At 45.8% G+C, this 115,343-nt stretch carries 91 protein-coding genes, 4 tRNA genes, 3 rRNA genes and 2 other annotated features (2 of these 100 cut by a window edge); of the genes, 37 read left to right on the forward strand and 61 right to left on the reverse strand.

Annotated features, from left to right (window positions below; all coding sequences use genetic code 11):
• Both ppk1 and ppx read left to right on the forward strand, forming a co-directional pair.
• Positions 1-1,794 carry the 3' portion of a polyphosphate kinase 1 gene (gene ppk1, locus BSZ04_RS20870; RefSeq protein WP_088881294.1) on the forward strand. Its footprint begins 297 nt before the window's first position, so only the last 1,794 of its 2,091 coding nucleotides appear in the window; the start codon falls outside the window, past its left edge; it ends in the stop codon at positions 1,792-1,794.
• Positions 1,778-3,283 (forward strand): exopolyphosphatase, encoded by a 1,506-nt coding sequence (gene ppx, locus BSZ04_RS20875; RefSeq protein WP_088881295.1) that lies wholly within the window; start codon positions 1,778-1,780, stop codon positions 3,281-3,283. The genes ppk1 and ppx overlap by 17 nt, the downstream gene beginning before the upstream one ends.
• 31 nt (positions 3,284-3,314) lie before the next feature.
• On the opposite strand, the gene BSZ04_RS20880 is transcribed toward ppx, so the two are convergent.
• The 3 genes from BSZ04_RS20880 to phoB are packed head-to-tail and all read right to left on the reverse strand — an operon-like array spanning position 3,315 to position 6,308.
• Positions 3,315-4,280 carry a PstS family phosphate ABC transporter substrate-binding protein gene (locus tag BSZ04_RS20880; RefSeq protein ID WP_088881296.1) on the reverse strand — a complete coding sequence of 322 codons (966 nt, stop codon included), beginning with the start codon at positions 4,278-4,280 and terminating at the stop codon, positions 3,315-3,317.
• Positions 4,280-5,578, reverse strand: coding sequence for a phosphate regulon sensor histidine kinase PhoR (phoR, locus tag BSZ04_RS20885; protein ID WP_088881297.1), 1,299 nt, complete (start codon positions 5,576-5,578; stop codon positions 4,280-4,282). Before phoR ends, BSZ04_RS20880 begins: the two co-directional genes overlap by 1 nt.
• A gap of 40 nt (positions 5,579-5,618) precedes the next feature.
• Positions 5,619-6,308, reverse strand: a complete 690-nt coding sequence (gene phoB / locus BSZ04_RS20890; protein ID WP_010446098.1) for a phosphate regulon transcriptional regulator PhoB — start codon at positions 6,306-6,308, stop codon at positions 5,619-5,621.
• A gap of 224 nt (positions 6,309-6,532) precedes the next feature.
• Here phoB and rdgC point away from each other — a divergent pair, with 224 nt between their 5' ends.
• The 3 genes from rdgC (at position 6,533) to BSZ04_RS20910 (ending at position 9,271) form a co-directional block, all read left to right on the forward strand.
• Positions 6,533-7,447 (forward strand): recombination-associated protein RdgC, encoded by a 915-nt coding sequence (gene rdgC / locus BSZ04_RS20900; protein ID WP_005445276.1) that lies wholly within the window; start codon positions 6,533-6,535, stop codon positions 7,445-7,447.
• A gap of 166 nt (positions 7,448-7,613) precedes the next feature.
• A complete protein-coding gene (trhP, locus tag BSZ04_RS20905; protein ID WP_088881298.1) occupies positions 7,614-9,014 on the forward strand; it encodes a prephenate-dependent tRNA uridine(34) hydroxylase TrhP in 1,401 nt (466 codons plus the stop codon).
• A 2-nt stretch (positions 9,015-9,016) separates the two neighbouring features.
• Complete coding sequence (locus BSZ04_RS20910) at positions 9,017-9,271, forward strand: YfhL family 4Fe-4S dicluster ferredoxin (protein ID WP_005445273.1); 255 nt, start codon at positions 9,017-9,019, stop codon at positions 9,269-9,271.
• A 41-nt stretch (positions 9,272-9,312) separates the two neighbouring features.
• Here BSZ04_RS20910 and BSZ04_RS20915 read toward each other — a convergent pair whose 3' ends face one another.
• The 13 genes from BSZ04_RS20915 to rluD form a co-directional block, all read right to left on the reverse strand.
• Positions 9,313-9,621 carry a hypothetical protein gene (locus BSZ04_RS20915; protein WP_010446088.1) on the reverse strand — a complete coding sequence of 103 codons (309 nt, stop codon included), beginning with the start codon at positions 9,619-9,621 and terminating at the stop codon, positions 9,313-9,315.
• Between the two features lie 308 nt (positions 9,622-9,929).
• A complete protein-coding gene (mepA, locus tag BSZ04_RS20920) occupies positions 9,930-10,769 on the reverse strand; it encodes a penicillin-insensitive murein endopeptidase (RefSeq protein WP_088881299.1) in 840 nt (279 codons plus the stop codon).
• A 12-nt stretch (positions 10,770-10,781) separates the two neighbouring features.
• Positions 10,782-11,114 (reverse strand): DUF1904 domain-containing protein, encoded by a 333-nt coding sequence (locus BSZ04_RS20925; protein ID WP_010446084.1) that lies wholly within the window; start codon positions 11,112-11,114, stop codon positions 10,782-10,784.
• A 168-nt stretch (positions 11,115-11,282) separates the two neighbouring features.
• A tRNA-Trp gene (locus BSZ04_RS20930) sits at positions 11,283-11,359 on the reverse strand.
• 35 nt (positions 11,360-11,394) lie between these two features.
• Positions 11,395-11,471 (reverse strand) — tRNA-Asp (locus tag BSZ04_RS20935).
• A 32-nt stretch (positions 11,472-11,503) separates the two neighbouring features.
• Positions 11,504-11,620 (reverse strand): 5S ribosomal RNA (gene rrf / locus BSZ04_RS20940).
• An 86-nt stretch (positions 11,621-11,706) separates the two neighbouring features.
• Positions 11,707-14,596, reverse strand: a 23S ribosomal RNA gene (locus tag BSZ04_RS20945).
• A gap of 265 nt (positions 14,597-14,861) precedes the next feature.
• Positions 14,862-14,937, reverse strand: a tRNA-Glu gene (locus BSZ04_RS20950).
• A gap of 41 nt (positions 14,938-14,978) precedes the next feature.
• Positions 14,979-15,054: transfer RNA gene (locus tag BSZ04_RS20955), tRNA-Ala, on the reverse strand.
• A gap of 99 nt (positions 15,055-15,153) precedes the next feature.
• Positions 15,154-16,706, reverse strand: a 16S ribosomal RNA gene (locus tag BSZ04_RS20960).
• The 16S, 23S and 5S rRNA genes sit together here with 4 tRNA genes alongside, the layout of an rRNA operon.
• A 539-nt stretch (positions 16,707-17,245) precedes the next feature.
• Positions 17,246-19,819 carry an ATP-dependent chaperone ClpB gene (gene clpB, locus BSZ04_RS20970; protein ID WP_010446067.1) on the reverse strand — a complete coding sequence of 858 codons (2,574 nt, stop codon included), beginning with the start codon at positions 19,817-19,819 and terminating at the stop codon, positions 17,246-17,248.
• 146 nt (positions 19,820-19,965) lie between these two features.
• Entirely contained in the window at positions 19,966-20,694 is a 729-nt protein-coding gene (pgeF, locus tag BSZ04_RS20975; RefSeq protein ID WP_088881300.1) for a peptidoglycan editing factor PgeF, read from the reverse strand.
• Position 20,695: 1 nt separating this feature from the next.
• Positions 20,696-21,673: a 23S rRNA pseudouridine(1911/1915/1917) synthase RluD gene (rluD, locus tag BSZ04_RS20980; RefSeq protein WP_010446063.1), complete on the reverse strand. Its 978-nt coding sequence runs from the start codon at positions 21,671-21,673 to the stop codon at positions 20,696-20,698.
• A 136-nt stretch (positions 21,674-21,809) separates the two neighbouring features.
• Here rluD and BSZ04_RS20985 point away from each other — a divergent pair, with 136 nt between their 5' ends.
• The 5 genes from BSZ04_RS20985 to yjjX all read left to right on the forward strand — a co-directional run bounded on the left by BSZ04_RS20985 (position 21,810) and on the right by yjjX (position 26,800).
• Positions 21,810-22,538, forward strand: a complete 729-nt coding sequence (locus BSZ04_RS20985) for an outer membrane protein assembly factor BamD (RefSeq protein WP_010446061.1) — start codon at positions 21,810-21,812, stop codon at positions 22,536-22,538.
• A gap of 121 nt (positions 22,539-22,659) precedes the next feature.
• The gene (locus BSZ04_RS20990; protein ID WP_162531077.1) at positions 22,660-24,129 is read left to right on the forward strand and encodes an MltF family protein; all 1,470 of its coding nucleotides are present in this window, start codon (positions 22,660-22,662) and stop codon (positions 24,127-24,129) included.
• Between the two features lie 367 nt (positions 24,130-24,496).
• Positions 24,497-24,823, forward strand: coding sequence for a ribosome hibernation-promoting factor, HPF/YfiA family (gene hpf, locus BSZ04_RS20995; RefSeq protein ID WP_005447957.1), 327 nt, complete (start codon positions 24,497-24,499; stop codon positions 24,821-24,823).
• A 107-nt stretch (positions 24,824-24,930) separates the two neighbouring features.
• Positions 24,931-25,051 (forward strand) — a sequence feature (Phe leader region).
• A gap of 12 nt (positions 25,052-25,063) precedes the next feature.
• Entirely contained in the window at positions 25,064-26,242 is a 1,179-nt protein-coding gene (gene pheA, locus BSZ04_RS21000) for a prephenate dehydratase (RefSeq protein ID WP_010446050.1), read from the forward strand.
• 24 nt (positions 26,243-26,266) lie between these two features.
• Positions 26,267-26,800: an inosine/xanthosine triphosphatase gene (gene yjjX / locus BSZ04_RS21005; protein WP_162531078.1), complete on the forward strand. Its 534-nt coding sequence runs from the start codon at positions 26,267-26,269 to the stop codon at positions 26,798-26,800.
• A gap of 81 nt (positions 26,801-26,881) precedes the next feature.
• On the opposite strand, the gene trpR is transcribed toward yjjX, so the two are convergent.
• Entirely contained in the window at positions 26,882-27,184 is a 303-nt protein-coding gene (gene trpR, locus BSZ04_RS21010; protein ID WP_010446046.1) for a trp operon repressor, read from the reverse strand.
• A gap of 13 nt (positions 27,185-27,197) precedes the next feature.
• Positions 27,198-29,144: a murein transglycosylase gene (sltY, locus tag BSZ04_RS21015; protein WP_088881302.1), complete on the reverse strand. Its 1,947-nt coding sequence runs from the start codon at positions 29,142-29,144 to the stop codon at positions 27,198-27,200.
• Positions 29,145-29,519: 375 nt separating this feature from the next.
• Between sltY and ettA the strand changes: the two genes are divergently transcribed.
• The 3 genes from ettA to BSZ04_RS21030 all read left to right on the forward strand — a co-directional run bounded on the left by ettA (position 29,520) and on the right by BSZ04_RS21030 (position 32,786).
• Positions 29,520-31,187 (forward strand): energy-dependent translational throttle protein EttA, encoded by a 1,668-nt coding sequence (gene ettA, locus BSZ04_RS21020; RefSeq protein ID WP_010446043.1) that lies wholly within the window; start codon positions 29,520-29,522, stop codon positions 31,185-31,187.
• Between the two features lie 202 nt (positions 31,188-31,389).
• Entirely contained in the window at positions 31,390-31,758 is a 369-nt protein-coding gene (locus BSZ04_RS21025) for a PilZ domain-containing protein (RefSeq protein WP_088881303.1), read from the forward strand.
• A 26-nt stretch (positions 31,759-31,784) separates the two neighbouring features.
• Complete coding sequence (locus BSZ04_RS21030) at positions 31,785-32,786, forward strand: M23 family metallopeptidase (RefSeq protein WP_088881304.1); 1,002 nt, start codon at positions 31,785-31,787, stop codon at positions 32,784-32,786.
• A 68-nt stretch (positions 32,787-32,854) separates the two neighbouring features.
• Here BSZ04_RS21030 and tyrA read toward each other — a convergent pair whose 3' ends face one another.
• The 3 genes from tyrA to nagZ all read right to left on the reverse strand — a co-directional run bounded on the left by tyrA (position 32,855) and on the right by nagZ (position 36,302).
• A complete protein-coding gene (tyrA, locus tag BSZ04_RS21035; RefSeq protein WP_088881305.1) occupies positions 32,855-33,982 on the reverse strand; it encodes a bifunctional chorismate mutase/prephenate dehydrogenase in 1,128 nt (375 codons plus the stop codon).
• A gap of 24 nt (positions 33,983-34,006) precedes the next feature.
• Positions 34,007-35,080, reverse strand: a complete 1,074-nt coding sequence (locus BSZ04_RS21040; protein ID WP_071234993.1) for a 3-deoxy-7-phosphoheptulonate synthase — start codon at positions 35,078-35,080, stop codon at positions 34,007-34,009.
• Positions 35,081-35,318: 238 nt separating this feature from the next.
• The gene (gene nagZ, locus BSZ04_RS21045) at positions 35,319-36,302 is read right to left on the reverse strand and encodes a beta-N-acetylhexosaminidase (RefSeq protein WP_088881306.1); all 984 of its coding nucleotides are present in this window, start codon (positions 36,300-36,302) and stop codon (positions 35,319-35,321) included.
• 100 nt (positions 36,303-36,402) lie between these two features.
• Between nagZ and BSZ04_RS21050 the strand changes: the two genes are divergently transcribed.
• The gene (locus tag BSZ04_RS21050) at positions 36,403-37,515 is read left to right on the forward strand and encodes an anhydro-N-acetylmuramic acid kinase (RefSeq protein WP_088881307.1); all 1,113 of its coding nucleotides are present in this window, start codon (positions 36,403-36,405) and stop codon (positions 37,513-37,515) included.
• A 64-nt stretch (positions 37,516-37,579) separates the two neighbouring features.
• On the forward strand, positions 37,580-38,506 hold the full coding sequence (gene murQ / locus BSZ04_RS21055; RefSeq protein ID WP_088881308.1) for an N-acetylmuramic acid 6-phosphate etherase: 927 nt from the start codon (positions 37,580-37,582) through the stop codon (positions 38,504-38,506).
• Between the two features lie 72 nt (positions 38,507-38,578).
• On the opposite strand, the gene BSZ04_RS21060 is transcribed toward murQ, so the two are convergent.
• Positions 38,579-38,908, reverse strand: a complete 330-nt coding sequence (locus tag BSZ04_RS21060) for a hypothetical protein (RefSeq protein ID WP_010446029.1) — start codon at positions 38,906-38,908, stop codon at positions 38,579-38,581.
• A 110-nt stretch (positions 38,909-39,018) separates the two neighbouring features.
• On the reverse strand, positions 39,019-39,360 hold the full coding sequence (locus BSZ04_RS21065; protein WP_010446028.1) for a DUF2799 domain-containing protein: 342 nt from the start codon (positions 39,358-39,360) through the stop codon (positions 39,019-39,021).
• Positions 39,361-39,676: 316 nt separating this feature from the next.
• Here BSZ04_RS21065 and BSZ04_RS21070 point away from each other — a divergent pair, with 316 nt between their 5' ends.
• The 3 genes from BSZ04_RS21070 (at position 39,677) to btsR (ending at position 43,730) form a co-directional block, all read left to right on the forward strand.
• On the forward strand, positions 39,677-41,161 hold the full coding sequence (locus tag BSZ04_RS21070; protein WP_010446027.1) for a carbon starvation CstA family protein: 1,485 nt from the start codon (positions 39,677-39,679) through the stop codon (positions 41,159-41,161).
• Between the two features lie 138 nt (positions 41,162-41,299).
• Positions 41,300-42,970 carry a sensor histidine kinase gene (locus BSZ04_RS21075; RefSeq protein WP_088881309.1) on the forward strand — a complete coding sequence of 557 codons (1,671 nt, stop codon included), beginning with the start codon at positions 41,300-41,302 and terminating at the stop codon, positions 42,968-42,970.
• A gap of 31 nt (positions 42,971-43,001) precedes the next feature.
• Entirely contained in the window at positions 43,002-43,730 is a 729-nt protein-coding gene (gene btsR / locus BSZ04_RS21080; protein WP_038884907.1) for a two-component system response regulator BtsR, read from the forward strand.
• A gap of 82 nt (positions 43,731-43,812) precedes the next feature.
• Here btsR and ispH read toward each other — a convergent pair whose 3' ends face one another.
• From ispH to murJ, 6 genes are all read right to left on the reverse strand, one after another.
• Positions 43,813-44,778 (reverse strand): 4-hydroxy-3-methylbut-2-enyl diphosphate reductase, encoded by a 966-nt coding sequence (gene ispH, locus BSZ04_RS21085; protein WP_038884908.1) that lies wholly within the window; start codon positions 44,776-44,778, stop codon positions 43,813-43,815.
• Positions 44,779-44,802: 24 nt separating this feature from the next.
• Positions 44,803-45,234, reverse strand: a complete 432-nt coding sequence (gene fkpB, locus BSZ04_RS21090) for an FKBP-type peptidyl-prolyl cis-trans isomerase (protein WP_005447933.1) — start codon at positions 45,232-45,234, stop codon at positions 44,803-44,805.
• 227 nt (positions 45,235-45,461) lie between these two features.
• Positions 45,462-45,968, reverse strand: a complete 507-nt coding sequence (gene lspA / locus BSZ04_RS21095; protein WP_005440576.1) for a signal peptidase II — start codon at positions 45,966-45,968, stop codon at positions 45,462-45,464.
• A 73-nt stretch (positions 45,969-46,041) separates the two neighbouring features.
• A complete protein-coding gene (ileS, locus tag BSZ04_RS21100) occupies positions 46,042-48,870 on the reverse strand; it encodes an isoleucine--tRNA ligase (RefSeq protein ID WP_010446009.1) in 2,829 nt (942 codons plus the stop codon).
• Positions 48,871-48,934: 64 nt separating this feature from the next.
• Positions 48,935-49,870: a bifunctional riboflavin kinase/FAD synthetase gene (gene ribF, locus BSZ04_RS21105; protein ID WP_010446007.1), complete on the reverse strand. Its 936-nt coding sequence runs from the start codon at positions 49,868-49,870 to the stop codon at positions 48,935-48,937.
• A gap of 69 nt (positions 49,871-49,939) precedes the next feature.
• Complete coding sequence (murJ, locus tag BSZ04_RS21110) at positions 49,940-51,502, reverse strand: murein biosynthesis integral membrane protein MurJ (protein ID WP_010446005.1); 1,563 nt, start codon at positions 51,500-51,502, stop codon at positions 49,940-49,942.
• Between the two features lie 294 nt (positions 51,503-51,796).
• On the opposite strand from murJ, the gene rpsT reads away from it, so the two are divergent.
• Entirely contained in the window at positions 51,797-52,057 is a 261-nt protein-coding gene (rpsT, locus tag BSZ04_RS21115; protein ID WP_005440571.1) for a 30S ribosomal protein S20, read from the forward strand.
• A 131-nt stretch (positions 52,058-52,188) separates the two neighbouring features.
• On the opposite strand, the gene BSZ04_RS21120 is transcribed toward rpsT, so the two are convergent.
• The gene (locus BSZ04_RS21120; protein WP_005447923.1) at positions 52,189-52,494 is read right to left on the reverse strand and encodes an ArsR/SmtB family transcription factor; all 306 of its coding nucleotides are present in this window, start codon (positions 52,492-52,494) and stop codon (positions 52,189-52,191) included.
• Positions 52,495-52,627: 133 nt separating this feature from the next.
• Positions 52,628-53,518, reverse strand: a complete 891-nt coding sequence (nhaR, locus tag BSZ04_RS21125; RefSeq protein WP_009707695.1) for a transcriptional activator NhaR — start codon at positions 53,516-53,518, stop codon at positions 52,628-52,630.
• A gap of 381 nt (positions 53,519-53,899) precedes the next feature.
• Between nhaR and BSZ04_RS21130 the strand changes: the two genes are divergently transcribed.
• Positions 53,900-55,048, forward strand: a complete 1,149-nt coding sequence (locus tag BSZ04_RS21130; protein ID WP_010445999.1) for a Na/Pi symporter — start codon at positions 53,900-53,902, stop codon at positions 55,046-55,048.
• Positions 55,049-55,409: 361 nt separating this feature from the next.
• On the opposite strand, the gene BSZ04_RS21135 is transcribed toward BSZ04_RS21130, so the two are convergent.
• The 5 genes from BSZ04_RS21135 to rppH all read right to left on the reverse strand — a co-directional run bounded on the left by BSZ04_RS21135 (position 55,410) and on the right by rppH (position 60,753).
• Entirely contained in the window at positions 55,410-56,261 is an 852-nt protein-coding gene (locus tag BSZ04_RS21135; RefSeq protein ID WP_071234975.1) for a thymidylate synthase, read from the reverse strand.
• Positions 56,262-56,270: 9 nt separating this feature from the next.
• On the reverse strand, positions 56,271-57,092 hold the full coding sequence (gene lgt, locus BSZ04_RS21140) for a prolipoprotein diacylglyceryl transferase (RefSeq protein WP_010445993.1): 822 nt from the start codon (positions 57,090-57,092) through the stop codon (positions 56,271-56,273).
• An 88-nt stretch (positions 57,093-57,180) separates the two neighbouring features.
• On the reverse strand, positions 57,181-57,972 hold the full coding sequence (locus BSZ04_RS21145) for a sulfite exporter TauE/SafE family protein (protein ID WP_010445991.1): 792 nt from the start codon (positions 57,970-57,972) through the stop codon (positions 57,181-57,183).
• Positions 57,973-57,978: 6 nt separating this feature from the next.
• Complete coding sequence (gene ptsP / locus BSZ04_RS21150) at positions 57,979-60,225, reverse strand: phosphoenolpyruvate--protein phosphotransferase (RefSeq protein WP_038884912.1); 2,247 nt, start codon at positions 60,223-60,225, stop codon at positions 57,979-57,981.
• A gap of 9 nt (positions 60,226-60,234) precedes the next feature.
• A complete protein-coding gene (rppH, locus tag BSZ04_RS21155; protein WP_010445987.1) occupies positions 60,235-60,753 on the reverse strand; it encodes an RNA pyrophosphohydrolase in 519 nt (172 codons plus the stop codon).
• A 618-nt stretch (positions 60,754-61,371) separates the two neighbouring features.
• Between rppH and mutH the strand changes: the two genes are divergently transcribed.
• Positions 61,372-62,052: a DNA mismatch repair endonuclease MutH gene (mutH, locus tag BSZ04_RS21160; RefSeq protein WP_088881310.1), complete on the forward strand. Its 681-nt coding sequence runs from the start codon at positions 61,372-61,374 to the stop codon at positions 62,050-62,052.
• Between the two features lie 280 nt (positions 62,053-62,332).
• Here the strand turns inward: mutH and BSZ04_RS21165 are convergent, their stop codons facing one another.
• Positions 62,333-62,644, reverse strand: a complete 312-nt coding sequence (locus BSZ04_RS21165; protein ID WP_010445983.1) for a DUF6482 family protein — start codon at positions 62,642-62,644, stop codon at positions 62,333-62,335.
• Positions 62,645-62,798: 154 nt separating this feature from the next.
• Between BSZ04_RS21165 and BSZ04_RS21170 the strand changes: the two genes are divergently transcribed.
• Positions 62,799-63,833, forward strand: coding sequence for an NADP(H)-dependent aldo-keto reductase (locus BSZ04_RS21170; RefSeq protein WP_088881311.1), 1,035 nt, complete (start codon positions 62,799-62,801; stop codon positions 63,831-63,833).
• Positions 63,834-63,950: 117 nt separating this feature from the next.
• Here BSZ04_RS21170 and BSZ04_RS21175 read toward each other — a convergent pair whose 3' ends face one another.
• The 7 genes from BSZ04_RS21175 to xerD all read right to left on the reverse strand — a co-directional run bounded on the left by BSZ04_RS21175 (position 63,951) and on the right by xerD (position 72,679).
• The gene (locus BSZ04_RS21175; protein WP_088881312.1) at positions 63,951-64,202 is read right to left on the reverse strand and encodes a DUF1127 domain-containing protein; all 252 of its coding nucleotides are present in this window, start codon (positions 64,200-64,202) and stop codon (positions 63,951-63,953) included.
• A gap of 505 nt (positions 64,203-64,707) precedes the next feature.
• The gene (gene vpsR, locus BSZ04_RS21180; RefSeq protein WP_010445977.1) at positions 64,708-66,042 is read right to left on the reverse strand and encodes a cyclic-di-GMP-binding transcriptional regulator VpsR; all 1,335 of its coding nucleotides are present in this window, start codon (positions 66,040-66,042) and stop codon (positions 64,708-64,710) included.
• Between the two features lie 244 nt (positions 66,043-66,286).
• On the reverse strand, positions 66,287-67,819 hold the full coding sequence (lysS, locus tag BSZ04_RS21185) for a lysine--tRNA ligase (protein ID WP_010445975.1): 1,533 nt from the start codon (positions 67,817-67,819) through the stop codon (positions 66,287-66,289).
• A gap of 34 nt (positions 67,820-67,853) precedes the next feature.
• Positions 67,854-68,952, reverse strand: a protein-coding gene (gene prfB, locus BSZ04_RS21190; protein WP_100085109.1) for a peptide chain release factor 2 whose coding sequence is annotated in 2 segments (ribosomal slippage) — positions 67,854-68,876 and positions 68,878-68,952 — 1,098 coding nt in all. Because the reading frame shifts where the segments join, the coding sequence is not laid out codon by codon here.
• Between the two features lie 173 nt (positions 68,953-69,125).
• The gene (gene recJ / locus BSZ04_RS21195; RefSeq protein ID WP_010445971.1) at positions 69,126-70,865 is read right to left on the reverse strand and encodes a single-stranded-DNA-specific exonuclease RecJ; all 1,740 of its coding nucleotides are present in this window, start codon (positions 70,863-70,865) and stop codon (positions 69,126-69,128) included.
• A 46-nt stretch (positions 70,866-70,911) separates the two neighbouring features.
• Complete coding sequence (dsbC, locus tag BSZ04_RS21200; RefSeq protein ID WP_088881313.1) at positions 70,912-71,700, reverse strand: bifunctional protein-disulfide isomerase/oxidoreductase DsbC; 789 nt, start codon at positions 71,698-71,700, stop codon at positions 70,912-70,914.
• Positions 71,701-71,761: 61 nt separating this feature from the next.
• The gene (gene xerD / locus BSZ04_RS21205; RefSeq protein ID WP_088881314.1) at positions 71,762-72,679 is read right to left on the reverse strand and encodes a site-specific tyrosine recombinase XerD; all 918 of its coding nucleotides are present in this window, start codon (positions 72,677-72,679) and stop codon (positions 71,762-71,764) included.
• A 158-nt stretch (positions 72,680-72,837) separates the two neighbouring features.
• On the opposite strand from xerD, the gene fldB reads away from it, so the two are divergent.
• On the forward strand, positions 72,838-73,356 hold the full coding sequence (fldB, locus tag BSZ04_RS21210; RefSeq protein WP_005447890.1) for a flavodoxin FldB: 519 nt from the start codon (positions 72,838-72,840) through the stop codon (positions 73,354-73,356).
• 87 nt (positions 73,357-73,443) lie between these two features.
• On the opposite strand, the gene brnQ is transcribed toward fldB, so the two are convergent.
• Positions 73,444-74,757 (reverse strand): branched-chain amino acid transport system II carrier protein, encoded by a 1,314-nt coding sequence (gene brnQ / locus BSZ04_RS21215; protein ID WP_010445961.1) that lies wholly within the window; start codon positions 74,755-74,757, stop codon positions 73,444-73,446.
• A 330-nt stretch (positions 74,758-75,087) separates the two neighbouring features.
• Between brnQ and BSZ04_RS21220 the strand changes: the two genes are divergently transcribed.
• Entirely contained in the window at positions 75,088-75,807 is a 720-nt protein-coding gene (locus BSZ04_RS21220; protein ID WP_088881315.1) for a tRNA1(Val) (adenine(37)-N6)-methyltransferase, read from the forward strand.
• Positions 75,808-75,914: 107 nt separating this feature from the next.
• Complete coding sequence (gene srmB, locus BSZ04_RS21225; protein WP_010445957.1) at positions 75,915-77,138, forward strand: ATP-dependent RNA helicase SrmB; 1,224 nt, start codon at positions 75,915-75,917, stop codon at positions 77,136-77,138.
• 91 nt (positions 77,139-77,229) lie between these two features.
• On the opposite strand, the gene BSZ04_RS21230 is transcribed toward srmB, so the two are convergent.
• From BSZ04_RS21230 to BSZ04_RS21240, 3 genes are all read right to left on the reverse strand, one after another.
• A complete protein-coding gene (locus tag BSZ04_RS21230) occupies positions 77,230-77,865 on the reverse strand; it encodes an alternative oxidase (RefSeq protein WP_010445955.1) in 636 nt (211 codons plus the stop codon).
• A 196-nt stretch (positions 77,866-78,061) separates the two neighbouring features.
• Complete coding sequence (gene yaaA / locus BSZ04_RS21235) at positions 78,062-78,838, reverse strand: peroxide stress protein YaaA (RefSeq protein ID WP_045386596.1); 777 nt, start codon at positions 78,836-78,838, stop codon at positions 78,062-78,064.
• A gap of 112 nt (positions 78,839-78,950) precedes the next feature.
• Positions 78,951-80,387, reverse strand: coding sequence for an alanine/glycine:cation symporter family protein (locus tag BSZ04_RS21240; protein ID WP_010445952.1), 1,437 nt, complete (start codon positions 80,385-80,387; stop codon positions 78,951-78,953).
• A gap of 718 nt (positions 80,388-81,105) precedes the next feature.
• On the opposite strand from BSZ04_RS21240, the gene BSZ04_RS21245 reads away from it, so the two are divergent.
• The gene (locus BSZ04_RS21245) at positions 81,106-81,291 is read left to right on the forward strand and encodes a DUF3545 family protein (protein ID WP_010445950.1); all 186 of its coding nucleotides are present in this window, start codon (positions 81,106-81,108) and stop codon (positions 81,289-81,291) included.
• 230 nt (positions 81,292-81,521) lie between these two features.
• Here BSZ04_RS21245 and BSZ04_RS21250 read toward each other — a convergent pair whose 3' ends face one another.
• The 3 genes from BSZ04_RS21250 to nfo form a co-directional block, all read right to left on the reverse strand.
• A complete protein-coding gene (locus BSZ04_RS21250; RefSeq protein ID WP_162531080.1) occupies positions 81,522-82,073 on the reverse strand; it encodes a hemerythrin domain-containing protein in 552 nt (183 codons plus the stop codon).
• Between the two features lie 134 nt (positions 82,074-82,207).
• Positions 82,208-82,888: a uracil-DNA glycosylase gene (gene ung / locus BSZ04_RS21255; RefSeq protein ID WP_010445946.1), complete on the reverse strand. Its 681-nt coding sequence runs from the start codon at positions 82,886-82,888 to the stop codon at positions 82,208-82,210.
• A gap of 404 nt (positions 82,889-83,292) precedes the next feature.
• On the reverse strand, positions 83,293-84,180 hold the full coding sequence (gene nfo / locus BSZ04_RS21265; protein ID WP_071234968.1) for a deoxyribonuclease IV: 888 nt from the start codon (positions 84,178-84,180) through the stop codon (positions 83,293-83,295).
• Between the two features lie 327 nt (positions 84,181-84,507).
• Here nfo and grcA point away from each other — a divergent pair, with 327 nt between their 5' ends.
• The gene (gene grcA / locus BSZ04_RS21270) at positions 84,508-84,885 is read left to right on the forward strand and encodes an autonomous glycyl radical cofactor GrcA (RefSeq protein ID WP_010445942.1); all 378 of its coding nucleotides are present in this window, start codon (positions 84,508-84,510) and stop codon (positions 84,883-84,885) included.
• A gap of 106 nt (positions 84,886-84,991) precedes the next feature.
• On the opposite strand, the gene BSZ04_RS21275 is transcribed toward grcA, so the two are convergent.
• From BSZ04_RS21275 to thrA, 4 genes are all read right to left on the reverse strand, one after another.
• Complete coding sequence (locus tag BSZ04_RS21275; protein WP_088881317.1) at positions 84,992-85,555, reverse strand: NADPH-dependent FMN reductase; 564 nt, start codon at positions 85,553-85,555, stop codon at positions 84,992-84,994.
• A 236-nt stretch (positions 85,556-85,791) separates the two neighbouring features.
• Positions 85,792-87,072: a threonine synthase gene (gene thrC, locus BSZ04_RS21280; RefSeq protein WP_088881318.1), complete on the reverse strand. Its 1,281-nt coding sequence runs from the start codon at positions 87,070-87,072 to the stop codon at positions 85,792-85,794.
• A complete protein-coding gene (gene thrB / locus BSZ04_RS21285) occupies positions 87,069-88,025 on the reverse strand; it encodes a homoserine kinase (RefSeq protein ID WP_010445935.1) in 957 nt (318 codons plus the stop codon). Before thrB ends, thrC begins: the two co-directional genes overlap by 4 nt.
• A gap of 20 nt (positions 88,026-88,045) precedes the next feature.
• A complete protein-coding gene (gene thrA / locus BSZ04_RS21290; protein WP_088881319.1) occupies positions 88,046-90,505 on the reverse strand; it encodes a bifunctional aspartate kinase/homoserine dehydrogenase I in 2,460 nt (819 codons plus the stop codon).
• Positions 90,506-90,559: 54 nt separating this feature from the next.
• Positions 90,560-90,676, reverse strand: a sequence feature (Thr leader region).
• Positions 90,677-91,119: 443 nt separating this feature from the next.
• Here thrA and BSZ04_RS21295 point away from each other — a divergent pair.
• Complete coding sequence (locus tag BSZ04_RS21295) at positions 91,120-91,590, forward strand: hypothetical protein (RefSeq protein ID WP_010445930.1); 471 nt, start codon at positions 91,120-91,122, stop codon at positions 91,588-91,590.
• Here the strand turns inward: BSZ04_RS21295 and BSZ04_RS21300 are convergent.
• Both BSZ04_RS21300 and BSZ04_RS21305 read right to left on the reverse strand, forming a co-directional pair.
• The gene (locus BSZ04_RS21300) at positions 91,587-92,069 is read right to left on the reverse strand and encodes a putative 4-hydroxy-4-methyl-2-oxoglutarate aldolase (protein WP_010445928.1); all 483 of its coding nucleotides are present in this window, start codon (positions 92,067-92,069) and stop codon (positions 91,587-91,589) included. The two genes, BSZ04_RS21295 and BSZ04_RS21300, sit on opposite strands and share 4 nt — an antisense overlap.
• Positions 92,070-92,127: 58 nt before the next feature.
• Complete coding sequence (locus BSZ04_RS21305) at positions 92,128-92,535, reverse strand: DUF3293 domain-containing protein (RefSeq protein ID WP_088881320.1); 408 nt, start codon at positions 92,533-92,535, stop codon at positions 92,128-92,130.
• 358 nt (positions 92,536-92,893) lie between these two features.
• On the opposite strand from BSZ04_RS21305, the gene arcA reads away from it, so the two are divergent.
• On the forward strand, positions 92,894-93,610 hold the full coding sequence (arcA, locus tag BSZ04_RS21310) for a two-component system response regulator ArcA (RefSeq protein ID WP_010445924.1): 717 nt from the start codon (positions 92,894-92,896) through the stop codon (positions 93,608-93,610).
• Between the two features lie 69 nt (positions 93,611-93,679).
• On the opposite strand, the gene BSZ04_RS21315 is transcribed toward arcA, so the two are convergent.
• The 4 genes from BSZ04_RS21315 to mnmL form a co-directional block, all read right to left on the reverse strand.
• Positions 93,680-94,129 carry a lipoprotein gene (locus BSZ04_RS21315; RefSeq protein ID WP_010445922.1) on the reverse strand — a complete coding sequence of 150 codons (450 nt, stop codon included), beginning with the start codon at positions 94,127-94,129 and terminating at the stop codon, positions 93,680-93,682.
• 1 nt (position 94,130) lies between these two features.
• The gene (gene arcB, locus BSZ04_RS21320) at positions 94,131-96,491 is read right to left on the reverse strand and encodes an aerobic respiration two-component sensor histidine kinase ArcB (protein WP_010445920.1); all 2,361 of its coding nucleotides are present in this window, start codon (positions 96,489-96,491) and stop codon (positions 94,131-94,133) included.
• 195 nt (positions 96,492-96,686) lie between these two features.
• The gene (locus tag BSZ04_RS21325; RefSeq protein ID WP_010445918.1) at positions 96,687-98,432 is read right to left on the reverse strand and encodes a sensor domain-containing diguanylate cyclase; all 1,746 of its coding nucleotides are present in this window, start codon (positions 98,430-98,432) and stop codon (positions 96,687-96,689) included.
• A 50-nt stretch (positions 98,433-98,482) separates the two neighbouring features.
• Positions 98,483-99,427 carry a tRNA modification radical SAM protein MnmL/YtqA gene (gene mnmL, locus BSZ04_RS21330; RefSeq protein ID WP_045386578.1) on the reverse strand — a complete coding sequence of 315 codons (945 nt, stop codon included), beginning with the start codon at positions 99,425-99,427 and terminating at the stop codon, positions 98,483-98,485.
• Between the two features lie 554 nt (positions 99,428-99,981).
• Here mnmL and gltB (BSZ04_RS21335) point away from each other — a divergent pair.
• The 8 genes from gltB (BSZ04_RS21335) to btuF all read left to right on the forward strand — a co-directional run.
• Positions 99,982-104,520, forward strand: coding sequence for a glutamate synthase large subunit (gene gltB / locus BSZ04_RS21335; protein WP_088881321.1), 4,539 nt, complete (start codon positions 99,982-99,984; stop codon positions 104,518-104,520).
• Positions 104,520-105,989: a glutamate synthase subunit beta gene (locus BSZ04_RS21340; RefSeq protein ID WP_088881322.1), complete on the forward strand. Its 1,470-nt coding sequence runs from the start codon at positions 104,520-104,522 to the stop codon at positions 105,987-105,989. The genes gltB (BSZ04_RS21335) and BSZ04_RS21340 overlap by 1 nt, the downstream gene beginning before the upstream one ends.
• A 452-nt stretch (positions 105,990-106,441) precedes the next feature.
• Positions 106,442-110,905 carry a glutamate synthase large subunit gene (gene gltB / locus BSZ04_RS21345; protein WP_088881323.1) on the forward strand — a complete coding sequence of 1,488 codons (4,464 nt, stop codon included), beginning with the start codon at positions 106,442-106,444 and terminating at the stop codon, positions 110,903-110,905.
• A 20-nt stretch (positions 110,906-110,925) separates the two neighbouring features.
• Positions 110,926-112,338 carry an FAD-dependent oxidoreductase gene (locus BSZ04_RS21350; protein ID WP_088881324.1) on the forward strand — a complete coding sequence of 471 codons (1,413 nt, stop codon included), beginning with the start codon at positions 110,926-110,928 and terminating at the stop codon, positions 112,336-112,338.
• Between the two features lie 91 nt (positions 112,339-112,429).
• The gene (locus BSZ04_RS21355; RefSeq protein WP_010445903.1) at positions 112,430-112,858 is read left to right on the forward strand and encodes a DUF1499 domain-containing protein; all 429 of its coding nucleotides are present in this window, start codon (positions 112,430-112,432) and stop codon (positions 112,856-112,858) included.
• Positions 112,859-112,923: 65 nt separating this feature from the next.
• Complete coding sequence (gene mtnN / locus BSZ04_RS21360; RefSeq protein ID WP_050917876.1) at positions 112,924-113,619, forward strand: 5'-methylthioadenosine/S-adenosylhomocysteine nucleosidase; 696 nt, start codon at positions 112,924-112,926, stop codon at positions 113,617-113,619.
• Positions 113,620-113,633: 14 nt separating this feature from the next.
• Entirely contained in the window at positions 113,634-114,587 is a 954-nt protein-coding gene (locus BSZ04_RS21365; RefSeq protein WP_088881325.1) for a cobalamin biosynthesis family protein, read from the forward strand.
• A protein-coding gene (btuF, locus tag BSZ04_RS21370) for a vitamin B12 ABC transporter substrate-binding protein BtuF (RefSeq protein WP_162531081.1) crosses the window boundary here: on the forward strand, positions 114,587-115,343 show its 5' portion. It continues 68 nt past the right edge of the window; only the first 757 of its 825 coding nucleotides appear in the window; it begins with the start codon at positions 114,587-114,589; its stop codon lies off the right edge, out of view. The genes BSZ04_RS21365 and btuF overlap by 1 nt, the downstream gene beginning before the upstream one ends.

Here is a 115,343-nt window from a genome sequence, read left to right on the forward strand (position 1 = left end):
AGGGAGATGGCTAGGCGCCGTATTTTCTTAGTAAACGAAAATCAGCTTGATGATACACAAAAGCGTTGGATCACCAAGTACTTCCGTAAAGAAGTGATGCCGCACATCACACCACTTTTGATCAAAGATGACATCGATGTTTTGCAATTTCTCAAAGACGAGTACGCATACATTACCGTTGACTTACGTAACGGCGATCAATCTCAATACGCTTTAATTGAAATCCCAACCGATCACTTACCTCGTTTCGTCATGCTACCTGAAAAAAAGGGCAAGCGACGTAAAACGATCATCCTGCTCGACAACATAATCCGCTATTGTCTCGATGAGCTATTTAAAGGCTTTTTTGAATATGATGAACTCAACGGTTATGCGATGAAAATGACTCGGGATGCTGAATATGACTTACGCTTTGAAATAGAATATAGCCTGCTTGAGCAAATGTCTGAAGGGGTAAATCAACGCCTCACTGCACTACCCGTTCGGTTTGTTTATGAACGTGATATGCCACAGAAAATGCTGAACTTCTTATGTAATAAACTGGGAATCTCTAGCTATGACAACCTCATTCCTGGTGGCCGTTATCATAATTTCAAGGACTTCATTGATTTTCCAAACGTTGGCCGTGACTACTTAGAAAACAAGCCAATGCCACCAATGAAGTGTGCCGACTTTGAAGGTTACGCAAACAGCTTTGAAGCAATTAAAACGAAAGACATATTGCTGCACTACCCTTATCACACCTTCGATCATATTTCTGAATTAGTTCGCCAAGCCTCTTTCGATCCAAAAGTCCTCAGTATAAAAATCAATATCTATCGCGTCGCTAAAGACTCACGCTTAATGAACTCGTTGATCGATGCGGTACACAATGGCAAGGGCGTCACGGTTGTTGTGGAGTTACAAGCTCGTTTCGATGAAGAAGCTAACATCGAGTGGTCTAAGATACTGACCGAGGCAGGTGTGCACGTTGTCTTTGGTGCGCCCGGCCTTAAGATCCACTCCAAATTACTCTTGATAAGTCGTCGAGAAGAAGGCGAGATTATTCGCTATGCCCATATTGGCACTGGGAACTTCCATGAAAAGACAGCACGCATCTACACTGATTTTTCCTTACTCACCGCCGATCAGGAGATCACCGACGAGGTACGTAATGTGTTCGGATATATCGAAAACCCGTACCGCCCAGTTAAGTTTAACCATTTGATTGTTTCTCCACGTAACTCTCGAACACAGCTATATCGTCTAATCGATGGTGAGATTGCGAATGCAAAAGCAGGAAAGAAAGCGATTTTGACCATCAAAGTCAATAACTTGGTCGACAAAGGCATCATCAATAAGCTCTATGGAGCCAGTAATGCGGGGGTGAAAGTCAATATGATAATCCGCGGTATGTGTTCACTCGTACCGGGTATTGAAGGGGTGAGTGAAAACATTCGTATTATCAGTATTGTTGACCGTTTCTTAGAGCACCCTCGCGTGATCATCACCCACAATAGTGGTGATCCACAAGTTTATATCTCGTCAGCTGACTGGATGACTCGCAACATCGACCACCGCATTGAGGTTGCTGTACCAATCCGCGATCCTCGTTTGAAACAAAGAATTATTGATATCACTAACATTCACTTTACCGATACGGTAAAGGCTCGCTTAATCGATAAAGAGATGAGCAATAGCTATGTACCACGAGGTAATCGTAAAAAAGTTCGCTCACAAGTTGCTATCTACGACTATCTTAAACATATAGAAAAGCAAATAAGAAAACAAAAATCAGATGCCTCAAATACTTGAACAAGATGTACGCCATATTGCCGCAATTGACCTCGGGTCGAACAGCTTCCATATGGTAGTGGCGAAAGTTGTGGGAAGTGATCTGCAATTAGTCAGCCGTCATAAACAACGCGTCCGCTTAGCTGCCGGACTCGATTCAGAGTTAAATCTCAGCCATGCCGCGATGGAGCGAGGCCTTGAGTGCCTCGCAATGTTCGCCGAACGCTTACAAGGCTTTGAAGCTTCAAACGTAAGAATTGCAGCCACCCACACCTTAAGGCGCGCTAACAACGCCCACCTCTTTATTAAACGAGCCAAAGAGGTGCTGCCTTTTCCAATTGAGATCATCCCGGGCGAAGAAGAAGCTCGCCTCATCTATCTTGGCGTCGCGCACACTCAAGCAGAATCTAACTCAAAGTTGGTCGTCGACATCGGCGGCGGAAGTACCGAGATGATCATCGGTCAAGAATTCGAACCTGAACTTCTCAACAGTAAGAAAATGGGTTGCGTGAGCTTTACCGAGCAGTTCTTCAACAATGGCAAACTGTCGAGTAAGAACTTCAGCAAAGCGATTCTCGCCGCAGAACAACGCATGGAATCCATTGCCTCAAAATACCGTAAGAAAGGCTGGGATATTGCTCTTGGATCTTCCGGTACTATCAAAGCAATACGCGAAGTCTTGATTGGTTTAGGTTATGAAGATGGGCTTGTCACCAATAAGCGTTTAGGCAAGCTTATCGACACGCTATGCGAGTTTGATTCCATTGATGATATCGAGCTTGTTGGTCTTAGTGACGAGCGTAAGCCAGTCTTTGCCGCAGGTGTAGCCATTTTATCTGCCATCTTCCAATCACTAAAAATCAACCAGATGTTCTTCTCGGATGGTGCGTTACGTGAGGGCTTGCTCTACGAGATGGAAGAGCGCTTCGCTCGTTCTGATATTCGTATGCGCACCACAGAGAACCTAGCTAAACAACATCGCGTTGATATTGAACACGCGGCACGCGTAAAAGGTCATGCAAGGGAGATGTTGAGCAATGTTCGTGCTGAACTTGGTATCAAGAAAAAGAGTGAGTTGTTTGATTTACTGGAATGGGCGGCTTTACTGCATGAAGTTGGCTTGAGCATCAGTCTGCGCGGCTTCCATCGTCACTCATTCTACATTCTTCTGCACTCCAACTTACCGGGCTTTAACCGCGAGCAGCAATTGGTATTGGCGACCTTAGCTCGCTTCCAACGTAAATCCCTTAAGCTGAGTGAGCTCCCAGAGTTCAATCTCTACAAAGAGAGTGACATCATCAGCTTAATTAAGATTCTGCGTCTAGCTATTGTGGTCAACGGTCAGCGCAACGACGATCCACTGCCAGAGCTGACGCTGTCGATACAAAAAAATAAGTGGGTACTTACCTGCACTGAACAAGATTGGCTGGAGAATAACAAACTGCTCGATGCCGATTTGCAGGAAGAACAGCAACGCTGGGAAAGCGCAGGATGGGTATTGAGCTTCTAACTGCAAATTCAATGAAACAAAAAAGGTCGGCTTACAAACCGACCTTTTTTAGTTCCTTTGCAGCAAAATCGGCAGTAATCGGAACATAACCGTCTTTCGCGACCAGTGCTTGCCCTTGGGCAGAGAACATAAAACGAATGAACTCAGATTCAATTGGGCTTAACGGATAATCAGGATGTTTATTCACGTATACATAGAGATAACGCGATAGTGGGTACTTACCTGAGATAATATTTTCACGCACTGGGCTAACGTAATCTGTGCCTGTTTTCGCAATAGGAACTAAACGAACCCCAGCAACTCGATAACCCACACCGGAGTAACCAACACCGCTAATCGTTGATGCGACAGACTGCACCACTGATGCTGATCCCGGCTGTTCATTCACACGAGTTTTGAAATCACCGCCACACAAGGCGTTACTTTTAAAGTAACCGTAGGTACCCGATACCGAGTTACGCCCAAACAACTGCAAGTTACGCTTTGCCCATTCAGCTTTGATGCCTAACTCACGCCAGTTAGTGATGAACTCACTTTCACCGCAGCGCAATGTCGCGGAAAACATCGCGTCCAGCTGATGGAAGTTAAGTCCTTTGATTGGATTATCTTGGTGCACAAAAATACCAATAGCATCAATCGCAACGCGAAGAGCCGTTGGCTTGTAACCATGCACCCGCTCAAATGCTTCGATCTCTCGCATACGCATTGAGCGACTCATTGGCCCGAATTGCGCAGTTTGCTCTGTTAACGCCGGTGGCGCAGTAGATGAGCCAGAAGCTTGTACCTGAGCATTAATGTTCGGGTAGATAGATTTAAATTCTTCCACCCAAAGCGTGGTCATACCCGCTAACGTATCTGAGCCGACAGACAATAAGTTACCGGCTATGCCAGTTGTCTTTTGATAATTCGGCAACGGTTCATCTTGTGCAAAAGCCACGCTGGAGAGTACCAGTGTGGCTAGAGTAACTTTCTTGATTACTTTGGATACGACGTTCATTACTTCACCACCAAACGACTTGGTAGAACGAAAGAGAACTTACTGCCAACGCCAACTTCACTGTGGATTTCGAGATGAGAATCATGGTGGCTCAACGCGTGCTTCACGATGGCTAAACCTAGACCGCTGCCCCCAGTATCTCGTGAACGAGCTTTATCCACGCGATAGAAACGTTCGGTCAATCGATGCAAGTGTTGTGGCTCAATACCATCACCGCTGTCTTCTACTTCTAGGCAAGCGCCTTGGGCAGTTTGATACCAACGAACGTTAATATGTGCCCCCGGAGGTGTGTATTTCACCGCGTTATACACCAAGTTAGAAATCGCACTACGCAGTTGGTCATCATCACCGAGCACACGCAGAGTAGAATCAACATCGAACTTCAACTGATGCTGATCATCGCCACTTAAGCTTACGGCCTCCTTCTCTAGCACTTCTAACATGCTAGGTACATTGACCACATCTTCCAGTTCATGCATTGGTGCCGCTTCAATTTTAGAAAGCGTCAGAAGCTGATTAACCAAGCTGTTCATGCGATTGAGCTGCTCTGTCATCACACCATGAGCTTTGGTCCACATTGGTCCAACAATCATGTCTGGATCTTCCGTCATCTCAAGATAGCCTTGCAGTACCGTCATCGGTGTACGAAGTTCATGAGATACGTTAGCGAAGAAGTTACGACGCATACCTTCAAGCTGTTTAAGTTGGCTCACATCACGCACCACCATCAGGTGTTCACCTTCGGTGTAAGGCACGATACGCAGCTCTAACATACGTTCGACGTTCAATGGCGAACGCATTTCTAGCGGCTCAGAGAAGTCTTGCTTGTTGATGTACTTAATAAAATCAGGAGTACGAATTAGGTTAGAAATAGGTTGTCCAGAATCTTCCGGCCAGTGGAAACCCAAAAGGTGCTGTGCAAGCTTGTTACACCACACGATATTGCCTTCAGCACGAAAGACCACCACCGCATCCGGCAGTGATTCAGCACCATTGCGGAAACGGCGAATTAAGTTGGTGAGCTCTTTGCGTTTGCGACGCTGACGTTGCTGCAAGCGGTACAAACCGTTAAACAACGATTCCCAGTTGCCACTGCCAGACGGTGGTGTCAGACGTTTTTCATCCCACAACCAAGCCGACAAACGCACCTGATTATGTAAATGCCATACAAGCTGCAAAGCCGTGGCAGCCAAAAGCAACCACGGCATATAACCGAATATCCAACCTATGATCACCCACGGGGTGTAAAAAAAAGCCAGCTCCCAGGCCAGCTTTTTCCAAGTCAATCTTTCAACCACTCATTACTCCATAAATGGTATTGATAAGCTGCTAACGATGTTATGCCTTTGTCGAGAAACGGTAACCTGCACCACGAACGGTTTGAATCAACTTGTCATGGCCCGCCATTTCAAGTGCTTTACGTAGACGACGGATATGCACATCAACGGTACGATCTTCTACATAAACATTAGTACCCCAAACGTTGTTTAGCAGTTGTTCACGGCTGTATACACGCTCTTGATGGGTCATAAAGAAGTGCAGCATTTTGAACTCTGTTGGTCCCATATCTACTGCTTCATCATTTGCGGTAACCCGGTGAGAAACAGGATCTAATTTCAGACCTTGAACATCAATCACATCTTCAAGCGCTGTCGGTGTCACGCGGCGAATTACCGCTTTAAGACGAGCAACCAGCTCTTTTGGTGAGAAAGGTTTAGTGATGTAGTCATCAGCGCCGACTTCTAAGCCGCGAACCTTATCTTCTTCTTCACCACGCGCGGTGAGCATCACTACAGGAATGTTACGAGTTAACTCTTCACGCTTCATGTGTTTGATGAAATTGATACCGCTACCGCCTGGTAGCATCCAGTCTAGTAACACTAAATCTGGGAAGGGTTCAGCCAGTTTGGTTACCGCAGTATCGTAATCTTCTGCTTCTACTGCTTGGTAACCTTTCTGTTCAAGCACGAAGCAGAGCATTTCGCGAATCGGAGCTTCGTCTTCAACAACCAGAATCCTTCTAGACATAATTGAATAACCTTATGTGAGTTGAGCTAATGAATTTCAAGGACAAAGCGCCCCTCTATGCATAAGCATTATTACCACCAATTATGACACTTTTGTGACCTTTGAAAACAAATTTTCATATAAGTTTCTTTTGAGATTCATCATGATCTTTTTCAATTCTATTAGGACAACGCCGGCAAAATTCCCTATGATTAGTCTCTTGTCATCAAGCCTAGAGAAGATTTATGTGGTTTAAAAACTGTCTGGTATACCGTGTTAACCGCGAGGTTAACTTCAACGCCGATCAACTGGAAACTCAACTTGCCGAGTTCCGATTCACCCCTTGTGGCAGCCAAGATAAGCAAAAGTTTGGCTGGGTTAGCGCGATGGGTAGAAATGGCGACATGATGACGCACGTTTCTGAAAACCGCATTCTGATTTGCGCTAAGAAAGAAGAGAAAATGCTGCCAGCTTCAGTGATCAAAGATTCACTAAACGCGAAAGTAGAAGCAATGGAAGCACAAGAAGGTCGTCCTCTTAAAAAGAAAGAGAAAGACAATCTGAAAGATGACATCGTCATGGATCTGCTGCCTCGTGCATTTAGCCGTAGCAGCCACACTTACGTACTGATCATGCCAAAAGAAGGTTTCATCCTTGTTGATGCAAGCAGCTACAAAAAAGCAGAAGACGTATTAGCACTATTACGTAAGACAATGGGTAGCCTACCTGTTGTACCAGCAATCCCAGAAGTTGCGATCGAAACGACTCTGACTGAGTGGGTAAAAACTGGTGATACACCACAAGGCATCACAATGATGGACGAAGCAGAGCTTAAGTCTGTGCTAGAGGAAGGTGGTGTGATTCGTTGTAAGAAGCAAGAACTGACAACCGATGAAATCCGCAACCACATCGCTGCAGACAAAGTGGTAACTAAGCTAGCACTGAACTGGCAAGATCGTATCGAATTCATCATGGCAGAAGATTCTGGCATCAAACGTCTGAAGTTCTCTGATGAACTAAAAGATCAAAACGATGACATCCCACGCGAAGATCAGGCTGCTCGCTTCGACGCAGACTTCTCTCTAATGTGTGGCGAGTTCAGCGCTTTCCTACCAAATCTATACGAAGCATTGGGCGGTCTGCCAAACCCTAACGCCTAATTTTGTACAAAGATTAATCATAACGCCCTCACTTTTTTTGAGGGCGTTTGTTTATCCAAACCATAATTCTCCTAGTCACAGGTCACATTTTGACGTAAAATTTGCGCCCCATTTCCATGAGGTGGATTTGGCCTGACTTGTGATCAGATACTAAGAGAATTGAGCAATGACAACAGAGAAAGCATTCGTACCAGAGCTACTGTCTCCTGCAGGCAGCCTTAAAAACATGCGTTACGCATTCGCCTACGGCGCAGATGCAGTATACGCTGGCCAACCTCGCTACAGCCTTCGCGTACGTAACAACGAGTTCAACCACGAAAACCTACAAATCGGTATCAACGAAGCGCATGCCCTAGGCAAAAAGCTTTACGTGGTATGTAACATCCAACCGCACAACTCTAAGCTTAAGACTTTCATCCGCGACCTTAAGCCAGTGGTAGAAATGGGCCCAGACGCACTTATCATGTCTGATCCAGGTCTTATCATGATGGTTCGCGAAGCGTTCCCAGAAATGCCAATCCACCTGTCTGTACAGGCGAACGCAGTAAACTGGGCAACCGTGAAATTCTGGGCTGCTAACGGTGTTGAGCGTGTGATCGTTTCTCGTGAGCTTTCTCTAGAAGAAATCGAAGAAATTCGCGAGCACTGTCCTGAAACTGAACTAGAAGTTTTCGTTCACGGTGCTCTATGCATGGCTTACTCTGGTCGCTGCCTACTGTCTGGTTACATCAACAAGCGTGACCCTAACCAAGGTACTTGCACTAACGCATGCCGTTGGGAATATAAAGTCGAAGAAGGCAAAGAAAACGACGCAGGTCAAATTGTTGAAGCATTCGATCCAAACGAAGCTCAAGCAATCGAAGTCGCTGACGAACGTCCTGAAACCACTATCGGTCGCGGCATACCAACTGACGAAGTGGTATTGCTTTCTGAAAGTCACCGTCCAGAAGAAAAAATGGCGGCATTTGAAGATGAGCATGGTACTTACATCATGAACTCGAAAGACCTACGCGCTATCCAGCACGTAGAACGTCTAACTAAGATGGGTGTTCACTCATTGAAGATCGAAGGCCGTACCAAGTCTTTCTACTACTGTGCTCGTACCGCTCAAGTTTACCGTAAGGCGATTGATGACGCTGTTGCAGGCAAACCATTTGATGAGAGCCTAATGGGTACGCTAGAAAGCCTAGCTCACCGCGGTTACACAGAAGGCTTCCTACGTCGTCACACTCACGACAGCTACCAAAACTACGATTACGGTTACTCTGTATCTGATGCTCAGCAATTCGTTGGTGAATTCACTGGCAAACGTCGTGGTGACATGGCGGAAGTTGAAGTTAAGAACAAATTCATCGTCGGTGACAGCCTTGAGCTAATGACGCCAAAAGGCAACGTAATCTTCACGTTAGAAGCGATGGAAAACCGTAAGTCTGAATCAATTGAAGACGCAAAAGGTAATGGCCACTTTGTATTTATCCCAGTACCTGAAGATATGGATCTGGAATACGGTCTGTTGATGCGTAACTTAAATGCAGGTCAGGATACCCGTAACCCAACTGGTAAGTGATCATGGCACTACTTATTACCGATAAGTGCATCAACTGTGACATGTGTGACCCAGAATGCCCTAACGGTGCTATTACTATGGGTGACAGCATTTTCGAGATTGACCCTGCTCTTTGTACAGAGTGCAAGGGTCACTACGAAAAGCCAACATGTCAGTCAGTGTGTCCTATTACAAAATGCATTATTACCGACCCTAATCATGTTGAAACTGAAGAGCAACTGCTTGAGAAGTTCGTGATTATTCAAGGGTTAGCGTAATCAAAAGGGGTTCAACTTTGCAGTCAAAGTTGAACCTTTTTTTAACCCGACTTCTCGATAGGGTAAATATTGCAAAACATCTCTTTCTCAAAGTTATACTCCAAGCGAGAACGCCAGTCTGAAGTATTTGAAACAGGCACTAAATAAAAATTCTCCCTGCTAGTGTCAGTAACGAATGCCATTCCATACTGCATTAATTCATAATGAACATCACTAACAAACCCAGGGTCCAAACGCTGCCTACCAGTAAGATGATTGATATCATCTCTCGAAATAGAAACACCCGTATCTTCACCGCTAAATCTGTGTCTCAGCCATCCCGCAAATTCTTTTGCACAAATCATCGTCATGGTCTTGTCCTTGATTTACTCTTCGACGGGCAACAAGCCACTCAGCCCACCTATTAATATTGTCTGCGAAGCCACTTCCATAACCAACTGACAGACACGAAGCTAAGCAATCAGAGAGTCGTGCGAATTAGTTCTATTCAAAAACAAAGAAAATGGAATTTACCACCATAAACCACTGTTTCTTAAAAACATTCATACAATACCATCTAGATAACTTAGGTTATTTTTTATACTAATATTATTCACTGTAGACAAAAGTGTGATGATTCTCCAGTTTCATAACCGAGATACGGCAGTACCTTACCTACTCATTTCATCGTAATAAGTGGTGCACACTCGGCAGGAGTGAGCTTTCTATTTTTCTTAGCTGGGGAAGGCGTATTTTTTTTATTTGTCGCTTTTGGAGATGGAGATTTAGGCTTCCAACTTGCGAGTTCCGCACCACAGCCATCCCCCATAGGAGGCGGAGCTTGATTCACACAGTTCAGACTGGAAGCAGGACAAGTTAACCGAACATGGAAATGGTAATGATGTCCCCACCAAGGACGAACTTTGCGTAACCACGCTCGCTCACGACTCGCTTCTTGCTTACACAACTGCTCTTTAATCACTGGATGAACAAAGATTCTAGCGACACGCTCACTTTGAGCAGCACTACGAATAATTTCAAAGTGTCGCTCCTCCCAGCGGTGTTCTAGGATCTGGTATTTTTTTAGATCCACAACACTCATTGGCTTCGGCAATTGTAGCTCGTTATAAGATAGTGGCTCATCAGCTAAACGAAGCCATATATCAATGTCTAACCCAGTTTGATGACTAGAATGACCAGAAGAAAAACGTCCACCACGCGCCAAAGACAAATCACCAATGAGCAATGTTGTATTAAGGTCTTGGTTTGCTTTTCTGGCGAGGTCTTCGATAAAACGAATAGCATGTGGATGCCCATAGTAACGCTTCGTTTTACTGCGCAAAACCTGATAGCCAGCACCATCCAAAGGGAGAGGCAAAGCGCCGTCTAAACAACCATTAGCATAACTACCAATAGCAGAAGAAGAATTATTTGTGGGACCAGGAACCTGCTCCCATGGAGTCGCATAAATAAAAGCTGAGAATAATAAACTTAAACAAAAAGAAAGACTCAGCTTCATCGCAATTATTCCTTAATAGTGCTCACCATTATCATAGTAGCCTTTAGGAGAGAGGGCCGAGAAAATTACCGCGACATCGATATCTTCACCAGCAATACCTCGGACTTGTTGAGTGATCGCTTTAGCAACCTTGTCCTGTGTTTCCTGACCACGGTCGAACCACAGCACCTCAACAAAAGGATAAGCAGCGCTTACTTCACCTTCACTGAAAAAAGTACTGTAAATGTATTCAAACGTGAAGTCCTCACGAGGGCAATCCATTAATGGTTGTAATTCATCAGTAAGAGGTTTTGATAGTGCTTGAACCGCTTGCGGCTCTACCGCTCTAAATCGAAGATGTGGCATAAACTTGCTTCCTAATTATTAGAATTAAGCGCCGATAATAGCAGGAACTCGAATTCTTATCACCTTAGCGGTAAGAGTATAGGTACTATTGGAAATATGAAGTTTGAGGCTAAGGCAAAGCTTACAGATGCAAAAAAGCCCCAGCATTTCTGCTGAGGCTTTAGAATATGGCAGGGGTGGAGAGATTCGAACTCCCAACACGCGGATTTGGAATCCGCTGCTCTGCCAATTGGAGCTACACCCCTGTAGTTCGTGTTTAATGAGACGACTCTCGAATAAGTGGCGGAGCGGACGGGACTCGAACCCGCGACCCCCGGCGTGACAGGCCGGTATTCTAACCAACTGAACTACCGCTCCGCACTGGTTAGACATTTAAGTCTAAATTTAAAGCCTGGCGATGTCCTACTCTCACATGGGGAAGCCCCACACTACCATCGGCGCTAATTCGTTTCACTTCTGAGTTCGGAATGGAAATCAGGTGGGTCCAAATCGCTATGGTCGCCAAGCAAATTCTTTAATTCGGAAAGCTGTTTTCGTTCTTAACACATTCAATGTTCTTACATTGAGTCCATCAAAACCCCTTGGGTGTTGTATGGTTAAGCCTCACGGGCAATTAGTACAGGTTAGCTCAACGCCTCACAACGCTTACACACCCTGCCTATCAACGTTCTAGTCTCGAACAACCCTTTAGGATACTTAAAGTATCAGGGAAGACTCATCTCAGGGCTCGCTTCCCGCTTAGATGCTTTCAGCGGTTATCGATTCCGAACTTAGCTACCGGGCAATGCGTCTGGCGACACAACCCGAACACCAGAGGTTCGTCCACTCCGGTCCTCTCGTACTAGGAGCAGCCCCCTTCAATCTTCCAACGCCCACGGCAGATAGGGACCGAACTGTCTCACGACGTTCTAAACCCAGCTCGCGTACCACTTTAAATGGCGAACAGCCATACCCTTGGGACCGACTTCAGCCCCAGGATGTGATGAGCCGACATCGAGGTGCCAAACACCGCCGTCGATATGAACTCTTGGGCGGTATCAGCCTGTTATCCCCGGAGTACCTTTTATCCGTTGAGCGATGGCCCTTCCATTCAGAACCACCGGATCACTATGACCTGCTTTCGCACCTGCTCGAATTGTCATTCTCGCAGTCAAGCGGGCTTATGCCATTGCACTAACCTCACGATGTCCAACCGTGATTAGCCCACCTTCGTGCTCCTCCGTTACGCTTTGGGAGGAGACCGCCCCAGTCAAACTACCCACCAGGCACTGTCCGTAACCCCGATAAGGGGTCGACGTTAGAACATCAACACTACAAGGGTGGTATTTCAAGGACGGCTCCACCAACACTGGCGTGCTGGTTTCAAAGCCTCCCACCTATCCTACACATGTAGGGTCAATGTTCAGTGCCAAGCTGTAGTAAAGGTTCACGGGGTCTTTCCGTCTAGCCGCGGGTACACTGCATCTTCACAGCGATTTCAATTTCACTGAGTCTCGGGTGGAGACAGCGTGGCCATCATTACGCCATTCGTGCAGGTCGGAACTTACCCGACAAGGAATTTCGCTACCTTAGGACCGTTATAGTTACGGCCGCCGTTTACCGGGGCTTCGATCAAGAGCTTCGACCGAAGTCTAACCCCATCAATTAACCTTCCGGCACCGGGCAGGCGTCACACCGTATACGTCATCTTACGATTTTGCACAGTGCTGTGTTTTTAATAAACAGTTGCAGCCACCTGGTATCTGCGACTCTCAATAGCTCCATCCGCGAGGGACTTCACCGTCGAGAGCGTACCTTCTCCCGAAGTTACGGTACCATTTTGCCTAGTTCCTTCACCCGAGTTCTCTCAAGCGCCTTGGTATTCTCTACCCGACCACCTGTGTCGGTTTGGGGTACGATTCCTTACAATCTGAAGCTTAGAGGCTTTTCCTGGAAGCATGGCATCAATGACTTCACTACCGTAGTAGCTCGACGTCGTGTCTCAGCCTTAAGAAGAGCCGGATTTACCTAACTCTTCAGCCTACACACTTGAACCTGGACAACCGTCGCCAGGCCCACCTAGCCTTCTCCGTCCCCCCATCGCAATTGTAAGAAGTACGGGAATATTAACCCGTTTCCCATCGACTACGCCTTTCGGCCTCGCCTTAGGGGTCGACTTACCCTGCCCCGATTAACGTTGGACAGGAACCCTTGGTCTTCCGGCGAGGAGGTTTTTCACCCCCTTTATCGTTACTCATGTCAGCATTCGCACTTCTGATACCTCCAGCATGCTTTACAACACACCTTCAACGGCTTACAGAACGCTCCCCTACCCAATGAAGTAAACTTCATTGCCGCAGCTTCGGTTTATAGCTTAGCCCCGTTACATCTTCCGCGCAGGCCGACTCGACTAGTGAGCTATTACGCTTTCTTTAAATGATGGCTGCTTCTAAGCCAACATCCTAGCTGTCTAAGCCTTCCCACATCGTTTCCCACTTAGCTATAATTTGGGACCTTAGCTGGCGGTCTGGGTTGTTTCCCTCTCCACGACGGACGTTAGCACCCGCCGTGTGTCTCCCGGATAGTACTTACTGGTATTCGGAGTTTGCAAAGGGTTGGTAAGTCGGGATGACCCCCTAGCCTTAACAGTGCTCTACCCCCAGTAGTATTCGTCCGAGGCGCTACCTAAATAGCTTTCGGGGAGAACCAGCTATCTCCAGGTTTGATTGGCCTTTCACCCCTAGCCACAAGTCATCCGCTAATTTTTCAACATTAGTCGGTTCGGTCCTCCAGTTGATGTTACTCAACCTTCAACCTGCCCATGGCTAGATCACCTGGTTTCGGGTCTATATCCAGAGACTGAACGCCCAGTTAAGACTCGGTTTCCCTACGGCTCCCCTAGATGGTTAACCTTGCCACTGAATATAAGTCGCTGACCCATTATACAAAAGGTACGCAGTCACACCACGAAGGTGCTCCTACTGCTTGTACGTACACGGTTTCAGGTTCTATTTCACTCCCCTCACAGGGGTTCTTTTCGCCTTTCCCTCACGGTACTGGTTCACTATCGGTCAGTCAGTAGTATTTAGCCTTGGAGGATGGTCCCCCCATATTCAGACAGGATATCACGTGTCCCGCCCTACTCGATTTCACTGAATGTGCGTTGTCAACTACGGGGCTATCACCCTGTATCGCCGGACTTTCCAGACCGTTCGTCTAACGCATATAAAGCTTAAGGGCTAGTCCAATTTCGCTCGCCGCTACTTTCGGAATCTCGGTTGATTTCTTTTCCTCGGGGTACTTAGATGTTTCAGTTCCCCCGGTTCGCCTCCTGTTGCTATGTATTCACAACAGGATACTTACTTATGCAAGTGGGTTTCCCCATTCGGAAATCCCAGACTCAAATGGTTTTTACTACCTAATCTGGGCTTATCGCAAGTTAATACGTCCTTCATCGCCTCTGACTGCCAAGGCATCCACCGTGTACGCTTAGTCACTTAACCATACAACCCGAAGGAGTTTCGAGTTGATGAACAAGTCACCAAAGTTGTCTGCAATTTTTATACATGATGCAGACTCGATTTTGCCGGACTCAAATTCCAAGAACACTTGAATGTGTTTTATTGGTGTTTGTCATAAAGACAAACATTGAGAACTTTACAATCAACAATAAATTGTTGATTTGTCAGCTTTCCAAATTGTTAAAGAGCTAATCACTTCTAATGAAGTAACCATTTTTAAAAACTCTCAAGAGAGAATGTTTAAAGATGGTATCCCGTAGGGGAGTCGAACCCCTGTTACCGCCGTGAAAGGGCGGTGTCCTAGGCCTCTAGACGAACGGGACACTGTAGGTTGTTCTGCGAAAAGCAGAAGCAATGCAGCTAGTGGTGGAGCTAATCGGGATCGAACCGATGACCTCTTCGCTGCCAGCGAAGCGCTCTCCCAGCTGAGCTATAGCCCCACATAAAATCGCTTCAGCATTTTATGCAGAACCAATTTTTGCTCTGAAATATTAAACCGTATCAATCTGTGTGGACACTCATCGTGAGTAATCATCGTATAAGGAGGTGATCCAGCGCCAGGTTCCCCTAGCGCTACCTTGTTACGACTTCACCCCAGTCATGAACCACAAAGTGGTAAGCGTCCTCCCGAAGGTTAAACTACCTACTTCTTTTGCAGCCCACTCCCATGGTGTGACGGGCGGTGTGTACAAGGCCCGGGAACGTATTCACCGTGGCATTCTGATCCACGATTACTAGCGATTCCGACTTCACGGAGTCGAGTTGCAGACTCCGATCCGGACTACGACGCACTTTTTGGGATTCGCTCACTCTCGCAAGTTGGCTGCCCTCTGTATGCGCCATTGTAGCACGTGTGTAGCCCTACTCGTAAGGGCCATGATGACTTGACGTCGTCCCCACCTTCCTCCGGTTTATCACCGGCAGTCTCCCTGGAGTTCCCGACATTACTCGCTGGCAAACAAGGATAAGGGTTGCGCTCGTTGCGGGACTTAACCCAACATTTCACAACACGAGCTGACGACAGCCATGCAGCACCTGTCTCAGAGTTCCCGAAGGCACCAATCCATCTCTGGAAAGTTCTCTGGATGTCAAGAGTAGGTAAGGTTCTTCGCGTTGCATCGAATTAAACCACATGCTCCACCGCTTGTGCGGGCCCCCGTCAATTCATTTGAGTTTTAATCTTGCGACCGTACTCCCCAGGCGGTCTACTTAACGCGTTAGCTCCGAAAGCCACGGCTCAAGGCCACAACCTCCAAGTAGACATCGTTTACGGCGTGGACTACCAGGGTATCTAATCCTGTTTGCTCCCCACGCTTTCGCATCTGAGTGTCAGTATCTGTCCAGGGGGCCGCCTTCGCCACCGGTATTCCTTCAGATCTCTACGCATTTCACCGCTACACCTGAAATTCTACCCCCCTCTACAGTACTCTAGTCTGCCAGTTTCAAATGCAATTCCGAGGTTGAGCCCCGGGCTTTCACATCTGACTTAACAAACCACCTGCATGCGCTTTACGCCCAGTAATTCCGATTAACGCTCGCACCCTCCGTATTACCGCGGCTGCTGGCACGGAGTTAGCCGGTGCTTCTTCTGTCGCTAACGTCAAATAATGCAGCTATTAACTACACTACCTTCCTCACGACTGAAAGTGCTTTACAACCCGAAGGCCTTCTTCACACACGCGGCATGGCTGCATCAGGCTTGCGCCCATTGTGCAATATTCCCCACTGCTGCCTCCCGTAGGAGTCTGGACCGTGTCTCAGTTCCAGTGTGGCTGATCATCCTCTCAGACCAGCTAGGGATCGTCGCCTTGGTGAGCCATTACCTCACCAACTAGCTAATCCCACCTAGGCATATCCTGACGCGAGAGGCCCGAAGGTCCCCCTCTTTGGCCCGTAGGCATTATGCGGTATTAGCCATCGTTTCCAATGGTTATCCCCCACATCAGGGCAATTTCCTAGGCATTACTCACCCGTCCGCCGCTCGACGCCGTTATCGTTCCCCGAAGGTTCAGATAACTCGTTTCCGCTCGACTTGCATGTGTTAGGCCTGCCGCCAGCGTTCAATCTGAGCCATGATCAAACTCTTCAATTTAAGATTTTGTTCGGCTCAATGAATACTGAACATTCCTTTCGCTAATAAATAGCAGAAGTAATGTTTGAATTGACTGTGCTGAATCTTTCGATTCAATGGTCACTTCGTTTCATTGAAGCCTAATTTGATACCGCTTTCCGTTAAGAAAGAAATATCTAATTGGATTATCATCAACGAGTGCCCACACAGATTGATAGGTTCTTATTTTTAAAGAGCACACTCTGAACTTCTCTTCAAAGTGGACGGCCATTTTAGCGAGATAACTTATCGTGTCAAACACTTTTTTAAGTTATTTCTCTGTGAGTTACTTTAGAACTCACTGACCTTGTTATCTCGGCTTCGCTTTGCTTGCTTTCCCGTGACAACGGAGGCGCATTATAGGGAGTTCGTTTAGGAACACAAGCCTATTTTTCAAAAAAACTTATCTTTTTGGTTTGTTCGTATAGAAAACAATCAAAACCCGATAAAAGTGTATTAAAAAGGGGGCTAACGCCCCCTAAAACTTGAACTTGGTCTCACTTTTCAATGCATTGATGCAATTACTGGTGAGCGATTATTTGGTCATTGCTCACAATCAACTGTACTTTCTTATCTGGCAATATTTGGCCAGCCAAGATTGATTTCGCTAATGGGTTCTCAACATTCTGTTGAATTGCACGTTTTAAAGGTCGCGCACCATACACGGGATCGAAACCAACTTGAGCAATCAAATCGAGGGCTTTGTCGGATACCTCTAATTGATAACCTTTTTCTTCCAAGCGTTTCGCTAGACGCTCAAGCTGAATAGATGCAATCGACTTAATGTGCTCTTGACCAAGCGGGTGGAATACCACGCTTTCATCAACACGGTTTAAGAACTCTGGGCGGAAGTGCTTACTAACCACATCCATTACCTCATTCTTTATACCTTGGTAATCCAACGTAGCAAAGTTCTCTTGGATACGAGCAGAACCCAAGTTTGACGTCATGATGACCACGGTGTTACGGAAATCAACTGTGCGACCTTGGCCATCAGTTAATCGGCCATCATCTAATACTTGGAGCAGAATATTGAACACATCTGGATGTGCCTTCTCTACTTCGTCTAATAAGATGACAGAATAAGGTTTACGACGAACAGCTTCTGTTAAGTAACCACCTTCTTCATAGCCAACGTAACCCGGAGGCGCACCAACCAACCTCGCCACAGAGTGTTTCTCCATGAACTCAGACATATCGATACGCACCATGGCATCTTCGCTATCAAACATAAAGCTCGCGAGTGTCTTACACAGTTCGGTTTTACCGACACCTGTTGGACCTAAGAATAAGAAGGAACCAATCGGTTTGTTCGGATCCGATAAGCCAGCTCGGCTACGACGGATTGCATTAGATACCACTTCAACTGCTTCTGCCTGACCAATCACACGTTTGTGCAGTACCTCTTCCATACGGAGCAGTTTCTCTTTTTCTGCTTCAAGCATTTTTGAGACAGGAATGCCCGTCTGCTTAGAAAGTACGTCTGCAATCTCGTTGTCTGTCACCTTGTTACGCAGTAGCGTCATCTCTTGCATTTCAGCTTGAGTCGCAAGGTCTAACTGCTTTTCAAGTTCTGGAATCCGGCCGTATTGCAACTCAGACATGCGGTTTAGGTCACCCGCGCGTCGTGCAAAGTCCATATCCATGCGAGCTTGCTCTAGCTCACCTTTAATATGTTGCGTACCGGAGAGTGCGGCTTTTTCAGCATTCCACACTTCTTCTAGCTCTGCGTATTCGCGCTCTTTTTCATTCAATTCTTCATTGAGCACATCCAAGCGTTTTTCACTTGCTTCATCATGCTCGTTACTTAGTGCTTGCTGCTCAATCTTCAGTTGGATGATTTTACGTTCGAGTTTGTCTAGTGACTCTGGCTTAGAGTCGATCTGTAAACGAATACTAGAAGCGGCTTCATCAATTAGGTCGATCGCTTTATCTGGTAACTGGCGATCTGAGACATAACGATGCGATAAGCTTGCCGCAGCGACAATAGCAGGGTCAGTGATCTCAACGTGATGGTGAAGCTCATAACGTTCTTTTAAACCACGAAGAATTGCAATCGTATCTTCAACACTCGGCTCATCCACCAGCACTTTTTGGAAACGACGCTCAAGTGCCGCATCTTTCTCTATATATTGTCGGTATTCATCCAACGTGGTTGCGCCCACACAATGAAGCTCACCACGAGCCAATGCAGGTTTTAACATATTGCCCGCATCCATAGAGCCTTCGCCCTTGCCTGCGCCAACCATGGTATGAAGCTCATCGATAAACAGAATGACATTGCCTTCTTCTTTCGCTAGTTCATTCAATACCGATTTCAAACGCTCTTCAAATTCACCACGGTATTTTGCACCTGCAACAAGTGCGCCCATATCTAACGAAAGTACGCGGCGACCACGTAGTCCCTCTGGTACTTCATTATTAATGATGCGTTGAGCCAAGCCTTCTACGATAGCGGTTTTACCCACACCTGGTTCACCGATGATCACTGGGTTGTTCTTGGTACGACGCTGCAATACTTGGATGGTACGGCGGATTTCATCATCACGGCCGATAACAGGGTCTAACTTGCCCTGCTCTGCGCGTTCAGTTAGGTCTATGGTGAACTTTTCCAATGCTTGGCGCAGTTCTTCCGCGTTCGGGTCATTGACCTTTTGACCACCTCTGATCTTTTCGATCGCTTGGCTGACTTTCTGCTCGGTCAAGCCCATCTCTTTTAATAGCTGACCAAGTGGGCCACGGTCTTCTAATGCCGCAAGCAAAAAGACTTCGGAAGATATGTAGGAGTCCTGACGCTTTTGAGCCACTTTGTCGCATAAATTGAAAAGTGTCCCCATAGAGCTAGACAGCTGAACATCACCGCCGATGCCACTTACTTTAGGCAGTCGATCTAACATTTCGCTCAATTTAGAGCGTAGATGACTGACGTCGACATCTAACATCGTGAGAAGTGGACGAATTGGGCTACCGTTCTGATCAAGCAGTGCCACCATTAGGTGCACTGGTTCGATATATTGATGATCGCGCCCTAACGCCAGTGACTGAGCATCAGAGATAGCGATTTGAAACTTACTTGTGAATCTATCAAGACGCATATCTTTCTTCCTAACCTCAACTTAAGAAAATTCTTTTGACAGTTAGAAAGATGGATACACAAAGGGAGAATTTCAAGGGAGTGAATGAATAAAGATAGCTTTGCAAAAATGAAGATAGGCATCTTCGCACTTTTGCGCTGTACTAGTTAGTCCTCGATCCAAATAAAAGTCGCTTGTCGACCAGTCACACCATCGCGGCGATAGGAATAGAAGTCTTCTTTGTCTTGGAAAGTACACAGGCCAGAATCAAATACCTGAGTGATACCAAGTTTATTGATGCGCTGAGTTGCAAGCTTGGACATATCCGCCAACCACTTCCCTTCAACATCACGTGGAGTAAACGCTTGATGAGCTTGTGAGTCAAAATCCACAAAGGCTTGCAGAACATCTTCACCGACTTCAAATGCTTGAGGACCAATTGCAGGACCTAACCACGCCATAACTTCACCAGAAAACAACTCGAGGGCGTTTTCAACGATACCATTTGCTAAGCCACGCCAACCAGCATGAACTGCCGCAACTTGGGTGCCTTGCGTATTGGTTAACAGAACAGGCAAACAGTCCGCAGTCATAGCAGAACAGACTACATTGCTTGCAGAGGTAAATACACCATCAGCATCAAGCACTTGAGTCGTCGGCGCACTCATTTGAGCGACCACTGTAGAGTGAGTTTGGTTCAACCAAATTGGCGCACTTGGCATATTAGCTTGCTGCGCCAACCAAGCACGGTTCTTTTCTACGATGGACGGGTCATCCCCAACATGAGCACCAAGGTTAAGCCCTTGATAAGGTGCACTCGAAAAGCCTCCGACTCTAGTAGAGGCGAAAGCTTTAACGTTTTTTGGTGCGGGCCAGTTAGGGAGAATCGTCTTCATATTAGAACTCGTCAGGCAGACCGAACTCTTCTGTATCTTTACGCAGCGCTTCTGTCATCGCAACCATGTCATCAGGAACCGGGGCATGGAACTCTAATTCCTCACCAGTGATAGGATGTTCAAAACGTAGCATTACCGCGTGCAGCGCTTGACGGTCAAAGCCACGGATCATTGCAGTAAGCTCTTCCGATGCTCCAGTAGGAATACGTGCGCGACCGCCGTATGCAGTATCACCAAGTAGCGGATGCTGTAGGTAAGACATGTGCACACGGATTTGGTGTGTACGGCCTGTTTCTAGACGCAGACGAATACGAGTGTGCTCGCGGAAGTGCTCCGCAACACGGTAGTGTGTTACCGCTGGTTTACCCAAAGGAGCAACCGCCATAAGTGTACGCTTAGTAGAGTGGCGGCCAATCGGCTGATCCACTTTACCGCCCGCTGTCATACGGCCGATTGCAATCGCTTCATACTCACGAGTGATATTGCGTTTTTGCAGTGCACGAACTAAGCGAGTTTGAGCTGGAACAGTTTTCGCGACCACCATCAGACCTGTTGTGTCTTTATCCAAACGGTGCACGATACCTGCACGAGGTACTTCAGCGATGTCTGGGTAATGATGCAGCAATGCGTTTAGCACTGTGCCATCCGGTGTGCCTGCACCAGGGTGTACCACAAAATCACGAGGTTTGTTGATTACGATGATGTCTTCATCTTCGTAGACGATATCTAGCGGGATATCTTGTGCTTCCCAGCGCTCTTCATCTTCCAGCTCGGCTTGCAAGGTAATTTCCTCACCACCCATTACTTTGGTGCGAGGTTTAGTGATAACTTCACCATTCACTTGTACTTTCCCGTCAAGCAACCACTCTTTCAAGCGAGAGCGAGAGAAATCAGCGAACAATTCGGCGATAGCTTGGTCTAAACGTTGACCTAACTGGCTATCTTTTACTGTGTTGGTTAAAACAATCTGCTGAGCCATATCGAACTTTTTTAAAAACTGTGAGACTAATGCTCACGACTGTGGAAAAATAGACTATTACGTCATTGTATCTGTTACTGGAAAGAAAGTAACGGCAGCTTAAGAAATATTTAGATTCAAGGAACAGACTCCTGATATGAAACATCAGACTTTAATAGGCCTTTTAGCGGTATCCCTTCTGTTTGGCTGTGCAAGCAAAGAAGAAATCGTTCCTGATGTGCCACCTTCTGAACTGTATGCAGACGCACAAACGTCTCTTCAAAGTGGTAACTGGCTTTCAGCCATCGAGAAATTAGAAGCATTAGATTCGCGTTACCCGTTTGGTGCCTACTCTGAGCAGGTGCAACTTGACCTTATCTACGCGTACTACAAAAACGACGACCTAGCCCTCGGTCTGGCAACGATTTCTCGCTTTATGCGTTTAAACCCAACGCATGAAAAAATGGACTGGGTATTGTACATGCGTGGTTTGAGCCACATGGCGCAAGACCGTAACTTTATGCATGACCTATTCAACGTAGACCGTAGCGACCGTGACCCAGAGCCGGTGAAGAAAGCATTCGATGATTTCAAAAAACTGCTAGAGCGCTACCCGAACAGCCCTTACGCGGAAGATTCGCAAAAACGTATGGTGGCACTGAAGAACCGTCTAGCAAACTACGACCTTGCAACAGCTGACTTCTATTTGCGCCGTGAAGCTTGGATTGCTGCAATTAACCGCGCACAAGAGCTACAAAAATCGTTCCCAGATACTGAAGCCGCTCGTAAGTCGCTTGAGATTCAACTTGAAGCTTACAAGCAGCTAGATCTAAAAGACGCGGTTGCTAGAACAGAAGAGCTAATCAAGCTTAATCCTGTAAAATAATCCCCAACCGCCACAGCGAAAACTGTGGCGGTTTTGTTTACCCCTCTTAATTTTGCCCCATCCACTAACTTGATGATTTTATAAGCACTACATATGCTTAAGATTCTCCTTCACCATCAGCATGGATGTGAACGTGACACTATCAAAGTTATGGACAGGACTGTTATTCCTAGTCTCCGCTTCGAGTTTTGCGCTCGAGCTCTCCCCTCTCAGACAACCGCCTTACACTGGCGATCTCGACGTCATTAAAGAAAGAAACGTATTACGCGTACTCGTCTCTGCCGATCTTGGCTTCTATTACGTAGAAGGTGGAGAACCAAAAGGAATAGGTGCAGAACTACTGTCTCATTTCGAAAAAGATCTCCGTAAGCTCAAGCCAAAACTCAATATTCAAATTATCCCGGTTTCTCGTGATGAGCTATTACCTTCTCTTGAGCAAGGCTTAGGAGATTTGGTCGTCGCGAATCTCACCATTACCGAAGCGCGCAAAAAACTGGTCGACTTTAGTGATCCGGCAATTTCAGGGATAGAAGAGTGGGTCATCACAAACAAAGACACCCCATCGATGACCAAGATTGAGCAACTGAGTGGGAAAGAGATTTGGCTCCGGGCGAGTTCAAGCTACTTTGAAAGCATTCAAGCCTTAAACAAAAAACTCAATAAGAAAGGCTTACCGCCAATAGTGGTGCATTTTATCGAAGAAACACTACAAGATTACGAATTGGTTGGGATGCTTAACAACGGTTATGTCAAAGCTATCGTTCTTGATAGCCACAAAGCCAAGCTGTGGATGAGTTTTATGGATGACATACGAGCCCATACTAAAATACCAATCCGTAAAGGAGGGGAAATTGCTTGGGCAATGCGCCACGATAGCCCCGAGTTAATGAAGGTGGTGAATAAGTTTGTTCGTACAGCTAAATCCGGCACCCTACTTGGCAACGTCATCTATGGGAAATACATCGATAATACCAATTGGCTTAACAAGGCTCTGAATCCGAAAAAGATTGCTCAACTAGAAAAGCTCTCTTCACTGTTTACTAAATATGGAGAGAAATATGATTTCGATTACCTGCTCATCGCCGCAGTGGCATATCAGGAATCAGGGTTTGACAACAACTTAGTATCAAGCCGTGGTGCAGTCGGCATTATGCAGATTTTACCGAGCACAGCGAGTGATCCTAATGTGAATATTAAGAATGTCCGTAATCTAGAGAACAACGTTCATGCAGGGGTGAAATACTTAGCGTTTCTTCGCCGGTATTACTTCAGTGATAATGCCATCAGTAAAGAGAACAAACTCTACTTAACACTAGCAGCGTACAATGCAGGACCAGGAAATATTGAGAGAATGCGTAAGCGCGCAGCTCAACAAGGCTACGACCCTAACGTATGGTTCAATAATGTTGAAGTCGTAACGCGCAGAAGTTTAGGAGAAACGGGGAGATACGTAACCAATGTGAACCGCTACTACGTCATCTACAAACAGTTAGAAAGCCTCGATCTTGCAAAGACACTCGATAACGTCCGATTAGTTCCAGAGGATCCAGTCTTTATGACACCGCTTCACAGAGTCAACCAAACACCTTAATCCAGGACTAAAAACCAAAAACGCCGCTCAATAATTGAGCGGCGTTTTTGAATCTAACTTATTGCGCACTTTAAGAGTGATCTGATTCACATCTTTGTTCTGGTTACTTTTTAACTAACTAGAATTACAGGCCGTATAACTCCCCTAAAAACGGGGGAGTTTTCAGCTCAGTACTCTATTCAATCTAATGATTTAGAACCCGATAACAAGCAATTTTCACATAAATCTCAGCAGTTCTTGAGTGAGATCACATTCGTTTTTCATCTCAAAAAACCAAGTTAAAATAGTGATCTAGATCACATTCTTTTCTCCTCAAAGCGGTAATCTGAACTCAACCCATGAGGGATGAAACAGAGGAAAAACATTTATGACAATGAACATCACTGGTAAAAACATCGAAATCACCTCTGCAATCCGTGCTCATATTGAGAGCAAATTTAAAAAGCTGGAGAAATGGCAAGTAGACATCATCGGATGCCAAGCAACATTCAGTGAGGAACCAAATAAACAGAAGAAATTCGAAGCGGTTATTAAAGTTCCTAAAGGCCAGCTAATCGCCTCAGCGACTCACGAAGATCTTTACGCAGCTATCAATGAAGTGGAGCAAAAACTAGAACGACAACTGAATAAGCTGACCCACAAACCTGAAGCTCGACGTGCGAACAAGCCTGAGCTAGTGGAAGAAGAAGAGTAAACGACCAGATTGAGGAAGTAGCGCCGAAAGGCGCTATTTTTTTGCTTGACGCTCCCCGCCTGCTTGCTTATTGTGTTTAAACACTCACAAATTAAGCACTATTTATGCATTTAACCCAGCTGTTTCTTTTTGACTTCTTTTTCCTTCCATAGTGGAGGGGCTAACTCGTTTGTGAAAGAAAAGTCAAAAACAAACAGAAAGCCTCCCAAATCGGGGGGCTTTTTTATAAGGAAAGAATTGATGACTGACCAACCTATTTCCCTGGATGAAATTCGTTTACGTTTGAATGAGCTAGATGACGAGCTTTTGAGCCTGTTGTCCGAACGCCGCAAGCTCAGCATTGAAGTGGCAAAAAGCAAAGTCCAAACTTCAAAACCTGTTCGTGACGCAGTCCGTGAACAACAACTTCTGGTTAAACTGATCACCAACGGCCGTGATAAATACGAACTCGACGCTCAGTACATCACCAAGCTTTTCCATACCATTATTGAAGATTCTGTCCTTCTTCAACAAAGCTACCTGCAAAACCTCGTTAATCCACAGCAAAGCCGTAAGCCTCTTGCTCGTGTTGCTTTCCTTGGCGCCAAAGGCTCTTACTCTCACCTTGCTAGCCGTGAATACTTCAGTCGCAAGAATACAGAGCTGATTGAGCTCAACTGTGAACACTTCAAAGAAGTGACTCAGACAGTAGAATCTGGCCATGCTGACTACGGCGTTCTGCCAATTGAAAACACCAGCTCTGGCTCTATCAATGAAGTGTACGATCTTCTACAACACACAACGTTATACATCGTTGGTGAACTGACTCAACCGATTGAGCACTGCCTAGTCGCAACCAAAGACATTCGCCTTGAGAATATCAAAACCCTTTACTCACATCCGCAGCCACACCAGCAATGCAGCGAGTTCCTTAGCCGTATGAAAGGAGTGAAACTAGAGTCTTGTGCAAGTACTGCTGATGCGATGCAAAAAGTACAAGAACTTAACCGCGATGACGTAGCTGCAATTGGTAACGCTTCAAGTGGCAAGCTTTATGGCCTACAAGCTATCCAAGGTAACATCGCAAACCAAACCGAAAACCACACTCGCTTTATCGTCGTCGCTCGTAAACCAGTTGAAGTGTCTACGCAAATTCCAGCCAAGACCACGCTGATCATGTCGACTTCGCAAGAGGCAGGCTCTTTGGTAGAAACACTGCTGGTTCTACAACGTTTTGGCATCAACATGACCAAGTTAGAGTCTCGTCCAATCATGGGTAACCCATGGGAAGAAATGTTCTATGTCGACCTTGAATCCCACCTTGGTTCTACGGAGATGCAACAAGTATTAGATGAGCTCACAAAGATCACTAAGCACTTGAAAGTATTGGGCTGTTATCCAAGTGAAAACGTGAAACCGACTCAAGTAAAACTGAGCTAATGGACTACGATAGGTAAAAAGATCATGGCAACCCAAAAAGTCGTTATCGCTTCCTTGAACCCTGCAAAAATCAAAGCGGTAGAGAGTGCATTTCAAAGTGCACTCCCTAAACATAGCTTTGAGTTTGTTGGAGTCAGTGTGCCGAGTGAAGTCGCAGATCAACCGATGTCGAATGAAGAAACTCACCTTGGCGCATTGAACCGAGTTCGTAACGCTAAAGCAGAAATACCAAGTGCAGATTTCTATGTGGGCTTGGAAGCGGGAATTGAAGGGACAGTGACATTTGCTTGGATGGTGATAGAGTCTGACACACTCCGAGGTGAATCTCGTTCGGCGAGTCTGATGTTGCCACCTGAAGTATTACAAAAACTGGAACACGCCAATGAACTTGGTGATGTAATGGACGAAGTATTTGGTACTGATAACATCAAACAAAAAGGCGGTGCTATTGGTTTACTGACTCAAAACCAACTGACTCGCAGCTCGGTCTATCACCAGGCTTTGATTCTGGCGCTAATTCCATTTACCAATCCAGACCACTTCCCTGCTAACTTGTAGTCACTGTGTAAAGCATGCATTAAAAAGGGCGGAGATTCCGCCCTTTTTGCCGTCTGTACCTCAGAGAGTTCGACTCAAAGATTATTGAGCGCCCTGCTCTAATAATGTCTTAAGTTTGTCTTTGTCGAGATCGGACTTCGACTTTAACTCATTCGAACCACGAGTGATGGTTGCAATGCCTACCCCTAACATTTGACTGATTTGACGTTGAGAAAGCTCACCTTTGAGCAATTCATTCAGAATATTCACTCGTGCAGTGAGCGACTCTCTCTCATCCGGCGTCATTAACATGGTCAACAGCATCTCATGTTGCTGGTTATCCACGCTTGAACGGATCAGTTCAACAATCTGCTGCCAGTCTTTGTACTCAGGTTCGTGTGACATCAAGTTACCTCACTCAATACTTGGTATTGATCTCATTTGGGGTCAAGAACGCACCATCGACACCTAAAAGATCGCGGTAATAGGTTTCAAACATCAAGATGTTTTGCACATAACCGCGAGTTTCTTTAAATGGAATCGCTTCGATAAAGGAATAAGCATCCACTTTACCTTGAGTTCGCTCTCGCCATGTTTTTACTCGGTTAGGCCCTGCATTATAAGCAGCGAGCGCGAAAATACGATTATTATCGTAATCCTCCATCAAACCTTGTAAGTAGTGGCTACCAATTTCGATATTCTTACCCACGTTATACAAGTCTTGTGTACCTTGATACTTAAGCTTGTACTTACGCGCCGTGTACTTCGCAGTTGCTGGCATAATTTGCATCAAACCTCGGGCACCAACGGGTGAACGCGCTTCTGAATCCAAAGCACTTTCTTGTCGAGCCAGTGACATCATAGTGATCGGGTCGATATTGTGCTTCTCAGCGTAGAAGTTAAACCACCAGCGGTGAGCTATCGGGAAACGCAATGGTATGTTGTCCCACATTTTTGCTTGAATGCTTGCTGTGACCGTTAAGTTATGCCAACGCTTAGAAGCAGCATAAGCGGCCAACATCGTTTTTTCTTCTTTACTCACTCGACCAAGCAAATGAGACCACTCACTCTTTGCAGCTGCAATTTTGTCGGTTTCGATAAGCTCTTCAATTCGCGTTAAAGAGCTCTGATATTGTTTGAGTACTCTTTTTTCTAGCTTAATTGTCGAGGACGGATACTTTATCGACTGGCCAATAGCATTGGCCGCTGCAACACTGTAAAAGTTACGTTGACCAACTAACTTAGACAGTCTTTGCTTACCTGCGACTTCATCCCCCATCGCTATCTCACTGCGTCCTAACCAATATTGCCACCGAAGCGACGCCTGCTCTTCATCATTGAGTACTGCGATCCACTTTTGCACGCCCTTCCAATCGCTATTTTGAATCGATAAACGAATACGACTCTCGATCAGAGGTAAATTCTGACTGTTTTTCGTTTTGTCATCGCGCCACTTAGCAAGAGAGTCCGATTCCGTGCGGATCAAGCGAATTGCTATATAGTCAGCCAGTGCTTGCGCCTTTTCAGGAGAGAATTTTTGCCCTTTCACTACCGTTGCGTATGCACTCTGCGCTTTACCAACATCTTTTCGAGCTAACTTTTCTAACGCATATTCAGTTTGCGCTCGATAAAAATCATTGGCAGGTTGCTTCCTAGCAAAATCCGCAACGGTTTCCGGTTTATCAAACAAGACTTTCATCGCTTTCGCTTGCTGCTGCGCTTTCGCTGACTCAGGCAGTTTTTGCAAGTAACTCATCAAACCGCTATTGCGCGCATCGAACGCCAACAACATGCGTTGCAAGATCATGTCATCAGTGCGTTCTCCCGCTTTATCCCAAGCTGAGAATAATGGGTCACATTCATCGGCGATGCTCTTACCTCGCAACCACATATGCTCAGCGCCCTTAAACGCAGCGACTTGTTTGCCTTGTTTTAATTGGGCCACATAAAAAATACACTGATAACGCTCACCGCTCGGCTCCACTTTCTGGAACTCAGTGATGGTTTTCCAATCCTTCTGGCGATATAGGCTATCTAAGTAAGGAGCGCGAATCCGACGCGAAAATGGAAAAGCCTCATGATCTTTAATAAATTCATCGACCTGCTGTGGAGACTGGTTCGACAATTGCCTCAGAAACACTCGATAATCCACATAAGGTGTCAATGGATAGTCGGCAATTTTAGAACGGATAGACAAGTAACCATCAATGTCATTTTTGTCTAATAAATCCTGAGCTTGCTCATAAACTTGGCGCTGTTTTTCTAGGCTCAGCGCAGCATTTGCTGACACGCTTACCGCACATAAAGCGGCTGCGTAGCATACTCTTTTAGCCAATTCCGATACGTTGAATCTCATGTGCGTCATTTTCCCCAGACGTTTATCGCTTTATTTCTTGCCGCTAGTGGATACAAGGCGCAACAAGTCATAAATCATATGCATCTATTTACACCGTATTAAGTTCTTATTGTAAAGCGACTTGATGTAATAAATGTTGTACTCGTGAAACTTTAGAACCCTTCAAGACAAATAGATTCCCAACAATCCATTCTTCCTGATGAATCGCGGTACATTGAATTTAAGGTGAACAAGAAAAGTGTATACCCTAACGTTGTGAGTTTCCGGTCAGCAATGAAGAAGAAATCACACGAGCTGTGAATTTCTTGCATTGCGGTAACAAAACTCAAGTAGTTGGTATAAAATAGAGCCTTTGAATGACAGTTAATTTAGGAACGATCGGCAATGGCTGAATACGTATATACCATGTCGCGGGTGAGCAAAATCGTGCCACCTAAGCGTCAAATTCTTAAAGACATCTCTCTAAGCTTCTTCCCTGGTGCAAAAATCGGTGTTCTAGGTCTGAACGGTGCAGGTAAATCAACACTGCTACGAATCATGGCGGGTATCGATACTGATATTGATGGTGAGGCTCGTCCACAACCAGGTCTAAACGTAGGTTACTTACCTCAAGAACCTGTACTAGACGAATCTAAGACCGTTCGTGAAATCGTTGAAGAAGCCGTTTCAGATGTTGCTGACGCGCTTAAGCGTTTGGATGCGGTATATGCAGCATATGCAGAACCAGATGCTGACTTCGACGCTCTTGCAAAAGAACAGGGTGAGCTAGAAGCTCTGATCCAAGCTAAAGATGGTCATAACCTAGACAACGCGCTAGAGCGCGCTGCAGATGCTCTTCGTCTTCCAGAATGGGATCAAAAGATCGCGCACCTTTCAGGTGGTGAGCGTCGCCGTGTGGCAATCTGTCGTCTACTTCTAGAAAAGCCAGACATGCTACTACTAGACGAACCAACCAACCACTTGGATGCTGAGTCTGTTGCATGGCTAGAGCGCTTCCTAGTTGACTACACTGGTACTGTAGTTGCGATTACCCACGACCGTTACTTCCTAGATAACGCAGCGGGTTGGATCCTAGAACTTGACCGTGGTGAAGGTATTCCATGGGAAGGTAACTACACTTCTTGGCTGGAGCAAAAAGATGCTCGTCTACAACAAGAAGCGTCTCAAGAAAAAGCTCGTCAGAAGACCATCGAGAAAGAACTTGAGTGGGTTCGTCAAAACCCTAAAGGTCGTCAGGCGAAATCGAAAGCACGTATGGCGCGCTTTGAAGAGCTACAAAACACGGATCACCAGAAACGTAACGAAACTAACGAACTGTTCATCCCACCAGGTGAGCGTCTAGGTGATAAAGTTATCGAAGTGAACAACCTAACGAAGTCATTCGACGGTCGCGTTCTTATCGATGACCTATCGTTCAGTATGCCTAAGGGTGCAATCGTCGGTATCATCGGTGCTAACGGTGCAGGTAAATCGACTCTATTCAAGATGCTGAGCGGCACTGAGCAGCCAGACTCAGGTACGATTGAGCTAGGTGAAACAGTGAAATTGGCGTCTGTTGAGCAGTTCCGTGACTCAATGAACGACAAGAACACGGTATTCCAAGAGATTTCTGAAGGCGCTGACATCATCAAGATCAACAACTTCGAAATCCCAGCTCGTGCATACTGTTCACGCTTTAACTTTAAAGGTTCAGACCAACAGAAAGTGATTGGCGAGCTATCTGGTGGTGAGCGTAACCGTGTACACCTTGCGAAGCTGCTTAAAGCAGGTGGTAACGTACTGCTACTCGATGAACCAACCAACGACCTAGATGTTGAAACACTACGTGCACTTGAAGAAGCACTACTAGAGTTCCCTGGCTGTGCAATGGTTATCTCGCACGACCGTTGGTTCCTAGACCGTATCGCGACGCACATCATCGACTACCGCGACGAAGGTCAAGTTAACTTCTACGAAGGTAACTACAACGAGTACATGGAGTGGCTGAAGAAGACCCTTGGTCCTGAAGCAGCTGAACCACACCGCATCAAATACAAGCGCGTATCTAAGTAATTTAGACGCGGTATTGATATGCTAGGTGGTTTCTAAACACCGCCTGTGCTTGTAATTTGTTCAAAGGTCGCTATCATGGCGACCTTTGTTGCATATTTAGCCAGAATCTTGTTTAAAAACCGCAGTTTTTGAACCAAGATCGAATAATTAGTGCGCTTTCTGATAGACTAGTTGGTCATATCGAACAAAAAAAGAAAGTGCTATGACGGAACGACGCCGCTTTTCTCGTATTATCTATCGTGTACCTGCTACGCTCACTCAAGGGCCAAACCAACTCGATACCACAATTCAAGATTTGTCTTTGCACGGATTGCTACTCGAAACAAGTTCACCGGCAGAGTTAGATCTTCACTCTCCTGTTGAAATCTATTTCGTATTTTCTGAGCCTGAACAGAGTGTATGTTTAAATGCTAACATCGTTAGTTTGAATCAGAATGCCATTCGGCTTAAAATTAGCAGCATTGATATTGATAGCATTAGTCAATTACGACGTTTCATAGAATTGAATGTTGGTAGTGATGAACTACTGAACCGAGAGTTAGAGCATCTTTCAGATCTCGGGGCAGAGTAATTCACCACTCAACTCAGTAAAGAGCCATGTCTAAAAAAATAACCATGCAGGTCCCGACTAAAAACGGCGATCAGTTTTTTTATTTGGGTCGCACTTCGGTCCTCGCGTTTTTTGCATCCCTACTCGCCCTTCCTGCGGTCATCGGTGGTGCCTGGTATTTGAATCAGCAGCAAGTTGAAAACCAAGAAAACTTGAGCCAAACCATTGCGAAGCTAGAAAGCGAAAAAGCTCAGATAACAGCGCTGTATGAAGAGCAATTAGATACTAATCATTCGCTATCTCAATCGCTAACAGATAAAAACAACCAGATTCAACTACTAGGCAAACGAGTCTTTGATGTTGAGTCTGTACTTGGCCTCGCAGATGAAGAGCTGATCGGAGAAGAAAGCAATCTCGCTCTAGAAGAGCGTATTGATGCTGCCGCCATTGACTCTGCTGTAAGAGCCACCATGTTCCGCTTGATACCAAACGATAGCCCGATGACCTACCAGCGTATTTCATCTTCATACGGCAGTCGTATTAACCCTATTTCTGGTAAACGCCATGTTCACACGGGTATCGATCTCACCTGTAAGCGTGGTGAAGAGATTCTCGCCCCTGCTGATGGGGTTGTGGAAACAGTACGACCAAGTAACAGAGGTTATGGCAACTACCTGACTCTACGTCACTCTTTTGGTTTCTCAAGCTCGTTTGCTCACCTAAGCAGATTTAAAGTGAAGAGCGGTCAATTCGTCAGTAAAGGCGATGTGATTGCAAAATGTGGTAATTCCGGTAACTCAACCGGCCCACACTTACACTATGAAGTACGCTTTTTGGGTCGTGCGTTGAACCCTCAATATCTGATGGATTGGACACCTGAAAACTTTAACTACGCGTTCGAAAAAGAGAAAAAGGTGAAATGGGGACCATTGGTTCAATTGATTGATAATGTCGTTCGTCTGCAAATCAACCTGACTAACTCACCTTACCGTGATACCAGCATTAGCACAGTATCGAGTGAAGACAGCAGTGGTACATCGACCAACTGATCATCTCTCGGCATCCAAATAAAAAAGAGCAGCCTGTGAGCTGCTCTTTTTGCATCTAAAATCAGTGTTTATCCACGATGGATATTATCGTTAGCTTGTTTGAGTAGGTTCTGACTTTCATTCATAAATTGCTGCGAATACTCGCCAAACCAATCACTCACTTTTTCAAAACTTTCGACAAACTCCGCTTTGTCTTTGCTATCCAAGATGCTTAGCGCTTCACCAAAACGTTGGTGGAATCGCTTAATCATGTCGATGTTCTCTTGCGACGAAAGAATGATGTCACCGTAGAGGTTTGGATCTTGACCAAACAGACGCCCTACCATAGCTAACTCCAAGCGGTAAATTGGTGAGCTCAACTTTAACAGCTGTTCAATGTTTGGATTCTCTTTGCTTAGGTGCATACCGTAAGCAAACGAAGTGAAGTGGCGCAGCGCCTGAATCAAAGTCATGCCATGATCGTGCTCTTGCGCATCAATTTGGCACAGACTTGCGCCCCAAATACCAAACTGTTGCAATAGCCATTGGTATTGATCGTTACCACGACCATCACAGTACACAATCACCTGCTTCGCTAGGCTCGGAACATCTGGGCCAAACATTGGATGTAAACCAACTACGGGGCCTTGATGCACATTCAACATTGCTTGCAAAGGCTTCGACTTAATGGAAGTCAGGTCACACAGAATGCAGTCTTTTGGCAGGTTGCCTAGCTTTTCAATCACACCTTCTGTTAGATGAATCGGTACAGTAACTACAACTAGCCCCGCATCTTTCAGGATGTCGTCAGCATGATCCCAGTCTTTACTACCCAGCACTTTAACTTGGTAACCAGATAGCTTAAACATTCGGCCAAACAAACCACCTAACTGGCCATTACCACCAATAATGACCACTGAGCGTAATTCTGGGTTCAAACACTTAAAACCGGAATCTTTCTCGCTGGCATAAGACTCACGCATAGTTCGACGAAGAATGTCTTCAATCAGCTGTGGGGGGATTCCCATTTTTTCAGCTTCAGCTCGTCGTGACGCCAGCATTGCCGCCTCACGATCTGGGGCATAAATTGGCAAACCGTGTTCGCTTTTTACTTCACCCACTTGCTCTACTAGTGCTAAACGCTGAGCTAATAGCTCTAGCATTTGCTTGTCGACTGCATCAATCTGATCGCGTAATGCGTTAAGTTCAACTGCCATTGATGTTCCTTAAATCCCGTGTTGTTAGCCTTTCAGACGATTCTCTAAGAAAGGCACCAGCTCTTCGTGTGCATGACGTAATAGTGCCTCAGTTGAATCCCAATTGATACATGCGTCGGTGATCGATACGCCGTATTTCATCTCTTCAAGAGCGAGCTCAGAAGATTGGTTACCTTCATTGATATGGCTCTCAATCATCAAGCCGATAATCGACTTGTTGCCTTCACGGATTTGGTGAATCACGTCTTCCGCAACCAATGGCTGACGACGGTAATCTTTACGTGAGTTTGCATGGCTACAGTCCACCATTAATGAAGCATCCAGACCAGACTTCGCCATTTCTTGCTCACATTCTGTCACTGATACTGAATCATAGTTAGTTTGCTTACCACCACGTAGAATCACGTGACCATTAGGGTTGCCTTGTGTAGTAAGTAGCGCTACCTGACCTTCACGGTTAATCCCCATGAAACGGTGACTAGAAGAGGCCGCCTGCATCGCGTTAACAGCGGTTGCCAAGCTACCATCCGTACCATTCTTGAAGCCAATCGGCATAGAAAGGCCACTTGCCATCTCGCGGTGAGTTTGTGACTCAGTCGTACGAGCCCCGATCGCTGCCCAGCTAAAAGTATCGGCAAGGTATTGTGGACTGATTGGGTCAAGGGCTTCTGTTGCTAGCGGGATTTCCATCTCAGCCAATTCAACCAGCAGTTCGCGACCAACATGCAGACCGTGTTCAATGTCGAAGCTGCCGTCTAGGTGTGGGTCATTGATCAGGCCTTTCCAACCAACCGTGGTTCGAGGCTTCTCAAAGTAAACACGCATTACAATATACAGTTGGTCGCTTAGTTGTTCAGAAAGAGCTTTTAGACGCTTTGCGTAATCCTTCGCAGCTTCAACGTCATGAATAGAACATGGTCCACATACAACAAGCAGACGATGATCTTTTTTGTGAATGATGTCAGCGATGGTTTGGCGAGACTCTTGAATAAAACGACGTGCCTTTTCACTCAAAGGAAGCTTAACTTTTAGCTCCTCTGGCGTGATCAGTACTTGTTCTTCGCTGATGTTGATGTTGCTCAATTCACTTCTTTGCATAACTTCGACCTGTATATTTTTATTTACACCCAACCAATTCCTTGGTGAGACAACTAAGCTTTACCGACAAGATAACAGGCTAAAAAAGAAATTCAAGTGTACACAATAAAAAACATTCAATGTAAAAATAAGTTTACATGCAAATAAAAAGCCGAAATGCAGGGCGCTTCGGCTTAAAATAGGTGTTTTCGACACTTTACGTATATCCCAAGTAAAGCAGTACTTAGGCTTTACATGGCTAACCAACCAATCGCTTCATGGCCTCAGTGGCGTCTTTCCACTCTTGAGACAATTTTAACTCGGTTAGTGAAAAGCTTTGTTTTTTCAGCAAGGCATCAGCAAGAGAAACGGAAGTAATTGGCAGGTTATCGAGTACTTCCACTTGCGCATCGCGCTTGTTGCAAACCAACAGCATGTCACAGCCCGCTCTTAATGCTTGTATACCACGCTCAGCAGGACCGCCCATGATCGCAGCGCCTTCCATGGTCAAATCATCAGAGAAGATCAAACCTTTAAAGCCAAGTTGCTGGCGCAAGATTTGTTTTAGCCAGTACTCTGAACCACTTGCAGGTTGATCATCATAATTTGGGAAAATCACATGAGCAGGCATCATCGCATCTAAGATGCCAGCATCGATTTGCGCTTTGAAAATAGCCATATCTTGCTCAAAGATATCACTACGCTCGTCGTACGGCGTCTCTAGGTGTGAATCGGCAATCACACCGCCATGGCCCGGGAAGTGCTTACCTGTTGTTGCCATACCGACACTCTTCATGCCCTGCATATAAGCGGTGCTATGACGCAGAATGGTATCCATATCCTCACCAAAAGCTCGGCTGCCGATCGCCTTACACTGATGACCTTTATCCAACACAGGCGCGAAGCTTAGGTCGATGTCATGAGCAATCAACTCAGCTGCCATCAACCAACCGCCCATACGTGCCAATTCTTCACTGTTTTGGTGTTTGGCGTATTCGTCTGCCGCAGGAATCAGAGAGAAACCTTCACGGAAACGCTGAACGCGCCCGCCTTCTTGGTCAACACCAATCAAAATCGGACGTTTCGCCGCTTTGCGGATAGATTGGGTAAGAGCTTGAAGCTGCTCGCTGTCGTGGTAATTACGGGTAAATAAAATCAAACCACCAACCGTTGGATGCTCCAAAATTTCTCTGTCTTCTGCAGTCAGTTCATAGCCTGCAACATCAACCCATAACGGTCCCATTTTTTCTCCTCAAAATCGGCTGAATATCTCGTATTCGATGAGGTTATTCGCTTCAGAATTGCTTTACAATAAGTGAATCGAAGAATTGACGGAATTGGCTGTGAATCTTAACAAACTGTATATCGGTGTGATGTCTGGAACCAGCATGGACGGCGTAGATACCGCTCTGGTTGAAATCGAAGATAACCGTGTTCGCTTAATCGCACACGATGACTATCCAATGCCCGCTCATATTAAGCAGACGCTACTGTCGGTTTGCACCGGCCAAGGCACGAACCTTAAAGTCATTGGTGAGCTTGACCACCAGCTTGGGCACCTATTTGCCGATGCGGTTTTACAGTTGTTAGATAAGTCTGGCTACTCTGCTGAGCAAATCCGAGCCATTGGCAATCATGGTCAAACCGTGTTCCACCAGCCAACAGGCGATCTGCCCTTCACGACTCAACTGGGTGATGCCAACATCATTGCAGTCAAAACTGGCATTGATACCGTGGCAGACTTCCGTCGTAAAGACATGGCATTAGGCGGTCAAGGCGCACCACTCGTCCCAGCTTTCCATAAAAACATTTTTGCCATGCAAGATTCCACAACCGTGGTGCTTAACATCGGTGGAATTGCCAATATCTCGGTACTGCATCCTGAGCAAGCGGTGATTGGCTACGATACCGGCCCAGGCAACACGTTGATGGACGCATGGTGTGAACAACACACGGGACAAGGCTTCGACAAAGACGCAGGATTTGCTCTGCAAGGCAATAGCGATGCAGCACTGCTAACTCAACTCTTAGCAGAGCCTTACCTCTCAATGTCGGCGCCTAAGAGCACCGGACGAGAGCTGTTCAATATCGATTGGTTGCATCAACAGTTAGCCCACCACAATACCTCCGCACAAGATGTACAACGCACGATGTGTGAATACTCAGCAAAAACCATTGCAAGCGAAGTGGAAAAATTCACTTATGGTGAAAAGCCCCAGCTCTTGGTGTGTGGCGGCGGGGCAAGAAACCCGCTGCTGATGCAACGTTTAGCGGCACTTCTACCGCAGTGGCAAGTCGCGACAACGAACGACAAAGGCGTCAATGGCGACTACATGGAAGCCATGGCGTTTGCTTGGCTCGCTCAGCGACATATCGACGGACTACCGAGCAACTTACCTGAAGTGACTGGCGCAAGCCGTCTTGCTTCACTTGGTGTACTCTATCCTAAAAACTAAATGTGTTGTGTCAGACACAACGACAAGATAAACAAAAATCAGTATTCAAAAGGCTTAAACCACTATGACAAATGACGCGCTTATTGCTGCTCTTGCCCATCTTGTATCAGAGGGGCGCAACCCAGATACGATGGACATCGACTTGTTACCATCTCTGGATATTGTTCAGCGTCTTAACCAGCAAGATAAACTTGTGCCGCTTGCGGTAGAGAAAGTGCTGCCAGAAATCGCACTCGCGGTGGATAAGATCACCGACGCATTTAAAGTCGGTGGTCGTCTGGTTTACATGGGCGCGGGCACCAGTGGCCGCTTAGGCGTGCTTGATGCGTCAGAATGTCCGCCAACCTTTGGTGTATCTGACAAAATGGTGATTGGTTTGATTGCAGGTGGCCCTGAGGCGATTCTCAAAGCCAAAGAAGGCGCGGAAGACTCTCCAGTTCTAGGCGAACAAGATTTGAAAGACATTGAGTTCACCAGTCGCGACGTGGTGGTGGGCATTGCCGCTAGTGGACGTACACCTTATGTGATTGGCGGTTTGGAGTACGCCAATGAAATTGGCGCGACAACTGTGGCGCTATCTTGTAATCCAGATTCTCCCATTGCAGACATCGCTAACATCGCGATTTGTCCTGTTGTAGGCCCAGAGGCATTGACAGGTTCAACACGTTTGAAATCAGGGACCGCGCAGAAGCTGGTTCTGAACATGCTGACCACAGCAAGCATGATCCGTTTGGGTAAGAGCTACCAAAACCTGATGGTCGATGTGAAGGCGACCAACAACAAGCTCGTCGCGCGCGCCGCACGTATCGTGATGCAAGCGACCGATTGTAGCAAAGAGCAAGCAACCAAAGTACTCAAACAAACGGATTACGAAGTGAAGTTGGCGATCTTAATGATCCTGACCGATCTTGATATCGATTCCGCTCGCGCGCACCTGCATCACCAAGATGGTTTCTTGCGTAAGGCTGTGGAAAGCCACCAGCCCAAATAGCGGTGCTGATGGTAAAATCAAAACAAACAAAAAGGAGACCTCAAGGTCTCCTTTTTGTTCTGGTATCAAGAATTAGTCTTCGTACAACCATTCATCAAATTCTTGGTTAAGCTTGTCATTCGCTTTACGTTTGATGTGTTCGGGATTCGCTATGTTCTTAACGTTATCCACTTTGTTGGTGTACTTGCGCGTGGTTTGGTTTACTTCACGCTTAACCTGATTCTCCACATAAGTGCCATCGGTGATCTCTTTGATATTACGCTTAGTGTGATTGATGGTGTTGGTAATACGATGCTTGTCATGATCGTACTTACGCTTCATCTTTATCGACTCTTTCAATACATTGGTTGCACCAACCGTTAGGGGAAAGAGCGCCAATGCGACCAAAAAGATCTTCTTCATATTTCTATTTCACTTCTGATTGAATCTGATACCACCAGTAAACCAAAGCAATAAAATTCAAATGTCAGAAGATTAACAGGGAGGATTGCCGTCTTGATTATGAAACAGAACTAGTTGCTGTATTCATTCCAACCGCGTTGCCATTCCATACGGAACTTCTGCGCTTGGGGCGTACCTTCACACACACCTTCATAATACTGACCAGACAAGCCCATTTGGTAAGCGAAATCCGGATTGCAGTATTCCGTCACACCTTCTAGATAACCTTGGTCATAGTCACCTTGCTGAGCATTACCGAGTTGATTAAGCTCTTTCACTGTGCGAGAAGTATGCCCTGCAATACCATCTTGATAACCGATCTGATACCAGTCACCAGATTGCGCCAATTCTTCCGTGGTTGCCGCGCACCCAGCGAGTAAAGCCAGCGCCAAGCCTAACGTTGCCTTTTTCATCATTCTTCCTTAACTAGTTGTTTTCCAAACAAGCTTACCACTAAAGCCTGTGCTTTGCCGCTGCTGTGTCGATTTGACCACTGAGTTTCTCCTATGACCACTCACAATATATAACGACCATTGAACACCGAATTCCACCACTCAATGGATACCTCGACCACTAAGCAAACGATAAAACCACTTAATCCTTATATCGACCACTCGCTTCTCTATTCGACCGCTCATCCATAGAGCGAATGCGCTTAACAAAAGAGGCGAATAAGATACATCCTGAGCTTAAAAAATTACCCTACCTAATAAACCAAGGACAATTGCTATGATGTGGTTTCTAACCTGTGTCGCAGCCCTCATCGGCGGATACTTCATCTACGGCGCTTTCGTTGAGAAAGTTTTCGGTATCAATGAGAATCGCCAAACTCCTGCCCATACGAAAACCGACGGTGTTGACTACGTTCCAATGTCAACCAAACGTGTTTACCTTGTTCAACTACTTAACATTGCTGGCGTTGGTCCTATCTTCGGTCCAATCATGGGTGCCCTATACGGCCCAGCGGCAATGTTGTGGATTGTTGTAGGTTGTATCTTCGCAGGTGCGGTACACGATTACTTCTCAGGCATGCTTTCTGTTCGTAACGGCGGTGCATCAGTACCAACGATTACCGGTCGCTATCTAGGTAATGGCGCAAAACACTTTATGAACATCTTTGCCATCGTCCTATTGCTTCTTGTTGGTGTGGTATTCGTCTCAGCGCCAGCAGGCATGATCACTAACCTAATCAACGACCAAACCAGCCTAAGCGTGAGCATGACAACCATGGTTGTGTTGATTTTCGCTTACTACATCATCGCGACAATTGTTCCTGTAGATAAAATCATCGGTCGTTTCTACCCACTGTTCGGCGCACTCCTGATCTTCATGTCTGTTGGTCTTATGACAGCGGTTGCGTTCTCTAGCGAGCACACAGTAATGGGCGACTTCCAAGTGAGCGACATGTTCACTAACTTGAACCCGAACGATATGCCTCTATGGCCAGCGCTATTTATCACTATCGCATGTGGTGCAATCTCTGGCTTCCACGCAACTCAGTCTCCACTGATGGCGCGTTGTATGGAGAACGAGAAGAACGGGCGCTTCGTATTCTACGGCGCAATGATTGGTGAAGGTGTTATCGCGCTAATCTGGTGTGCTATCGCTTTGTCTTTCTTCGGTACACTTGATGGTCTAGCAGAAGCTGTGAAGAACGGCGGTCCTGGCAATGTGGTATACAGCGCGTCATTTGGTCTACTAGGTGTATTCGGTGGTGTGATTGCTTTCCTTGGTGTTGTTATCCTACCAATCACATCGGGTGATACAGCATTCCGCTCTAGCCGCCTGATTCTTGCTGAATACTTCGGTATGGAACAGAAAACACTGCGTAACCGTCTGCTAATGGCTGTACCACTGTTCGTAATCGGTGGCATTCTGACTCAAGTAGACTTCGGCATCATCTGGCGCTACTTCGGCTTCGCAAACCAAACAACAGCAGTAATGATGCTTTGGACTGCGTCGGCTTACCTACTACGCCACAACAAGCTGCACTGGATTACGACAGTACCAGCCGTATTTATGACAACCGTATGTGTGACTTTCATTCTAAACAACAGCACACTAGGTTTTGGTCTGCCGATGCAAATCTCGACTATCGCTGGCGTTCTATTCGCACTAGCGGCGGCGGGTTACGTTATCAAGATTTCTAAAGGCAAAGGTGAGACTGAACTGGCTGATGAAGAGAAACCACAAACAGCCTCAGAAACCGCATAATGAATCCCTTCGCTTGCTAACCGATTCATTATCAATGTCTGGATAAACCAAGAGCCTGCCCAACGCAGGCTCTTTTTGTTTCTCTTCGAAGATTTAATTCACTTACAATAAAAACATCATTTTTAGGTTAGGTTCGCTATGGAACTGGTCATCTCCCTTTTACAACAAATGTGTGTCTACTTAGTGCTGGCTTACATGCTGAGTAAAACGCCGATCATTTTACCTTTGCTGAGTATCTCTTCTCGCCTCAGTCATCGGCTCATTTGTTACGTACTCTTCTCTGGCTTTTGTATTCTAGGAACCTACTTCGGCTTGCACATTAATGATGCCATTGCCAACACTCGTGCTATTGGCGCAGTGATGGGAGGCCTGTTTGGCGGCCCTGTAGTGGGTTTTGCAGTGGGATTAACCGGAGGCATTCACCGCTATACATTAGGGGGCTTTACAGATTTAGCCTGTGCAATCTCTACCACGGCAGAAGGCTTGATTGGCGGCCTGCTGCATGTCTACCTAATTAAGCGAAAAAAAGGCTCGATGCTGTTTAACCCCAGTGTAGTCTTCAGCGTGACCTTTGTAGCGGAGATTGTGCAAATGATCGTCTTACTCGCCGTTGCCAAGCCATTCGACCAAGCCTATGAACTCGTTTCTGCCATTGCGGCTCCGATGATCATTGCCAACTCAGTCGGTGCAGCACTGTTCATGAGCATCCTGCAAGATCGTAAAACCATTTTTGAAAAGTACTCAGCAACCTTCTCTCGACGAGCATTGAGCATTGCCGATCGCTCGGTCGGCATTCTTAGCAACGGATTTAATAGTGAGAACGCCGATAAGATTGCCCGTATCATCTATGAAGAAACCAAAGTAGGCGCGGTCGCCATTACCGACCAAGAAAAGATTCTGGCTTTTGTTGGTATCGGTGATGATCACCATAGGCCAAATACTCCAATTTCATCGCAAAGCACACTCGATTCAATGGAGAAGAACGACATCATCTACCTTGATGGCAGTGAACGCCCTTACCAATGTTCATTAGCGAAAGATTGTAAGTTGGGCTCTGCGTTGATCATTCCTTTGCGCGCAGGTAAAGAGGTAGTGGGCACCATTAAACTCTATGAGCCAAAACGCAAACTGTTCTCTACTGCGAACATGTCAATGGCGGAAGGCATCGCTCAGCTTCTATCGAGCCAAATCTTGTATGGCGATTATCAGCAACAACAAACCCTGCTGGCTCAGGCAGAAATCAAACTGCTGCACGCACAGGTGAACCCACACTTCTTGTTTAATGCGCTAAACACCATCAGCGCCATTACTCGTCGAGATCCAGATAAGGCGCGAGAACTGATCCAAAACCTATCGCACTTCTTCCGCAGTAACTTAAAGCAGAACATCAACACCGTGACGCTAAAGGAGGAGTTGGCTCACGTGAATTCCTACTTGTCGATCGAAAAGGCGCGCTTTACCGATCGCTTAGAAATAGAGATTGATATTGAACCAGAACTGCTGGATATCAAGCTACCAAGCTTTACTCTTCAACCGCTCGTTGAGAACGCCATCAAGCATGGTATTTCCAATATGTTAGAAGGCGGCAAAGTGAAGATTTACAGCCAAGCTCATCCTCAAGGTGCGCTGATTACCGTAGAGGACAACGCTGGGAGTTATGAGCCGCCAAAAGAGAATCATTCTGGTTTGGGGATGGAAATTGTCGATAAGCGCTTATCGAATCAATTTGGGCGTGATTCAGCGCTAAAAATTACCTCTCAGCAGCACCAATTTACTAAAATGAGTTTTATCATTCCCCACTCGCGATAAGTACAGTGAAAACGCACAAAGGTAGTCTTGGATGTTAACCGCCCTCGTCATTGATGATGAACAGTTCGCTCGTGAAGAGTTAGCAGAGCTATTGGATGAAACAGGCCAGATTGAGGTGATTGGCGACGCGTCAAACGCCATCATGGGGCTGAAGAAGATCAATGAGCTCAAACCTGATGTGGTGTTTCTCGACATCCAAATGCCACAGGTGACGGGCATAGAGCTGTTGGGCATGTTAGACCCAGAGACCATGCCTTACGTGGTATTTGTGACCGCCTACGATCAATACGCTATCCAAGCTTTTGAAGACAACGCGTTCGACTACTTACTCAAGCCCGTTGACCCATGCCGTTTGACGAAAACCGTCAAGCGCCTGAACAAAGTAATGAGTCAATCCGCACTCACTCAGCAACTATCAGCCATCGCGCCCGAGAGCCTAGACCAGATACCTTGCATTGGACACAACCGCATTGTGATCATGGCAACCGAAACGGTTGAGTGCGCTTACAGCGACATCAGCGGAGTGCATGTACGCTCCACCAGCCAAACCGCCAGCACACAGCTCACGCTAAAAATCTTGGAAGAGAAAACCCCATTGGTGCGTTGCCATCGACAGTATCTGGTCAGCATTAAAGCCATCAGTGAGATTAAGCTACTCGAAAATGGACTGGCGGAAATCATCACCAAAACCGGCTTTGAGATCCCGGTGAGCCGTCGTTACCTAAAAGTGCTCAAAGAGCTGCTAGGTATCAGCCACTAGGGGCTGACTCTGACGGAGTTGTGTAAAAATATCCAATTAAAAAAGGCGACCTTGTGGTCGCCTTTTTAGCATTCGAATTGTCTTAATCGACTTGCTTGATTTGCAGCTCTTTTGGTACTTCGAAGAACATGTTCTCTTCACGACCAAGCACTTCATCCACTGCCTGTGCCCCAACCAACTCTTTGATACGATCTAGGATTTGATTAACCAACTCTTCAGGCGCAGATGCACCAGCAGTCACACCAACCTTGCCTTTACCTTCAAACCATTCAGGCTTAATGTCTTCTGGACAGTCAGTCAGGTAGCCAGGCGTGCCGAGTTTCTCTGCCAGCTCTTTTAGACGCGTTGAGTTCGATGAATTCTTGGAACCCACGACCACCATCACATCTACATCGTTTGCAAGCTCACGCACTGCGTCTTGGCGGTTTTGTGTTGCATAGCAGATATCGTCTTTACGCGGCCCTTGAATCTCTGGGAATACGCGACGTAGCTCTTCAATCACATCTGCGGTTTCATCAACAGACAATGTGGTTTGGCTTACGTAGTGCAGATCAGATGGATCTTTTACGATCGCTTTTAGCTTCTCGACATCGGCTGGCGTTTCCACAAGGTACATGCCGCCCGTCTCGCTAGAGTACTGACCCATTGTGCCTTCCACTTCTGGGTGACCAGCGTGACCAATCAGCACCACTTCCATATTTCGACGGCTCGCGCGCGCTACTTCCATATGTACTTTGGTTACCAACGGACAAGTCGCGTCGAATACGGTTAGGTCGCGAGATTTCGCTTCCTGACGAACCGCTTGTGACACACCATGAGCAGAGAAAATCACAATATTATCGTCCGGCACTTCGTGCAATTCTTCAACGAAGATAGCACCACGCTGCTTTAGACCTTCAACCACAAAGCGGTTGTGTACCACTTCATGTCGAACATAGATTGGTGGCTGATACATCTCTAGCGCACGCTCTACGATGCTAATCGCACGGTCAACACCAGCACAGAAACCACGTGGGTTAGCTAACAGGATTTTCATTTCATTGCTCATGGAAATTATCTTTTATTTGGATCGCTATTCTACTGACAAAATTTCGACTTCGAAAGTCACGTCTTGCCCCGCAAGTGGATGGTTGAAGTCCACTGTTACTGAGTCACCAGCAATCTCAGTAATGATGCCTGGGATTTCCATACCATCTGGACCGCTGAACGCCATGATTGTGCCGACTTCAACTTCCGCTTCGCCAACAAACTTAGTGCGATCCATATGGTGGATATGGTCTGGATTCGGCATACCAAAAGCGTCAGCAGCTTTTAGTTCGATGGCCTTTTGCTCACCTACTTGTAAGCCTAGTAGGCATTGCTCAAAGTTCTCACTCAAGCTGCCATCGCCCATCACGAATTTAGCAGGCTTACCCATGTTGTGTGTGCTGTCTGCTACAGAGCCATCTTGCATTTTGATGGTGAAGTGCAGCGTTACTGCTGAATCTTGATTTATTGTTGTCACGTTACTGCTTCCTTGAGGTCATTATTGTTTTTCTTGGTGTATACCCTAAATAGTTGGAGTTGCGGCTAGGCGACAAGATAAATCCTCCCTATGAGCATAGTGCGCTATGTGATTAGGGGGAATTATCGCAGTCAACAACGCTGCAGCTTCAAATATGACGGGTATACTAAAAAGCGTCGCCAGAATCAACCGACGACGCTTAGGGTTATTCTATATATCGCAAAAGATTACTTGTCAGCATCCTTTTTGCGGAAGCCATCAAGAATGATCATTGCTGCACCAATGCAGATAGTCGTATCTGCAAGGTTAAATGCTGGCCAGTGGTAATTTCCCCAGAAGAAGTCTAGGTAATCAACAACAAAACCATGAACTACGCGGTCAAACACGTTACCCACTGCACCACCGATAATCAATGCATAGGCAATATTGTTCCACTTTTCTTTCGCAGGGAGCTTGCTCATCCAGTAGGTCAAAAGACCTGTTACAACGAATGCAATACCCGTGAACAACCAGCGCTGCCAACCAGCCTGATCACTCAAGAAGCTGAATGCCGCACCGTAGTTATGAACGTACAGTAGGTTAAAGAATGGCAGCACCTCAATTCGGTTTGCCCATCCGTAGCCCATGTTATCCATCACCACCAATTTGATGCCAATATCTGCAATAAATACCAGAATCGCTAACCACAACCAGCGAACTCCAGATTGCTTTAATGTCAGTGCTTTTTCACTCATTACTTTACCTACAAACAGCCCCAGTAAATACTGGGGCTGTTAATTTTAAAAAAAGTTCAGTCGTTGGAGACAATTACGCGAATTTACGTACTTCACCTTCGCCGTCAACGTTAGACACACAACGACCACAGATCTTCTCGTGACCTTCGATTGTGCCTACGTCTGGCGTGTGGTGCCAACAACGATCACACTTCTCGCCTTGTGCTGCTGCTACTTCAACGAACAAACCTTCGATATCCGTCGCTTGCGCTGCATCAGTCTTCTCACTTAGAGGCTTCACTGTCGCTGCTGAAGTCAATAGCACAAAGCGTAGTTCATCTTCTAGTTTGTTGATTTTCGCTGCTAGAGCGTCATCAGCAAATAGAGTCACTTCAGCTTGAAGCGCACCACCAATAGTTTTCTCTTTACGCGCATCTTCTAGAAGTTTGTTTACCGCACCACGAGCCGCTTGGATTTCAGTCCAGAACTCGTTGTTTAGCTCTTCGCCTTCAGCAAGACCAAACAGTCCATCGAACCACTCACCAGTGAATACGAACTTGTCGCGCTCACCTGGCATTTCGTTCCAGATTTCATCTGCAGTGAACGACATGATTGGTGCCATCCAACGAACTAGCGCTTCTACGATGTAGTAAAGTGCAGTCTGACAGCTACGTTGAGCGTGACCGCCCTGCTTCGCTGTGTACTGACGGTCTTTAATTACGTCTAGGTAGAATGAGCCCATCTCGATAGAACAGAACTGCATTAGACGCTGAGTTACTGCGTGGATGTTGTACTCATCGTACGCTTTGATGATCTCTTCTTGTGCTGCTAGTGCACGACCAACTGCCCAACGGTCTAGTGCCACCATTTCCTCTGCAGGAACGATGTCCGTTGCTGGGTTGAAGCCGCTTAAGTTAGCAAGGAAGAAACGCGCTGTGTTACGGATACGACGGTACGCATCTGCGCTGCGTTTTAGGATTTCATCAGAAACCGCAACTTCACCAGTGTAGTCAGTAGAAGCAACCCATAGACGAAGAATGTCAGCACCTAGCTTGTTGGTTACGTCTTTTGGTGCAACCACGTTACCGATAGATTTCGACATCTTACGACCGTGACCGTCAACCACGAAACCGTGTGTCAGCACTTGTTTGTAAGGTGCTTCGTCTTTCATCGCGATAGATGAAATTAGAGAAGACTGGAACCAACCACGGTGTTGGTCAGAACCTTCTAGGTATAGGTCTGCGCTGTTGCCGTTGTACTCTTCACGAGCATCAACTACTGAGAAGTGAGTAACACCTGAATCGAACCATACGTCTAGCGTATCTAGTACTTTTTCGTACTGGTCTGCTTCGTCGCCTAGTAGTTCTGCTGAATCAACATCCCACCATGCTTGAATGCCTTTCTCTTCAACCAACTGAGCTACCTTCTCGATAAGCTCTAATGTGTTTGGATGAAGTTCTGCTGTTTCTTTGTGAACGAACAGAGCAATTGGCACACCCCAAGTACGTTGACGAGAGATACACCACTCAGGGCGACCTTCGATCATACCTTCGATACGGCTTTGACCCCACTCAGGCATCCACTCAACACTCTTGATTGACTCTAGTGCTTTAGCACGTAGGCCAGCTTGGTCCATTGATACGAACCATTGTGGTGTTGCACGGAAGATGATTGGAGTCTTATGACGCCAACAGTGTGGGTAGCTGTGCTCGTATGCGTGGTGGTGTAGTAGTGCACCTTTTTCTTTCAGTACTTCTACTACTGCATCATTCGCTTTAAATACGTGCTGACCTGCGAATAGCTCAGTATCCGGTAGGTAAACACCGTTTGAGCCAACTGGGTTAGCCACTTCTAGGTTGTACTTGTTACCAACCGCGAAGTCTTCTTGACCATGACCAGGTGCAGTGTGAACAACACCAGTACCTGAATCAGTCGTAACGTGATCACCAAGGATCGCCGGTACTGTGAAATCGTAGAATGGATGTTGGAACTGAGAAAGCTCTAGATCCGAACCTTTCGCGAAGCCTAGGTTGTGGAAGTGCTCGATACCCGCACGATCCATTACGTCTTTCGCCAGTTCAGAAGCCACGATGATACGCTCAGCGTTGTCACCTTCTGTTTGGATAAGTACGTACTCTAGATCATCACGTAGACATACTGCGCGGTTTGCTGGCAGTGTCCATGGCGTTGTTGTCCAGATAACGATAGATACGTCACCTTGACCTTCATGACCTTCAGTCAGTTCAAACTTAGATAGCAATGCCGCTTCGTCTGCCGCTTTAAAGCGAACATCGATAGATGGCGATACTTTATCTTTGTACTCAACTTCTGCTTCAGCAAGAGCTGAGCCACAGTCTGTACACCAGTGAACTGGTTTAAAACCTTTCAGTAGGTGACCTTTGCTTGCGATCTTACCAAGTGCACGGATGATGTTCGCTTCAGTAGCGAAATCCATAGTGCGGTATGGCTTGTCCCATTCACCCATGATACCAAGACGCTTGAAGCTCTCTTTCTGACCTTCAACCTGACCTGCAGCGTACTCACGACATTTCTCGCGGAATTCAGCTGCCGTCACTTTTTGGCCTGGTTTACCTACTTTCTTTTCTACCATCAGTTCGATTGGCAGACCGTGACAGTCCCAGCCTGGAATGTATGGTGCGTCAAAACCTGAAAGTGTTTTGGATTTAATAATAATGTCTTTAAGAATCTTGTTTAGTGCGTGACCAATGTGAATGTCACCGTTCGCATAAGGAGGGCCATCGTGCAATACGAATGACTTTTTGCCTTTCTTAGCTTTACGGATTTCACCGTAAAGATCTTCTTTGTACCAACGCTCAAGCATTTCTGGCTCACGATTGGCCAGGTTGCCGCGCATTGGAAACCCTGTTTCAGGTAAATTCAGGGTATCTTTATACTCACTCATCGATTCTTAATTCCGTTATATTGGGCGAAAATTAGACATTATGTTGGACGGTGGAATAAACCGCTCAACGCTTAAGCTGACGCAGCCACACCCTTGCTGCTTCAGCATCCAATTCAATTTGTTGTTTAAGTGCTTCAAACGACTCAAACTTTTGCTCATCTCGAAGTTTGTGCAAAAGTTCCACTTCTAGCTGTCTGCCATATAAATTAGCGTGAAAGTCGAATAAGTGTACTTCTAACTGTTGGCGAACACCATTCACTGTTGGCCTTTGACCAATGTTAGCGACACCACCAACTGGCTTATCTCCTAAGCCAAGCGCTTGAACAACATAGACTCCGGAAACCGGAGATACACAGCGTTTCAACGGAATATTTGCGGTAGGGAACCCAATGGTTCGACCTAGCTTTCTTCCGTGTGAAACACGACCGCTGATGCTGTAGTTTCTTCCCAGCATCTCATGTGCGGAATGCAAATCATCACGAGCCAGTGCTTTGCGGATAGCTGTGCTACTCACTCGTAATTGCTGTAGGCAAAAGCTCTGGGTACTCACGACCTCAAAGCCATACTTTTTCCCAGCTTCTTGTAACATTGCGAAGTTGCCAGTCCGACCTTTGCCGAAGCAAAAATCATCACCAATGACCAGAAACTTAACACCCAATCGCTCCACCAACAAGTCACGTATAAACTCTTCCGCAGTTAGGTCGGCAAAATGGCGATTGAAGTTAACACACAGCAAGCGATCAATACTGAGCTTACTCAACTGAACAAACTTATCTCGCAGTCTTGTTAACCTTGCCGGTGCCTTATCTCGGGCAAACAACTCCATCGGCTGAGGTTCAAAGGTCATCACAACTGAAGATAACGAAAGTTTCTCCGCTTGTTCTGACACTTGCTGCAATACTTGTTGATGGCCTCTGTGTACGCCATCGAAATTGCCAATAGTCAGTACGCAACCGTGATGGCGCGACTTGATATTGTGAATACCTCTAATCAGTTCCATTGGATACTGCTTTCTGCCTCTGTTTTACTTTGCACTGTGTGAAACTGACGGATTATATACCAATCCACCTTATTCTGTCCCAGCTTTTAGGTCTTTTAAACGTACGCCGAGTAAAAACACTACGGCAAGGTAAACGCTGGCACCCAGTGCTATCAACATTCCCAGCACGCCACTACGGTGAGCAAAGCTCCAATTTAGCCATACCGACATGTCTTCTAACTGCCACAAAATTGCTGCAACCATGGCAGCCCCCGCAACCATCAAACGTATAATAAAGAAGACCGTTCGTTTGGTTACTTGGTACACACCCGCAATATGTAAACCGCGGTAGAGCAGCGCCATGTTCACAAAGGCAGACAAGGCCGTCGCTATCGCGAGACCGACGTAACCGTAGAAGTATGCGAAGATCGCGTTGAAGACCATGTTGGTCAGCATTGCAATGATGCCGTATTTCACCGGTGTTTTAGTGTCTTGGCGCGAGTAATATCCCGGCGCAAGCACTTTAATCAACATAAAGTTAAGTAAGCCCGATGCATACGCTAATAAAGAGAGAGAAGCTTGGTGTACGTCTTGTGGAGAGAATTCTCCACGCATGAACAACACCATCAGCATTGGCTTTGCCAACACCATCAGACCAAGCATTGCAGGAATGCCTAATAAGGTCACCATACGAATGCCCCAGTCCATCGTGTGTGCAAAGCCTTCACTGTGAGCATCTACGTGCTTACGTGATAACGCAGGTAGAATTACGGTCGCAATAGCAATACCAAAAAGACCTAATGGGAATTCCAATAAGCGATCTGAGTAGTAAAGCCAACTGATTGAACCCGTTTGTAGGAAACTGGCAATAAAGGTATCAAACAATAAGTTGATTTGGCTTACTGACACACCAAATAAAGCTGGAATCATCAGTGTGCGGATTTTCACTACACCCGGATCACGCCAGCCCCATTTGGGCTTGACCATAACTCCCGCTTTAATAAGGAAAGGAATTTGAAATAAGAACTGAACCAAACCACCAAGAAAAACACCAATGGCAAGACCAATCTCTGGTTGTGACATCTGGGGAGAAATAAACCACGCCGCCAAAATGATCATCACATTGAGGAAGACGGGAGTAAAAGAAGAAACCGCAAACTTACCTAGTGTATTGAGAATGGCTCCCGATAAGGCAACAAAAGTGATGAACCATAAATAAGGAAAGGTAATCTTGAGCATTACGCTGGCAAGTTCAAACTTCTCAGCTGACGGGCCACCATGCATCCAGTCCAAGAACCAGCCAAAACCGAATAGAGCGGTAACCACTCCAGAGCCCAGTACACCTATAATAGTGACGATCGAGACAATCACACCAAGCGTACCAGCAGCGCGAGCAATCAATTCTCGCGTTTTATCCATGTCCCCTTGTGCGTGGCTCTCCGTCAACACCGGAACAAAAGCTTGAGAAAAAGCGCCTTCAGCAAATAGGCGGCGTAAAAAGTTAGGAATTTTGTTGGCAAAAAAGAAGACGTCAGCGCTTGCACCGGCCCCCATCAGGTTTGCTACCACTACGTCACGAACTAAACCTAGAACGCGCGAAATTAATGTCATGGCACTGACGATCATGCCTGACTTGAGCAGTCGTTTACTCACTGTAACCTCGGAATATCACCAAAAGATAGCCAACCCTATTCCTTTAAGCCTTTGAAAGCTCCAAATGGGCGTAAAAAATATATCCAGTTATTGTTAGATCTAAGCGGATAATTATTAGCAATGGTCTAAAAATACTGTTAGAATCCCCGCCATCTTAACCGCGATGACCTTTGTTACCAAAATTTGTTTTGGTTTCGATTGGTTTTTGCACAAATCATTTGACATTTAGGCGCAAATGAGGGATAGTCCTCGCCCTTAAATTGTCATAGAAATAAGTTTTTGGGAGTTAGACCCTTGGCAAATAGTAAATCTGCTAAGAAGCGCGCTATCCAAGCTGAGAAACGTCGTCAGCACAATGCTAGCCGTCGCTCAATGATGCGTACTTACATGAAGAAAACTGTTGCTGCTATCGAAGCAGGCGACAAAGAAGCTGCAACTGCTGCATTCGCTGCAGTTACACCTATCCTAGACCGCATGGCGACTAAAGGCCTTGTTCATAAGAACAAAGCAGCACGTCATAAGTCTCGTTTCGCTGCACAAATCAAAGCTCTTTAATAGAAACTTGATTATACAGTGAAGAAAAAACCGGCTAACGCCGGTTTTTTTATATCTAAATTTCAGCAAAGCTCGAATTCAAGATAATAAAAAAGCTGGCAGTGCCAGCTTTTCTGATTCGTGACCTGTCATTACGCAGTTGCTTCTGCACAATAAAGGCCATGAAGTGTTTGAATTAGCGCTTTTACTTCATCGCTCTTCAATGTGTAGTATACCGTTTGCGCTTCTTTTCTTGTCGCAACTAATTCATCACGACGAAGCCAAGCTAAATGCTGAGACAGAGCAGACTGACTTAACTCTAATTTCGCACACAGTTCCCCAACCGATAGCTCTTGATTGTGTAACATGCAAAGAATTTGTAGTCGTCGCTCATTTGCCATCGCCTTGAGCAACACGACGGCTTTAGCGGAGTTTTTCTCCATTTCTTGTAGATTCATGTGTTGGACCTCTAGCTACAACTTACTTTTCCAACTTTGGCCAGTTTGTTGTTTTGTTGTGTTACAAAGATTTTATAATTTCGACTTATAATTTTATCGATAGTAATCTATTTGTTTGAGCAACGAAACGTGTTCATTCAAACATTTGGCTAAAATCTGCATCACACACATTCTTTACTGCAGGGTGTTGTATCATCCGCTCGGCAAAGATGACGTAATACTCTTCCTTTAGATCGTCAACATGCCCAATCAATTGCAAATTTCGATCATCTTCAATCTCAGACATGTACACCGTCGGTGCCAAGAAGATGACATCATCACGGTAACGAGCAAAAGCCTTCATAAGCGCAACATCATCAAACTCACCCAAAACGTCTGGCTGTAAACCTTGACGATCAAACCACTGCAATACTTTTCTTCCCATTGCCGTTCGACTCGCTGGGATGAGTAGTTTTTTCTTCTCTAGGATTTCAGGAAACTTCACATCAGCTATTTCAGACGAAGCGAAAAAGCTCATGCTACTTTCACCTAGCTTTTTGCTGTACAAACCTGGGCTTTGTGTCGAATCCACCGGACAGTCAGAAAGAATCATATCCAGCTTGTGTTGTGATAAACGCTCTAATAAAAGCTCGTGAGTCGACTCGTAGCAACGTAAATGGATGCTGTTGTCCTCAGGAACTGTGGTCATCAGCACTTTACTGACGAGGCGTTTAGAAAGGGCATCGGCAACGCCGACTTCGAACAGGATATTGGAGTGTTGGCTATAGTTAACAATATCGAGCATTTCGTAGCTCAATCCAAACATACGATCGGCATACTTGAATACTAGCTGCCCTAGCTCAGTTGGCTCAACAGTACGACCATTTCGCTTAGTCAACTTCCCCTTCATACGATCTTCAAGGGCTTTAATTTGGCCAGTCACTGTTTGTGGCGTCAAGAACAATGCATCTGCAGCCTTAGTAACTGAACCTTGCTTACATACCATCCAGAAGTAATAAAGGTGGTTATAGTTTAAATGTGACATCGACAGCCCCGCTAAAAAGATGACTTTTTTATATCAAATGTGACAACGACTAACAAGATATTCGGCAAAACTTACAATAATCAATAAAGAGTATGGTTTTTTCGAAGTTATCAGATTCATACTGTCATAAAACTTGAAGCAAAACGCACTTTTTCAATCCTGTGCACAATCATCTACAGACAATTCATACAAATCTTAACCATTAAAAATCAATAATTTACATTCATATAGCTTTTTCTTTTTGGCTAATTATCAAAAAGAATAATAAAAATCCCCAATAGAAATCGAACTGTAATATTACTGAAATATTTCATCTCTAACATCGCCCTCAGTTTCAACAACAGACCAAATAAACGAACTGAAAGGTCCACGGAGAAAATTATGATGAACCAAGCTACTTCTACAGCAGCACCAATCTCGAGCACGACTCGCTGGTTACGCTGGGCTAACTTGGCATTCATGTTGTATCTGCTTCTTCTAGCAGTATCTATGGTTGGTAGCGGCTTCAAATGGGCGACTGGCGATCAAGCTAAAGTACTCTTTGAATTTGCGTCTCACCCAGTCGCAGGTCTAATGATCGGTTTGGTGGCTACGGCACTGATCCAGTCTTCAAGTACCGTAACTTCTATTATTGTAGGCTTGGTTGCAGGTGGTCTACCTGTAGAAACCGCTATCCCTATGGTAATGGGTGCAAACATCGGTACAACCGTAACAAACACTCTTGTTTCGCTTGGCCACGTACGTTGTAAAGAAGAATTCAAACGTGCATTCGCTAGTGCAACAATCCACGATTTCTTCAACCTACTTGCTGTACTGATCTTCCTACCATTGGAAATGATGTTCGGCATCCTAGAGAAGATTTCTCACTGGTTGGTATCACCGCTACTAAACACTGGTGATATGAGCATGAAAGGCTTTGACTTCATCAAGCCAATCACTAAACCAGTAGTAAGCGCAATCAAAGAGCCACTAGCAACGTTTGGCGACACTATGGGTGGCGTAGCGCTAATCGCTCTAGGTATCGGTACTATCTTCGTAGCTATCACTGTTATGGGTAAGCTAATGAAGAGCCTAATGGTTGGTCGTGCACGTGACATCCTTAAGAACGCAATCGGTCGTGGTCCTATCCACGGTATCGTATCGGGCTCTGTAGTAACTGTTCTTGTTCAGTCTTCTTCTACGACAACAAGTCTAATGGTTCCACTAGTTGGCTCAGGTGTTCTAAAAGTACGTGACATCTACCCGTTCACTCTAGGTGCAAACATCGGTACATGTATCACGGCTCTACTAGCAGCAACAGCGGTATCTGGCGAGTTCGCAGTATTCGCACTACAAATTGCACTAGTACACCTAACGTTCAACATTCTGGCGACACTGTTCATCTTCGGTATCCCGTTCCTACGTGAGATTCCAGTGAAATGTGCAGAAGTGATTTCAGAAATGGCTATTAAGAACAAAGCGGTTGTAGCAGGTTACCTACTAGCAGTATTCATCGTGCTACCAGGCTCTATCCTTGCTCTGACAGCATAATAATAAGATTACCATCGCTTATTTTGGGCTCCACTTCGGTGGGGCCTTTTTTCGTTTTGGGGAAGCGAGAAGCGCTCTCATTTCTTAATCACGCAGTAAACTGTAGTAAAAGAGATTCCCGACGACGCTCCTTCGTCGCTTTCGGGAATGACACCGTTTGATTTCAGAGAGGTTGAACGTGATCCTCAAGAGCGAGGTACGAGCTAATTGGGGATCTTTTATTTCCTCTCACATCCCTGCACTGACGCCCTCGTCCCCCGAAGCGTAAGCGTTCCATAGGACGAAGCGTTCCCTCCTATTCCCACCCTTCGGGCATAAAAAAACCGCCCATAAAGGCGGCTTAGAAAGCTCAATATACTCGTTAAACTGAGAACGGGTACTGAATTGGATCGTGATGCTCGTAACCTTCTACCCAGAAATCATCTAGGGTTACCCATGTTTCTAAATCTTCTAGAGATTGGATTTCTGGGTTGATGTGGAAGGTCGCTGCTTTTAGTGGCTCACGCTTCAACTGAATATCACGCATTGGTGCAAGCTGATCTTCGTAGATGTGCGCATTAACAATCTTGTGGTACGCCTGACCAGGTTTCTTACCTGTAATTTGCGCCATGATAGCCAAGAACACATACACTTGAACCATATTGAAGTTCAGACCTAGCGGAACATCACAAGAGCGCTGCGTGCTGTTTAGGTACAGCGTGTCACCTAGCAGTGAGAAATGGTGGCTGTACATACATGGACGTAAACACCCCATGTGGAACTCACCAGGGTTGTAGAAGTTTAGGATTTCACCACGGTCATCAACACCGCGCGTTAAATCATCGACAATCTTACGCAGTTGGTCGATATGACCGCCATCTGGCTTCGCCCAAGAACGACCTTGAACGCCGTATACGCGTCCCATGTCGTCTTCCCCCTTGCGGAATGGGTTGTTCAACCATGCTTCATTTAGGTTTGCATTCGCATCCCACGTTTTAGTACCTAGCTTACGGAAGTCTTCTGCGTTGTCGTAGCCACGGATGTAACCAAGTAGTTCAGCAACCGCTGCTTTCCAAAAGCTCTTACGCGTTGTCACTAATGGGAATTGGTTGTTAGCAACATCGTAGGTCAAGTCTGCGTTGATCACCGTTAGGCAGCGTTTACCTGTACGTTCGTTTTCAACCCAAGTGCCTTGGTCAACGATACGCTGACACAAATCTAAATACTGTTTCACACCAATTCCTTACTTCGTTTCTGCTTGGACTTTGTCTTGGTAAAGACCACGTTTGTACGCCCAAACCATCATAAGGATACCCAGAATGATCATCGGTGAAGATAGGATTTGTCCCATCGAAACGTAACCACCAAATAGACCAAGCTGTGCATCCGGTTCGCGAACAAACTCGACTAGGAAACGGAATGTACCATACCCAGCTAAAAATAGCCCTGATACTGCACCTAAAGGACGAGGCTTTTTGATAAACCAGTTCAAGATGAAGAAAAGTACAATGCCCTCTAAGAACATCTCATAAAGCTGAGATGGGTGGCGAGGCAGTGGACCGCCATTCGGGAAGATGATTGCCCATGGCACATCCGTTACACGCCCCCAAAGTTCGCTGTTCATGAAATTACCCATGCGTCCCATACCAAGACCAAATGGTACTAGCGGCGCAACAAAATCAGCGACACCAAAGAAAGTACGGCCGTTTTTACGCGCGTACCAGAACATTGCAGTGATAACACCTAACAGACCACCATGGAACGACATGCCGCCAGTCCAGACTTTAAATAGGTACAACGGATCGGCTAAGAATAAGTCGAAGTTGTAGAAAATTACGTAGCCAACACGACCACCAATGACGACCCCAAGGAAACCCGCGAACAACAAGTCAGAAACTTGCTCACGCGTCCAACCACTACCCGGCTTATCTGCACGACGATTTGCTAGCCATAGTGCGAACATGAAGCCGACTAAGTACATCAAACCATACCAACGAACAGAAACAGGACCAATAGAGATTAAAACCGGATCAATATTGGGAAATTCAAAGTATCCCTGAGACATAAATCATTCTCTTCTTATTACTAGTAAAACAAATATACCCGAGTAACCTAAAGATGCTCGGTTCAGCGGGAATAAATTGGCAATAAACTTACAGCAACATGGTCGCTGCAACAAACATCAAGAATACGGCAAAAATCTTCTTTAAGACTGCCGTAGGAAGGTTAGTCGCCATCTTAGCGCCGACTTTCGTCGTGAGCATCGACGTCATCGCAATCGCAGCTAAAGCTGGCAGATAAACATAGCCAACACTGTAGTCAGGTAACCCTTCTACTTTGTAACCATGTAAGATGAATCCAATCATGCCTGAAATCGCAATCATGCAGCCACACACCGAAGAAGATCCAACGGCTTTGCGCATCTCAATACCATGCTTGTTTAAGAACGGCACAGACAGTGAACCACCACCAATGCCAGCAAGGCTCGATACCACACCAATTCCCGTTCCGTACACCATAGTGACCGGACTGCTCGGCATTGACTTCTCACTTTTCGTCTTAATTGAGCGAAACATCTGAACTGCCAGACACAACACGATCACACCAAATACTTTTGGCAGATAGTGTGTCGGAATCCACTCGGCAATATTGGCTCCAACAAAGCCGCCGACAACCACACCGGGCATCAGCCATTTGACGACGAACATATCAACGTTGCCCAACTTAAGATGGTTAAGTGCAGAGGAGCCCGATGTGACAATGATGCTTGCCAATGACGTTGCTAACGCCACATGCATGCTCATTTCAGGAGAAATTCCAGCAAGAGGAAGAAGATAAAGTAGCGCAGGCACAACAATTAGCCCACCTCCGATACCAAGAAGCCCCGCCATCACACCAACAAAAGCGCCCAACGCGAGCAATATTATAAATAAAGAGATGGTCACTGTTACCTACTTCTTACCTGCACGAATAAAGCCTGCAAAGCCTTGTTGAATAAAGAAATCATGCATCATTTGATGAATTTCTTGCCCATACGAGCATGACATGGCTTTCTCGACGAGTTTTTCTAATTCTTTTTGTTGGCTATGGCGAATCAAATATTTCACCTTCGCTACGTTCGAGGTGTTCATACTCAAACTGTTATAGCCCAAGCCCAACAGGAGCAGTGCGCCAAATGGGTCACCAGCTAACTCACCACAAATGCAAACCGGCACTTGATATTGGTGGCAAACATCATGAATTTGTTTCAACGCTAACAACACCGCTGGATGCATGGATTCATAGACATCTGCAACACGAGAATTGTTCCGGTCCACCGCCAACAAATATTGTGTTAAATCGTTAGTACCAACCGAAACGAAGTCGACGCGGTGCGCAATTGCCGGCAGCAAGTACACCATAGAAGGCACTTCTATCATCACCCCAACCTTCGGAGCTTGAATGCGATCATCAAGTAACACCACCTCACTGTAGGCTTGATTAATCAAGGTAATCGCATCATCGAACTCTTTGATACCAGATATCATTGGCAACAAAATGCTTAAATTACCACTATCAGCACTGGCTCTGAGCATCGCCCGTAGTTGGATCAGAAAAATATCAGGGTGATCTAAAGTAAAGCGAATGCCACGCCAACCTAAAAACGGATTATCTTCATCAATCGGCAGGTACGGTAATGGCTTATCACCACCGATATCCAATGTACGCATTACGACGCGTTGATTTGGGTAGCTATTGAGAATCGCTTGGTACTGATGATACTGCTCATCTTCTGAAGGAAAGTGATGCTGAAGTAAAAAAGCGATTTCGGTTCGATATAAACCAACGCCATCAACACCGGAGTTAATGGCAATATTGCTATCTGCACTTAAACCCGCATTGAGCATCACTTCAATATGATAATCATCTTGGGTAATTGCCGGAAGTGAGAGATCTTTGTTCACCATAGCGAACAATTCAGATTCTTCACTGACTAAACTACGATACTCGCGTAACAACTGTCGATTAGGTTCAAGGTAAATCTCCCCTGAATACCCATCAACAATCCCTTGCTTACCGTTTACCTCTTGGGGATTAACATTTGCTCCCATAATGGCTGGCACGCCCAGTGCGCGAGATAGAATCGCAGCATGAGAGTTTGCCGCGCCCTCAAGAGAAACCACAGCAAGTAAATGCTGCTTTGGTATTGATGCAAGTAACGTCGCCGTTAGCTCATTGGCAACCAAAATCACTGGGCGGTCGATTGAGGCATGTTCTTGTTCACTGTTATGCAGGAAGTACAGCAAGCGCTGCCCTAACTCACGAATGTCTTGTGCGCGCTCACGCAGGTAAACATCTGACATACGAGCAAAACGATTTGAGTAAGTTTCTACCACTTGGCGTAACGCCCAGTCAGCTCGGTCACCTTTCTCGATCTGCTTCTTCAGATCACCACGTAGCATTGGGTCGTTGAGTAAGTGTGTAAAAAGGTCGAAAATCGCCAAAGCATCTTTGTTGATTTCACTGTCGAACTTCTTCCGCATACGACGAAAATCGCTGAGCGCCCTTTCCACTGCAACCGCAAGTAACTCATGTTCACGTTCTTTATCTAAAGCAGAGGCAGGAAAAACATCGCTTAAATTGGGCTGAGTATCATCAAACCAGAACTCACCTATCGCAACCCCCGTTGAGGCAGGTAAGCCTTTCATCACTGTGGGTGTTGAGGCTAATTGCCAATGACCAAGGCTTTGAGCATGTGCGATCAACACAGCAAGCTGCGCTGACAAAGTGACCAGAAAAGATTCTTCCATCTCACTAAACAAACGTGGCTCTTTTTGCTGAATCACCAACACGCCAAGTACTTGTTTGCGATGAATAATCGGAGTACCAAGGAAGGAGTGGTATACCTGCTCGCCTAATTGGGGGAAGAATTTGAAGTCAGGGTGAGTGGAGGCTTCGGCTAAATTTAGCGGTTCAGCGCTGCGCTTAACTAAGCCAACTAAACCTTCATTGAAGTTGATATGGATGCTATCACCTTCAAAAATAAGGCCTTGAGTTGCCATCAACTCAAGGCGCTGCATTTCTTGGTTAGCAAGATAGATAGTACAACACTCAGTGCATAGGGCTGCACAAGTCTCTTTTACCAGAATGTCGAGTGCAAGATGGAGATCATCGACTCTGGAGACTTTTTCAACTATTTCCCTTAGCTGACTGAGCATAATAATCCTCTATCTACGTTGCTTTTTTCTTTTCCCTTTCGTCTTTCGCTCTCGAAAAGGCATGGCTAAAGATGCAAACTCTTTCATTGCTCGGCGGTATACGTCTCGCTTGAAAGAAACAACTTGCCTAACTGGATACCAATAACTTACCCAGCGCCAACCATCAAATTCAGGGGATTTTCCACGCTGCATATTGATGTGCGACTCATCGCAATCCAATCGCAGCAGAAACCATTTCTGTTTTTGGCCGATACAAACAGGCTTGGAGTCCCATCGCACCAATCGCTTTGGTAGTTTATATCTTAACCAATGACGACTTGTTGCAATGATCTTAACGTCTTTTTTCGTCAGACCGACTTCTTCATATAACTCCCTGAACATAGCTTGTTCAGGTGTTTCACCTTCGTCAATCCCACCTTGTGGAAATTGCCATGAGTGTTGCCCGTATCGTTTAGCCCAGAATACCTGACCATGGTTATTACAGATCACAATACCAACGTTCAGTCGGTAACCATCGCCATCTATCACCGGCTAACCTCTATGAATAATTTTTTATTACCGTGATTTTTCCACATATCCCCATTACTAGCAAACTTACTGATGTGATATGAGCAAGATTTATTACCTTTGAACCATTTTTGGATATCTTTTGAGCAATCATTACTTTATCAACACAGGATTGAGACATAGCCCACATTTATTCACCTTTTCTGTGAATAACTTTGTGAAGAAAACAAGATCAATAAAGTTTTTTGCTCAAAACCATCACAAACAAGATTATTCACAAAAGAGAAAGGCAATCATAAGATATTGACTTTTAAGGTAAATAAATGAAATTAGCTTAATTAACGATCTAACTTTTATTGATGATCTTTTCACCAAACTCAGATCGGTCAAAGATCGCTCAATTGGCAATTTATCCACATTAGACAGGTAGGACTTCATGATATCTCAATAAAATCAAGTCACACTCATCGCTTAAACCCCTGTTTATTCATCCAGCCCAAGCAAAGATCCTATTGGTCACTTCCTAATCTGTGGATAAGTTATGAATTGATCATTCTTAATCCAGCTCGATGAAATCTTCGACAGAGGATTTTATTTAAATTTGTTAGACTAGGCGTTTTCCAATACCACTTTGTCATTATGAAACCAGAACCACAATCCGAAGCTGAACTGATGGAACGTGCGCAAGAGATTGCGGGATTAAGCTTTGCTGAACTCGCAGAAGAAGCTGGTATGACCGTTCCTGAAAACTTGAAACGCGATAAAGGTTGGGTCGGTCAATTACTAGAATGGCATTTGGGTGCACCCGCAGGTAGTAAGCCGCAACAAGATTTCGCCAAACTAGGAATCGAGTTAAAGAGCATACCGATCAGCTACTCTGGCAAACCATTAGAAACGACCTTTGTCTCTGTCGCACCATTGACTGGTGTGCAAGGTTTAACATGGGAAACGAGTCACGTGCGCAACAAGCTCTCCCGCGTGCTTTGGGTTCCGGTTGAGGGCGAGCGCGAGATTCCGTTGGCTGAGCGCCGCGTTGGGAGCCCGTTGATTTGGTCACCGGATGAAGAAGAAGAGTTGACCCTGAAAAACGATTGGGAAGAGTTAATGGATTTGATCGTACTGGGCAAGTTTGATCAAATTTCCGCCAGACACGGCGAAGCGCTTCATCTACGTCCTAAAGCCGCAAATGCCAAAGCACTTACTGAAGCATACAGTTCAAACGGCAAGCCGATAAAAACCCTGCCTCGTGGCTTCTATCTCAGAACACAGTTTACTGAGCAGATCCTACTGAAGCATTATATTAACCTTCAATCAGAGTGACTAGGGTCTATTGATCTTTTGCGGTTAAATTTTGCTCGAGATAGAATCGTTTTAGGCGCGGCAAGAAGTATGTGGCTTAGTCATTCTAAGTAAATGCTTCTTAACAAAGCATAAAACGATTCTAGCCGGGGGCGCCTAGCCGAACCCTTCGGGCAGCCTTTGTGGTTCATTTCTACAGCGTTATCGGCTTCTCATGTAGACTAGCTACACTTCAAAGCCTCTGCCTTGTAGAAATTTCCCACAAAATGCTGCAAAAATCAGCTCAAAAGATCAACAGACCCTAATGCGTTACCAGTGACAATTCAATATCACAGTATGAGGCTGCGCCATCGCTACCACATTCATCGTACGCGTTGTGCAGTCTCAAGTACGCTTTATCAATCCCTAACCTAAGCAGTTCCTCTTTTACCAAGTCTAACGATCCAAAATGAATCGGATCTTCACCGTCTTTGATCGGCTCCAGTTGGTGTTTGTACTCCACTGCTAATAGATAGTCAGAGACATCAGAACAACCTATCACAAAGACCTTCGGTGTTTTATAAGAGTCCTTGTGGTGGCCATGCAACCACATGTCGAGTTGATGCTTCTGCATAATGCACCTCCTTCACAAGATCCTTTAAGTCTAGTTAGCGTATTGATAAGTTTCGAGTTAACTATAAAGCGAAAACTAAATCATTTGCGACCACGACTAAAAATCCCCTATATTGGAATGACTTATTCAGTCGGTAACTCTTCAAGGATGTGAAATGCAATATACGAAACTACCGCACTCATCACTCGAGATCAGTAAGATCTGCCTTGGCACTATGACGTTTGGTGAGCAAAATACCGAACAAGAAGCGTTTCAGCAGCTCGACTTTGCCCTCGATCATGGGGTGAACTTTATCGATACAGCAGAGATGTATCCCGTTCCACCAAAGGCAGAGACACAAGGGCTCACTGAGCAATACATTGGTAATTGGTTAGCGAAAAGTGGCAAGCGAGAGAAAGTGGTATTGGCAACGAAGGTCGCAGGCCCACGTAGCCTCCCGTACATTCGTGAGAACATGAGCCTTAACCGCCGCCATATTCATACCGCTATCGATGACAGCTTAAAGCGCCTGCAAACCGATTATGTCGACCTGTACCAATTGCACTGGCCGCAGCGCCAAACCAACTGCTTTGGTCAACTCAACTACCCCTACCCAGATAAGCAAGAAGAAGTCACGCTGATCGAAACCCTTGAAGCGCTGACCGAACTAGTTAAAGCAGGTAAGGTACGTTACATCGGTGTATCGAATGAAACCCCATGGGGTGTGATGTCACTGCTGCGTTTAGCAGAAAAACACGATCTGCCGAGGATAGTTTCAATCCAAAACCCATATAACTTATTGAACCGTAGCTTTGAAGTTGGCTTGTCTGAAATCAGTCATTACGAAGGCGTTCAGCTACTTGCATACTCACCACTGGCGTTTGGCTGCTTGAGCGGTAAATACCTAAACGGAGCGAAACCTGAAGGCGCACGTTGCACGATTTGGGAGCGCTTTGCTCGCTACTTCACCCCGCAAGGCATAAAAGCCACCGAAGCATACGTCAACCTAGCTCGTGACCACGGTTTAGATCCCTCACAAATGGCACTGGCGTTTGTTAACCAGCGTCCGTTTGTTGGCTCAAACATCATTGGCGCAACTAACCTAGAGCAGCTTAAATCAAACATCGACAGTATCGATGTTCATTTAAGTGAAGAGTTACTCAATGACATCCAAACGATTGGCACTACTTACTCGAACCCGTGCCCATAGCGTTTCATTTCCCAATAGACCAAAAACAAAAGAGGCTAACCACATGGTCAGCCTCTTTTGTTTGTATTAAGCCCAAATTGAATCAAATGTACTAAAGAGTTCAATCTGGGCTTTAAATTACGTCGGTATTCGCGATGTTAAGACACGACGAAGGTGACGAACTTGGCGCTCAACTTTGACTGCATCAGGAATGCAAGTTTGAGTTGAACGACCTTCTTTATCTAAACCAATATCCCTGAGCAAGTGTTCGTTGGTCCAAGGGATATTGTGAGAGCTACGACGAACCATACTATGCCATTGCTTTTCTTCACGTTTTAAATCCGCTTTTAGCAACACAGTAGCGAGTTTTAGATAGATAGAGTGACGCATAATTTTTCTCCAAATTGCGATAAATGATCGACTGGGAAAAATAGTGCATTCTTTAACAGAAGGATTCTGTTGATACTAAGCCGCTACTTTTCCGCAGCCTAGTGAAAATAGATAGGTTACGGATTAATTGTATCTAATGAGCCAGTGGTATCCTTTATGATCGCGTCAAAGGTAGAGCGAGCAGCAGGCATACGATCAGCGCAAGTAGTAATGTTAACAACGTAATGTTTCATCTTGCGCCTCCTAGCTAAAAATTAATCCGTGATTGATGTGGTATAACTCTTTGAGTTACGGCTAAATTGTAAGCAACACTGGATATTAATCAAACAATTTTTGTCTTTTCCATTAAAAACAAATCAATAGCCTAAAATTAGGTTGCATATGGTTTTATACATGACATATTCATCTGAGGAATATATAAAACCTCGAATTTTATAAATAATTAAATTCAAAGCACAAAAAAGGAGCGACAATACGCTCCTCTTTTCCTTTGACACCTAGTAACTTAAACCACCTGCTCTGATATCAAATTATGTTTGTTTAGCAATCGGTACATAGTTGCTCGAGATACTCCTAGCTCTTTCGCCGCGTTCGATACTTGCCCTGAATGAGATTCGAGAACCACTAATAACGCATCACGCTCACTCTTTTCGCGAATTGACTTTAAGCTTCTCTTTGCATCATTTCGTTGAGGCAAGTCGAGGTGATGTTCTTCGATAATGACACTGTCCGACATTAACACCGCACGCTTAATCTGGTTCATTAGTTCTCGAACATTACCTGGCCAAAAGTAACGCGTCAGAGATTTAAGTGCATCTTCAGAAAAGCCCTTCGCTTGAGAGTTATACTCTTTAGAAAACTCTTGCAGATAATAACGAGCCAGTAGGCCTATATCGCTAGCACGCTCTTTAAGGCTCGGTACATTGATACGTAGCACATTAATGTAATGGTATAGTTCTTCATTAAAATCACCATCAATCAACGCCTTTTCCACATCTGATGAGTTAGCGGCAAGAACTCGAACATTCACTGTTTTTAAGCCATCTCGGGTCTCAATTGTGCCTTCTTGCAAAAATCGCAACAGGTTCATTTGCTGCTCTTTTGAGATAGTTAAAATGTCGTTGAACAAAACAGTACCGCCATCAGCCTGCTCCATAATACTTGGCTCAGTCACATCTTCATCGCTAGCCCCAAAGACTTCCGCTTGAAAACGCTGTTCATTCAACGCACGGCAATTTACTGACAAAAATGGTTTGTGTGCTCGAGAAGAGACTTTATGGATAGCACGCGCTACCGCTTCTTTACCAGTACCGCTTTCACCATAGATAAGGATACTCACATCCGTTGGACCAATACGTTTCACTTGATCACGTAGACGCTTCATAGGGATTGATTCACCCACCAGCCCCATATCTAAGCTGTTACCAAAGCTTGGCCACACTTTCTTCTCTAGCTTGAGCATACCAAGCTGGTGACCAATGGTACTTAGTAACTGCGCATCTGGAATTGGCGCAGTAAAAAAGTCGATACAAAAGTTCACAATGAACTGGCAAATGGTATCGGTACCGAGTTGTGACTCACGAATGAAGGCTAACCAACGAACATGTTTGTGAGAACTCACTAAGTTTGCTAAGCCGTTGAGGCTAAACTCATCGTGACTTAAATCTACAATACCTATGCAGGGGCCAATGTCCTCAAGGAGCGTATTCGCCTTACGCAGGTCACCCACTTGGTGACACTTCCATCCGACTTGTTCTAATACTGATAACCAAGGTTCGTAAGTACCGCCAACTACTACCAGCGACCCCGGAATGGAATCCATCTTAAACTGCCCAGCCATTCTTTAACCCTTAAATTCTGTTAATAGAAAATTCGCTCCACAAACCAAACTTTGCGAACTGGTAACATTATCGAGACTATCACCCGATTAGTCTATCTCAATATTAAGACTATGCAACAGATTGCGATTTGGCGAATAATTTCTCTATTAAATTACTCGTCATCAAATTCAAATGGTTGAATAACGTCAAATTTCGAACATAAAAAAACCACCCGAAGGTGGTTTTTTTGATCATCCTGCCAAATTACGCTTGTGGGCGCATTGCTGGGAATAGGATTACGTCACGGATTGTGTGCGTGTTAGTCAGCAGCATAACTAGGCGGTCGATACCGATACCTTGACCTGCTGTTGGTGGTAGGCCGTGCTCTAGTGCAGTAATGTAGTCTGCATCGTAGAACATTGCTTCATCATCACCAGACTCTTTCGCTTCAACCTGTGCTTTGAAACGCGCATCTTGGTCTTCTGCATCGTTAAGCTCAGAGAAGCCGTTTGCTACTTCGCGACCACCAATGAAGAACTCAAAGCGGTCTGTGAAGAATGGGTTGTCATCGCTACGGCGAGCCAGAGGAGAGATATCTGCTGGGTAACCAGTGATGAACGTAGGCTGCATTAGCTTAGGTTCTGCAGTTTCACCGAAGATTTCTTCAAGAAGCTGACCACATGTCCAGAAAGATTCTACTTCAACGTGAACAGATTTCGCGATAGAAACCATTAGGTCACGGTTTTGAATGTCTTCTTCTGTTAGCGCTTGGATTTGCGCATGGTCTGGGTTGTAGTGCTTGATTGCTTCGAACATGCTCATACGAGTGTAAGTGCCACCAAACTCAACCGTGTCATCACCGTAAGGCATTGACGTTGAACCTAGAACTTCTAGAGCTACTGAGCTTAGTAGTTCTTCAGTTAGGTCCATCAGATCTTTGTAGTCCGCGTACGCCATGTAGAATTCCATCATTGTGAATTCTGGGTTGTGACGTGGAGAAAGACCTTCGTTACGGAAGTTACGGTTGATTTCGAATACGCGATCAAAACCGCCAACTACTAGACGTTTCAGGTATAGCTCAGGTGCGATACGCAGGTACATTGGCATGTCTAGTGCGTTGTGGTGTGTGATGAATGGACGCGCACTCGCACCACCAGGGATAACGTGCATCATTGGCGTTTCAACTTCCATGAACTGCTTAGAGATCATGAAGTTACGGATTGCAGACATCACTTTAGAACGTACTACGAACGCTTGACGAGACTCTTCGTTAACGATTAGGTCAACGTAACGTTGACGGTAACGCATCTCTTGGTCAGTTAGGCCGTGGAACTTCTCTGGTAGTGGACGCAGTGCTTTAGTTAGCAACTCGTACTCTTCCATGTTCACGTATAGATCGCCTTTACCAGACTTATGTAGTGCGCCTTTAACACCGATGATGTCACCGATATCTAGACCTTGGTACTGGTCTTTAAGTACTTTTTGTACCGCTTTATCAGCATAAGCTTGGATACGGCCAGAAGTTTCTTGAATTACTAAGAATGGACCACGCTTAGCCATGATACGGCCAGCGATTGCAACTACGTGGTTAAGCTCTTCTAGCTCTTCCTTCGACTTTTCACCGAACTCTTTTTGAAGGTCGCCCGCTAGTGCGTCACGACGGAAGTCGTTTGGGTGGCCATTTGCTTTGCAGCTCTTTCGGATTGCATCCAGTTTAGCGCGGCGCTCAGCAATTAGCTTATTCTCTTCTTGTGTAGAGGCTTCTTGTACAGTTTCGTTTTGAACAGCATCAGTCATTTTCGATGTATCCTGTTTTTGTCGGTGAAAAGCTTTATAGGCCTGATTTCAGGCTAGCTTCAATAAATTTGTCCAGATCGCCATCAAGAACCGCTTGAGTATTACGGTTTTCAACGCCCGTACGGAGGTCTTTAATACGTGAGTCATCCAATACGTAAGAACGGATCTGGCTACCCCAGCCAATGTCAGACTTAGCGTCTTCATTAGCTTGTTTTTCCGCGTTTTGCTTCTGCAATTCAAGCTCAAATAGCTTTGCTCGAAGCTGTTTCATTGCCTGATCTTTGTTCTTGTGTTGAGAACGGTCATTCTGACACTGAACCACAGTGTTCGTTGGCACGTGCGTAATACGGACCGCAGATTCTGTGGTGTTTACGTGCTGACCACCTGCGCCTGATGCACGGTAAACGTCAATGCGTAGGTCAGATGGGTTAATGTCGATAGCAATATTTTCATCAATCTCTGGGTAGATAAACGCAGAAGCAAATGATGTATGACGACGGCCGCCTGAATCGAATGGCGATTTACGTACTAAGCGGTGAACACCAGTTTCAGTACGTAGCCAACCGTAAGCGTACTCACCAGAGATTCTTACAGTCGCGCCCTTAAGACCAGCAACCTCACCTTCAGATACTTCAATTACCTCAGCTTTAAAGCCTTTTGCTTCAGCCCAGCGTAGGTACATGCGTAGCATCATGTTGGTCCAGTCTTGTGCCTCAGTACCACCTGAGCCTGCTTGCAAGTCAATGTAGCAATCAGAGCTATCGTGGTCGCCAGAGAACATACGACGGAATTCCAGCTGTTCTAGCTTTTCTTCAAGTTCTGCAAGTTCTGGTTCGATTTCATCAAACGTTTCTTGATCTTCTTCTTCAACAGCAAGTTCTAGAAGGCCTTCAACGTCTTCTACACCTTGCTCTAGTTGATCAATAGTTTCAACAACCGCTTCAAGAGATGAACGTTCTTTGCCTAATGCTTGCGCACGTTCTGGCTCGTTCCATACATCCGGTTGTTCTAGTTCTGCGTTGACTTCTTCTAGACGCTCTTTCTTAGCGTCATAGTCAAAGATACCCCCTCAGGACATTCGTGCGCTCAGACACGTCCTGAAGACGGTTTTTAATTGGATTGATTTCAAACATGTTTGCTCAACATTTTAGAATAGAATTTAACCGAGAAATTCTACTCAAAAATGTGACGGAGATACAGGAAAATTTCGGTTGGGAAATCAGATTGCAATTAGAGAGAGCACGGTCATAAAATTTTGATGCCACTTAAAGGCGACCGTACTCTATAGTAGGCGAAAAACGAGGATTTACTTGGCTTCGATATAATCAACCATCAACTGAAGTGATTGATTACCTCTAAATTCATTCACATCCAACTTATACGCAAGGCGTACTGTTTTTACTGATGCATCCGGCCAACGACGTAAATCAATATTGAAGGCAATACCGTCGATCATTACGTTGGTTGGGTGGCCTTTATAAAGCGGTTCTAACATCAACTTAAGATGTTTCTCACCCACCAGTTTCTGGTGCAGAACTTTGAACTCACCATCAAAGATAGGTTCAGGAAACGCTTGACCAAACGGACCACCTGCACGAAGTTGCTCAGCGACATGCATCGAAAATTCTTCCGGTTTCAACTCACCATCAGATAGGATCACACCTTTCAACGCCGCTTCATCCAACTCTTTTTTAACCACTTCATCAAACAAACGGCTAAAACGCTCAAAGTCTTGCTCTTTGATGGTTAAGCCCGCCGCCATCGCGTGACCACCAAATTTGATGATCAAGCCAGGGTTTTGCGTATCGATAAAGTCCAACGCGTCACGCATGTGCAGCCCAGGAATTGAACGGCAAGAGCCTTTGATAGTTCCTTCCCCTCCATCCGCGAACGCAATAACGGGACGGTGGTACTTCTCTTTTATTCGCGAAGCAAGAATACCTATCACACCTTGGTGCCAGTCTCTTTGAAACAAGGCTAAGCCATAAGGGAGTTCGGTGTTTTCACCAAACTGAAGACGCTCACAAAAAGCCATCGCTTCTTGCTTCATGCCTTCTTCTATTTCTTTACGGGTTTGGTTGAGGCCATCCAACTCACTCGCCATGCGGCGTGCAGCATGGATGTTGTTACACATCAGCAGTTCAACACCAAATGACATATCATCCAAACGACCTGCAGCGTTAATACGTGGACCCAGTGCAAAACCAAAATCCGACGCAACTAAACGACGCGCATCGCGTTTCGCGACTTCAATCAAGGCTTGAATGCCCGGGCGTGCTTTACCTGCACGAATACGCTGTAAGCCTTGATGCACAAGAATGCGGTTGTTTTCATCTAGTGGCACGACGTCTGCCACAGTACCAAGGGCAACCAAGTCGATCAGCTCCATCAACTTAGGCTCTTGCATGCCTTGCTGCGCAAACCAATTCTGTTTGCGCATGTATACACACAGCGCCATCATCAGATAGAAAGCCACCCCCACCCCTGCCAACGCTTTCGATGGGAAAGCACAGCTGTCTAGGTTTGGGTTCACCATGGCATCGACGTCTGGGAGTACTTGCCCCGGTAAGTGGTGGTCAGTCACCAGCACGGTAATGCCATTTTCTTTTGCGTAACGAACACCTTCAATCGACGACACGCCATTATCAACTGTCATGATCATTTCAGCACCAAGCTCTAACGCTTGATCCACCACTTCCGGACTCAATCCATAACCATCTTCAAAGCGGTTTGGCACCAAGTAATCGACGTTATTGCTGCCAAGCATACGTAGTGCAAGTACCGACAACGCTGAGCTGGTCGCGCCATCGGCATCAAAATCACCAACAACGATAATCCGCTTTTGCTCATTGATCGCTTGGAAAAGCAGTTCAACCGCTTTATCTATACCGCCAAGCTGTTGGTAAGAATGCAAACCACGTGCAGAGGTTTCTAACTGTGCGATATCCGTGATACCACGGTTGAGATAGATACGCTTAAGAATAGAAGGAATGGAATCGGGAAGAAGAGAAAGGTCCGGTTCGGGACGTCGTTGAATTTCTATCATGTTTGAAAAGAGCCAGCGTTGCATGCTGGCTCTGCTCCTTAAAGGATTATTGTTGCTCTAGACGTTTTAGTAATTCTGCCGGTGGAAGGTAACCACCAACTAGCTCACCGTTTGGCAGGAAGATAGCAGGAGTACCGGAAATACCAAGTTCACGGCCTAGGTTGTAATGTGCCTGGATGGTTTCTTTACACTGTTTAAGATCTTTAACTGGATTGTCAAAAGTGCGTTCTACTTTTGCATTGTGCATAGCCGTTTGAGGATCTTCTGCACACCAGATAGTCGCCATCTGTTCAGCAACAGGACCTGTTGCGCCTTGGCGAGGATACGCCATGTAACGAACAGTAATGCCTAAGTCGTTGTAACCTTGCATCTGGCTGTGTAGACGCACACAGTAGCCACAAGTGATGTCAGTAAATACCGTCACCACATACTTCTCATTGTCTGCTTTGTATTCGATCACGCTATCAGAGAACTTTGCAATTTTCTCGGCATTTAACGGCGCTTGACGCTCAGCAATCACGTCTTTGTAGCCACCATTGTTATCGATGGCATAAAGTGTACCAGCAATAAAATGGCTACCGTCGTTAGATGCGAACAGCACACCACCATTCGTTTGAATTTCTAATAATCCAGCAACATCCGATGGCTGGATATCAAGAATAGACACACCCAGTTTAGAGAACTTGGCTTTTAGTGCAGCCTCATCAAAGTTCTGTTTTGCCGCTGGAGCGACTTGTTGTGCAGGAGTTTCCGTTTTTTCCTGACTTTCTTCAGCACCACAAGCGGTAACAAAAAACGGTAAAGTCAGCAGAGTTAGTCGGCGTAATACGCTCATTAAATTCACCTTAAAATAAAATCGTTTCATCCAACGAGACAATAGATAAAACAAACCATCATTATGCTCTTGGGTGGTGTTGACTATGGATTTGCTTCAATCGCTCAGTCGCCACGTGAGTATAAATTTGCGTGGTCGATAAGTCACTATGCCCCAACAGCATCTGTACGACCCTGAGATCTGCGCCATAGTTCAATAAATGCGTTGCAAAAGCATGGCGCAATACGTGTGGCGACAGTTGGTCGGTATCAATACCCGCTATTACAGCGTAGTACTTAATACGGTGCCAAAAGGTCTGACGGGTCATTTGTCTGGCTCGTTTACTAGGAAAAACCACATCAGAGGTAGTCTCCCCCAATAGAGCAGACCGGCCTTGTTGAATAAAAGTTTCAATCCAATCGACTGCATTCTCACCCATAGGTACAAGGCGTTCTTTACCACCTTTACCAGTGACACGTACTACCCCTTGGCGCAAGCTGATGTTTTCCATCGTCAAACTAACCAGCTCTGTTACACGTAGTCCTGTCGCGTATAGAAGCTCAAGCATGGCTTTATCACGCAGCTCAACCGGGTCATTAGGATCCGGCGCTTCAAGCAGTGCGTCAACTTGCTCTTCACTGATATCTTTCGGCAGACGTTGCGGTAGCTTCGGACTCACTAACAAAGCACTCGGGTCATCGCCACGTACTTTCTCACGATGAATGTATTGGAATAAACGACGAATCGCCGACAGCATGCGCGCACGGGATGTCTGTTTGTAGTCCAAATCGACAAGGTAGCTTTGGTACTCTTGCAAGCCAGACAAGCTGATGAAATCGAGACGGTAGCTGTGTTGCCCCATCCACGTGAGCAATTTCATTAAATCATTTCGGTAGGAAGCTAACGTGTTCTCTGATAAGCCACGCTCCATCCACATTGCATCTAAGAATTGTTCAACCAGACCAAAATCTTGTTGATTGACAGGCTGTTGTGCCGTCATGAACGCTTCCTTATCTGTTTATATTTACAGTATTGAGAGTAAGGCAACTGCCCAGCCAATACCATAAAAAATTCACTCCGCTTGGGATATTCGCTGCAATCTTCCCCGATTTATGGTTAGAATCTGCCACAACAGCAACACAAAAAACGACGAATATAATGAAAATCGGACTCTTTTACGGCTCAACAACCTGCTACACCGAAATGGCAGCAGAGAAAATTCGCAACATCATTGGTGAAGACCTTGTCGACATTCACAACGTGAAAGAGACACCGCTGTCACTGATGGCAGATTACGATTTACTGCTGATTGGTATCTCTACTTGGGACTTCGGTGAAATCCAAGAAGACTGGAGTGCAATCTGGGAAGATATTGCAACCACACCGCTAAAAGGCAAAGTCGTTGCTTTATTCGGCTTGGGAGACCAAGAGGGCTATGGTGAGTGGTACCTTGATGCGATGGGTCTACTTCATGACGAGCTCAAAGCAACAGGCGCACAATTCATTGGTTACTGGCCTAACGAAGGTTACGAGTTCGAGGCATCGAAAGCACTAACTGAAGATGGCAGCCAATTTGTTGGCTTGGCATTAGACGAAGATTCGCAGTATGAACTCAGTGATGAACGCATCGAGAAATGGTGTGAGCAAGTGTTAGTGGAGTTTCACGACACGCTATGAGCCAGCACCAACGCTGACAGAGCGACAGACAAACAAAAAGCCCGGCGAATCACTTCTCCGGGCTTTTTCTATCTTGTGAGTCAGCAATTATGCCGCTTCTTCAGTCAACTCAGGTTGTGAAGACTTAGCAATAAAGAACATGCAAACAATCGCAGCGAACGTTGGTAGTACCCAACCCATACCCACTTCAAATAGTGGCAGCATGTTGAATGCAGATACGTCTAGACCCGCTACTTTCGCTGCATCAATCAATGCAAACAGCAGTGATACTAGCAGTACAGCGCGGTAAGCCACTCGTGGGTTTGGTAGCTTGTTACGCACAAATGTTAGCGCAACCAATGCAACCGCTACTGGGTATAGCGCGAACAGCACAGGAACTGACAATGAGATTAGCTGTGACAGACCAACGTTTGCAATCAGTGCACAAGCGGCGCCGTTAATGATAACCCACTGCTTGTAAGTCAGTTTCGTCTTAGAGCTGAAGAAGTCAGAACATGCAGAGATAAGGCCAATCGCCGTCGTCAAACATGCCAAAAGTACGATGATTGAAAGCACAACCTGACCGTAAGGACCAAATAGCGCCTGAACGTATTGGCTCAGTACTGCACCACCGTTGTCCGCACCTGCTGCGATAGTTGAACTCGTCGCACCTAGGTAGAACAATGAGATGTAAACGAACGCCAGACCTGCAGCGGCAATACAGCCAGCACAGATTAGGTATTTCGTTGTTGCCGCACGCTCAGTGATACCTTTACTGCGAAGCGCATCCACCATTAGCATACCGAACATCAACGATGCGAACGTATCCATGGTGTTGTAACCTTCAAGGAAGCCCTTAGTCAGCGGCTGAGTCAAGTACTCGCCGTGTGCGCCCATCATTTCACCTTGCGGATCAACGAACACCGCAATCGCAAGAACGATAAGACCAAGGAATAGAACTGGCGTTAGTACTTTACCAATCAAGTCAATCAAGCGACCTTGGAACCAAGCGAAGATCATTGCTACCGCGAAGAACAAGATTGAGAATGACGTTAGATGCGCTTGAGAGGCATCTAGGAAGAATGGTTTCACCGCCATCTCGTAGGCTACTAGACCTGTACGAGGTGCAGCAAATGCAGGACCGATGATGATGAAGATCAACGCCGCCATCAGAACTGCTGCTTTTTTAGGAAGATCTTGAGTCAAGTGATCCCAAGAGCCGCCTGCCACAGCAATAGCAACGATAGTAATAAGAGGTAGACCTACCGCTGTTAGCAAGAAACCGAACATTGCTGGCATCAAGTGATCACCCGCTAGCTGACCCGCTAGTGGTGGAAAAATGATGTTGCCGGCACCCAAAAAGAACGCAAATAGCATAAAGCCTACTGCGATAATATCTGTTAGTTTTAACGTCTGCTTCACAGATAACCCTTTTTCTCTAATTGATGAATGTTGTGTATGCATCGACCACTTTTTTGTATACCCAAAGTTAATGAGTACCTGTGGTTCAATCTATAAATTTCCGCCGCATAATGACGAAGTACCCATCATTTGGCAACCTTTAAGAAAAAAACACCATATTAATTTAGTTAAAGGATTAAAAAGCAGTGGATACCACTACCCTGAAATAAAGAGCTAGATATTTATCTCGATCAAATTGAAATACAATTTAATAACCAACGAGATAACAATCTATACAATTAAGAAACAACAGAGAGATTAACTCTAATATTGAGTAATAATAAAACAATCATGAAGAGTGAAAAATTTCAGACTAAGGACTTCAAGTTCAAGCAGTTTTCGATTCACGGCGGTGAAAGTGGCATGCCTGTCAGCACCGATGGTGTCATGCTTGGCGCTTGGGCAAATTGCTCACCACAGAGTAAAATTTTGGACATTGGTACAGGTACAGGCTTGCTGGCATTAATGTGCGCACAGAGATTTCCGGCTGTAGAGATCACCGCTCTTGATATTGAAATATCGGCGATAGAAGCAGCGCAACATAACTTCACTCAATCTCCTTGGTCAGACAGACTTTATATCCAACACGCCGATGTATTGCAGTTTGAACCTACACATCATTTTGAGCACATCATCTGTAATCCGCCCTACTTCAACAGTGGTGAGCAATCGAAGCAAAGCCAACGTGCAACCGCCCGACACACAGACAGTTTGCAGCACGCAGCATTACTTAAACGCTGTCATGAACTGCTGACTGAAGAGGGAACAGCCAGTTTCGTCTTACCAATTACCGAAGGCGAGCAGTTTATTGCTATGGCGCAGCAACAGGGATGGTATCTATCACGTCTCTGTCGCGTGCAACCATCACAGAAAAAGCCCGTGCACCGTTTACTGTTTGAATTGGCCAAACAAGCTTGTGATACTCAAGAAACGCACTTGATCATTCACTCAAACGAGGGTTATAGCGACGACTTTACTCAGCTAACTCGCGAGTTTTATCTTAAGATGTGAAATAACATGTGATCCTTGTCACCAATCACTTTATAATGTGCGACCTTTTTATATTCTATGCTGCTGTGGCGAACCATTAACCAAGCTTTGCTTGTGGAGAACTCATTGTGATCAGAACCTTTGCTGAACTTGATCTAGACCAAAACCTACTTGAAGCCATTGAAGAGATGGGCTACGAACGCCCAACTAAAATTCAGGCAGAAGCGATTCCACAAGCGTTAGATGGTCGTGACATTCTAGCGTCAGCACCAACTGGTACTGGTAAAACGGCGGCATTCGTCCTGCCAGCACTGCAATACCTGCAAGATTTCCCTCGTCGTAAACCGGGACCTGCACGTATTCTGATCCTCACGCCAACTCGTGAGTTAGCAATGCAGATTGCCGATCAAGCTCGTGCACTGGCGAAAAACACCAAGCTAAACATCTTCACCATCACTGGTGGTGTTCAATACCAAGAACATGCGGATATTTTGGCTACAACACAAGATATCGTGGTTGCAACACCAGGTCGCCTACGTGAATACATCGATGCAGAACGTTTTGACTGTCGTGCGATTGAATGGCTGGTGCTAGACGAAGCTGACCGCATGCTAGACATGGGCTTTGCTCCAACGGTTGACCGTCTGTCTAACGAATGTCGCTGGCGTAAACAAACACTTCTGTTTTCAGCAACACTAGAAGGCAAAGGCGTAGAAGGTTTCACAGCAGACCTACTTAACGAACCAGCTGAGATCGACGCGAAATCACCACTGCGTGAGCGTAAGAAGATTGCACAGTGGTACCACCGTGCTGATGACGCAGAGCATAAACTTGCCCTACTAAAACACATCATCACAGAGCAAGCTGAACGCACTATCGTGTTCCTGAAGACTCGTGAGCGTTTGGCAGAGCTTCGTGCACAACTAGAGAGCGCACAGATTCCATGTTCTTGGATTCAAGGTGAAATGCCTCAAGATCGTCGTAACAACGCGATTGCACGCTTCCGCGAAGGCACAGTTAACGTGCTACTTGCGACAGACGTAGCGGCACGTGGTATCGACCTTCCAGACGTATCACACGTAATCAACTACGACATGCCGCGCACGGCAGACGTGTACCTTCACCGTATCGGCCGCACTGCTCGTGCAGGTAAGAAAGGTAACGCTATCTCAATCGTAGAAGCGCACGACCAACCAATGATGGATCGCGTTGCTCGTTACGTGAAAGAAGACATCAAAGAGCGTTTCGTGAAAGAGATGCGCCCTAAACACAAAAAACCTGTGTTCAAGAAGAAAAAGAAAAAAGACGACAAGAAGAAAGTAGCGAAGAAGAAAACCGCTAAGAAGAAGTAATCACGTCTGATTAATTCCAAATCTAAAAGAGCCGCAATCGCGGCTCTTTTTGTTTATACCCAAGTGACTTCGAATGCTTGGGTGTATCATTTTATAACTGGTGGGCTGGAAGAGTTTTGTCTTCATAGGCATCGGCAAAACCATGATTACGGTCTCGATGTCCCGCTTCATCTTCGCGAATACGCAAAATTACATCTCTTAACATCGCATCGGCAGGCAGCTTGTAGTAATCGATCGCCAGAGTCGGAGCCGGTACATTCTCTACTTCCCCACTATCAATTTTCTCTAGGTACTCGGTGTAGCTGTTGCACGCTTCCTCTTCGAAGTAGCCCACAACACGGTGAGCGATTTTAGAAGACAGTAGATAGATGATGCTATACACGAGAATAAACACACCTTGGCCAAGCAGTACAAGTAAACGCTCAATCAAACTCGGCTTAGCAATGTCGAGGAAAATCATCAGGTGCATACGCTCATTCTCAGCCTCGTCGAGAAGTTCTCGGATCCAACCTTCATCGTCTTTCATTCGACGCAGCGCTTTGAGGTGGTTGAACATACCCGCCACCATACCGGGCACGGCTGCGATGGTTTCAAGAATCACCGCTCGCTTTGCGTATTTCTTGCCGTAAAAGATGTTCAGAGTGAATTTCAGCAACTTGGTAATACGAAGTGCAACGTACTCCGATAACTTAGAGGCTTTTTTGTGTGTGAGCTTGAAGTCTGACATAGGAGAACTCCTTTATTTTTAAAGTTGTATTTAAAATACAACTTTAAATCTTCTTACTCAACTATTTTTTAAGAACTAAACTTTTTATGTAAAAAATAAAATTAAGATCAGCGTTCGATGAAATAAAAAAAGCCGGATAACTATCCGGCTTTTCGTTTGAATTGTTTGAAAGGAGTGAAGGCTAAACTTCTCTCGCTCAGTTTTGCTCTTCGCGTTTAAAGACTAAGTCTGTCGGTGTCGACTCTTCTTCAACGAAGTAGTAACCCGCAACATCAAACTTAGTTAAGTCCGCCACGCTATCGATGCGGTTTTCAATAATGTAGCGCGCCATCATGCCGCGCGCTTTCTTCGCGTAGAAGCTGATCACCTTGTATTGGCCATTTTTACAATCTTTAAAGATTGGGGTGATCACTTGTGCATCCAAGTTCTTTGGCTTCACCGCTTTAAAGTATTCGTTCGAGGCTAGGTTGATCAGCACATTGTCGCCCTGAGCTGCAATCGCTTCATTCAGCTTATCGGTGATCACATTACCCCAGAATTGGTAAAGGTTCGTGCCCTTATCATTCGCCAGCTTGGTACCCATCTCAAGACGGTATGGCTGCATCAAATCAAGCGGCTTCAACAGACCATACAAGCCAGATAGCATACGTAGGTGATCTTGAGCGTAATCAAAATCGGCATCAGAAAGGGTTTCTGCTTCAAGACCTGTGTACACGTCACCTTTAAACGCAAGAATCGCTTGGCGTGCGTTATCAGTGGTGAAGGTTTCGCTCCACTCTTGGAAGCGGCCTACATTTAGGTCTGCGATCTTATCACTTACCTTCATCAATGATGCCACGTCGGCAGGTGTTAACTTACGGCATACCTCGATCAGCTCTTTTGAATAGCTAACCAAGTCTGGTTGAGTAAACTTCTCAGTAGCGAGTGGTGACTCGTAATCAAGCGTTTTAGCTGGAGAAACTACGATGAGCATGACTTTAACTTCCCTAATTTTTGTTTCCCATTAGGGTACAAAAAAAGCCATGCATTGTCTGCATGGCTTTTTGAATCGTGTTGATAGCTTTCAACAATGATTAGCTATCGACTTAGTCTTCTTTCTTGGCGTTGTACCAAATGCCGTCTTCTAGTTGCGACTTCAGCTCAGGGAAGTCATTTGCATCAAACGTTGGTACTTTACCTTCGTCTAGCTGACGGTTGTAGTCTTTCGCCAGCTTAATCACAATGCCTGATAACAACAGAATCGCTACTAAGTTCACAATTGCCATCAAGCCCATGGATACGTCGGCAAGTGACCAAACCACAGGTAGAGACGCTAGCGCACCGAACATCACCATACCTAACACGATAATACGGAAGATACCTAGGCCCGCTTTGTGGTTGTGCTCTAGGAAAATTAGGTTGGTTTCAGCATATGAATAGTTAGCAATGATCGAAGTAAACGCAAAGAAGAAGATCGCTACCGCAACAAAAATGCTGCCCCAATCACCAACTTGTGAGCTCAATGCACGCTGAGTTAATTCGATACCCGTTACTTCAGTTGCTTGGCCTACGTACTCACCCGACATAAGGATGATAGCGACTGTCGCCGAACAGATAACGATCGTATCCATGAACACGCCGAGCATCTGTACATAACCTTGAGATGCTGGGTGTGGCGGGTAAGGCGTTGCAGATGCAGCCGCGTTTGGCGCAGAACCCATACCTGCTTCGTTCGAGAATAGACCACGTTTGATACCGTTGATCATCGCCTGTGCGATTGCATAACCAAGACCACCTGCAGCGGCTTCTTGTAGGCCAAATGCGCTCTTAAAGATCAGCATTAGCACGTCTGGTAGTTTCTCTAGGTTAGAGAACATGACAAACAGAGCTAGCAATAGATATGCAAGAGCCATAACTGGAACAATCAGTTCAGCTACTTTCGCGATACGTTTGATACCACCGAAGATAACCACAGCAGACAGAGCAACAACTGCGATACCTACGTATAGATCATCCCAACCAAATGCAGTGCTCATTGCATTTGCAATTGAGTTTGCTTGAACGGCGTTGAATACCAAACCAAAAGCGATGATCAGGAAAACCGAGAACAATACGCCCATCCAGCGCATGCCCAAGCCTTTTTCCATGTAGTAAGCAGGACCACCGCGGTAGTTGCCATCATCATCTTTGGTTTTGTATAGCTGTGCTAGCGTGCTTTCTGCAAACGACGTCGCCATACCAAGCATTGCAATCAACCACATCCAGAAGATTGCACCAGGGCCACCCGCAGTCAATGCAACTGCAACACCCGCCATGTTACCTGTACCTACACGTGCAGCAAGACTAGTACAAAGCGCTTGGAAAGAAGAAATACCAGCTTTGTCTGCTTTACGGCTGTTCTTCAGAACAGAGAACATGTGGCCGAAGTGACGGAATTGGATGAAACCCAATCGAACAGTGAAGTAGATTCCTACACCTACAAGAAGATAAACCAGAATCGAGCCCCAAAGGAGGTCGTTCATCAAATTGATTAAGTCTGTCATGTGTACCTCAAAGTGAGTTGCGCCAGTTTATGCTTCCAAGCCTTCCACTAGATTGCTTGCTAAGTGTCAAAGTCTGCTTAGCTTTTGGAGTAGTGTTTATGCGCAATCTAGAATCGTAAATATCGCTTCATGCTTCCATTTTACGTACTAGCGTAATTTTTGACGGGCGGATAATGCAGCCTCAAACCTCAAAAATCAATATGAAATTAGTTTTTTATACATGTTATTTTTCACTAGAAAATCACTAAAAGTTAACATAAAAGGGAAATTTAAAACCCACAACTAGCAACATATGGACAACCAGCCATTAACAACAAAAGGCAATGCAAACATAATGGTATGGCAGACTGTTAATTTCAAATCAAGCTAGTGATATCAAGGCATTCAATAAAACTTTCTCTGCAATGCCAACCTGACTGGTTATATTTTAGCCGATACAATTTTATGCAACTAATCCGAGGTTTAATTTCTTCGATTAAGTAACGAGAATTAACATCCTCTTCCCTTTCATTTAATCGTTTTCTTGAGATCGATCGCTCACTTTATAAGCACTTAACCCCTAGTCAAAGTGTGATTTTGTGGGGATTTTTAAACGAAACTGTCATGTTACCGACACAAATGCGAAATGAATCATAGTTATCTTCAAAGCTATTATGGTACTTAAAAAACTCCACAAAGGACTGGCAATAACAGTTTATTTAAAAAGGTAAGGTGGCTTATGGAAGGCTTTCAACTAGACAACATCTTTGATCTGGAAACTACCTCAACAACTAAATCACGCTCAAAACCATTGAAACGTAAATGGCGTGAAATTGAAGCAATGAACGATAGACGCAACTTACTTAAGGAACTGCGTGAACTCGATGTCTGCAACGACATCACTTTGGATGACATCAAATTATAATTTACACAAAAGGCACCTCGATGGTGCCTTTTGTCTATTATAGATACTGCAAAAAATGGGGGATTTTTATGCTGATTTCACTAGCATAACTCCCATTCTTACCTGTTGAGAATTTCTATCCATTTTCACTCATATTTATAGCGAATCAATTTCCAACAAATTCTCATAAGATAAGAAAATGACAAAACAAACCACGCTAACGCAATCGTTTACCTTGTCATCTTCACGCTTTAGACGAACTCAGCGTCATTATGACGCACTCTTTCGGCGAGCTGTTTGTAGCGATCAGCGATAGTATTGCCAAACACAGGATCATCTTCATTTTCCTGCCATTGGCTTTCGACATTTAGCCAATCTTCTGAAGTAAACAACTCTTCAATCAGTGGTAGAACTTGGCGCTCTTCCATTTCCAAATGGCGTTTCTGACTGGTAATGAAATCCTCGAGTTGCTGGGTAAACATCTCCTGAGGTACAACAGCATCTTGCAGAATCATCTCTACAATGCCGGCAAACTGTTTGGTCTTTTTAGATAACTCTTGATGTTCTAACTCTAGATTTTCAATCGTCTTAAAATGACCATAGTGCTCTAGAAAGTAATGGTAGAGGATATCTTCTTTGGGGTGATGAACCTTTTCAGAGTGATTAGAGAGGTAATCCACGATCTCACTCACCAACGCATAGTTAATAGCGTGTTCTTGCTTAATCTCATTCAATTTATGGCGCAATATTGCCAATAAACGGACCATATAGCCGTGTTCGCGTCGAATTCTCTCGATCATCATAGCGTCTCTCCTTAACACTTACTTTTAATAAGTGTATATGAGAAACCAGCGACCAGCCTCGACGGTGTTCAAAAAAACAGCGAACGTGGTGTCACGATCGCTGTACTGTTATGTCTCGGATAAGATGTCGATACTTACACCGTCATCGGCAAATGCCAATTAATCGCTTCTTTGCCTTGTTGAACAAGGATTTGGTTTGCTTGCGAGAATGGCTTGCTACCAAAGAAACCACGGTGTGCAGATAATGGTGACGGGTGCGGAGCGGTCAATACATGATGCTTATTGCGGTCGATAAAGCGACCTTTTTTCTGCGCATGGGCCCCCCATAACAGGAACACAACACCTTGTTGATGCTGGTTAATGGCCTCAATCACGCGGTCAGTAAAGGTTTCCCAGCCGGTTTTCGAATGTGAGTGTGCTTTGCCCTGCTCTACTGTCAACACTGTATTGAGTAGCAACACCCCTTGTTCAGCCCAGCTTTGTAGAAAGCCATGTTGAGGAATTTGAAAACCTTCGATGTCTTGCGCCAACTCTTTGTACATATTCACCAAAGATGGTGGCGTTTTAATACCAGGCAACACAGAGAAGCACAAACCATGTGCTTGGTTTGGACCATGGTAAGGGTCTTGCCCTAGAATCACTACCTTAACGTCATTGAATTCAGTAAAACGGAACGCGTTAAACACGTCTTTGGCTGGCGGATAGATGGCTTTGCCTGCTGCTCGCTCTGCGTCAACAAAATTCATGGTATCGACAAAGTAGCTCTGCTGTTTTTCTTCGCCGATCACATCGTGCCAAGTGGGTAACTGATTCATGGAAAGTTCCTGTCCTAAAGTTTCCCTCTATTCTAACGAGCGAAACCCAAACAAACAAAAACTTACCACCAGCACCAAGTTGAGACGGCTCCTCAAACGCTGATTCGCAGACAACTGGCATGAACCCGTGCTGGTTTGACTAAACCAAAATCACGAGTAGTAATGACGCTAATTACGCTGCGGTGTTCGAAAATGCCCTTGTCCAGTGATATGGCGATTTGGCGTTGGTAAACGTAATACACGTCGAGAGTGTGTCACTGGGGTAAAGGAAACTGGTCGAGACATAATGTCATCCTCCTAACTTAATCGCCCACATACAACATTGAATTTAGGCGTTTAAAACAAATACGCAATAACGCGATTAGTTTTAATAAAGAAAGAAGGATGCCAACTTTACTATTCCGTTAGAAATTCGCCATTTCTTCAATGTGGAATCGGCGTAAGGTGTCGATTTCTTGCTGCCAGATATCAGGATCAATTGTTTCTAGAATCAGAGGGATACCATCAAATCGAGGATCTTTTGCGATGTACTCAAAACAGCTCCAACCGATCTCGCCTTTACCTAATGAATGATGGCGGTCAACCTTGCTAGCGAATTCAACCTTTGAATCATTTAGATGCATTGCTCTTAAATAGTGCATGCCGACAATGCGGTCGAACTCAGCAAAGGTCCGCTCACAATCTTCTTCAGTACGTAAATCGTAACCCGCCGTAAACGTGTGGCAAGTATCGAGACACACGCCAACGCGTTCTTTGTCTTCCACTTGCTCGATGATTTCAGCTAGGTGCTCAAACTTCCAGCCTAAGTTCGTTCCTTGACCAGCAGTATTCTCAATTACAGCAATCACATTCGGCACGGCTTTGTGCGCAAGATTGATCGACTCAGCGATCGTTGCCAAACATTCTTGCTCGGACACTTTCTTTAAGTGACTGCCTGGGTGGAAGTTCAGTAGCGTTAACCCCAATTGATTGCAACGCTCCATCTCATCAATAAATGCAGCGCGGGATTTATTCAGCTTTTCTTCTTCTGGAGCGCCCAAGTTAATCAGATAGGAGTCATGGGGCAGAATGTGCTCCGCGCCAAAGCCAAGCATTTTGCAGTTTGCTTTGAATGCGCTGATGGTTTTCTCTTCGAGTGGCTTAGCGACCCATTGACGTTGATTCTTAGTAAAAAGGGCAAACGCATTTGCACCAATCTCACGAGCACGAAGAGGTGCTTGATCTACTCCGCCCGCCGCCGACACGTGAGCACCAATAAACTTGTTTCCAAACTTGTTTTTCATGTTTGTCATTTAATCACTTTAGACTTTCAATATGGCTACCTAAATACAGGCAGTTGCGTTAAGCAGGTTAAGTTTTAAACTCATTTTGTAGTAAATTTACAACAAAAATGACTTTTAAATATTTTTTATATTATCAAATAAATTGTAACTAGTATGTTTTCAAACGTTTTATTGATTTAACTCAACAAAATTACCTTCAAAAATTTAAGGTTTTTAGTTGTTTTTTGACCTAAATCAATATTAAAATAATGGATATTGGCTATATAATACCTAGCTCAACAAAAATTCGAAAATTAACACCAATAATCACCACGTTAAGTGGTCTAGGAGATAGTGATGATCCAAGGTATCCAAATTACTAAAGCAGCTAACGACGAACTACTAAACTCTATCTGGCTACTAGATAGCGAGAAGAATGAAGCGCGTTGTGTTGCAGCAGCATCAACTTACGAAGCAGACCAAGTTATCGCAATCAGCGACCTAGGTGAATACGAAAGCCGTGAAGTAGCAATCGAAGCGGCACCTCGCATCGAAGGCGGCCAACACCTAAACGTGAACGTTCTTAAGCGTGAAACTCTAGAAGACGCAGTTGCACACCCAGAGAACTACCCACAGCTAACTATCCGTGTTTCTGGTTACGCAGTACGTTTCAACTCGCTAACTCCAGAACAGCAACGTGACGTAATCGCTCGTACTTTTACTGAGTCTCTATAATCAGTAAACTAGCTTGCTAGAATTTAAAAAGCTTGGTCAGCAATGACCAAGCTTTTTTTGTTTCTGGCTCCTTCGAGTCCCCTCCGATAGTGGCGAACGCTCCTTTCTAAGGTGCGTTTCTTTGCGAAGGATCCTTTTGAAACGCTTGCGCCAACGAGGTTGGGTCAAGCCTATCTCTTTGTAGTGACGCCCCTTCTGCCCACCAAATCAATTGATGCAGGGTGCGATTCATATAGCTGTCCCACTGCGCCTGCTCCGATTCATCCGCAACCACACCCTGTTCATCAAACACTTCTTGAGCTTTCGGAATATGGATCATTGCCGACACGGGCAAACACCCCAACTCGGACAAGAAGGTCCGCATCGACACTGCAGCCCTTGCGCCACCCCATTGCCCTGCAGAATAGGTCACGATCGCACTTGGCTTATAAGAAAACAGCGAGCTGCCAAAGTGGTTAAGCATGTTTGCCAAGGCAGGACTCATCGAATGGTTGTATTCCGGGCTGACCATCACATACCCATCCGCATGTTTGATTTTGTGTGCCAGCTCGCTTAGATGCTGCGGCACTTTAGAGCGGTGATAAGCAAACTCGGGCTTAAACACATCACCAAAGTCATAGTTCAATGGGTCAATGATTTCGACCGTATGTTGTGAATGCTGACTCACGATGAGTTTTTCACACGCTCTGCTGACTCACATTCCTAAACGGGCTGGTCGTGGTGGCGTGCTGTCTCTCACTGAGCCAAGAAAAATCAAAAAATGCATGCTGCTCTTTCCATCTCATTTAGTTAAGTTCGTTTCTCAATCTTAAAGAGAGTTAAAACTTATCGGCAATAAAAAAGGTGAATGATTGCTCATTCACCTCTCGTTATTTGTGTTTTTGATACTGACTATATTTTTGAAGCTTACTGTACGCGGCGCAGTACTTGCTTCAATGCAGCAAAATCTGCGTCGAGATCTTCCGATAACAGTTCCATCGCAGCGTGCTTCGCTAATGGAGCAGGAAGGTCGATGTCGGATTGCAGAATGTCATCCACCACTTCTTTGAACTTCGCAGGGTGTGCAGTACATAGGAAAAGACCGGTTTCACCGTCTTGCAATTGCTCGTCCAGAACTCGGTAAGCAATCGCTCCGTGCGGCTCGCATAGGTAACCCAGTGCGTATAGGTCTTTCACTGACTGTGCGCTTTGCTCATCTGAAACAGCGCCTTTACCTAGTGTCTCCAAGCCCCACTCTTTCACACGGCACAGCTCTTCGATACGAGGCCAGTTGTTTGGTTGGCTAACGTCCATCGCATTCGACGTGGTCGCTACTGTTGGTTTCGGCTCCCACTGACCCGTTTCTAGGTAACGTGGCACAGTGTCATTGGCATTCGTTGCAGCAATGAAGCGTTTGATAGGCAAACCCAGTGCTTTTGCCAGTAGACCAGCAGTTAGGTTACCGAAGTTACCGCTTGGTACTGATACCACTAGGTTTTCACGCTCTTGCTTGCTCATTTGCGCGGCTGCTTCAAAGTAGTAACAGATTTGCGCCATCAAACGGCTGATGTTGATTGAGTTTGCAGAGTTCAGGCCGATCTCTTCACGCAGTGCGGAATCATCGAAAGCTTGCTTAACCAGAGCCTGACACGCATCGAAGTCACCATCGATCGCGACAGTGTGAATGTTCTTACCAAGCGTACAGAATAGCTTCTCTTGCAGTGGGCTGATTTTGCCTTTCGGGTAAAGAATCACAACGTTGATGTCTTCCATACCGTAGAAAGCGTGCGCAACGGCTGCGCCAGTATCGCCAGAAGTTGCAGTCAGAATGGTTATCTTGCCACCATCCGAAACCGCAGCAAGAGATTGCGCCATAAATCGGCCACCAAAGTCTTTAAACGCAAGCGTTGGACCATGGAAAAGCTCCAGAGCGTAAACACCGTCTTTTACTTGGTTGATTGGAGCTGGGAATTGGAATGCAGCGTCAACCAATGCGTTAACTTGCTCTTCCGCCAACTCATCGCCAATCAGTGCTGATAGGATTTTTGTGCTACGAGAGACAAAGTCTTCTGCGAGTAGCGCATCAATATCTTCAAATTTTGGTAATTCCGATGGGAAAAATAGACCTTGGTTACGGCCTAGTCCTTGGCGAACGGCTTGGCCAAAGGAAACTTGTTCATCATTTTCTTTTATATTGTAAAGCTTCATAGCTCACTTCCTGTTACTTTCGAACCCTGTTTATCTAGACGACAAACGTGGACGAATCCTTCTTCGTTTTGTACGTAGTTCTGTTCTAACCAGCGAGCAACTCGCTCAGCGACATCTTTCTCTTTGCAAATACTGAACAGTGTCGGCCCACTGCCAGAAATACCGGTTGCCAATGCACCCGCAGACGCTGCGTATTGACGTGCATTTGCAAAACCTGGAAGCAGTTTCTCACGATACGGTTCTGCGATCACGTCTTTGATCATTTTTGCAGCAAGTTCTGGCTGACCAGAATGACACGCATGAATAAAGCCTGCAAGGTGACGACCATGAGCAATGATATCTTGTCGACGGTATTGAGATGGTAGGATCTCACGTGCTTCTGCTGTTGATACTTTGATACCCGGATACGCCATCACCCAGTACCAATCGTCAAAGCAAGGCACTTCTTGGCTAATGATACCTAGCTCTTCCAGCATCAATTGCACACCGCCAAGGTAACATGGCGCCACGTTATCATAGTGAATACCACCAGAGATCTTGCCTTCCATTTCTCCCATCAGCGCTAGCAACTCTGTCTCGTTAAGCGGCTGACCATGGAATCGGTTTAATGCATCTAATGCAGCAACAATAGAACAAGCACTTGAACCTAAACCAGAGCCGATTGGCATGTTCTTTTCTAGCGTCATTTCAAGTGGCTTTAGCTCAACGCCTTTCTTGTCTAGCTCGCGAGCAAACACTACCCAACAATCGTAAACGATGTTCTCTTTTGGCTCGGTTGGTAGCTTCTCAACAAAATCACCCGCTGTCTTTAGACTGAACGGCTCAGCCCCAGACTTAACTAATACGCGATCGCCCAATAGAGTGCCATCAACTGGGGACACGGCCGCCCCCAAAACGTCAAAACCAACGCTTACATTGCCAATTGATGCCGGAGCATAAACCACTACATCCATATCACTTGAACTCATTGTTGTTATACCCCTAGTTTCCAACCTAAAGTACGCATCACATCCGAGAATACACCCGCAGCCGTTACCTCAGTACCTGCACCGTAACCACGTAATACCAGTGGAATTGGCTGGTAGTAACGACTGTAAAATGCCAGTGCGTTTTCACCGTCTTTGATCTTAAACATTGGATCATTTTCATCAACAGCAGCAATGCTAACTTTGCATTTGCCATCAATAATCTCACCGACGTAACGCAACACTTTGCCTTCTTCCGCAGCTTTGGCCGACAACTCTTTAAAGTAGGCGTCCGCTTCTGGTAAGCGCTCCATAAACTCATCTACACTACCTGAATCGTCAAAGCCTGGCGGCAGAGCTTGATCAACCACAACGTCTTCTAGCTCTAGTGACATACCGGCTTCACGCGCAAGAATAAGAAGCTTACGCGCTACGTCCATTCCCGATAGATCATCGCGAGGATCCGGTTCGGTAAAGCCGTTTTGCTTGGCGATGTTTGTCGCTTCACTTAGGCTCATACCTTCATCTAACTTACCAAAAATGTATGACAGAGAACCCGACAGGATACCGCTGAAACGCTCTAGTTCGTCACCAGCGGCAATAAGGTTTTGCAGGTTTTCAATCACTGGCAGACCCGCACCTACCGTTGTTTCGTACAGCAATTTACGTCGAGAGCTACGTGCAACACCACGAAGTTGGTGGTAGTAAGCCATGCTTGCTGTGTTTGCTTTTTTGTTCGGAGTAACAACGTGGAAGCCCGCCGCCAAGAAATCCGCGTATTGGTTTGCGATAGACTCACTTGAGGTACAATCCACCAACACAGGGTTGATAATGTGGTTACGTTGAACCAAAGAAATTAAGCGCGCTAAGCTAAACTCTTCTGTTGATGCCGACATACGGTCTCGCCAATGCTCTAGCGGTAAACCCTCACTATCAAGCAAGAGACCTTTACTGTTTGCTAAACCACACACGCGAATCACAATGCCTTTCTCTGCCAGCTTCGCTTGTTGGCGTTCAATTTGGTCCACCAACTCGCCACCAACACCACCAACACCAACAACAAATACATCCAGGAAGTGCTTAGAATTGAATAGGTTCTCATGACACGCTTTGATCGCTTCAGAGATTTTGTCTTCAGGGATCACCGCAGAGATAGCACGCTCAGACGAGCCCTGTGCAATGGCTACAATGTTTACGTTCACTTCAGCAAGAGATGAGAAGAAGCGAGATGCAACACCGCGTGATGTACGCATACCGTCACCCACAAGTGTCACAATAGAAACATCATCAATAAAGTCTACAGGCTCAAGTAAGCCATCTTTTAACTCCAGCTCAAATGCATCCGCCAATACTTGTTGTGCTTTTGCTTTGTCTTGCGCTTCGATACAGAAGCTGATGCTGTACTCAGAAGAAGATTGAGTGATCAATACGATAGACACACCTGCTGATGACATTGCGCCGAATACACGGCTTGCCATGCCGACCATGCCCTTCATACCCGGGCCAGACACGTTAACCATAGTTAGGTCGTTTAGCGTCGTGATACCTTTGATCGCCAGATTATCTTCGCCAGTATCTTGCCCAATCAGCGTACCCGCGCCTTGTGGGTTAAAGCTGTTTTTGATCAAACATGGAATATGGAACTGTGCAATTGGTGCGATGGTTTTAGGGTGCAGAACGGAAGCACCGAAGTAAGAAAGCTCCATCGCTTCTTGATAGCTAAGTGATTTGAGTAGGCGAGCATCTTCCACTAAGCGTGGGTCACAGTTGTACACGCCATCAACGTCTGTCCAGATTTCACAGCAGTCTGCACGCAGACACGCCGCAAGAACTGCCGCAGAGTAGTCAGAGCCATTACGACCAAGAGTGACTAGCTCACCTTTCTCATTACCTGCGGTAAAACCAGGCATGATGTTTACATGGCCTTGAGGAAGAGGATTCTGACGGAAGTTCTGAGTTGAAACGTCAACGTCGACCATGGCTTCTAGGTGATCGCCTTTTGCGTACAGGTATTCAACTGGGTCGATAAGATGCGCAGGTTGGCCTTTTGCTTCTAATACCGCTTTCATCAACTGAATCGAAATGCGTTCGCCTTTACTGATGATGCGTGCATTGACGTTGTTTGGGCACATACCAAGAAGATTAATGCCGTGAACAAATTGGCGAAGTTGAGAAAGTGATGTTTTAACTTGGTTATCGAACGCAGCACCATCGATGTTTGGTAACACACCTTGGATATCTGCAAACAGCGCTTTGAAAGAAGCTTCCAGCTCATTGATTTGCAGCTCTGCTTCGCCGTTGCGAAGTGCACCTTCAATTACCGCTACCAGCTTATTGGTTGTTTTGCCCGGTGCAGAAAGTACCACGGCGACTTCTTCTTGTTGTGCGTTGTTGGCGATGATATCCGCCGCTCTCAAAAAGCGATCTGCATCTGCTAATGATGAACCGCCAAACTTTAATACTCGCATCCCTTCCTCCGATGTATCTTTCTAGATCTGTCTAAATTCTGTATTAAAAAAGCATAAAAAAAGGCCTGTATCTTGTTGGATACAGGCCTTCTTTGTGAATTTCTTTCGCTCAGCAGCCTGCCCCAACATTGGTCGTGTTGGTAATAATAATGGTTGTGGTCATTACTACTTGGCTGTGAGATGTCATAAATAAATATTCAACGATAATTATGTGTTTGCTTAACTCTACGTTTACCGAGTTTCTTAACTAGAGTCAACAAAAAACTTGTATATTTTACGTTCGAGATTGAAAAGACGTGCTGATTTAAATTTCAAAAAAGACTTTTATTACAAAGATTTGAACAGCTCCGCAAAACAGGTAAAAAACTACCTCTATACTACTAGATCCCAAGTTCTCGATCTTATGAGATCCAACAGTAAGATCCATTTCTGGGTAACGTTGATCAAAATTCTGCCAATGCCGTACTTTAATTCACGATAGCTTGGCTATGACCAAAGTTCAGAAGATCAAAATATAAGCAAAATTAATGAGCCAGCTTTCATAATATGTGCTTTAATAATTTGAAAGCCGATGGCAATACCAATAATGATTGAAATGACAAGGAGTGGTGATGATGAAAGTCCTATTGTGCCTGCTTGTCCTTGTACTGCCTGCAATATCTCTAGCAAACACATTGCCTCCTCTACCAGGTAAAACGGCACCTTCCCCTCATAAGCTTTTCATTTCTAGTGAAAATTATCAAAATGACAGTTTTGATGTTTGGAATATCGATGGTGGTTACGCATATGAACTGCTTGATTCCGTCGATCTTTACGTAGGTGCTCGCGTTAATAACTCACCGACTCAAAATCAGAGCGGTTTTTTAAGCGGCATAAGCTACCAATATAACGATCGTGTTACGCTGAAAAGTACCGTTCGCTCCTACAAAGCAGAAAGTGCTGACGGCATCAAAGAAGATGACAGTAGCCTTGCTGCCGAAGTTTCGAGTCGCGTTAAGATAACGGACAATCTCGATATTCATGCCACGCTGGACTATCAAGATTGGCAACAAGGCTTTGAAGTGGGGTTAGGTTTCCGCTTTTAAAAGTCTAGCGCTTCTTTTGAAATCAATACGCCATTCCAATCTGCATACACGTGATGCTTAGGCTGCACGATCTGATTCTGCATCGTCAGTGTCACATTAACTTCCCCTACCCCACGCTTCTCAGTTTTAAATGGGCAAGTACCTAAAGCTTGAATGCCGATATCCATTTGTGACATCTGAGCGACATCACGGATAGCACCGAAGACAATAATCCCTTCCCAGCCATTTTCGATACCAAGAATGGCCAACTGGTCTCCGAGTAACGCTTTTTGACATGAGCCATGGCCATCAACAATCAGGACTTTTCCGGTACCATCCTCACCTAATACTTCTCGCACTTTAGAATTATCATGATAGCAACGCACTGTGACGATTTCGCCATGAAAAGCGGTTCGTTGACCAAAGTTCTGCAGCGGTAAACTCAATAGCGTTACCTGATCTTCAAACTGGTCACAAATATCTGGTGTTATATCTCTCATATTTCCTCCGTGAATTTTTTACTCAAGAGCGAGAGCATCTTAAGTAAATATTATCCTTTTATACGAGCTTATCACTGATCTCTCCGAGCACTTGGCGAGTTTCTTCACCTACACAGGAGATTAAATACAGTTCACCATCCACAACGTAATAAATTGCGTTTTGCTTAAAAATTTTAGCAAGAGCTATCGCCTTTTGTGGTTTTATTTCTACAGCATAGCTTTCTTCAAACCATTGAAAACCTTTATCACCGACAGTGACAGGAACATATTTCATCCCTTTCAAGCATTGCTCTAGCTCGTAATTACTTATGCAGTTCTCTTTGTTTGACCGCAATTTACTGTATGGGTTCCAAGCAGTTATGACAGCATACTGATGAGAGCTCCACTCTTGCTCAAACCGAAAGTATGACTCTGAATAAGCATGCCATAACGCTGCGTCTATGTTCGTATTACTTTTTTCTATCATATCTCTTAAACGATTAATAACGGTTACATTTCATCAATTGATGTAAATCAACAAACTGAATGGAATTAACATTTGAGCATTGTTAGCATGCTGTTAACAATATAAAATTCGCTCCATATCTTAGGGTGTTTACGTTTCAGGCCCGTAAAGCTTGGATTTGAAAGGTAAACAAACCCTATAGAATAAAGTCGCCATCGGACACTGGTGAGTTGGCAAGATTCCAAGGAAGGCGGATAACTGAAAGAAGTGTTTTTTTGATCAACTTGTTTTATTATCAAAATCACATTACCTGTATGTTATATTTTTGCCTAGAATTTATTCTATTAGCACAATTTTGTCACAAATTTAGGTACCGCCAATGCAAACCCCGCAGATTCTTATCGTAGAAGATGAGCAAGTAACTCGTAACACTCTTAAGAGTATTTTTGAAGCAGAGGGATACGCTGTTTTCGAAGCCAGCGACGGTGAAGAGATGCACCAAGTGTTGTCTGAAAATTCAATCAACTTGGTAATCATGGATATTAATCTTCCAGGTAAGAACGGCCTACTGCTAGCTCGTGAACTACGTGAGCAAGCAAATATCGCGCTAATGTTCTTAACTGGTCGTGACAATGAAGTAGACAAGATCCTAGGTCTTGAAATCGGCGCTGATGATTACATCACTAAGCCTTTCAACCCACGTGAACTGACTATCCGTGCACGTAACCTACTAAGCCGCTCAATGAGCACTAACGCTGTTCAAGAAGAGAAACGCTCAGTAGAGAAGTACGTGTTCAATGGTTGGGTACTAGACATCAACAGCCGCTCGCTAGTGAGCCCTGCTGGTGAAGGCTACAAGCTACCTCGCTCAGAGTTCCGTGCACTACTTCACTTCTGTGAAAACCCAGGCAAGATCCAAACTCGTGCAGATCTACTGAAGAAAATGACTGGTCGTGAGCTTAAGCCACACGACCGCACAGTAGACGTAACCATCCGTCGCATTCGTAAGCATTTTGAATCAGTATCAGGTACACCTGAAATCATCGCGACTATTCACGGTGAAGGTTACCGTTTCTGTGGCGACCTAGAAGACTAATCGCTACAATACAAACATTAAGGGCTTGCTCCATGAGCAAGCCCTTTTTTTATCTGGTACTTGGTAAGATCAGTATACTTTGTCGATTTTAATGTTTTTCTCAACTAGCCAGCCTGTTTTACCCGCATCATCCAATAGTAACGCTAAATCTATCGGCTTTTCTGTATCCGCTTCAATTTGCCATACAAACGCGACTTCCCACTGATTTTCACTGTGCGTTCTTAGTTCTAGAAGGTCGCCATCAATCACCCACTCTGAATCCCCTTGCTTTAAAATCAGTGATTCCACCGTAAGGTTTGCAGGGAGATCTTTATCGGCTTGCAGATACAACGCACCATGTACGTTTTGTTCTTGAACTTCACCAATAGTCGGCATCATGTTGACCCATAGGTTACTTTTCAGTTCAACATTCACTTGATTCATTGTAATTTGACTGTCTTCTTGCCAACCTACCTGTGGAGCAGAACTGCAACCAGCTAAGAGAGCGACGGCTAACGCTGCTGACGCGATTTTCTTCATGTTATTTCCTCTGTTCCAACCAACTCTTCAGTACTTGAATATCATTTTGATATTCGTTTTTAATCTCTTCAACCCAGTCAGAGATGTTCTCCCACCATGCAGGCATATCTGGTGACTGAGCTTTCTGGGCGACGCTTTGAATATGTTTGAGACCAATAGACCCTGCAGCACCTTTAATTTTATGCGCTTCAGAGACAATGCCATCTTGGTCTTTCGCCGTCATGTTCGAGTCCAGTACCTCAATATAATCAGGCATCATATCTTCAAACATTTTAATGCTATCGTACACAGGCTTCACGCCCACAATATCGACATAAGACTCTAACATATCCAAATCCAACAAGTGCGTCTCAATCACTGGAGATGGTGCAGATACCTCGTCCTCTATCACCTTCTGGTCGACAACTGTTTCTTCTTGCCCGTCAACACGATTAGCGAAGAATTTATCAATAACAGCTTGAAGAGCCTGTACTGCGAGAGGCTTGCTGATTGCATCGTCCATACCATTGTCTAAATACTCTCGACGATCTTTCATTACATTCGCAGTTAGCGCCACCAGCGGAGGTAGATTGTCATAGTGCTCACGGTAGTACTTAGCGACATCAAAACCTGTCATGTCCGGCAATTGGATATCAAGCAATGCCAAGTCGTATTCATCTGGCACAAAGTTCACCAACGCTTCTTCACCTGTCATGGCAACAGTGACTGAATGGCCTAGGCTTTCAAGTAAAGACTTCGCCACAGTAACGTTAAGTTCAATATCTTCAACCATAAAGATATTAAGGTGCATATTGTCACGTTTCGCGTCGATAATTGGCTCTTCAAGCTCAACCACCGGTACATGAATCGACACAGTGAAAGTACTGCCAAAGCCCTCTTCACTTGCCACTGTGATATCACCATCCATCATATTGATTAACTGCTTCGACACGGCTAATCCGATGCCAGTACCGACAGCATGAAGGTTGTCTTTACCCGATTTAACTTGGTAATACATGGCAAAGATCTTTTCCACCTCATCCTCAGGTATACCAATACCGGTGTCTTCCACCTCAATGATGATGGTTGCATATTCTTCTTCAACGTCCGCACTTACCGTCATTACGACGCCACCTTCTTTGGTGAACTTCATCGCATTGCTAACCAGATTCCAAATAACCTGACGCAGACGGGTAGCATCCACTTCAATCGCCTTCGGCAACGAACTTAGACGCTCTAAGTCAAAGCGCAGCCCTTTTTGTTCTGCCATTAATGCCGAGATGCTCTCAATTTCCGCGACAAAGTCTTCAAAATTGAGCGGCACAGGTAGCAGCTCCAGTTTACGACGATCGAATTTATCCATATCGATAATGTCGTTGAAAATATTACCTAGGGTAATAGCGCTCACATTGATGGTTTGCATATGCTTCCGCTGCTCTTCAGTCAACTGACTATCGAGTAGCATACGGCTCAGCCCCACAATTCCGTTTAGCGGAGTTCGAAGTTCATGGCTGATGGTAGAGATAAAGGTGGTTTTGTCTCGGCTAGCTTTTTCTAAAGACTCTTCATGACGCTTACGCTCAGTAATATCACGGCCAAAGCCAACCAATCCGAGGTGGCGACCATCTTTGCTGTAAAACGGCACTTTACGTAATTCAAAGTAGTGCTTGCGACCGTCAGGGTAATCCAACCATTGCTCGTAAGTTAATGCTTGGTTATCAGCAAAAACTTTTTGGTCAGTATCGACGATATGCTCAGCCACTTCTTTACTGTAAACATCCCAAGGACTCAAACCAACAAGTTGATGCTCTTTCTTACCAGTTAGCTCTTCCATCGCGCGGTTACAGCCAGAGAAAACTCCGTCAGCATTACGGTAATAAATAAGATCTGGTGAAGCATCGATAAAGGATCGCAAAAGTGCAGTACGCTCAGCTAATTCGAGTTGTGTTCGCTCACGTTGGAAGACTTCATTTTCTAAATCTTGCATTGCTTCTTCACGAGCTTCCTCAGCTTTAATACGCTCTTCGATCTCTTGATTAAGTTTTTCAATATTTTGCTGCAGTTGGAAGTTGAGCTCTTGGTCACGAGAACGCATATCTTTAAGCTTAGAGACTAACTTGGTCAGCCTTTGACGTGACTCTTCAAGTTGGTCCACAACAACGGACAAGAAATAAACCGCCCAAGGTGTAATCAGCAGCCCAAAAAAAACCGACCGTACAATATCGATATCATCAACACTGCCCTTCAATGCGAGCGTAATTCCGACTTGCACCACGACTGCTAAGGCAACCAGCGCCAGTGCTAGCAATATTGAGAAACGGACAATCCCCAGCTTGACCAACAGATCAACGTAATACTGGGCGAGATTTTTCATGGGCTTCATTCACTACTCCAAGGAACAAGCTAGGCAACCGACTTCAACTTGCGTATCAGACAGATTAAGGAAAACGGCATTGTTGTAACTAAAGCGAGTCACAAGAGATATCACAGACTTATGCTACGTTGTTCGCAGTTTAACGTGTTTAATACGGTGATTAAAACCACCCACGCTCAAGTTAGAGTAAGCGGTCACAAAGCGCTACAACGAGCTGGGATGAATACGGGTGCGGTCACGACCATCGGCTTTTGCTTGGTACAGTGCACTATCTGCCATGGCGACGCCCATTTCTGGCTCATCCCCATGCTGCGGAACATAAGAAACGAAGCCAATACTAACTGTTAAGCTTTGGGCAACCTCTGAACTCATGTGGCCAATGGCCGCTTGGTGAACTTGTTGATGGATGCGCTGCGCAACTTGCTCCGCCCCTTGTGTCGTCGTATTGGGTAAAATAAAAGCGAATTCTTCCCCACCATAACGCGCAACACAGTCCGAAGAACGGTTAACGACAGCTTTAAAAACATTAGCAACCTGTACCAATGCTTCATCTCCTTTTTGGTGCCCATAGCTGTCGTTGAAATCTTTAAAGAAGTCTATGTCACAAAGCATAATGGTCAATGGGAGTTTTTCTCTAACGTGGTGATACCACAATGTATGCAGCTGTTCATCAAATCGACGACGGTTTGCTACCTGGGTCAAACTGTCTAGGAAACTGAGCTTTTCTAATTCAAGGTTGGCTTCTTCTAACTTCTGCTCGGCTAAATATCGCTCAGAAATATCACGAGCCATAATTAGCACTCCGTTGGTACCAGAAGCTTTATCTTTAAAGGGAGACTTAACCACATCAAACCAAGTGTAATGGCCATCTGATGTGAGAATTTTATCGATATACCTGACGGGTTCCGCATCATTAAGAGCCTGAACATCGCTTGCCTTTAAGCGCAGGTATAGTTCTTCAGGAATGACATCTTGCAGACGCTTTCCAATTAGCTCAGACACATCAGAAATACCAAGAGCATTTACGAATGGTTTATTACAAGCTTGATAAACCAAGTTTTCATTGAAAATACCGATAGGATCGGGACTTGCGTCCAAAATGGTCTGCAAAATGGTATCGCGCTGAGCAAGTGCAACTTCGGTATCTTTACGACGCTCCATCTCGTCTCGCAGGTTTTGCTGCATTTTGTGCCATTCAGTCACATCATGACTGATAGATAATGTGCCAATCAGTTCACCCACTTGTGAAACAAGCGCACTCTGGTTTACTTCAAGGAGGCAACTACGCCCGTTCACATCAGTAGTCCAGCGCCGTTCCGTTTTTCTAGTCGCCAACGCGTCATGTGGCGTGATACCGGCTTCTTCCCTTCGCCCTTCCCAAAATAGATCAAAAGCGCGATTAGTCGCCAAGTAGTTACCTTGCTGATCCTGCAGACAGACCAGCTCCGAAAGTGAATCCAGAGCAGAACGTGCCATATTCAGCTCAGCTTGCTCTTGTTGGCATTCTACTGATGTAGCCTGATAAGGTTGAGCATACAGAATCCAAACTCGATGTCCGTTGTAAAAGCTCTTTCTCCCAGATAACTCGACTCTGGTGCTTTCACTTTCAGATAAGTGCCAGTCAAACAGTTGCTGACGAAAAGAGCGACTAGCAAAGCTAGACACTATGGTAAGTAAGTCGTTTGTATGAAAAGTAGCAGGATAGAGAAATCCCGCACCTAGTGCACGAATGCCGAGGAATTGCGTGGCGGAGTCATTGGCAAGCAAGATCTGTCCATGCCCAGCATCAATAACAAATACAGAATATGGAGAGTCAGTGATGAGTTGTTTGAGAGCTTGCTGATAGCGATAGTGGATAAGTGCTAAAACAGCCGCACTCACTATAGTGAGCAAAATGACGTGTCCATAGTCATTTTGCTCACTCCATAGCCAAGTAAATAACTGATCCATTCTTCTGTTCCATTTCAATAACAGTGAGAAATATATCAGTTATTAATCAATCAATCTGCCTTTAATTCTGGTTTGCTATAGATGAAAGCATCGCCAGTTAAGCTACCTTGTGAGCCTTCTCGATCCAATGCGCGACCAATTTCGGTCATCGCGAGCCAGCGGTTCTCACACCACAGTGGTGATAGCAAGGTTGGACGACGTGCCGCTGAAGATACGCGATGATAAATCACCTCTTTCGGCGTCATGCGGATCATTTCACTGGCTATAGCCACATACTCTTCAAGCTCAGGCGCTTCCAGCTTTCCAGCACGCCACGCTTTTGCCATAGTACTGCCTTCGACAATATGTAGACCGTGAAGCTTGATGCCGTCAGTACCGACTTCAAGCACTTTACGCAGTGTTTCAACGTTGTCGTCGCGTGTCTCTTTCGGCAAACCAACGATCAGGTGAGTGCACACTTTGATACCAAGTGCACGAGCACGCTTGGTGATTTCTGCGTAGCACTCAAAATCATGGCCTCGGTTGATACGCTTGAGGGTGTCATTGTTGGCAGTTTGAAGACCTAGCTCCAGCCAAATCTCGTAACCTTGGTTCACGTAATCCGACAGCAGATCTAATACCGCATCAGGAACGCAATCAGGACGAGTGCCCACACAAAGGCCGACGATATCAGCAGCCTTAAGTGCTTCTTCATACATGTTTTTGAGAACTTGTACTTCTGCATAGGTACTGGTGTACGCCTGAAAATATGCTAGGTACTTCTTCGCTCGATGGATCTCTCCAGCGCGATCTTTCAATTGATCGTGGATACTTTTGATCTGAACATCTTCGTCAGCAAAAGAGGCAACATTACAAAAAGTACATCCGCCACGACCAATCGTGCCATCTCGGTTTGGGCAGCTAAAGCCACCATGTAAAGTCAGCTTATGGACTTTTTCGCCGTAACGACGTTGAAGGTCTTGACCTAGTGTGTTGACCAATTCATGTAATTGCATAGATTCTCATCATTTGTAAACCGTAATGAATCTCAATACGATTAATGTAAGTAAATTACATCCCTGCAAGAAAAAACAAACAATTCTAGTGAATTCAAACAAACACGCTACGAAGCCAAATCAATAAAACTGCATAAAACCAACCCAAAACCTGCAATGTTGCGTAAATGTTAAACAAAAAGTGCATATTTAAACGAAAAATTTGGGTCACAAAGGTGACTTTTCGTTGCATTCCGAAGTCACAAAATTGTAGGATACTTACACAACCCCGCCGTTTTTGTGACTTTTATTACAATATCAACGACGGGAATTGTCGGTGTTATCCCGCTCCCACCTATATAAGTCACTAAATTGTGGCAATAAATAAAGGGATATCACCAAGGATTGTTTTTCTCGCAAAATTTTTCCTGCGAGATACGGAAAGGAATCAAGACTGGTCAACCTCGGCCAGTGGCGAATCATAAATATAAAGGATAAGACGTGCAGAACGTCCCTAAGACAGCCGAGATCTGTCTGGGATTCTTACGTCGACATTGAACTGGAAGGATGTATCTATGGTAGATAGAGAGCAAAATTCACAGGGTCTGTACACTCCGGAGCTGGAGCATGACGCTTGTGGTATCGGTTTTGTTGCTCACCTTAAAAACCGTAAATCTCATGAAGTAGTGACTCAAGCATTGGATATGCTGGCTCGCATGGAACACCGTGGTGGCCAAGGCTGTGATCCATGCAGCGGTGATGGCGCGGGTATCTTGCTACAAAAACCTCATGAATTCCTATTAGAAGAAGCCGTTAAGCTAGGCATTAAACTGCCTTCGTTTGAAAAGTATGGTGTTGGTGTCGTTCTTTTCCCGAAAGACGAATACAAACGCGAACAATGCCGTGACATTCTAGAACGCAACGCACAGCGTCTAGACCTTGAAGTTATCGGCTACCGCGTTTTGCCAACCGACAACTCAATGATCGGTGCAGACCCACTAAGCACAGAGCCTCAGTTTGAGCATGTGTTTATCTCTGGCGGCCCTGGCATCACACCTGAAGAGCTAGAGCGCAAACTGTACGTACTTCGTAACTACACTGTACGTGTTTGCCTAGAAAGCGTTTCAAACATTGGTGACGACTTCTACATTAACTCAATGTCTTACAAGACATTGGTGTACAAAGGTCAGTTAACGACCGAGCAAGTACCTCAGTACTTCCTTGATCTGCAAAACCCGACCATGGTGACCGCACTGGCACTAGTACACTCTCGCTTCTCTACCAATACCTTCCCGAAATGGCGTCTTGCACAGCCTTTCCGTTACATTGCCCACAACGGTGAAATCAATACAGTTCGCGGTAACTTGAACTGGATGAAAGCCCGTGAAGCAATTCTAGAGTCCGACCTGTTTACTCAGGCTGAAATCGACATGCTTCTTCCTATCTGTCAGGAAGGCAGCTCGGATTCATCTAACTTTGACATGGCACTTGAGCTCCTAGTTCTTTCTGGTCGCAGCCTGCCACACGCATTGATGATGATGATCCCAGAAGCATGGCAAGAAAACAAAAACATGGATCCTAAGCGTCGCGCGTTCTACCAATACCACGCGAACATCATGGAACCATGGGATGGTCCTGCTTCAGTGTGTTTTACTGACGGTGTTCAAGTTGGTGCGACGCTCGACCGTAATGGTCTGCGCCCTTCTCGCTACACTGTGACCAAAGATAACTTCCTAGTGATGGCATCAGAATCTGGTGTTGTGGATATTGAACCAGAGAACGTAGAGTTCCGTGGTCGTCTACAACCAGGTCGTATCTTCGTTGCAGACCTAGAGCAAGGTCGCATCATCTCTGATGAAGAAGTGAAAGACACCATCGCAACAGCGCAGCCTTACGAAAAGTGGGTAGAAGAAAATCTACTGAGCTTGAAGAAGCTGCCAGATGCGAGTAACCAGTTCAGCCAACCTTCTCCAGAGCGTTTACTGCACCGTCAACAAGCTTTCGGTGTGAGCACTGAAGAAGTGAACGAAATCATCGTTCCAATGGCGAATGATGCGAAAGAACCATTATCAGCAATGGGTGCCGACTGGCCTCTTGCGGTTCTATCTCATCAATCTCAGCACCTTTCAAACTACTTCAAGCAGCTGTTTGCACAAGTAACTAACCCACCGATCGACCCGATCCGTGAGCGCATGGTTATGTCGCTGAACACTTACTTGGGTAAAGACCAAAACCTTCTGACTGAAACACCACTTCACTGTCAGAAAGTCGAATTGGAATCGCCGGTTCTGGCGAACTCTGAGCTTGAAAAACTGCGTGCGATCGATAACGAGCACCTACAAGCGAAGACGTTGGATATCGTATTCCAAGCCAATGAAGATCAAGGCAAGCTTGAGCGCGCATTAAAACGTATTTGCCAATACGCAGAAGACGCGGTTATCGATGGTTACTCAATCATCCTACTCACTGACCGTGCAGTGAACTCAAACCACGCGGCGATCCCAGCAATGCTGGCAGTTGGCGCAGTACACCACCACTTGATCCGTAAAGGTCTACGTGCGAAGTGTGACATCGTGGTTGAAACTGGTGACGCGCGTGAAACGCACCACTTTGCAACGCTACTTGGTTACGGTGCGAATGCGGTTAACCCTTACCTAGTGATTGAAACCATCATTGAACTTCAACGTACGAAGAAGTTGGATCCAGAAGCGAACCCTCGCGATCTGTTCAACAACTACCGTAAAGCGATCAATGGCGGTCTTCTGAAGATCTTCTCGAAGATGGGTATTTCAACGCTACAGTCGTACCACGGCGCGCAAATCTTCGAAGCTTTAGGTATCCACAAATCAGTGGTCGACAAGTACTTCACAGGTACGGTTTCTCGTATCCAAGGTCTAACCCTTGATGATATCGCCAAAGAAGTGCTGATCCGTCACCGTATCGGTTACCCACAACGCGAAATCCCAATTCAAATGTTGGATGTTGGCGGTGTTTACCAGTGGAAACAGCGTGGTGAGAAACACCTCTTCAACCCAGAAACCATTTCTCTACTGCAAGAGTCTACGCGTAACAAGAACTACGATCAGTTCAAGCAATACGCGACTGCTGTAGATAAGCAAGGTGACAACGCGGTAACCCTGCGTAGCCAACTTGAGTTCATTAAGAACCCAGCAGGTTCTATCTCTATCGACGAAGTCGAGCCAATTGAAAGCATCGTGAAACGCTTCGCGACCGGTGCAATGTCATTCGGTTCTATTTCTTACGAAGCACACTCCACACTGGCTGTTGCGATGAACCGCCTTGGCGCGAAATCGAACTCTGGTGAAGGTGGTGAAGACCCAATGCGTTTCGAACGCAAAGACAACGGCGATTGGGAACGCTCTGCGATCAAGCAGGTGGCTTCAGGTCGTTTCGGCGTAACCTCTTACTACCTAACCAACGCTGATGAGCTACAAATCAAGATGGCTCAAGGTGCGAAACCAGGTGAAGGTGGTCAGCTACCAGGTGATAAAGTAGATGACTGGATCGGTGCTACACGTCACTCAACTCCGGGCGTCGGTCTTATCTCGCCACCGCCACACCACGATATCTACTCAATCGAGGATTTGGCTCAGCTTATCTACGACTTGAAGAACGCGAACCGCGCGGGTCGTGTAAACGTGAAACTGGTATCGGAAGCAGGCGTAGGCACGATCGCTTCTGGTGTAGCAAAAGCGAAAGCGGACGTTGTACTTATCGCAGGTTTCGACGGCGGTACAGGTGCATCCCCAATGTCTTCAATCCGTCATACAGGTCTTCCTTGGGAACTTGGCTTGGCAGAAACGCACCAAACGCTACTGAAGAACGGTCTACGTAACCGTATCGTGGTTCAAGCGGATGGTCAGATGAAGACACCTCGCGACCTTGCAGTCGCAACGCTACTTGGTGCAGAAGAATGGGGCGTGGCAACCGCAGCCTTGGTGGTTGAAGGTTGTATCATGATGCGTAAGTGTCATAAGAACACCTGTCCTGTTGGTATCGCGACTCAAAACAAGACACTTCGCGAGCGCTTTGATGGCCGCGTAGAAGACGTCGTAACCTTCTTCCAATACATGGCACAAGGTCTACGTGAAATCATGGCTGAACTTGGCTTCCGCACTATCGATGAGATGGTAGGCCAAGGTCAGAAAATGAAAATTCGCCAAGATGTTTCTCACTGGAAATACAAGAACCTAGACCTATCTCCTGTTCTACACGTTGAACAGCCACGCGAAGCGGACGGCGTATTCAACCAAGCAGAGCAGAACCACAACTTAGAAGAAGTACTAGACCGTAAGCTGATTCAAGCTGCCATTCCTGCTCTCGAGAAAGGTGAAGCGGTGACAGCCGAATTCCCTATCGTTAACACGGACCGTTCTGCAGGTACCATGCTGTCGAACGAAATCTCGAAAGTGTACAAAGATGCCGGCCTTCCTCAACCAATGAACGTGAAGTTCAACGGCTCTGCAGGTCAGTCATTCGGTGCATTCCTAGCTAAGGGCGTGAAGTTCGAAGTGGAAGGTGATGCAAACGACTACTGGGGCAAAGGCTTATCTGGCGGTACCTTGGTGCTGTACCCTGATGCGAAATCAAGCATTGTCGCTGAAGATAACATCGTGGTTGGTAACGTATGTTTCTACGGTGCAACCTCGGGTGAGTCTTTCATTCGCGGTATGGCTGGCGAACGTTTCTGTGTTCGTAACTCAGGTGCGAAAGTAGTAGTAGAAGGCGTCGGTGACCACGGTTGTGAATATATGACTGGCGGTGCTGCCATCATCCTTGGTTCAACAGGTCGTAACTTTGCCGCAGGTATGAGTGGCGGTGTTGCTTACGTATGGGATAAATCAGGCGACTTTGAGTCGAAACTGAACCCAGAACTGGTTGACCTAGACCCAATCGAGCAAGAAGACAAAGATCTATTACTCGACATGCTAACCAAGCATGTTCAATTCACAGGAAGTGAAGTCGCTCAGTCTTTCCTAGACAACTTTGAAGCAAGCCTAGCCTCTATGGTTAAGGTAATGCCGCGTGACTACAAAGCGGTTCTTCAAAAGCGTAAAGCTGAAGCGCAACAAACTGAAGCGGAGGCAGTGTAATGGGTAAGCCTACTGGATTTTTAGAGCATGGTCGTGAACTTCCACAGAAGATCGACCCAGCAGAACGTATCAAGAACAACAAAGAGTTCGTTCTGAACGAGGAGTTTGGTAGCAAAATCAATACTCAGGCTTCTCGTTGTATGGATTGTGGTGTGCCGTTTTGTCATAACGGCTGCCCTATCGGTAACATCATCCCAGAGTTTAACGACGCGGTTTATCGTGATAGCTGGGAAGAAGCATGGAACATTCTAAGCTCGACGAATAACTTCCCAGAGTTCACTGGTCGAGTTTGCCCTGCTCCATGTGAAAGTGCTTGTGTACTTGGCATCAACCAAGACCCAATCACCATCTGTAATATCGAGAAAACCATCGTAGAAACGGCGTATCGTGAAGGATACGCCAAACCGAAAACACCTCGTTCTCGCACTGGTAAAACCGTTGCGATCATCGGTTCTGGCCCTGCTGGCCTTGCGGCTGCTGAGCAACTAAACAGTGCTGGTCATACTGTGACAGTATACGAACGAGACGAGAAAGTAGGCGGTCTGCTACGTTTTGGTATCCCAGATTTCAAACTGGGTATGGACGTAATTGATCGTAAGATTAACTTGATGGCAGAAGCAGGTATTGAATTCAAAGTTAACCAACACGTTGGTGTTGATGTGAATGCCCAGCAACTTCGTCAAGAATTCGATGTGGTTCTACTAACGGGTGGTTCAACCGTTCCTCGTGATTTGCCAGTTCCGGGTCGTGAGCTAAAAGGCGTTCACTTCGCAATGGAATTCCTAGGTCAAAACAACCGCCGTGCCAACAACATGGATCTTAAGGGTGAAGAACTTCACGCCGCGGGTAAACATGTTGTCGTTATCGGTGGTGGTGATACCGGCTCTGACTGTGTGGGTACCTCTAACCGTCATGGCGCAACAAGCATCACTCAGGTTGAAATCATGCCGATTCCACCAGAGAAACGCCCTGCAAATATGCCATGGCCACAGTACCCAATGATCTTGCGTACTTCGACGTCTCATGAAGAAGGTGTTGATCGTCACTGGAATATCCTAACCAAAGAGTTCATCGGCAATGACAAAGGTGAAGTCACTGGTCTTCGTCTTGCTGATATCGTTTGGCAAGATGCGAAACCTGGCGAGCGCCCAAGCTTCAAAGAAGTAGAAGGAAGCGAGCGTGTGATCCCATGTGATATGGCATTCCTAGCGATGGGCTTCCTGCACCCAGAACCAACTGGCGTGCTTGCTCAACTGGATATCGCGCTGGATGATCGCGGTAACGTAGCAACCCAAGGTTTTGCTACCAACCAAGAAGGTGTATTTGCTGCTGGTGATATGCGAACAGGACAATCTCTGGTGGTTCGTTGTATCAACGAAGGTCGTGAATGTGCCCGTGCTATCGATGACTATTTAATGGGCGGCACAAACCTAGAAGCAAAAGCAGATTCACTGATGCTTTCTGCGTAAAGGGAGTGCGCTCACTTCCTCTTTCTAAGTATTAAATCCAGCCATCAGTAGTATCGATGGCTGGTAGCGAAGAAAGAAAACAGTTCCTTCCAACCTTTTTATTTTGACCAGCATTTTGTGCTGGTCTTTTTTATGCCCGCCAGAACCAAATGTTACTTTTTTGTAACAACAACTTTTCTATCTCACTGTTTTTATTGAATTATTTCAGCCAATTAAATGGTAAATCGCATATTCACGCGATGATTCACTAATAACTTGACCTTTTTTACAATAAGCTATAGCTTGTGAAGTTGGTGAAAATAAAACACACAATTTTTGTTAAGATATTTGACGAATTTTATTGAATAGATATACATAAAACATAGAAAGTGACGCATAGTTAGTCATCATTATCAACTTGAGCAGTGTTGATATATCTGTCGGGATGACAGATAAGCAAAGGGAGAATTGCAATGGCTCTTTATGATCCAAGTCTTGAGAAAGACAACTGTGGATTTGGCTTAATCGCGCACATGGAAGGCGAGCAAAGTCACAAGCTGGTACGTACAGCAATTTCTGCACTTGATCGCATGACCCACCGTGGTGGCATCGCCGCCGATGGTAAAACTGGTGATGGTTGCGGTCTTCTTCTACAAAAGCCCGATTCCTATTTACGCCTTATCGCCGAAGAAAATGGCTTCAACCTTGGCAAGCAATACGCCGTTGGGATGATTTTCTTCAACCAAGATCCGGTGAAAGCTCAACTCGCCAAGGACATCGTCAACAAAGAACTGGCACAAGAGACGTTAACTGTTGCGGGTTGGCGTGAAGTGCCAACCAATTCAGAAGTACTCGGCCCAATCGCTGCTGATTCACTTCCAGACATTCAACAAGTCTTTATCTCTGCCCCGGCAGGTTGGCGCGAGCGTGACATTGAGCGTCGCCTCTACATCGCACGCCGTCGCATCGAAAAACAAATCACTGAAGATCCTGACTTCTACATCTGTAGCTTGTCGACACAAGTTCTGGTGTACAAAGGCTTGTGCATGCCTGCGGACTTACCGCGCTTCTATCTTGACCTTGCTGATCTACGCATGGAATCTGCTATCTGCCTGTTCCACCAGCGTTTTTCAACCAATACTCAGCCTCGGTGGCCTCTGGCTCAACCGTTCCGTTACCTTGCTCATAATGGTGAGATCAATACCATTGAAGGTAACCGCCAATGGGCACGTGCTCGTGCTTACAAGTTCTCATCACCACTGCTGCCAGACCTACAAACTGCGGCACCATTTGTGAACGAGACTGGCTCAGATTCTTCCAGCTTAGATAATATGTTGGATCTCTTTTTAGCAGGCGGTATGGATATCTTCCGCGCCATGCGCATGCTTGTGCCACCAGCATGGCAAAACCACCCAGATATGGATCCGGATCTTCGAGCGTTTTACGACTTCAACTCCAAACACATGGAACCATGGGATGGCCCGGCTGGTATCGTACTGTCCGATGGTCGTTACGCTGCCTGTAACCTAGATCGAAATGGTCTGCGTCCTGCACGTTATGTGATTACCAAGGACAAGTTGATCACTCTAGCTTCTGAGGTGGGGATTTGGGATTACGCTCCGGATGAGGTCGCAGAAAAAGGCCGTGTTGGTCCGGGTGAACTACTGGTTATCGACACTCGAAAAGGTAAGCTTTGGCAGTCTAGCGAGATCGATAACGATCTGAAATCTCGTCACCCTTACCGCGAGTGGATGGAAAACAACGTTCGCAAACTCACACCTTTTGCTCAGTTACCTGAAGATCAAGTTGGCGAACGCAGCTTTGATGAAGACTTGCTTAAGACTTATCAAAAGCAATTCGCCATGAGCAATGAAGAAGTCGATCAAGTGTTGCGCGTTCTCGGTGATATGGGACAAGAAGCGGTCGGCTCTATGGGTGATGACACCCCGATGGCCGTCTTATCCTCTAAAGAGCGCTTGGTGACTGACTATTTCCGTCAGAAGTTCGCGCAGGTAACCAACCCGCCGATCGATCCACTGCGTGAAAAACACGTGATGTCACTGGCGACCAGTATTGGTCAGGAGATGAACGTCTTCTGTGAAACCGATGGCCACGCCTACCGAGTGACCTTCGATTCGCCAGTATTACTTTACTCAGACATGCAGCAATTACTCGAGCTTGGTGACGATCATTACCGTAATACCATTCTCGATATCAACTACGACCCACAGCAGAAAGATCTCAAACAAGCTATTGATGATCTGTGTGAACAAGCAGAACAAGTCGTACGTGAAGGTACGGTTCTGGTGGTGCTTTCAGATCGCGCTTTAGTCAAAGGCAAGCTGCCAATTCCTGCAGCAATGGCGGTCGGTGCTGTTCAAACTCGCCTGATCGATGCGAACTTACGTTGTGATGCCAACATTGTTGTTGAGACAGCCACGGCGCGTGACCCACACCAATTTGCCGTCTTGCTTGGCTTTGGTGCCACTGCGGTTTACCCATACCTAGCTTATGAAGCGCTAGGTAAGCTGATTGATGATAAAGCGCTAGAAAAAGACTATCGCGATGTGATGCAAAATTACCAATACGGCATCAACAAAGGTCTGTACAAGATCATGTCAAAAATGGGGATTTCAACCATCGCCTCTTACCGCTGCTCGCAACTTTTTGAAGCAGTTGGCCTGAGCCAAGAAGTGGTCGATTTGTGCTTTAAAGGGGTAACAACTCGTATTGAAGGCGCGAACTTCGACGACTTCCAACAAGACTTGTACAACCTTTCTCGTAAAGCTTGGGCGAAACGTAAGGCCATCGAGCATGGCGGCTTACTGAAATACGTTCACGGTGGTGAATATCACGCCTACAACCCAGACGTGGTTGGCACACTGCAAACTGCGGTGAAATCAGGCGAAAGTAACGATTATCAGAGCTTTGCTAAGCAGGTAAACCAACGTCCTGTTGCCATGCTACGTGACTTAATGGCGCTGAAAAAATCAGACTCCCCACTACCACTTGAGCAAATCGAGCCAAGTACAGAACTGTTCAAACGCTTTGACTCGGCGGCAATGTCTATTGGCGCACTTAGCCCAGAAGCGCACGAAGCACTTGCAACTGCTATGAACCGCCTCGGAGGCTGCTCTAACTCAGGTGAAGGCGGTGAAGATCCACGTCGCTTCGGTACAGAGCGTAACTCGCGTATCAAGCAGATTGCTTCAGGTCGATTTGGTGTTACGCCTCACTACCTAACCAATGCAGACGTACTGCAGATCAAGGTCGCACAGGGTGCAAAGCCGGGTGAAGGTGGTCAGTTACCGGGACACAAAGTCACCGCAGAAATCGCAAAACTGCGTTATTCGGTACAGGGGGTGACTCTGATCTCCCCTCCTCCGCACCACGATATTTATTCGATTGAAGATTTAGCCCAGCTGATCTTCGACCTAAAACAAGTCAATCCAAATGCGCTGGTTTCGGTGAAGTTAGTTTCTGAACCAGGCGTCGGCACCATCGCAACAGGTGTCGCGAAGGCCTACGCTGACCTCATTACCATCTCGGGTTACGACGGCGGTACTGCAGCAAGCCCATTAACTTCAGTGAAATACGCAGGTAGCCCTTGGGAATTGGGACTGGCAGAGACACAACAAGCATTGGTTGCCAATGGTCTACGCCATAAGATCCGTCTGCAAGTAGATGGTGGTCTAAAAACTGGTCTAGACGTGGTGAAAGCGGCGATTCTCGGTGCGGAAAGCTTCGGTTTTGGTACTGCGCCAATGGTGGCAATGGGTTGTAAGTTCCTACGTATTTGTCACCTCAACAACTGTGCCACAGGGGTTGCAACTCAAGACGAGACATTGCGTAAAGAGTACTTCAAAGGCCTGCCGGAAATGGTGATGAACTACTTCATCGGTCTGGCGGACGAAGTACGCGGATTACTTGCTGAACTTGGCGTTGAAAAACTGACTGACTTGATTGGTCGTACCGACTTGTTGGAAACCGTTGAAGGCCTGACAGCAAAACAAACCAAGTTGGATTTGTCGAATATCCTTGAGGCACCAGTCTCTCCAGAAGGACATCCTCTTTACTGGACACAACCAAATACACCATTTGATAAAGCAGAGCTAAACAACAAGATCATCGAAGATGCGCTGCAAGCGGTTGAGAAACGTCAATCTGCTAGCTTCTTCTACAACGTGATCAACACCGACCGTTCTGTGGGTGCTCGCCTATCCGGTGAAATCGCTCAGCGTTACGGCAACCAAGGCATGGCAGCGACGCCAATCAAACTGCATTTGGATGGTACTGCTGGTCAGTCATTTGGCGTTTGGAACGCGGGTGGCGTAGAGCTTTACCTCACTGGTGATGCCAACGACTACGTAGGTAAAGGCATGGCTGGCGGTAAGGTGGTTATCAAGCCTCACCTTGGCACTGCATTTAAGTGTAATGAAGCGACCATCATTGGTAACACCTGTCTGTACGGTGCGACCGGCGGTAAACTATTTGCGGCGGGTAAAGCCGGTGAGCGTTTCGGCGTACGTAACTCAGGTACGATTGCCGTCATTGAAGGTGCTGGCGACAACGCTTGTGAGTACATGACAGGCGGCATTGTTGCCATTCTTGGCGCGACAGGCGTGAACTTTGGCGCAGGCATGACTGGCGGTTTTGCTTACGTATTGGATGAGAACCAAGACTTCCAAGGTCGCGTGAACAACGAGTCTGTTGAAGCGATTTCTCTATCGGATCTCTACATCCACCAAGAGCACTTACGTGGTCTGATTGCAGAACACCTAGAAGAAACCGGCTCTAGCCACGCAGAAGATATCTTGGCGAACTTTGATGAATGGATTCCGAAGTTCTACTTGGTGAAACCACAAGCGGCAGACTTACGCACGCTACTTGGTCACCAGAGTCGCAGTGCCGCAGAACTGCGCGTTCAAGCCCAGTAATCATGGAGGATGTTTGAATCATGAGTCAGAACGTTTATCAATTTATCGATGTTCAACGCGTGGATCCTGCGAAGAAGCCTATCAAAGTTCGTAAGATCGAGTTCGTTGAAATCTATGAACCGTTTACCAAACAACAAGCGACTGCGCAGGCAGATCGCTGCTTGGATTGTGGTAACCCATATTGTGAATGGAAGTGCCCTGTCCACAACTACATTCCTCAATGGCTAAAGCTAGCCAATGAAGGTCGTATCCTTGAAGCTGTTGAATTGTCACACCAAACCAACAGCCTACCTGAAGTTTGTGGCCGAGTGTGTCCGCAAGATCGTCTATGCGAGGGCTCTTGTACTCTCAATGAGGACTTTGGTGCAGTCACTATAGGTAACGTTGAAAAATACATTACCGACAAAGCCTTCGAAATGGGCTGGAAACCTGATATGTCCAAGGTGGAATGGACCGATAAAAAGGTTGCCATCATTGGTGCAGGCCCGGCAGGCTTGGCAGCCGCTGATATCCTTGTGCGCAATGGCGTGAAACCTGTCGTATTTGACCGCTATCCTGAAATTGGAGGCCTACTGACCTTCGGTATCCCTTCATTCAAGCTTGAAAAAGGCGTGATGGAAAACCGCCGACGCGTCTTCACCGAGATGGGTGTTGAGTTTCGCATGAATGTCGAAGTAGGCAAAGATGTGCAAATGCAAGAGTTGCTTGATGAGTACGATGCGGTCTTTTTAGGTGTAGGCACCTACAAATACATGCGTGCAGGGTTAGAAAATGAGGGCGCGCCGGGTGTTTACGACGCTCTGCCATTCTTGATTTCAAATACCTACAAAGTGATGGATTTAGAGCACGACCAACCTTTTATCGACATGGCGAAACAACGCGTTGTGGTATTGGGTGGTGGTGATACCGCTATGGACTGTGTTCGAACCTCTATCCGCCAAGGCGCGTCAAACGTGGTATGTGCTTACCGTCGTGATGAAGCCAATATGCCCGGCTCTCGCCGTGAGGTGAAAAACGCCAAAGAAGAAGGCGTGAAGTTCATGTTCAATCTTCAGCCACTAGGGATTGAAGTGGATGCGTCTGGCAAAATCTCGGGGGTCAAAGTGGTTAAAACCGCCCTTGGTGAGCCTGATGAAGCAGGTCGTCGCCGTCCAGAGCCAGTAGAAGGCAGCGAGCATGTTCTACCAGCAGACGTCGTGATCATGGCGTTTGGTTTCCAGCCACACAAAATGGACTGGTTAGCTCCGTTTGATGTCGATTTGGATCAATGGGGTCGTATCAAAGCCCCTGCTAAGCAAGAGTTCCAATTCCAGACCAGCAACGAAAAGATCTTCGCGGGTGGCGATGCGGTGCGAGGCTCAGATCTGGTCGTCACTGCAATTGATGAAGGACGAAAAGCGGCAGAAGGCATTCTCGATTACCTCGAAGTTTAATCACAGCTAACATCACAAAAAGGATCCTATTATTGGATCCTTTTTCTTTTGTATCCATATAATTAGAAGCAAAATTATAAGAGTAAATACAATGAAAAAAGCCGCTCTCCTTTCCATCACTTTGCTCGGCTTAACTGCTTGTAGCCAAGGAGTCACAACCATGACGGATCGTTCTCAATCACCTTGTGGTGACAAACCAAACTGCGTTTCCACCCAAGACACGCGTGAAGAATATAACCTAACGCCATTCACCCTAGCTGATTCAGCGAACATCGATGCTATTGAGCAAGTGGCACTTGAACTGCCGGGGGCGAAAACAGCGGTGAAAGAAGGTAATTACCTGCGAATCGAGTGCACATCTAAAATCATGCGCTTTGTGGATGATTTAGAACTCAAGCTCGAAGGCGATCAGTTAATTGTTCGCTCAGAATCTCGCGTTGGCTATTCAGACTTTGGTGTGAACCGTAAGCGTGCCGAACAATTACGGGCACTGTTGGCGAATGCTGGATTAATCAAATAACAACCACATATTGGTGCAGAGTGGTATACTCTCGCCAACTTTAATTTTTATCGAAAGAGAGTGTTATGAAAGTTGGTATCATCGGTGCGATGGAACAAGAAGTCACCATCCTGAAAGAAGCAATGACAAACTGCCAAACAGTAAACAAAGCAGGTTGTACGTTTTTCTCTGGTCAGATTAACGACGTTGATGTGGTACTGCTTCAATCTGGCATCGGTAAAGTAGCGGCAGCGGTAGGTACAACCATTCTGCTAGACGAGTACCAACCAGATGTGGTTATCAACACTGGTTCTGCAGGCGGCTTTGACTCAAGCCTAAACCTAGGCGACGTTGTTATCTCAACAGAAGTTCGTCACCACGATGCAGACGTAACGGCGTTTGGTTACGAAATGGGCCAAATGGCAGGCCAACCAGCAGCATTCAAAGCGGATGAGAAGCTAATGGACCTTGCGGAAAAAGCGCTGGCTCAAATGGAAAACACTCACGCAGTTCGCGGTCTGATCTGTACTGGTGATGCGTTTGTTTGCACTGCAGAGCGCCAAGAGTTCATTCGTAAACACTTCCCGTCAGTTATCGCTGTAGAAATGGAAGCATCTGCTATCGCTCAAACTTGTCAACAATTCAACACGCCGTTTGTTGTTGTGCGCGCGATCTCTGACGTAGCAGATAAAGAATCACCAATGAGCTTCGAAGAGTTCCTACCGCTAGCAGCGAAAAGCTCATCAGAAATGGTATTCAAAATGTTGGAACTGACTAAGTAAGTCTATCGAATTTCATGGAAGAAACCTTTCAGCAATTTTATGCCAATGGTGCGCTCCTCGTCATGTGGGGCGCATTAGTATTCCATCTCCTGATCCCCATTCCACACGCTGCGCATCCAGTGACGCTTTGGCATAAGTTCGCCGAGCAACTAGCAAGCAAAGTCAATAACAACCACAACTACTCGCAAAGCATCATCTCTGGCGGACTCGCGCTTCTTCTTATGCTTGTGCCTTGCTTGATATTGCTGCTCGCGATGAAGCCTTTAGTTTGGCAAGCTCCGTTATTTGAGTTGGCATTGCTGCTTATTGCTCTCGACTGGCGAAACAACGAATCACTTGCTAAACAACTGGTCACCGCAATGTCGAATGAGAACAAAGCACAGTGCCGAGCACTACTCAAACCTTACCTTAATCGCGATACAGAGAGCTTATCGCTACTAGGCATTGGTAAAGCTGGAGCAGAGACCATCATCATGGGTTACGGACGTAATGTAGTTTGTGTGCTGTTTTGGTATGGATTAACTGGTGGAATTGGTGCGCTGATGTATCGCCTAACCGCTGAACTTGCTCGAGCATGGTCCCCAAGTCGCCGTCAATATTCCCCATTTGGTAAGCCTGTAATTCAATTAACAGCGGCGCTAGAAATCATTCCATTGCGCTTATTCGCTATGTTTATTGGTGTGGGTAAAAACGTATCAAGCGTTTCAACCGCTATGCTTCAACAAGCGAAATCTTGGCCGCTTCCAGGGCCAGCTTGGTTGTTGTGCTCAATTGGTAACAAGCTTCAATTGTCGCTAGGTGGTCCTGCTTTATATCAAGGACAGCGAGCTGAACGAGCAAAAATAGGTGGTCGCATTGCGCCATCCGCCATTCATCTAGCGCAAATCCAAACCTTAATCGTTTGGCGTATCTTTGCTTGGATTGTTATCCAAAGCCTAATTCTCGGATTCATTTATCAAGGACTATGATGAAAAAACTTTGCTTTGCCCTCTCTCTTATCTTCTCTGCCGTTTCTTTTGCCAATGAGCCTGTTCAACGTGTCATCAGTCTGGCACCACACGCAACGGAAATTGCCTATGCAGCAGGTCTTGGAGACAAGCTGATCGCGGTCAGTGAGATGAGTGACTACCCTGAGCAAGCCAAAGATCTAGAAAAAGTATCAAACTACCAAGGTATCAAACTCGAACGCATCATCGCCCTGCAGCCCGATTTGGTTATCGCTTGGCCGGCAGGAAATCCAGCCAAAGAACTTGAGAAGCTCTCACAATTTGGTATCCCTCTCTACTATTCAACAACAGGGACGCTAGAAGACATAGCCAAGAATATTGAGCAGCTCAGCCAGTACAGTGAAAAACCGGATGTAGGACAAAAGGCCGCAGCAAATTTTCGTACACAGCTAGAAACACTAAAAGAAAAGTACAATACCGAAGATAAAGTCAGCTACTTCTATCAGTTAAGTGAAAAACCGATCATCACCGTTGCTGGCAAGAATTGGCCAAGTGAAGTCTTCACCTTTTGCGGTGGTGAAAATATCTTTGCCAAGGGAAGTGCTCCTTACCCACAAGTCAGCATCGAGCAAGTGATTACTCGCCAGCCTGAAGTACTGTTCACCTCCCGCCATGCCATGGATAGTGATGGTATGTGGGCAGAGTGGAAAAACGACATCCCTGCATTAAAAAATGACCATGTTTGGTCACTCAATTCCGATTGGATCAACCGACCAA

This window comes from Vibrio rotiferianus (assembly GCF_002214395.1).
GTDB classification, from domain to species: domain Bacteria; phylum Pseudomonadota; class Gammaproteobacteria; order Enterobacterales; family Vibrionaceae; genus Vibrio; species Vibrio rotiferianus.

What these genes read in the sequence shown, in the direction of transcription:
- tyrA (WP_088881305.1), bottom strand. Translation starts at nt 33,982, where the DNA reads ATGGCAGTTGAACTTAACGCATTACGCGATCAGATTGATGCAGTCGAC.
- BSZ04_RS21025 (WP_088881303.1), top strand. Translation starts at nt 31,390, where the DNA reads ATGACGGAACGACGCCGCTTTTCTCGTATTATCTATCGTGTACCTGCT.
- BSZ04_RS21305 (WP_088881320.1), bottom strand. Translation starts at nt 92,535, where the DNA reads ATGATAGAAAAAAGTAATACGAACATAGACGCAGCGTTATGGCATGCT.
- btsR (WP_038884907.1), top strand. Translation starts at nt 43,002, where the DNA reads ATGTTAACCGCCCTCGTCATTGATGATGAACAGTTCGCTCGTGAAGAG.
- BSZ04_RS21355 (WP_010445903.1), top strand. Translation starts at nt 112,430, where the DNA reads ATGAAAAAAGCCGCTCTCCTTTCCATCACTTTGCTCGGCTTAACTGCT.
- phoB (WP_010446098.1), bottom strand. Translation starts at nt 6,308, where the DNA reads ATGTCTAGAAGGATTCTGGTTGTTGAAGACGAAGCTCCGATTCGCGAA.
- lgt (WP_010445993.1), bottom strand. Translation starts at nt 57,092, where the DNA reads ATGTCTCAGGGATACTTTGAATTTCCCAATATTGATCCGGTTTTAATC.
- BSZ04_RS21065 (WP_010446028.1), bottom strand. Translation starts at nt 39,360, where the DNA reads ATGAAAAAGGCAACGTTAGGCTTGGCGCTGGCTTTACTCGCTGGGTGC.
- BSZ04_RS21300 (WP_010445928.1), bottom strand. Translation starts at nt 92,069, where the DNA reads ATGAGAGATATAACACCAGATATTTGTGACCAGTTTGAAGATCAGGTA.
- nhaR (WP_009707695.1), bottom strand. Translation starts at nt 53,518, where the DNA reads ATGTCACATTTAAACTATAACCACCTTTATTACTTCTGGATGGTATGT.
- yjjX (WP_162531078.1), top strand. Translation starts at nt 26,267, where the DNA reads ATGGCAACCCAAAAAGTCGTTATCGCTTCCTTGAACCCTGCAAAAATC.
- BSZ04_RS20910 (WP_005445273.1), top strand. Translation starts at nt 9,017, where the DNA reads ATGGCACTACTTATTACCGATAAGTGCATCAACTGTGACATGTGTGAC.
- ppx (WP_088881295.1), top strand. Translation starts at nt 1,778, where the DNA reads ATGCCTCAAATACTTGAACAAGATGTACGCCATATTGCCGCAATTGAC.
- rluD (WP_010446063.1), bottom strand. Translation starts at nt 21,673, where the DNA reads ATGGCTCAGCAGATTGTTTTAACCAACACAGTAAAAGATAGCCAGTTA.
- BSZ04_RS21245 (WP_010445950.1), top strand. Translation starts at nt 81,106, where the DNA reads ATGGAAGGCTTTCAACTAGACAACATCTTTGATCTGGAAACTACCTCA.
- dsbC (WP_088881313.1), bottom strand. Translation starts at nt 71,700, where the DNA reads ATGAGCGTATTACGCCGACTAACTCTGCTGACTTTACCGTTTTTTGTT.
- thrC (WP_088881318.1), bottom strand. Translation starts at nt 87,072, where the DNA reads ATGAAGCTTTACAATATAAAAGAAAATGATGAACAAGTTTCCTTTGGC.
- fldB (WP_005447890.1), top strand. Translation starts at nt 72,838, where the DNA reads ATGAAAATCGGACTCTTTTACGGCTCAACAACCTGCTACACCGAAATG.
- BSZ04_RS21120 (WP_005447923.1), bottom strand. Translation starts at nt 52,494, where the DNA reads ATGAATCTACAAGAAATGGAGAAAAACTCCGCTAAAGCCGTCGTGTTG.
- BSZ04_RS21070 (WP_010446027.1), top strand. Translation starts at nt 39,677, where the DNA reads ATGATGTGGTTTCTAACCTGTGTCGCAGCCCTCATCGGCGGATACTTC.
- BSZ04_RS21220 (WP_088881315.1), top strand. Translation starts at nt 75,088, where the DNA reads ATGAAGAGTGAAAAATTTCAGACTAAGGACTTCAAGTTCAAGCAGTTT.
- BSZ04_RS21295 (WP_010445930.1), top strand. Translation starts at nt 91,120, where the DNA reads ATGAAAGTCCTATTGTGCCTGCTTGTCCTTGTACTGCCTGCAATATCT.
- mepA (WP_088881299.1), bottom strand. Translation starts at nt 10,769, where the DNA reads ATGAAGCTGAGTCTTTCTTTTTGTTTAAGTTTATTATTCTCAGCTTTT.
- rdgC (WP_005445276.1), top strand. Translation starts at nt 6,533, where the DNA reads ATGTGGTTTAAAAACTGTCTGGTATACCGTGTTAACCGCGAGGTTAAC.
- lspA (WP_005440576.1), bottom strand. Translation starts at nt 45,968, where the DNA reads ATGAGTGAAAAAGCACTGACATTAAAGCAATCTGGAGTTCGCTGGTTG.
- ung (WP_010445946.1), bottom strand. Translation starts at nt 82,888, where the DNA reads ATGAATCAGTTACCCACTTGGCACGATGTGATCGGCGAAGAAAAACAG.
- BSZ04_RS21240 (WP_010445952.1), bottom strand. Translation starts at nt 80,387, where the DNA reads ATGACAGACTTAATCAATTTGATGAACGACCTCCTTTGGGGCTCGATT.
- BSZ04_RS21340 (WP_088881322.1), top strand. Translation starts at nt 104,520, where the DNA reads ATGGGTAAGCCTACTGGATTTTTAGAGCATGGTCGTGAACTTCCACAG.
- BSZ04_RS21175 (WP_088881312.1), bottom strand. Translation starts at nt 64,202, where the DNA reads ATGCGTCACTCTATCTATCTAAAACTCGCTACTGTGTTGCTAAAAGCG.
- trhP (WP_088881298.1), top strand. Translation starts at nt 7,614, where the DNA reads ATGACAACAGAGAAAGCATTCGTACCAGAGCTACTGTCTCCTGCAGGC.
- mtnN (WP_050917876.1), top strand. Translation starts at nt 112,924, where the DNA reads ATGAAAGTTGGTATCATCGGTGCGATGGAACAAGAAGTCACCATCCTG.
- BSZ04_RS21230 (WP_010445955.1), bottom strand. Translation starts at nt 77,865, where the DNA reads ATGTCAGACTTCAAGCTCACACACAAAAAAGCCTCTAAGTTATCGGAG.
- BSZ04_RS21250 (WP_162531080.1), bottom strand. Translation starts at nt 82,073, where the DNA reads ATGATGATCGAGAGAATTCGACGCGAACACGGCTATATGGTCCGTTTA.
- pgeF (WP_088881300.1), bottom strand. Translation starts at nt 20,694, where the DNA reads ATGAAGACGATTCTCCCTAACTGGCCCGCACCAAAAAACGTTAAAGCT.
- ptsP (WP_038884912.1), bottom strand. Translation starts at nt 60,225, where the DNA reads ATGCTCAGTCAGCTAAGGGAAATAGTTGAAAAAGTCTCCAGAGTCGAT.
- BSZ04_RS21075 (WP_088881309.1), top strand. Translation starts at nt 41,300, where the DNA reads ATGGAACTGGTCATCTCCCTTTTACAACAAATGTGTGTCTACTTAGTG.
- BSZ04_RS21170 (WP_088881311.1), top strand. Translation starts at nt 62,799, where the DNA reads ATGCAATATACGAAACTACCGCACTCATCACTCGAGATCAGTAAGATC.
- hpf (WP_005447957.1), top strand. Translation starts at nt 24,497, where the DNA reads ATGACAATGAACATCACTGGTAAAAACATCGAAATCACCTCTGCAATC.
- lysS (WP_010445975.1), bottom strand. Translation starts at nt 67,819, where the DNA reads ATGACTGATGCTGTTCAAAACGAAACTGTACAAGAAGCCTCTACACAA.
- ettA (WP_010446043.1), top strand. Translation starts at nt 29,520, where the DNA reads ATGGCTGAATACGTATATACCATGTCGCGGGTGAGCAAAATCGTGCCA.
- BSZ04_RS20880 (WP_088881296.1), bottom strand. Translation starts at nt 4,280, where the DNA reads ATGAACGTCGTATCCAAAGTAATCAAGAAAGTTACTCTAGCCACACTG.
- murQ (WP_088881308.1), top strand. Translation starts at nt 37,580, where the DNA reads ATGACAAATGACGCGCTTATTGCTGCTCTTGCCCATCTTGTATCAGAG.
- ispH (WP_038884908.1), bottom strand. Translation starts at nt 44,778, where the DNA reads ATGAGCAATGAAATGAAAATCCTGTTAGCTAACCCACGTGGTTTCTGT.
- BSZ04_RS20925 (WP_010446084.1), bottom strand. Translation starts at nt 11,114, where the DNA reads ATGCCACATCTTCGATTTAGAGCGGTAGAGCCGCAAGCGGTTCAAGCA.
- clpB (WP_010446067.1), bottom strand. Translation starts at nt 19,819, where the DNA reads ATGCGTCTTGATAGATTCACAAGTAAGTTTCAAATCGCTATCTCTGAT.
- xerD (WP_088881314.1), bottom strand. Translation starts at nt 72,679, where the DNA reads ATGACGGCACAACAGCCTGTCAATCAACAAGATTTTGGTCTGGTTGAA.
- thrB (WP_010445935.1), bottom strand. Translation starts at nt 88,025, where the DNA reads ATGGATGTAGTGGTTTATGCTCCGGCATCAATTGGCAATGTAAGCGTT.
- trpR (WP_010446046.1), bottom strand. Translation starts at nt 27,184, where the DNA reads ATGTCACACGAACCTGAGTACAAAGACTGGCAGCAGATTGTTGAACTG.
- ribF (WP_010446007.1), bottom strand. Translation starts at nt 49,870, where the DNA reads ATGGAACTGATTAGAGGTATTCACAATATCAAGTCGCGCCATCACGGT.
- nagZ (WP_088881306.1), bottom strand. Translation starts at nt 36,302, where the DNA reads ATGGGACCGTTATGGGTTGATGTTGCAGGCTATGAACTGACTGCAGAA.
- ileS (WP_010446009.1), bottom strand. Translation starts at nt 48,870, where the DNA reads ATGAGTGAGTATAAAGATACCCTGAATTTACCTGAAACAGGGTTTCCA.
- BSZ04_RS21060 (WP_010446029.1), bottom strand. Translation starts at nt 38,908, where the DNA reads ATGAAGAAGATCTTTTTGGTCGCATTGGCGCTCTTTCCCCTAACGGTT.
- recJ (WP_010445971.1), bottom strand. Translation starts at nt 70,865, where the DNA reads ATGATAGAAATTCAACGACGTCCCGAACCGGACCTTTCTCTTCTTCCC.
- thrA (WP_088881319.1), bottom strand. Translation starts at nt 90,505, where the DNA reads ATGCGAGTATTAAAGTTTGGCGGTTCATCATTAGCAGATGCAGATCGC.
- gltB (WP_088881323.1), top strand. Translation starts at nt 106,442, where the DNA reads ATGGCTCTTTATGATCCAAGTCTTGAGAAAGACAACTGTGGATTTGGC.
- sltY (WP_088881302.1), bottom strand. Translation starts at nt 29,144, where the DNA reads ATGACGCACATGAGATTCAACGTATCGGAATTGGCTAAAAGAGTATGC.
- BSZ04_RS21365 (WP_088881325.1), top strand. Translation starts at nt 113,634, where the DNA reads ATGGAAGAAACCTTTCAGCAATTTTATGCCAATGGTGCGCTCCTCGTC.
- BSZ04_RS21325 (WP_010445918.1), bottom strand. Translation starts at nt 98,432, where the DNA reads ATGGATCAGTTATTTACTTGGCTATGGAGTGAGCAAAATGACTATGGA.
- vpsR (WP_010445977.1), bottom strand. Translation starts at nt 66,042, where the DNA reads ATGGCTGGGCAGTTTAAGATGGATTCCATTCCGGGGTCGCTGGTAGTA.
- BSZ04_RS20915 (WP_010446088.1), bottom strand. Translation starts at nt 9,621, where the DNA reads ATGACGATGATTTGTGCAAAAGAATTTGCGGGATGGCTGAGACACAGA.
- BSZ04_RS21040 (WP_071234993.1), bottom strand. Translation starts at nt 35,080, where the DNA reads ATGCAAAGAAGTGAATTGAGCAACATCAACATCAGCGAAGAACAAGTA.
- mutH (WP_088881310.1), top strand. Translation starts at nt 61,372, where the DNA reads ATGAAACCAGAACCACAATCCGAAGCTGAACTGATGGAACGTGCGCAA.
- BSZ04_RS20990 (WP_162531077.1), top strand. Translation starts at nt 22,660, where the DNA reads ATGGATGTGAACGTGACACTATCAAAGTTATGGACAGGACTGTTATTC.
- BSZ04_RS20985 (WP_010446061.1), top strand. Translation starts at nt 21,810, where the DNA reads ATGAAACATCAGACTTTAATAGGCCTTTTAGCGGTATCCCTTCTGTTT.
- BSZ04_RS21315 (WP_010445922.1), bottom strand. Translation starts at nt 94,129, where the DNA reads ATGAAGAAAATCGCGTCAGCAGCGTTAGCCGTCGCTCTCTTAGCTGGT.
- yaaA (WP_045386596.1), bottom strand. Translation starts at nt 78,838, where the DNA reads ATGCTCATCGTAGTTTCTCCAGCTAAAACGCTTGATTACGAGTCACCA.
- BSZ04_RS21165 (WP_010445983.1), bottom strand. Translation starts at nt 62,644, where the DNA reads ATGCAGAAGCATCAACTCGACATGTGGTTGCATGGCCACCACAAGGAC.
- mnmL (WP_045386578.1), bottom strand. Translation starts at nt 99,427, where the DNA reads ATGCAATTACATGAATTGGTCAACACACTAGGTCAAGACCTTCAACGT.
- BSZ04_RS21130 (WP_010445999.1), top strand. Translation starts at nt 53,900, where the DNA reads ATGATGAACCAAGCTACTTCTACAGCAGCACCAATCTCGAGCACGACT.
- arcB (WP_010445920.1), bottom strand. Translation starts at nt 96,491, where the DNA reads ATGAAGCCCATGAAAAATCTCGCCCAGTATTACGTTGATCTGTTGGTC.
- BSZ04_RS21350 (WP_088881324.1), top strand. Translation starts at nt 110,926, where the DNA reads ATGAGTCAGAACGTTTATCAATTTATCGATGTTCAACGCGTGGATCCT.
- nfo (WP_071234968.1), bottom strand. Translation starts at nt 84,180, where the DNA reads ATGACAAACATGAAAAACAAGTTTGGAAACAAGTTTATTGGTGCTCAC.
- BSZ04_RS21030 (WP_088881304.1), top strand. Translation starts at nt 31,785, where the DNA reads ATGTCTAAAAAAATAACCATGCAGGTCCCGACTAAAAACGGCGATCAG.
- gltB (WP_088881321.1), top strand. Translation starts at nt 99,982, where the DNA reads ATGGTAGATAGAGAGCAAAATTCACAGGGTCTGTACACTCCGGAGCTG.
- grcA (WP_010445942.1), top strand. Translation starts at nt 84,508, where the DNA reads ATGATCCAAGGTATCCAAATTACTAAAGCAGCTAACGACGAACTACTA.
- pheA (WP_010446050.1), top strand. Translation starts at nt 25,064, where the DNA reads ATGACTGACCAACCTATTTCCCTGGATGAAATTCGTTTACGTTTGAAT.
- arcA (WP_010445924.1), top strand. Translation starts at nt 92,894, where the DNA reads ATGCAAACCCCGCAGATTCTTATCGTAGAAGATGAGCAAGTAACTCGT.